We start from the raw sequence: 115,343 nt of genomic DNA on the forward strand, positions 1-115,343 counted from the left end.
GGCCCACCCTCATCGCTCACTCCACGGAAGGAAGCCCGCGTGGCCACCTCCACACCGGCAGCCCCCACGGGCGGGCAGCCGCAGCACGCCCCGCCAGGTCCCGCCCGTAAGGGCGGCGCCGGCCGCGGGTCCGACGCCGGACAGGCGCGCCGTAACATCCTTCACCGGCTCGACCTCGGGGCGGTGCCTTACACCTTCATCGCGCCGTTCTTCCTGATCTTCGGCGCCTTCGGTCTCTACCCGCTGCTCTACACCTTCTGGATCTCGCTCCACCACGTCGAGCTCTCCTCGCTGGACACGATGGACTGGCGCGGATTCGCCAACTTCACCGACCTCTTCCAGGACGACCGGTTCTGGAACGCGCTGAGCAACACGTTCACCATCGGGGTCATCTCCACCGTCCCGCAACTGCTGATGGCGCTCGGACTCGCGCACCTGCTCAACTACACACTGCGCGGCTCGGTGTTCTTCCGGGTCGCGATCCTCACCCCGTACGCCACCTCCATCGCGGCAGCGGCGCTCGTGTTCACCATGCTCTTCGAGCGTGACTTCGGCATGATCAACTGGGCGCTGAATGCCTTCGGGATCGACAACATCGACTGGGAGAGCCGCAAATGGCCCGCCCAGTTCGCCATCTCCACCATCGTGATCTGGCGCTGGACCGGCTACAACGCGCTGCTCTACCTGGCCGCGATGCAGGCGATACCCCGCGATCTGTACGAGGCGGCCGCCATCGACGGCGCCTCCCGCTGGCAGCAGTTCCGCAAGGTCACCGTGCCCGGGATCAGTGCCACGATCGTCTTCACGATCGTGCTCTCCACCATCGGCGCCACCCAGCTCTTCGGCGAACCGCTGATCTTCGGCCAGGGGCCCAACGGAATCAGCGGCGGGGCCGACAACCAGTACCAGACGCTCGGGCTGCTGCTCTACGAAGAGGGCTGGAAGAACTACCAGATGGGACGCGCCTCGGCGATCGCCTGGGCCATGTTCCTCATCCTGATCCTGATCTTCGTCCTGCAACGCGTCGTCGTACGCCTCACATCGGGCAGGCCGGCGAAATCCCGCCCGTCCGTCACGTCCTGACCAGGGAGCAGCAGTCCCATGACCACCGACACCGCACCGCTCCGGGGACATGTGAAGGCCCGGCCCGACCGCACCCCGCCGTCCACCGGAAGCCGGCTCGGCCGCGTGCTGCGGCCCGGCGCCGGCCGCCAGCACCACGCGGGACCGCTCGCCTACATCCTGCTCTCCCTCGCCGCCCTCGTCTCCCTCTTCCCGCTCTACTGGACGATGGTGGCCGCCTCGACCGACAACACCCGGGTCTCCCAGACCCCGCCGCCCTTCATCCCGGGACCGAACCTCTTCAAGAACCTCGCGACGGCGTGGCAGGACGCGGCGCTGGGCAAGGCGATGCTCAACAGCCTGATCGTCGCCGGGGTGATCGCGCTCTCGACGGTCTTCTTCGCCACCCTCGCGGGATTCGCCTTCGCCAAACTCCGCTTCCGGGGGCGTAATTTGCTGCTGACGCTGGTCATCGGCACGATGCTGGTACCGCCGCAGCTCGGCGTCGTACCGCTGTTCATGCTGATGGCCGACCTCGGCTGGGGGCAGTCGCTGCCGTCGGTCATCTTCCCGACGCTGGTCAGCGCGGTCGGCGTGTTCTTCATGCGCCAGTACCTCAAGGAGGCGCTGCCCGACGAACTCATCGAGGCTGGACGGCTGGACGGAGCGCATTCGCTGCGCATCTTCTGGAGCATCGTCCTGCCGATCGCCAGGCCCCCGATGGCCGTACTGTTCATGATCACGTTCGTGCACGCCTGGAACGACTTCTTCTGGCCCTACATCGCGCTGGACATGACCAATCCCACGGTCCCCGTGGCACTCACGCAGCTCAGCGCGGGGTATGTACGGGACCAGTCGGTGATCATGGCAGGCGCGCTCCTCGGCACCCTGCCGCTGCTGGCGATGTTCCTCGTCTTCGGCCGGCAGATCGTGGGGGGCATCATGCAGGGAGCGGTCAAGGGCTGAGCGAGGGCCCGCGACACACCGCCGGCCGGCGCTCCACCCGGCCGGCGCACCGCAGGACGCGCACGGCAGGACGCGCACGGCAGGAACGAACGCAGCAGGACGCACGCAGCAGTACACACACGGCAGTACGCACACAGCCCGTCACGTGGAAGGACCCTTGTGGCCACCTCAGCACTCAGCTTCCCGCCCGGTTTCCTCTGGGGAACGGCGACCGCCGCGTACCAGATCGAGGGCGCCGTCCACCAGGACGACCGCACCCCCTCCATCTGGGACGTGCACTCCCGGACACCGGGCAGGGTCCGCAACGGCGACACCGGTGACATCGCGACCGACCACTACCACCACTGGCGCGAGGACATCGCGCTCATGTCCGATCTCGGCATCGGCGCCTACCGGTTCTCGGTCTCCTGGCCCCGGGTCCAGCCCACCGGGAGCGGTCCCGCCTCGGCCAAGGGGCTCGACTTCTACCGGGGGCTGACCGATGAACTGCTGGACAAGGGCATCCAGCCCGTCGTCACCCTCTACCACTGGGACCTGCCCCAGCACCTGGAGGACGCCGGCGGCTGGCCGGAGCGCGACACCGCCTACCGCTTCGCGGAGTACGCGGGACTGGTCGCCGACGCCCTCGGCGACCGGGTGACCACCTGGACCACCCTCAACGAGCCCTGGTGCAGCGCCTTCCTGGGCTACGGCTCGGGGGTGCACGCCCCCGGCCGTACCGACCCCGCGGACGCGCTGCGGGCCGCACACCACCTCAACCTCGCCCACGGCCTCGCCGTCCGGGCGCTCCGCGAGCGGCTGCCCGCCGAGGCGCAGATCTCCGTCACCCTCAATCTGCACCACGTCAGGCCGCTGACCGAGAGCGCGGGGGACACCGACGCCGCGCGCCGTATCGACGGTGTGGCCAACCGCGTCTTCACCGGCCCCATGCTGGACGGCGCGTACCCGGCCGATGTCATCGAGGACACCGCCTCGGTCACCGACTGGTCGTTCGTCCAGGACGGTGACACCGAACTCATCCACCAGCCGCTCGACTTCCTCGGCGTCAACTACTACTCGCCGACCCTCGTCTCGCAGCGGACGGGCACCGCCACCCACCGCTCCGACGGACACGGCGCGAGCGACCACAGCCCCTGGCCCGCCGCCGACGATGTCGACTTCCACCAGACGCCCGGACCCACCACGGCCATGGGCTGGACCGTCGACCCGAGCGGTCTGTACGAGCTGCTGCTGCGGGTGTCCGGCGACCACCCCGGACTGCCCCTGATGATCACCGAGAACGGCGCGGCCTTCGACGACTACGCCAACCCGGAGGGCGAGGTGCGCGACCCGGAGCGGATCGCCTACCTGGAAGGCCATCTGACGGCGGTGCACCGGGCCATCGAGGCGGGGGTGGACCTGCGCGGTTACTTCCTCTGGTCGCTGCTCGACAACTTCGAGTGGTCCTACGGATACAGCAAGCGCTTCGGCATGGTGTACGTGGACTACGCGTCGCAGCGCCGTATCCCCAAGTCCAGCGCCCACTGGTACGCGAAGGTGACACGCGCCAACAGCCTGCCCGCGCCGGCCCCCGGATCAGGCCATTGAGGGTGACATGGCGCGGGCTTGGTACTCCCTTGGCCAACACATGTCCCCATTATGAACACTTGATCGACAGAGTGGCACATTGCGTGTGACTTTCAACTACCTCGCCCGTCACGCGCGTTCACTCGCAATGCAGGGGGTTCTATGAGATCCAGCCGATCGCGCCTGCGCGCCGGTGTGACCCTGGCGGCGGCGCTGCCTCTGGTCGTCGGTGCCCTGGCACTCGGCATTCCGTCCGCGGGGGCCGCGACAGGCCCCGCCGGGCGCGACACGCTCCACGGCACCAAGCCGCTGTGGGCGACCCAGAAGGCGGACAAGGGCAGCACGGCCGACTCGAGCAAGGTCACCGCCCGCGTCTACCTGGCCGGTCGCGACGCCGCCGGCCTGGCGCAGTACGCCAAGGAGGTGTCCGACCCGGGCTCCGCCTCGTACGGCACGTATCTGAGCGCGAAGCAGGCCGACGCGCGCTTCGGCGCGACGAAGGAACAGATATCCCAGGTCACCGCCTGGCTGAAGTCGACCGGCCTGAAGGTGACCGGCTCGAACAAGCACTACCTGACGGTGACCGGTGACACCACTGCCGTGGAGAAAGCTTTCTCCACGCAGTTGCACAACTACACCAAGGGCAAGAGCACTTACCGGGCGCCCGTCGCGACGCCCTCGGTGCCCGACTCCCTGAACGGTGCCGTGCTCACGGTGACCGGCCTCGACAACGCGCCGCACACGTCGAAGCACGACGACACGCTGCCGCCGCCGGACGCCGTGTTCCGTAACGCGGGCCCCTTCTCGACGTACTACGGCTCGAAGACCGACAAGAAGCTCCCGTCGGCCTACGGTTCCAAGGCGCCGTACGCGATCAAGGGCTACACCGGTACGCAGCTCCGCTCCGCCTACGGGGCCAAGAGCTACACCGGCAAGGGCGTCACCGTCGCCATCACGGACGCGTACGCCTCGCCCAGCATCGCGCAGGACGCCAAGGAGTACGCCAAGCGCAACGGCGACAAGAACTACCGGGCCGGACAGCTCTCCCAGGTGCTGCCCGCCGACTACAACAGCACGGTGGACTGCCAGGCTTCGGGCTGGTACGGCGAGGAGACCCTCGACGTCGAAGCCGTGCACGCGGTGGCACCCGATGCCGACATCACCTATGTCGGTTCGGCCTCGTGCCAGGACGACGATCTGCTCGATTCCCTGGGCAAGATCGTGGACGGGCACCTCGCCGACATCGTCTCCAACTCGTGGGGCGACATCGAGGCCAACGAGACCCCGGCCTCGGCCGCGGCCTACGACCAGGTGTTCCAGATGGGTGCCGTCGAGGGCATCGGCTTCTACTTCTCCACCGGTGACGACGGCGACAACGTCGCCAGCACCGGCACGAAGCAGGTCGACGTCCCGGCCAACTCGGCCTGGGTGACGGCGGTGGGCGGTACCTCGCTCAACGTCGGCAAGAACGACAAGTACCAGTGGGAGACCGGCTGGGGCACGCTCCAGTCGAGTCTGGGCGCCGACAACAACTGGACCGGTTTCCCCGGTGCCTTCACGTCGGGCGCCGGCGGCGGCACGAGCGTGAGCGTGCCGCAGCCGTTCTACCAGAAGGGCACCGTCCCGGACTCGCTCGCCAAGGCGAACGGTACGACGGCGATGCGCACCCTGCCGGACATCTCGGCGGTCGCCGACCCGAACACCGGTTTCCTCGTCGGCCAGACCCAGACGCTCGGAGACGGGACGCTGGGCTACGACGAGTACCGCATCGGGGGCACCTCGCTGGCCTCTCCGGTCATCGCGGGCGTCCAGGCGCTGGCGCAGCAGGCACAGCACAATGTGCCGATCGGCTTCGCCAACCCGGGGATCTACCAGCGGTACGGCACGCCGTCCTACCACGACGTGACCGATCACCCGCTGGGTGCCGGCCACGACGCGGCCGTCGTACGCAGGGACTTCGTCAACGGCGCCGATGACGCCGACGGCATCACCACCTCGCTGCGGACCATCGGCAAGGACAGCTCGCTGTCCGCGACGGTGGGCTACGACGACGTGACCGGGGTCGGAAGTCCGGCGGCCGGTTATGTGAGCTCGTACCACACCCGCTGAGTTCGCGACCGGACGCGACGCGGCGCACCCCCGTGCGTCTCGCCGCGCCCGGTCAGGCTCTGCACGGCATGACGCGACTCCCGTGCGGACTCCGGGCGGTTTCACGGCCGGAGTTCACGCGGGAGCTGTGCCATGCCCCGCGCCGGAGCGCGCCAGGCAACTGCCACCGGCATGGTCGGGACAGTGTGAGAATTCAATGTCATGCCCATGATTAAAAGGTGAGGGAACGGAGCAGAGTGAGCGGTGTTGTCCGCTCGCCGTTCTGGCAGCCGCGCGTACGAAAGGCCCCACCACTCATGGCTCGTACCAGCTCTGTCCGCCGAACCTCCCGCTGGCTCGCCCTGGCGACCGCCGTCGCCTCCGCGTTCGCGATCGCCGCCGGTCCCGGTGCGTCCCCCGGTGCGCCGGGGATCGGGGATCCCTACTTCCCGGACCTCGGCAACGGCGGTTTCGACGCGCTCCACTACGACCTCGGTGTGTCCTACGAGCCGGGGACCGGCGTCCTCGACGGCAACGCCACCATCACCGCCCGCGCCACCGAGGACCTCAGCTCCTTCGACCTCGACCTCCAGAAACTCACCGTCGGCAAGGTGAAGGTCGACGGCGCCCGCGCTCACTTCACCAGAGCGGGCGACGAACTGACCGTCACCCCCGGCCACCGGCTGCGCAAGGGAAAACGCTTCAAGGTCACCGTCGCGTACAAGGGCGTGCCCGAGGCGCTCAGCGGCCCGATCGTCTTCGGGTCCCGGTACGGCGTGATGAAGACCGACGACGGCGTCTTCATCGCCTGCGAGCCCAACGCCGCCTCGACCTGGTTCCCCTCCAGCGACCACCCCAGCGACAAGGCCACGTACGACATCAGCATCGACGCCCCCAAGGGCCTCACCGGGGTCTCCAACGGAGTCCTCGTCAACTCCCGTACGAAGGGGGACCGCTCGTACTTCCACTGGCGGGAGTCCGAGCCGATGGCGACCTACCTGGCCACCGCCACCGTCGGCAAGTTCGACGTCCAGCAGGGCAGGACGCCCGGCGGCATCCCGATCTACGTGGCCACCGACCCGGTCCTGCCCAAGGGAACGGTCAACGTCTACGACGTGACAGCGGCGGCCACGGACTACTGGTCCACGCTCTTCGGCCCGTACCCCTTCGAGGAGACCGGCGCGATCGTCGACGACATGCCGGACGCCGGGTTCTCGCTGGAGGTGCAGTCAAAGCCCGCGTACTCGGCCGTCCGGAGCGAGTCGACCATCGTCCACGAACTGGCCCACCAGTGGTTCGGCGACTCGGTGTCCGTGAAGCAGTGGAAGAACATCTGGATGAACGAGGGCTTCGCCACCTACGCCGAGTGGCTGTGGGCCGAACACAAGGGCACCCGCACCGCGCACGACGCGCTGGCCGCCGCGTACAACGCCCGCCCCGCCACGTCCGCGTTCTGGACGTCGAAGGTGGACGACCCGCAGCGCGACACCATGTTCGGTGACGCCGTCTACACGCGCGGCGCCATGACCCTCGAAGTGCTGCGCGAGCGCATCGGGGACAGGGCGTTCTTCAAGCTGCTCCCGGCCTGGACGGCGGCGCACCGCCACGGGAACGGCACCACGGAGCAGTTCGAGGCGCTCGCCGAGAAGATATCCGGCCAGGACCTCGGAAGCCTGTTCCAGACCTGGCTGGAGAGCCCGACACGGCCCGCCCTGCCGTAGCCCTGCCGGACTCCGGACTCCGGACGCGGCGCCGGCGGCGATACCCGCCGGCGCCGCGTCCGGCGTCAGTGGAACTGCGGGACGATCAGATACAGCCCGTACAGCACGGCGGCCGCGCAGGCGAGGAAGCACAGTCCGGCGACGGCCACGGACAGCGGCGCGCTTCTGCCGTCCTCCTTGCCGCCGCGCGCCTCCTCGCCGGTCGCCAGGGCGCGTACGCCCAGGGCGAAGACCAGCACGACCCCCACGGTCGCGCCGACGCTCACCAGCGCCACCTCGCCCAGGGCGCTCCAGTGCAGATTCATGGGTTTCCCTCCTCGTACCTCGTGCGTGCGGATGCGGTGCGATGCGAGCCGATGCCGATCGCAGGCGTACGTCAGACCTTCGCGTGGCGGTCCTTGGCGCGCACAGCCACGTCGTGGCCGTCATTGACGTTGCCCGAGGTGACCGGGTTGCGGCGGGCGGCGAGCACGATGAAGGCGGCGACGGCGAGGGCGACCACGGCGATGACCACGACCCCGGCGGTCCCGCCGTGCACCACCACACTCGCGGCGACCGCGCCGACAGCGGCGGCGGCGGGAAGCGTGACGCACCAGGCGACCGCCATCCGTCCGGCGGTGCCCCAGCGCACCTCGGCCAGCCGGCGGCCGAGCCCGGCGCCGAGAATGCCGCCGGAGCACACCTGCGTGGTGGACAGGGCGAAGCCGAGGTGGGCCGAGGTCAGGATCACGGTGGTCGCGGCCGACTCGGCCGCGAAGCCCTGGGGCGCCTGGATGTCGGTGAGGCCCTTGCCCATGGTCCGGATGATCCGCCAGCCGCCCAGATACGTACCGAGGCCGATGGCCAGCCCGGCCGAGCCGATGACCCACAGGGGCGGCCCCGCGTCGGGCCCGAGGGCGCCGGCCGAGATCAGGGTCAGGGTGATGACGCCCATGGTCTTCTGCGCGTCATTGGTGCCGTGCGCCAGGGAGACCAGTGAGGCGGAGGCGATCTGGCCGAGCCGGAACCCCCGGTTCACCGAGGACTCCCGGCCCCGCGAGGTCAGCCGGTAGGCGAGATACGTGGCGATCAGCGCGGCGATCCCCGCCACCAGCGGTGAGGCGAGCGCCGGCAGGAGGATTTTCTCGATCACCTGGCCGAAGTGCACACCGTGCTGTCCGGCGCCCACCCACACCGCCCCGATCAGCCCGCCGAACAGGGCGTGCGAGGAACTGGAGGGCAGCCCGAGCAGCCAGGTCGCGAGATTCCACAAGATCGCCCCGACCAGTCCCGCGAAGATCATCCCTGGGGTGACCAGGCTGTCCTCGACGATGCCGCCGGAGATCGTTCTTGCGACCTCGGTGGACAGGAACGCGCCCGCGATGTTGAGAACCCCGCTGATGAGGACGGCGACCTTGGGGCGCAGCGCGCCCGTGGCGATGGAGGTCGCCATCGCGTTCGCTGTGTCATGGAAACCGTTGGTGAAGTCGAACGCCAGGGCGGTGACGATCACCACTGCCACGAGAAACGTGATGTGTTCCATTGATTCAGGTAAACGCACGCGCGCGTAGCACGGGCAAATCCGATGTTAAGCCAACGGATACAGCACGCCAAAGAATCGTCATGCGTGGGTCGTCATCGTGCTGGCCGTCGTCGTGCCGCTCAGCGCCGACCGTACGGTGTCAGGCGCTCGCGCGAAGCTGTTCGATCGCGTTGTCGAGCGCGATCTCAAGTGTCGACACACTGCCGGTGGCGAGCATGACCACCACCCCGCCCTGGAGCCCGGCCAGCAGCGCGGCGGCCGACCGGTCGGCGTCGACGTCCGCCCCGACCTCGCCCTGGGCGCGCATATGACGGATGCCGTCGGCGAGCTTGCCCTGCCAGCTCGACAGGAGGCCGACGACGATGTCGCGGGTCTCCGGTTCGCTGGAGCCGATCTGTGAGATGAGCGTGCTGAGCGGGCAGTTCTGGCCCTGCTCCGTGTAGCGCTGGACGACCGCGTCACGCCAGGACCGCCAGGCGCGCCACGAGGTCAGCTCGTCGAGATGGGGCTGCTGGTCGGAGAGGACGAGGTCCGCCTCCCAGCGTGCGACGGAGAGCAGCAGTTGCGACTTGCCGTTCGGGAAGTAGTGGAAGAGCTGGCTCTTGCTGGTGCCGGTCGCGTTGCGGATGTCGTCGAGCGTGGTGGCGGCGACGCCGCGCGTACGCACCTCGGTGACGGCGCCCTCGATGATCCGTTTACGGGTGGCGAGACCCTTCTCCGTCAGCGTGCGCTCCATACGGGCAGGATACCGGGCCGGAGGGCGGAGGCGTGACATAATTGGACCGAATGGTCCATATTGTCGGCCGATCTCAGGATCGGCGCCGACGTGTCCTCGCGGGCCGGCGGCCGGGTCGGAGGCGCGCCGCTCCCGCACTGCTTGGCCGATGCATGTTTTCGTGTCCACCGGAACTAATTCTTTCGGTCCCGGCCGGCATAGCCGCTGGCCCGTCAGCCGTGGGCGCAACACGCGTGCTCCATACACGAGTTGAGAGGCTGTCCGATGATTTTGACACTCTCTTGACAAATTACGGACACGTTGCCAACATGCAAAACTCTCGCGAGATTCCGCAATTACCGGTATGTGCTCCGAAAGTTCGCCTCAGATCGGTACGGCTGTTGCCCGAGTGACGGGACATCACCCGGGCGCAGGCTCCTCCTCCCCGTGACACGGCAGCGTGTTCCGACGCGCGCCCATGCCTGATCACCCCCGCCAGGTCAGGAAGGAAGCTTCATGTCAGGACTGCCAGGCTTGTCAGCACCGCCGAGATCGCCGGAGCGCCCGGGACAGAGACAGATGTGGCTGAGATGGCTCGCCGTACTGGTGCTGATCGTGTCGGGAGGCGCCGTCGTGGGCCCCGCGGCAGCGGCCCCCGCCGCACCGGCCGCCCCCGCCGCCATCCCGCCCTCCGACTACCAGCAGGTCCAACTCGCCCTCGGCCCGGCCGAATTGGGCGAGGCGATGTCTCTCGCGGTCCTGCCGGACCGCGCCGTGGTACACACCGCCCGTGACGGCACAGTCAGATACACGGACGCCGCCGGAAACACCAAGACGGCCGGCAAGCTGAACGTCTACACGCATGACGAGGAAGGCCTCCAGGGCGTCGCTGCCGACCCCAACTTCGCGGCCAACCGCTATCTGTACCTTTACTACTCGCCCACCCTCAACACCCCCGGCGGCGACGCCCCCGTCACCGGCAGCGCGTCCACCTTCGACGCCTGGAAGGGGCACCTCAACCTCTCCCGGTTCACACTGAAGAGCGACAACACGCTCGACCTGGCCAGCGAGAAGGTCGTCCTCGAAGTGCCCAACGACCGTGGCCAGTGCTGCCACGTCGGCGGTGACATCGACTTCGACGCGCAGGGAAACCTGTACCTGACGACCGGTGACGACACCAACCCGTTCGAGTCGAGCGGCTACGCGCCGATCGACGAACGGACCGACCGCAACCCGCAGTTCGACGCCCAGCGCTCCGCGGGCAACACCAACGACCTGCGCGGCAAGGTCCTGCGGATCCACCCGACCGCGGAGGGCGGCTACACCGTACCGGCCGGAAACCTCTTCGCCCCCGGCACGGCCAGGACCCGCCCCGAGATCTACGCGATGGGTTTCCGCAACCCCTTCCGGATGTCGGTCGACAAGGCCACCGGAGTCGTCTACCTCGGTGACTACGGGCCCGACGCCGGTGTGACCGACGCCAACCGGGGCCCCAGCGGCCAGGTCGAGTTCAACCGCATCGCGTCCGCCGGCAACTACGGCTGGCCGTACTGCACAGGGACCAACGCGTCCACGGAGACGTACAACGAGTACACCTTCCCGAGCGGCCCCTCGGCCGCCAAGTACAACTGCGGCGCCGGCCCGGCCAACAACTCCTTCCGCAACACCGGCCTTCCCACCCTGCCCGCCGTCAGGCCCGCCTGGATCAAGTACGCCGGCGACGCCGGATCCCCGCCCGAGTTCGGCAGCGGCTCCGAGTCCCCGATGGGCGGCCCCGTCTACCGCTACAACGCCGGCCTCAACTCCGCCGTGAAGTTCCCGCAGTCCCTCGACGGACGTTTCTTCGCCGCCGAGTACGGCCGTAAGTGGATCAAGGCGATCGAGGTCAAGGCGGACGGCAGCCCTGGTGTCATCGAGGCCTTCCCGTGGACCGGGACCCAGGTCATGGACGAGGCCTTCGGCCCCGACGGCGCGCTGTACGTACTCGACTACGGCACCGGCGCGAGCAACCAGGCGCTCTACCGCATCGAGTACATCGGCGGCAGCAACCGCAACCCGATCGCTGCGGCGGCCGTGAACAAGACCTCAGGACCCACCCCGCTCGCGGTCACCTTCTCGTCCGCCGGCAGCTCCGATCCCGAGGGCAAGGCCCTGACGTACGCGTGGAACTTCGGCGACGGCGCCACCTCCACCCAGGCCAACCCGTCGCACACGTACACCACCAACGGCACCTACCGGCCGACCCTCACGGTCAAGGACCCGGAAGGGCTGACAGGCACGGCGAGCCTCGTCGTCACGGCGGGCAACACCGCGCCGACCGTGACACTGCGCTCGCCTACCGACGGACAGCTCTTCTCCTTCGGTGACACCGTGCCCTTCACGGTCGACGTCAGCGACCCCGAGGACGGCGCGATCGACTGCGCCAAGGTCAAGGTCACCTACCTCCTCGGCCACGACGTCCACCAGCACCAGATCACCTCGAAGAACGGCTGCACCGGCACCCTGTCCGTACCGGTCGACGGTGAACACGACAGCGCGGCCAACATCTACGGGGTCTTCGACGCCGAGTACACCGACGCGGCGGGCCTGACCACCCACAGCCAGCGCATCCTCCAGCCCCGCCACCGGCAGGCCGAGCACTTCTCGGCCCAGTCCGGCATCGAGGTCGCTGGGCACGGCACTGCTGAGGGCGGCAGCACCGTCGGCTTCACCGACAACGGCGACTGGATCTCCTTCAAGCCGTACACGCTCGGCAACGCCAGCAGGATCACGGCCAGGGTCGCCTCCGGCGGCACCGGCGGCACACTGGAGGTACGGGCGGGATCGGCCACCGGCACCCTGCTCGGCACCGTCACCGTGCCCGTCACGGGCGGCTGGGAGACCTTCACCGACGTCTCGGCCAACCTGACAGGCGCCCCGTCGGGGAGCACCCAGTTGTTCCTCGTCTTCAAGGGACCGACGGGCCAGGGCAACCTCTTCGACCTCGACGCCTTCACCTTCACCACCGGCAGCACGCCGGCCGGCCAGACGGTGGAGGGCGAGTCGTTCAGCTCGGGCTCCGGAGTCCAGGCCGCCGACCACGCCCCGGCCAGCGGCGGCAAGACCCTCGGCTACATCGAGAACGGCGACTGGGCGGGCTACTCCGCCGTCCCGACAGCGGGGACCAAGACGTTCAGCGCGAAGGTCTCCTCCGCCGGACCCGGTGGCACCATCACCGTCCGCTCGGGGTCGGCGACCGGCGCCGTCCTCGGCACCGTCGCCGTACAACCCACGGGCAACTGGGAGACGTTCACCAACGTCTCCACCGCCCTGACCAACACGGGCAGCTCCGGAGCGCTGTTCCTCAGCTTCACCGGCGGCTCCGGCTCCCTGTTCGACGTCGACACCCTCACCCTCACCAAGTGACGGGCCGGAAAGGGACCATGATGAAAGTGATGCCCCAGCGGCTGCGCCGGCTGTCGGCGGCCTCGGCCTCCGCGTCGGTCGCCGCACTCGCCCTGGTCGGGGCGCTCGTCACACCGACGGCGACCGCGCAGGCCGCCGACCCCGCCTACAAGGTCCTGGTCTTCTCCAAGACCGCCGGATTCAGGCACGACGCCATCCCGGCCGGCACCCAGGCCATCAGGGATCTCGGCGCCGCCAACAACTTCACCGTCACCGCCACCGAGGACAGCGCGGCCTTCACCCCGGCGAACCTCGCCGGCTACAAGGCCGTGGTGTTCCTGAGCACCACGGGCGACGTCCTCAACGACACCCAGCAGACCGCCCTCCAGTCGTATGTCGACGGCGGCGGCGGGTACTTCGGCGTCCACGCCGCGGCCGACACCGAATACGGCTGGCCGGGATACGAACAGCTCGTCGGGGCCCGCTTCAAGAGCCACCCCGCGATCCAGCAGGCCACGGTCAAGACCGAGGACCGGGCCAACCCGGCCACCTCGCACCTGGGCCAGAACTGGTCGCGCACCGACGAGTTGTACAACTACCAGACCAACCCGCGCGCATCAGTGCACGTACTCCAGACACTCGACGAATCCACCTACAGCGGCGGGGAGATGGGCTCCGACCACCCCATCACCTGGTGCCACCCGCAGGGCGGGGGCCGGTCGTTCTACACCGGACTCGGCCACACCATCGAGTCGTACGCCGACCCGGCCTTCCGTACGCTGCTGCTCGGCGGGATCCGCTACGCGGCAGGGTTCGCCAAGGCCGACTGCCGCCCCGAGACCGGCTACACGAGCCTGTACAACGGCTCGACGACCGGCTGGTCGCAGGCCGGGCCCGGCAGCTTCAGCAACACCGACGCCACACTCAACTCGACCGGCGGCATGGGCCTGTTCTGGTACCGCTCGAAGGAGTACGCCTCGTACTCCCTCAAGCTTGACTGGAAGCTGGCCGGGGACGACAACTCCGGTGTCTACGTGGGCTTCCCGGCCTCGGACGACCCCAACTCGGCCGTCAACCAGGGGTACGAGGTCCAGATCGACGCCACCGACACGGCCGACCGGACCACCGGTTCCGTATACGGCTTCAAGGCCGCCGACATCGCGGCGAGGGACGCCGCGCTGAACCCGCCGGGACAGTGGAACACCTACGAGCTACGGGTGGAGGGGGAGCGGCTCCAGGTCTTCCTCAACGGCGTCCGGATCAACGACTTCACCAACACCGACCCGGCCCGCTCACTGAAGCAGGGGTACGTGGGGATCCAGAACCACGGCACCGGTGACGACGCCGCCTTCCGCAACATCCGGATCAAGGAACTCGGCTCCACGGTCACCCCGTCGACCTTCGAAGGGGAGTCGTTCACCTCGGGCTCCGGAGTCCAGCCCGCCGACCACGGCCCGGCCAGCGGCGGCAGGACCCTCGGCTACATCGAGAACGGCGACTGGGCGGGCTACTCCCAGGCATCGCTGACCGGCGCCAAGACCTTCACCGCGAAGGTCTCGTCGGCGGGCGCCGGCGGCACCGTCCAAATCCGCTCGGGCTCGGCGACCGGACCCGTACTCGGCTCGGTGGCGGTCCCCAACACGGGTGGCTGGGAGACGTTCCAGAACGTCTCCACCTCTCTGACCGGCGCGGCGACCGGTCCGCTCTACCTCACCTTCACGGGTGGAGCGGGCTCCCTGTTCGACATCGACACCTTCACACTGGGGAAGTAGCCGGCCGAAGGGGGCGGGTCCCGGGGAAGCCCGGGGGCCGCCCCTCGGCCGCCGCACCGCACATCATCAGCTACGGGCCTGGTAGAGGCCGCGGCCCGCCCTGTCCGCCCTGGACGTCGCGACCAGACGGTCCAGCGTGGAACGTACGGCGTTGATGCTGCCGGGGCTGTCGTCGCGGCCCAGCACCTGCGCCACGTCACGTGCGCGGACCGAGCCGCCGGCCGCACCGGCCAGCACGTCGAGGACCTGCTCGGTGAGACCGCCGGCCGAGTCGTCGGCGGGCGCCGGCTGAGCCTTCTTCGCGCCGGCGGCCTTCACCGCTCCGCCCTGTGCGCCGTCCAGCTTGGCGCGCTTCGGATTCGCGGTCTTCTTCGCGGGGGTCCGCTTCTTCGCCGCCGCCTTCTTCGGCGCCTCCTCGGCCGCGGCGGGCGCCGGAGTCTCCTTCGCCGGTGCGTCCTTCTTCGGCGTCGCGGCGGGCGGCGCGGGCTCGACCGCGGCAACTGGTGAGGCGTCAGGGGCCGGTGCTTGTGTCACACCGGGCGCGAGGGAGAGCGCCTGGAGGGCGTTCAGCGCGTTCCTGACGGACTCCAGGCGCTCGGTCACCGCCGCCAGTTCCTTTTCGAGCGACTGCTGATGCTCTTCGAGCCGGGGAAGTTCCGCCTGCAGAAGCGCCGTTGTCGAGCCGAGGCTGTCGGGTGTGCCGGTTGCGGATGTCATTGGGGGTCACCTTTCCGTTCCTGGCCACCGCCGTTGTCCTACCGGTGGCCGCGTTGTGCCACAGCCTAGGCGCTGTCACGGAGAAGTGGTTCTGCGCCGGTGCCGGACAGGACACCGTACGGAGGGCTCAGCAGGCGTCCGGCCTGGCATAACCCCTGATTCCGGCCGGAGTTGCCCGCCTGCTTTCACACTCCTCGAACTGCCGTCGCAGTGTTGACCGTCACCGGGAACAGCCCGGTTCGGGCGGCCGTCGCCGCTCCCAACTGTCGTGGGCTGGCGAGCCGTTCGGACACGACGACCGTCACGCACACCACGACTGCCCCGAGCATCACCACGAAGGGCCGGTGCCGAGCGGTGAACTCACCGCGCCGGCGCGTACCTTCCGCACCTCGTCTCTCGCGGCCCACGTAGCGAGAACAACGCGCCGCGACTCGCATGAGCGTCGCCGCGTGCGGCAGGCACTGTTCGCAGCCGCCGCCGCGCAGCGCGAACCCCACACCTGGCGGGACACCCCGGCCAGGCCCCGGCGGAGATCCCCCGGTACCCGGACCCAGCGCCTCTGAGCTGGGGATATGCCGGCCGGGGTACCTGAGTGGTACCTTCGATGGCATGGCAGCACTCAATGTGGACTTCCCCGACACGGAACTCCAGGAAATCCGTGAGATCGCCTCGGAGCGCGGGATGACGATGAAGGCGTTCGTACGCGCTTCGACCGCCGACGCCGTCGCTCAGCACCGGGCCCTCAAGGAAGGCACCGACGTCTTCCGCCGGGTCTTCGACGACTCCGCGCTCGCCGACGCCATCGCCGCGGCCGGGATCGACGACGGTCCTGGCGCCGGTACCGCGGGCCGGGCGGCCTGAACCATGCCGCCCGTGCTCTACGTCGACGTGCGATGGCTCCTGCAACAGCAGGAGGGCGCCCTGCCCGACCAGCCGGTGGTCTCCGACTTCTCGGCCCTGGTCGCGGCCGTCGCGCGGCATCGCGTCGACCCGCCGAGGCTCGGGATCGACTCCGATCCGGCCTGGCGCGCTGCGGCGCTCCTGCACACCCTGGTCGTCCTCAGACCGCTGCCCGCGTACAACGTGCGGTTCGCCTGCGCCGTGGCGATCGCCTACATGACCATGAGCGGCGAGGGCGTCGACATCCCGTACGGCGAACTGGTCGAGCTGACCAAGCAGCTCACCACGGAGAAGACGGATGTCTTCGCCGCCGCCGACCGTTTGCGTTCTTGGCGGATCTGAACCGATTCCGCAGGTGATCGTGGCGCGATGCGGGGCAGAACTACCAGGGACCGCACCGAGGCCTACAAGCGCAGCCCGCAGTGGGGGCCGCCACCAAGGAGTCCGCAATGACCACCTACGTCATCACCATTCCCGGCACGTTCCTCACGGACGTCACCGACGAGTCCCGGAACGTCGTGGTCGAGCGGCTGCGTTCGGCGGACCCGCAGCAGACCACGCTGGGCGAGGCGGAGGACCTGGACATCCTCTCCGTCAACGAGAACAACACCTTCAACGTACGGCTGGAGATCGAGGCCGACGACAACCCCTCCGCCGAGGCCTCCGCCAAGGAGAAGGCGGAGGCGGCCCTGCGCGCCGCCGGTTTCTCCGAGGACGACGCCAGGCTCGGCCGGCCCACGGTCACCGGCATCGACATCTGATCGGGCGGTCGTCCTCCGGCCGCGCACGCCCTTGGACGCGCGCGGCCCGGCCCTACGCCCGCTGTGCGACGACCACGGCGCAGCGCGGCGAGCCGTCGGGCAGTCGGCCGAGTTCCGGCAGCGGGAGCAGTTCGGTGGTGAAGCAGGCGCTGTCCAGCTCGGCGAGCACGTCGGCCAGTCGGAAGGTGCGGTAGTACATGACGAACGGCGGGCGCCACACCAGGTTGCGCAGCCGCATCACCGCGTCGAAACCCCACAGCCCCCAGTAGAGCCGCGAACCGACCCGGGGCGGCGCGGGAATCGGAAAGACGAACCGGCCGCCGGGCCGCAGCGCCGCGTGCACCCCGGCGAAGAGCGCGGGACGCTCACGGGGCAGGAAGTGCCCGAACGCCCCGAAGCTCATGGCCAGATCGAACTCGCCGGCGAAGGGGAGGGCCCGGGCATCGGCCCGTACCCACTCCACGGCGGGCCCGCCCGGCACCCCGGGCACGGCGGCCGCGGCCGCTTCCAGCATGCCCGCACTCACATCGACACCGGTGACCCGCTCCTCGCACACCTGCCGCAACACACCGACACCGGCTCCGGTGCCGCAGCACACGTCGAGCCCGGCGCGGAACGGACCGAGCGGGCGTACGGCGTTCACCACCGCGTCAAGGATCGGCTCCGGCGTACGGAACGGCGTCAGGTCGAACTTCGGGGCGAGCAGGTCGTAACCGTGCTCGACGGACGACAGCGCCTGTACGGCGAGCTCGCTGAGGGTCGGACCTGTGGGTGAGAACATCACGGACCAGCCTAACGGCAGACGGGGGCGAGCGGCCCTGTGGAATCCGCGCGGCCCGCGATGATCTCTTCGGCGGCCGACCACAGGCGCGGCAGGAACGCGGTCACCCGCCCGGCGCGTCCGGCGAGATCGGCGCCGGAGGAAATGCCCAGATCGGCGACGGCGGCACGGAACGCCGGTGCCAACTCCTCATGCAGAGTGGGGGAGTCGGCGGCCAGGATCGTATGACAGCGCGCGAAGGTGGCGACGATCCAGAACATGGCCTCGCGGTGCAGCCCGTTCTCCACGAGATCCAGGCTCCCGCCGATCGCGACCGGGCGCGCCTCCTGAGTGATGTCACCGCTGAAGAAGAACGGTGTCCTCGCCACCTCCGCCGTGGCGTCGAACGTCCGCGCCAGTTCCCCGAGATGGCGCAGCACGCGGTCGGCCGTCAGATCGCGGCAGCCGAGCAGATCCAGCAGCTCCGGATGGAGACCGGGCATGCCGTGCCGGCTGAGGACCTCGCGTACGGCGGCGTAGCGCAGCCGTACGGTGGGATTGCGCAGCGCCGCCACCAGCAGGACGTGTGTGGTGACACCGGTCGGGAAGAGCCAGCCGGTCACCTGCTCGTGGAACGGCGCCGCGGGATCGAGCGCCGCGAGCCGCCTCTCGATCCGGCGCACGGCGTCCCGGCACCGCCGCCGTACCCACACCTCGTCGGCGAAGTCCGCCGACACACGCGCGTACAACTCGCCCAGTCGGCCCGTCGGATCGTCGATGACGGCGTCGGTGCGGAAGCTGCCCGCCAGGTGGTACGAGGAGAGGACCCCGTCCGTCGAGGACAGCTCCCGCCACGGCATGAGGGAGACCTCCAGCAGGGCGCCGCGGTAGCGGAGTTTGCCGGGCCCGAGCGGTGGGTCGCTCAGTGCGGTCACCACGACCACGTCGACGTCCGAGTGGGGCGACAGCTCCACCCCGTCCGGCAGGCCCACCGTAGAGCCGCTGAAGAACGCCCCCCGGTAACCGGCCTCCTCCCGTGCGTACTCGGCCACCCATCGCGCCGCTTCCGAACGGGCCTGACCCACCCTCATACGCCGTCCCCCATCCTCGCTGCCGGCGGTCGCTCACCCTATCCGGGTGAGGCGCGGTGGTTGTGTGTCGGCCACCCCGTGGTGGCGGCGCCGTTGCCTGACGTCCACCACGCTCTGCGAGGGTCCACTGATGCTCGCCTTGAACGTGGACGTGGACCCGAACCGCTGCCGGATGCTGGGGCTCGCGGGGTCCCTCGCGCTCACGGCCGGCGGCCTCACTGCGGGCGCGCTTCCGCTGGCCGAGGAGCCGGCCGCCACCTCCGGGCGCGCGGCGCTCGGGCTGATGTGCGCGTACTTCGGGCTGGTCCTGCTGATAGCCGCCTGGTGGTGGCTGGGCCGCGCCGTGCGCGGCCGGCACCCTCTGCCCGTACGGGATCTGCTGCTGACGCTGGCGGTGTGGGCCACGCCCCTGATCGTCGGGCCGCCGCTGTTCAGCCGGGACGTCTACAGCTATCTGGCGCAGGGCGCCATGGTCGACGCGGGCATCGACGTCTACACACACGGCCCTCATGCCCTCGGCGGCCCGCTCGCCGCCGAGGTGGCGCCGGTGTGGCAGCACACCCCGGCGCCCTACGGTCCGGTGTTCCTCGCCGTGGCGGCGAAGACCGCCGGGCTCGCCAGGACCGGCATACCGGCCGGAGTGCTCGGCATGCGGCTCGTGGCCCTGCTCGGTGTCGCGCTGATGGTCGTCTTCCTGCCCCGGCTGGCCCGCCGCTGCGGGGTCGACCCGTCGGCCGCCCTGTGGCTGGGGGTGCTCAATCCGCTGGTGCTGCTGCATCTGGTCGCCGGCGCGCACAACGACGCGCTGATGCTCGGCCTGCTCGGCGCGGGACTCGCGACGGCGCTGGCGGGCCGGCCCGCCGTCGCAGCCGTACTCATCACCCTGGCCGCGCTGGTGAAGGCGCCCTCCGGGCTCGGCCTGCTCGTGGTCGCGGGGGTGTGGTCGGCGCGGTTCACCGGCCGCGCCCGTACGGTCAGAGCCTGCGCGCTCACCGCGGCGGTCGCCGGGGCGACCACGGTCGCGGTGACGACCCTGAGCGGCACCGGATACGGCTGGATCGGCGCCCTCGGGACCCCCGTCTCCTCCGACAACTGGTCCCTGACCAGCGGCCTGGGCCGGCTCAGCGGGATCCTGCTGGACGAAGTGGGAAGCGGAGCCGGGCCGTTGGCGCTTCCCGCGTGGCGCTGGCTCGGCATGGCGGTCACCGCCGTCCTCGTGGTGGCGCTGTGGCGGCGCCGCGAACGCCTCGGACCGGTGTACGCGCTGGCGTTGAGCATGCTGGCCGTATTCGTGCTCGGTCCGGCGTCCCGCCCCTGGTACGCGCTGTGGGGCCTGTTCCTGATCGCCGCTTCCGCGCCGCGGGGGCGGGTACGGAACTGGGTGGCGGGCGGCAGCGCCGTACTCGCGCTGGCGCTGCCACCGGACGGATCGGCGCCGGGCGGGCTCCAGTTGTCACTGGCGGTGTGCGGCGGTGTGTTCGCCCTGCTGGCCCTCTGGTGGATGTTCTCCCTGACCCCCGACCCGGGCCTCGCCGTCTCCCGCCACTGGAGCGCCTCGTGAGACGGTGGCGCGCGGCCCTGACGGGCCCGGTCGGCCGGCCGGTGACCGCGGGGTGCCTGGTGGTCGCCTCCGCCGTGTTCCTGGTGACCGTTCCGCTGTTCCGGGGCTTCTTCGACGTCGGTGTCTACTACGGCACCGTCGGCGACTGGGTCCACCACGGCGGCCGGATCTACGACTACCTCAGCCCCGGCACGACGTACGGCTTCACCTACCCGCCGTTCGCCGCCGTGGTCATGCTGCCGATGGCCCTCGTGTCCTGGCCCGCGGCGGTCGCCGTCAGCATCGCGCTGAGCGTCGTCGCCTCGGCGCTGCTGCTGCACTGGCTGGTGGGTCCGGTGATCCGGCGCGAGGGGTGGTGCAGGTGGTTCGCCTTCGTCGTGGCGGGCTGCCTGTTCGCCTTGTTCGAACCGGTCCGCGACACCTTCAGCTTCGGGCAGGTGAATCTGCTGCTCGTCGCGCTCGTCTTCGCCGACGCGCGGCTGCTGGCCACCGGGCGCGGCCGCTACGCGGGGATCGGTATCGGCCTGGCCTCGGCGATCAAGCTCACCCCCGCGCTGTTCATCGGCTATCTGCTGATCACAGGACGCAGACGGCAGGCCGCCACCGCCACGGCGACAGCCGCCGCCGTTTCGCTCCTGGCCGCGCTGCTCGACCCCGGGGCCTCCCGTACGTTCTGGACCGAGGCGCTGTGGGACACCGACCGCGTCGGCTCGCTCAGTTATGTCTCCAACCAGTCGCTCCAGGGAGTCGTGGCCCGGCTCGGACCGGACAGCGGCGGGCACGCCCTGTGGCCGGTGTGCGTGCTCGTGGTCCTGGCCGTCTGGGCGTACCGCGCCCGTGCGGCCGTACGCGGCGGTGACGACGCCGCAGGATTCGCGCTCACGGCGCTGGCCGCGTGCCTCGTCAGCCCGGTGACCTGGGTGCACCACCTGGTCTGGGTGATCCCTGCGTTCGTGATGCTGGGCGACACCGCGCTGCGCCGCCGCCACCGTGGCCTGCTGGCGCTGTGCGCCGCGGTCTACGTGATCCTGTGCAGCAGCGTGGTCTGGCTGTGGCGGTGGGACTCGACGGGCCTGGGCGCGTTCCTCGGCGCCAACACCTACGTATGGATCACCCTCGGACTGCTGCTGGCCCTGCCGCCCCGCACCCGGGACGGCCTCGACGGCCCAGGACCCGCCCCGGGGCCGGGGAGGTCCGTACCTGCCGTGCGCCCGGATCTGGGAAAGTGGAGCCATGCCGGTCATCGCACTCACCGAACTCGTCGACCAACTCCTTGACGGTCCCAGCCCGCTGTCCATCATCGCCGCCGGTGACCCGGTGCTGCGCCGCCCGGCGGCCGCGTACGAGGGCCAGTTGGGCGACGACCGTCTGAACCGCCTCATCGAGGCCATGCGGGAGTCCCTGCACGCCGCACCCGGAGTGGGCCTCGCGGCGCCGCAGGTCGGGATCCCCCTCCGCCTCGCCGTCATCGAGGACCCCGCCGACGTGCCGGAAGAGGTACGGGAGGCACGCGGGCGGGTTCCGCAGCCCTTCCGCGTCCTGGTCAACCCGGTCTACGAACCGGCGGGCGACGCGCGGGCCGTCTTCTTCGAGGGCTGCCTCAGCGTTCCCGGCTGGGCGGCCGTCGTCGCCCGGCACGAACGCGTCAGGCTGCGCGGCCAGGACGAGACGGGCAAGGAGTTCGACGACGAGTTCGCGGGGTGGCCGGCCCGTATCGTCCAGCACGAGACCGACCACCTGGGCGGCGTTCTGTACCTCGACATCGCCGAGACCCGGTCGCTGTCCACCACCCAGGACGTGCTGGAACGCTGGTCGGAGCCCACACCGGCGCTGGCCGCCCGCGAACTCGGCTTCTCGCTCGAATAGCTCGAACAGCTCGAACGGCGCGGACAGTTGAAAATGGTCCCGTCCTCACGCGGCGGGCTGCGGATCGGTGCGGGAACCCTCCCGCCCGGCCGGCCCGTCGAGCCCGCCGGCGAGTGGCGCGGCTCCGTCGCCGCCCTTCTCCCGTACGAGTATCAGCGTCGCCATCGCGCCCGCCAGCGTGATCGCGGCGGCCAGCACGAAAGCGGCGGTGAAGCTGCCGGAGACATCGACGATCCAGCCGGTCACGATCGGCGCGAGGATCCCCGCGATCGTCGAGCACATCTGGATCACACCGGCCATCCGGCCGGTGTAGCGGGCGGGTACGAGGGCGACGATCAGCGCCTGGTACTGGTAGCTGGCGAGCAGGAAGAACGTCGCCACACAGACGAGGACGAGCGCGACCGTCGGCGACTTCACGAACGGTGAGGGCCCGAAGCACACCGCCACGGCCACCAGACAGCCGATGATCATCCATTTGCGCGGGGTGACAAAGCTCTTGTAGCGCTTGATCAGCCGGTCGGCGACCAGACCGCCGACGATCAGCCCGGCGGTGGCGGCGACCCAGGGATAGGTGGCTATCGCGCCCAGATCACCCTTCTTCACCCCGCGCCCGTCCACCAGATAGGTGGGATACCAGGTGAGGAACATGAACAGCACCCACGAGTAGGCGAAGAACGCGATCGCGAGCGCCGCGATCCGCCGGTCCCGTACCAGCGTCCAGAACCGGCCCAGCCGGCCCGCCCCGGCCCCGGTCCCGTCCTCCTCGGTGAACTCGGCCTCCTGGCTCGGGTGGTCGGCGACGACGTAGTCGTTCTCGGCGGTGTTCACAGCCGGGTGGTCGGCCGGCTTGTCCCGCCCGACGAACCACCACACCGCGCACCACACGATGCCCAGCGCCCCGAGCGCGATGAAGGCCGGCCGCCAGCCCAGCGTCGTACAGATCCAGACGACGACGGGGGTCGCGATGATCGGCCCGACCGTCGTCCCCGCCTGCGCGAAGTTGAGCATCGTGGACGTCTGCCGGGACGGGAACCAGTTCGCCGTCAGCTTGGTGCTGATGGGAGCCTGCGGGCCTTCGCCCATGCCGAACAGCAGCCGGGCGACGATGAACGATCCGACGTTCCACGCCCCGGCGGTGAGCGGGATCGTCAGCGACCACACGAGCATGCAGATCGTGTAGGCCCTGCGCACCCCGACCCGGTCCACCATGAACCCGCCGACCAGCGCGAACGGCGAGTACGTCCAGAAGAACGAGCTGAGGATGACGCCCCAGATCGCCGGTGAGAAGTGGAACTCGTCCAGGATGAAGGGCGCGGCCACCGACAGCGCCACCCGGTCCCCGTAGTTGATCAGGCACGCGAAGAAGTTCAGGGCCCAGACCCGGTAGCGGACCCTCGTCATGGGGGAGCCGGGCGGTGCTGCCCTGGTCGCCGTCGCTGCTTCGGTCATCATTGACTCCATCAGGTGGATACGCGGAGCTCGGCGCCGCGCCGGGTTCCATTAGGCAATCGATTGACCACACGATAGGCACCTGTTTTGCTGCTGGCAACCCTCTATGGGCGCTGCGTGTGGAGCTCGCGGCAGGGGTAGCGCCGCCAGGGAGACAATCGATTGATCGATGAAGTGACTGTCAACGGCGGCCTGCCGCTCAGCGCGGTTCGGTCCCGTTCCGCTCGTCGCGGCCGGCGATGAGAACGGCGAGCCCGTCGAGGACGCGGCTCAGGCCGAACGCGTAGGCGTGTCCGGGGCTGTAGGCGGCGCCATGGGCCGTGCCCGCCGATGTGCCCACCCGGGCGGCCGTGGGGTAGCGCTCCGGATCAAGCACCCGTTCGAGCAGCGGGGCGTTGGCGGCCCACCACTGCTCCTCATCCATCGCGCTCGCCTGCCGGGCGGCCCGAGCCTCCGCCGCGGAGCGGGCGTTGGCCTGAACGAAGGTGAGCAGGTAGGTGAGGGCGGCGTCCATCTCGACGTCGTCGAGGCCGAGCCCCTCCAGCGCAGACAGCTCGTGCTCGTACTTCGCCATCATCCCCGGCCCCAGGGGCGGACGGCTGGTGGAGATCGTCGCCACCCACGAGTGCCGCTCGAACAGTGACCTGTTCTCCTCGGCCACGGCGGTCAGCCGGGCGCGCCACGGCTGACCGGAGGTGTCCGCCCGCCGCATCCCCGCATAGGCGGCGTCCAGCATCAGGTCCAGCAGCTCGGCCTTGCCCGGCACATAGGTGTACGGCGTCATGGGCGCCACGCCCAGTCGTTCCGCCACCCGCCGCATGGTCACCGCGTCCAGCCCCTCGGCGTCCGCCAGGCCGGTCGCGACGGCGACGATCGCGTCGACACTCAGCCGCTGCCGGGGGCCGCGCCGTGGGGCGTCGGCGGGCACGCGCCAGAGCAGTTCGAGGGTCCGGGCCGGATCTCCGGCACTACTTCGTTCGATGGGCACGGGAACCATCCTCACCCATGAAACATCTCCGTACGCGGTACAATGTACAGCGTACGGAAATAAAATCGAGCCCGGTCAAGGAGTATGTGTGTCGATCACCGGTTCTGCCGTGTCGCTGAACGTCGACGATGTCGCGGCGTCCGCCGCCTTCCTCACCGGCCATTTCGGGTTCAGCGAGGAGATGGCCGCCGCCGGCTTCGTCTCGCTGAGCCGCGCGGACGCCGGTATGAACGTCATCTACCTGCGGCGCGGCCTGGCCTCGCTCCCCGACGATCAGCGCGACGACCACGCCGACGGCGTGATCCTCGCCTTCGTCGTCGACAACCTCGACTCCGAACTGGCCCGCCTGGAGGCCGAAGGGGTCACCATCACGATGCCGCTGCGCGAGGAGCCCTGGGGTGAGCGCGCGTTCCAGGTCACCGACCCCAACGGCGTCATAGTCCAGCTCGTCGACTGGAACGGTGCCACGGGCGACTGAGCCCCTGGCGGGCCTGGTGCCGGTCGACGGCACGGCCGTACGGGCCGGGGCGCGCGCCCCGGCCCGTACGGCACGGCTCAGAGCAGGTCGGGGTACTGGTTCCAGCCCCCGCTGCCGATCTGCACACGCTCCTTGAAGGGCGTCGCCGCCTTGCCGGTTCCCGCGTAGTAGTACAGCTCGCCGGCCGAGTTCGAAGCGAGCAGGTCGGCCACGCCGTCGCCGTTCATGTCACCGGGAGCGGCGAGGGTCGCGTACTGGCTCCAGCCCGCACCACCGACCTGCGCCTTCGCGCCGAACGGGGTCGCCGCCTTGCCCGTGCCCGCGTACAGGAACAGGCCGTCGGGGGTGCGCGCGACGATGTCGGCGCGGCCGTCACCGGTCAGGTCACCGGCGCCGACGATCTTGTTGAACTGCGACCAGCCGCTGCCACCGACCGAGACGCGGCCCTTCACCGAAAGACCGTCGCCGTTCCCCGCGTAGAAGAACAGATCCGTGGAGCTGCGGGCCAGCAGGTCGCTCTTGCCGTCGCCGTCGAGGTCCCCGGGGCCGACAACGAGGTTGTACAGCTTCGAGCCGCCCGCGAGGTCCTGGTCAGCCGCGGCGTAGCCGGCGGTGTTGTAGAGGTGACCGTCGTAGGTGCTGTGCTGGATCAGGTCGGACACGCCGCTCCCACGCAGCGAGACCGCGTGCGTCAGCGACGAGTCGGCACGGTCCCAGCCCGTGCCGATCAGGTACTTCTCCTGGAGACGGCCGGTGCCGGTGGTCTCGTAGTAGTAGAGCGTGCCGTCGGCGGTACGGGCGAAGACGCCCGACTTGCCGAAGTTCGGCTGGTTGCCCGCGCCCGCGAACTGCGTCACGGTGCCCCAGTTGGTACCCACCGCCTCCGCCGGGAGGAAGGTGCCGTCCCCGACGCCCCGGTAAAGGGTCAGGGCGCCCTCCGCCGTGCGGCCCATCAGGTCCGCCGCGCCGTCACCGTCGTAGTCCGACCCGCCGATGATCTGGTTGTACTTCTGCCAGTCGCTGCCGCCCGGGACCTCGAAGCGCTCCTGGAACGGGTAGCCGGTGCTGCTCCCGTTGCCCGGATACACGTACAGGCCCGTGGAGTTGCGCGCGACGATGTCGGCCAGGCCGTCACCGTTGACGTCGTCCACACCGACGAGCTGGTCGAACTGGCTCCAGCCCGCGCCGCCCACACTGATCCCGGTGGCGGCGAATCCGGTGCCGGTCCCCGGGAAGAGGAACAGCCCGGCGGTGCTGCGGGCCAGCAGGTCGGGCGCGCCGTCGCCGGTCAGATCGCCGGGGACGAACAGCTTGTTGTACGCCTGCCACCCGGTGCTGAGCCTGGTGTACGGGCCCAGCGCGCCGGTGACGGTGGCCTGCGCCCCGTCGTGCAGCCGCAGTTCACCGGTGGCCGTCAGGGTGAGCAGGTCGGCCTTGCCGTCCCCGGTGAGGTCGCCGGGCAGCAGCAGATCCTTGACCTGGGCGTCGTCCGGGGAGATCGCCTCGGACGCGCCGTAGCCCCAGTCGGCCCACACGGCGCCGTAGTTGGCGCGGTACGCGAGGTCCCCGAAGCCGTCACCGTCGAAGTCGGTGCGCTGCGCGGCGCTCAGCGCGAGAGACTTGAGGCCCTTCGCGCCCTTGGCGGCCGACGGACGCCGGACCTTGGGCGCTGCAGTGGCGGAGCGGCCGGGAACGCTGAAGGTGGGCCGGGCGGCGGCCGGCGGGACCGGGCGTGTGACGGTGCCCTGCGGCCCGCCGTCCCGCGTGTCGGCTGAGGCCGAGGCGGCAGGTGAAACGCTCACCAGCAGCGCGGCGCAGCCGAGCACGGAGGAGAGGGCTATCCGCCGGGGCCGCCTGGCCCCGGGTCTCGCGTCGAACAGATGGAACGGCATGCTGCCTCCGGTCATGTCGGGGAACGACCCGGGGGGTCAGGAACCGCTCATGCGGAGTACGGCGACGCGCGACGGCGCGCGTCGGCGCGCCGCTGACGTACCGCCGGCCGATGGCACGGCGGGAGTCGGCCCCCACAGCGATGGTGTCCCTCCCCAGGTCCAGGGGCAGGTCTATCCGGCGGCGGGTTCTGAAGGCAAATCAATTGTGAAGCAGGGGTGGATGATATGTGAACGCAAGAGGGGAAAATGCTGGCAGATACGGTCGCGACACCAGCGGACAGGGCCGCCCCGAGCCCGCCTCGCACACACGGCGGCGGCGCGCTCTCGCCGTCTACCTTCCGAGGTCGCGCAGCACTTCCCGCGCCGCCCGCGCGCCGGAGGCCAGCGCCCCCTGCACCGACCCCGTCGCCCGGTGGTCGCCGCACACATAGCGCCTGACGCCGAGCCGCGCGGGGCTGCTCAGCCGCTGCGGAGGCGGCATCGCGGGCAGCGCGTCGTACACGGTCCGGACGGTGATGAGGTCCCACCGCGAGGTGTCCGCCCCGTACACCTCGGCCAGCGCCGTACGCAGTTCCCGCTCGCGGCCGGGGGCGTCGGCGCCGAGCACGGAGGTGCCGATCAGCGAGATCCCCCTCGGGGCATGCCCCGGTACGACCTCAGTCAGCACACACGTGTTGAGGAAGCGTCTGAGGTGGTCCGTGAGCAGTGTGGGTTCGGCCAGCGGCGAGGTCGTCGCCGCGTGGTAGTAGGTGGTGGTCAAGCGGTACGGCGGGATGTCCAGCCCGGGCAGCAGCACCCGGGCAGGCCCCGGTCCTGTCGCCACCACCACGGTGGGGGCGGCCAGTTCACGCCCGTCCGACAGCAGCACACCGTCGTCGGTGACCTGCTCGACCGGACTGCCGAGCCGCAGTGTGCCGGGCGGCAGCCCGTCGGCGAGCTGCTCGGGCACCGCGCCGATTCCCCGCGTCGGCAGGCACAGTGTGCCGCGCAGCATGGAGCGCCAGACGAGGTGGAAGAAACGGCTCGACGTCTCCAGCTCGTCCTCCAGGAAGACCCCGGAGAGGAACGGCCGGAAGAACAGCTCGACAAACTCCTCGGACAGCCCGGCCGAAGCGAGCGCCGACCGTGTGGTCAGTTCCTGACCGCTCTTCAGCCACCCGACGGGCGCCAGCATGTCGCGGGCGGACAGCACCCCGAGCGCGAGCAGGTCCCGGGCACCCGCCAGTCGGCCGGGCCGTAGATCGCCCGCCTCGCGGGGCCTCCGGGTGGGATCGGTGAAGCGCAGTGTCCCGCGCCCGGTGTGCACCAGCACACCCGGTGTGAAGGGCCGCAGCCGCAGTGCTCCGAGGTCCGAGCGCGCCCGTACCTGCGGATACGCCGTGTTGAACACCTGGAACCCGCGGTCGATCACAAAACCCTCGTACAGGTCGGAGCGCATCCGGCCTCCGACGGCGTCGGACGCCTCGACGATCCGGACACGGCGGCCGGCCTTCGCGAGGTCGCGGGCGCACGCGAGCCCCGCCAGGCCCGCACCCACCACCAGTACATCGAGTGCTTCACGCATCGCGGGCACGACGGCCACCCTTCTCCTGCTCGTCCCCGTGTCCGTGTGTACGGGCGGTACCCGCCGGTGCTGGTCAGCGCTCCCGCAGCCGCGCCACCTCGTCCCTCAGCCCCGGCAGGGCGTCGTACATCGCGTCGCCCGGACACTCGGTCTCGTACCCGTCCCGGTGACCCGCGATCACATCGAGCGTCGCCGCTGTCCCTTTCCGGAACCGGCTCTTGTCGCTGGCCGACACCATGCGCACCCGCCCCTTCGGATTCACTCCGGGCGGCAGCTTCCACGCTATGACGGCGGCCATCGCATCCAGCATGGGACGCGGCGGTTTCCCCCCTGCCCCGAAGTTGCCGAGCGCCGCGATCCCCACGCTCGTGGCGTTGAAGCCCTTGGTGTGCGCACCTCGCACCGACCGGTTCAGGTCGCCCGCGCGCCCCTCGTAGATGTTGCCGCAGCGGTCGATGACGAAGTTGTAGCCGATGTCGTTCCACCCCATGTCGTTGATGTGGTGCTCCTCCATCGACTGCAGCATCCGGGGCACGTCGCGCTGGCAGTCGTAGGTGTTGGAGTGGCTCGTGTGGTGCACGAACACGACCTGTACGGCTTTCGCGTACACCGGCCTCTCCCGCACGGCCTTCTCGTCGGCGTGCCATGTCCTGCGCAGCACGATGTCGGGCTGCGGCGCGGCGAGGCGGGGCAGGGCCTCATGGTGCCGAGGTTCCGGCGTCCGGCGTTTCGGAGCGGCGCACGTCACCAGGAAGACCAGCGGCACAAGCGCCACCCCCTGCTTGAGTCTTCGGGGCCACATGAGCTCACCCTGCCGTTCTCCGGGGCAGGGCCCAAATCGAACGCGTCCGGTCGGGTGACCCCCGGGCAGGCCCGGCGTCCGTTGCCTGTCGACACGTAACGCCTGGCCCCACCGCTCCCGCTACAGGAACCGCTTGAGGAAAGCCTGTGTCCGGGGATTCGCCGGATTGTCCAGGACCTCCCGGGCCGGACCGCTCTCCAGCACACGACCGTTGTCCATGAAGATCACCCGGTCGGCCACCTCCTTCGCGAAACTGATCTCGTGCGTGACGACCACCATGGTCAGACCGTCGTCCGCCAGGTCCCGCATGGTGCCGAGCACTTCGCCCACCAGCTCCGGGTCGAGGGCGCTGGTCGGTTCGTCGAACAGCATGAGCTTCGGCTCCATCGCCAGGGCGCGGGCGATGGCCACCCGCTGCTGCTGGCCGCCCGAGAGCTGCCGGGGGTACGTGTCGGCCTTGTCCGACAGCCCTACGCGGCGCAGCAGCCGTTCCGCGCTCTCCCGCGCCTCGCTCCGGGACCGTCCCAGTACGCCGACGGGGGCCTCGACGATGTTCTGCAGGACGGTCTGGTGGGGAAAGAGGTTGAAGTGCTGGAACACCATGCCGATGTCACGGCGCTGCCGGGTCACCTCGCGCGGACGCAAGTGACGTACGCGCCCGCCGTCGTCACGGAAGCCGATCAGTGTGCCGCCGACATGGATGGAGCCGGCGTCGATGGTCTCCAGATGGTTCACGCAGCGCAGGAACGTGGACTTCCCTGAGCCCGAAGGGCCGAGCAGTACGACGACCTCGCCAGGGGCCACCTCCAGATCGATGCCGCGCAGCACCTCCAGCGGTCCGAAGCTCTTGTGGACGCCACGCGCGGAGATCATCGGCGGCCCGGCCTGCGCCGCGCCCGAGGACCGCGACGCGGTGGCTGTCCGGATGTCGTGGGTCATGCCGTCTCCTCGTCGGCCGGCTTCCGGGGCGTACGGCGCCGGAAGAGTGCGAAGGCCCAGAAGTCCTGAGGCGCGTTCCGGGACGCTCCCCGGGCGTAGTGCCGTTCGATGAAGGACTGCCCGACGTACAGCACCGAGGTCATGACCAGGTACCAGAGGCAGGCCACGATGAGCAGCGGGATGGTCTCGAAGGTGCGGTTGTAGATGGACTGCACGGTGTAGAGCAGATCCGCCAGGGCGATCACACTCACCAGTGAGGTGGCCTTGAGCATGTTGATGACCTGGCTCCCGGTGGGCGGCACGATGACACGCATCGCCTGCGGCAGGATCACCCGCCGCAGGATGCGGGCGCGGCCCATCCCCAGCGCCTCGGCGGCCTCGCTCTGGCCGGGGTCGACCCCCAGCAGTCCGCCGCGGACGATCTCCGCCATGTACGCGGCCTCGTTGAGGCCGAGCCCGAGAATCGCCGCGAGCAACGGGCTGATCAGGTCGTTCGTACGGCCGCTCGCGACCTCGGGGCCGAAGGGGATGCCGAACGAGATCTGCGGGAGCAGGGCGGAGAGGTTGTACCAGAAGACGAGCTGGACCAGGACGGGCACGCCCCGGAACAGCCACACGTAACCACCGCACACCGCGCTGATCACCGGGTTGTCCGACATGCGGCCGACCGCGATCAGCACACCGCCGACGATGCCGATGAGCATGGCGACAACGGTCAGTTCGATCGTCGTGGCGATGCCGCTGCCGATGATCCGGGCGTTGAGATAGCTGGCGACCGTGCCCCACTCGAAGTTGCTGTTGGTCACCAGGAAGTGAATGAGCTGTGCCGCGAGAACGGCGATGACCAGGACGGACAGCCAGCGCAGCGGATGGCGGACGGGTGCGGCTCCTGCCACGTCCACCTCGGGGACGGCCGGAGCCGGGGCCCCGGTCTCCGCGGGGTGTTCGCGGGCGGCCGGTGTGTGCGCGGTGGCCATGGCGGCTCACCTCCTGTCGGTACGTCGATACGTCGGTGTGCGTTGTGTCGGTGTGCCTCATGCGGCGGAGGAGTTGTCAGATGTCAGGCGGCGCCCCCCAGGTTGACCCCGGGCTTGTCGAGGCTGTTGTCCGACAGCCCCCACTTCTTCATCACCGACGTGTAGACGCCGTCGGCGATGAGCTTGTCGAACGCCTTGAGCAGCACGTCCCGCAGCGGGGAGCCCTTGGCCACCACCGCGCCCTGGTACAGGTCGGAGAAGCCGTTCGGCTTCCCGGTGCCCGCGAGTTCGAGCTGTCCCTTGGCCTGGGTGACGAAGTAGGTCAGCGGGGACTGGGAGGAGAAGAAGGCGTCGGCGCGCCCGGAGCGTACGGCCAGCACGGACGACGGCTGGTCCTTGTACGACTGCACCTGTACGGCGGGCTTGCCGGCACCGACGCAGGTGGCGGACTGCTTCTTGATGACACCCTCCGCCGAGCCGCCGCCCATGACGGCGATCCGCAGACCGCAGGTGTCGGCGACGGACCCGATCTTCTTCGGGTTGCCCTTCGGCACGGCGAAGACCACGAACTCGCGTACCCAGTCGACGAAGTCGTTCGCGCCCTGCCGGTCCTTGAAGTCGCCGACCGGTCCGAGGGCGAAGTCGTAGCGCTGGGCCTTGATCCCGGTGAGCTGGCTCGGCAGGCCGTCGACGGTGACGTTCTCGACTTTGACGCCGAGCACTTGGCCCAGCGCCGTCCCCAGGTCGGCGGAGGCTCCGGTCAGGCTGCGCCCGTCGGAACCGGCGATCTCGTACGGCGGGAAGGAGCCGCTGTTGACCGACACGAGCGTGCCCGAGGAGCGGTTCTTCGCCGGGAGCAGCGCGTGCAGCGCGGCGTCCTCGGTGACCGTGGGCTGCTTGGCCGCGTTGGCGGCGCCGCCACCGGTGATCCCTTCCGCCTGCGGAGGGTTGGCGCCGCAGGAGGCCAGGGCGGGGCAGGCGAGTGCGACGGCGGTGACGGCGGCGAGCAGCGCCCTGCGCGTACGGCGCGAGGGGGCCGCGTTCACCGGAGCGCCCCGAGGCCGAGGAGCCGCGAGTCGACGGCGAAGCGGCGGTTGGCGAGCACCGGGAGGGTACGCCGGGCGGCGGCCGTGGCCTCGGGGTCCGCCTCCGCCCACGCGAGACCGGGGGAGGAGTCGAGGCGCGCGCGGACCGTACCGAGAGGGTCGACGATCATGCTGTTGCCGATGTTGCGCGGCCCGCATTCGCCACTGGCGAGAACCCAGCAGGTGTTCTCCAGCGCCCTGGCGGTGATCATCACCTCCCAGTGCCGCTCCTTCGCCGGACCCCGGACCCAGGCGGCGGGCAGCACGAGCACCTCGGCGCCCGCGTCGGCCAGCAGCCGCGCCAGCTCGGGGAAGCGCACGTCGTAACACGTCATCAGGCCGACTTTGGTACCGGCGACATCGAGGACGACGGGGCGCTCGTCGGCCGGGCGTACGTTGGCCGACTCCTGGTCGCCGAACGCGTCGTAGAGATGGATCTTGCGGTAGTGCCCGACCAGCTCACCGTCGCGCAGCGCGACCAGGGTGTTGAACACCCGACCGTCGTCGGACGGTTCATGGATCCCGACGATCACGGTGGTGGCTGATCCGGCGGTCGCCTCGCGCAGGGCGGAGACGAACGGGCCGTCCAGCGGCTGGGCCAGCTCCCGGATGCGATGCCGGTCCTCGGTGAAGCGGGCGAGCACGCCCTCGGGCAGGACGAGCAGGTCGGCGCCGCCCCGCGTGGCCTGATCGGTGAGTTCCCGGCAGCGCGCCAGGTTCTCCTTCCAATCGGGTCCTGCGGCGAATTGTCCAACTGCGGTGCGCATGGCGTGGTCTCCGTACATGAGGGGAAGGCGGATCAGCGGCTCAGGAGGTCCGGCCGCGGGGCGCCCGAAGCACCGGGTGCCGCGGGGGCGCCGAGGGCCGGATCCGGGAAGAGGACGCCGGGGTCGACGGGCTCGCCGAGGATGCCCTGCGCGTACAGCTCCGCGCAGAACGCGCGGATCATCGCGGTGTTGCCGTCCGTGCCGTACGGCATCCAGTCGTCCCCGAACAGCTCGGCGCTGCGGGTGAGTTCGTGCAGCAGCCAGGGGGCGGTGTCGGCGAGGAACCTGCGCCGGCGCAGCCAGTGGCGCTTGGACGCCTCCAGCGCGGCGAGCAGTGTGGCGGGAAGCTCCGGATGCGCCTCGACGACCTCGCGGCGCAGTGTGACGAGGTGGATGCCGGGGACAAAGCCGTGCGCGTGGGCGTACGCGCGTTCCGCTGCCGGGTAGTCGGCGATCAGATGCCGGAAGCGGCTGCCGGGGGCGAACATCTCCACCGGCATGAACGGGGTGAACGCCGCGTCCAGCCGTCCGGCGGCCAGCTCCTCCACCAGCGACTCGCCCTCCGCCATGGCGGAGACGTTCGGCGGCAGCGGGCGGTCTCCCAGCCGGTCCTTCCCCGTCTCGCCGGCCGTCAGGGGACCGACGCGCCAGGCGATCCCGGTCAGGTCGACACCCGCCTCACGCAGCAGCGCCCGTGTCCAGGTGTTGCCGGAGTCGGGCCAGCCGGTGAGCCCGACACGGGCACCGGCGAGCGAGGCGAGAGTGGTGCGCGCGCTGTCGGACCGCACCAGGACACAACGGTGCCTGAAACCCCGCATGATGAAGGCGGGCAGCCCGACCAGTCTGTCGTCCCCGGCGGCCCGGGCCAGTACGTAGCGGCTGAACGACGTCTCCCCGCCGTCGAGTCCCGGCTCGCTCAGCACATCGGGCGTCACCTCCCGGGAGTCGACCAGCAGGGAGAACCCCGGTGCCTTCACCGCGCCGGCCGCCAGGGGAACCAGGTGATCCCAGTCGCGCAGTCCGAGGCGTATGACGGGGGAGGACACGAGGCACGCTCCTTGCGGTAGGGGTTCCGCCCACTCCGGGCGGTTGATCCGCATAGGCGCTTATTCGTCCGAGCGGTACATGGAGGTTATTGTTCAGAAAGTCGAGCAGACAAGACTCTTTTTGTTACCGAACATAGTTTCTTCTGACTGTTACTCCGGCGACTACGCTGCGGGGACCACACATCTACCCAGGGGTTGCGCGATGAGCGAGACGGCCACGCCGGCGAAGCGGACCGGCCTCTCGGCCGCCCAACTCGCCGACCGCATAACCGACCGCAGCGCGCGCGGAATCTCCACCGCCATGACCGACCTCATCCGCGCGGGCCTCCTCGTCCCCGGCGCCACACTCCCCACCGTCCGCGCGCTGGCCGGCCAACTCGGCGTCAGCGCGGGCACGGTCGCCGACGCCTGGGCCGTACTGCGACAGCACCGGATGATCAGCACACTGGGCCGGCGCGGCAGTGTGGTCAGCGGTCCGCCGACCGTCGCCCACCCCGTGCGCTTCGAGCGTGTCGGGGACTTCGGCGACCACCTGGCCCAGGACCTGGCGGTCGCCGCCCCCGACCCGGCGCTCCTGCCACCGCTGGAGGAGGCGCTGCTCGCCGGAGCCAGGACCCCCCGGCTGCACGACTACTCACGTACCGCCGTCACCGGCGCGCTGCTGGACGCCGTCAAGGACACCTGGCCGTTCCCTCCCGAGGCGTGGCTCGCGGTCGGCGGCGGCTTCGAGGGCGTCCATCTGCTGTGCCAGGCGCTGTTGGTGCCCGGCGACCGCGTGGCCGTGGAGGAACCCACGGCGGCGCGGCTGCTCGACATCCTGGACGCGCTGGGCGTACGCACACTGCCGGTGGCCTGCGACGAACAGGGCCCCCTGCCCGCGTCGCTGGACGAGGCCCTGGCCGCGCGGCCCGCGCTGTTCCTGCACCAGCCGCGCGCCCAGACGCCGTGCGGATGGACGCTGACCGGGCAGCGGGCGCTGGAGCTGGCCGCGGTCCTCGAAACCGCCCCCAACGTCGTGGTCCTGGAGGACGACGGCATCGGCCCGCTCGCCGTCACCCCCGCCGGCAGTATCGGCACCCACCTGCCCGGCCGTACGGTCGTGGTCCGCTCGTACTCCAAGGCGTACGGTCCCGATCTGCGCCTCGCCGTCATCGGCGGCCCGCGTGACGTGGTCGAGGGGGTCAGGGTGCTGCGCACGTACGGTACGGGCTGGACCAGCCGCATCCTCCAGGACACCCTGGCCCACCTGCTGACGTCCCCCGCCACCACGGCCCGGGTGCGCGAGGCCTCCCACCACTACGCGCTGCGCCGCGAGGGCCTCGCCCGCCGGCTCGCGGCGCGCGGGGTGGCGACCGGAAACCAGGACGGGCTGATGCTGTGGGTGCCGGTCGCGGACGAGAGCTCGGCGCTGGTCACCCTCGCGGCCCGGGGGGTGGCGGTCTCACCGGGGAGCCGTTTCTGCGTCACCTCGCTGCCTCCGCACGTGCGGGTGGCGACGGCCCGGCTGTCGGAGGACAAGACCGCTCTCGACGAGGTCGCCTCCCTCATCGCGCTGGCGGCCGGCACGGTCCGCGACTCCTGACAGGAGCGGGAAAACCGATGGGGCAACGGGTTTGGGCCTCGGTACGATCACGCGACCGTACCCCGACCGCCGTGGTGAGGAACCCATCACTATGCCCGTGCCCGCCGACCCGACCGTGCTCCACCCGATGCCGGAGCAGCCACGGGTGGTGCTGCTCAAACCCCTGGTGAAGTCCCCGCTGATCGAGGTGGGGGAGTACTCCTACTACGACGATCCCGACGACCCGACCGCGTTCGAGACGCGCAATGTGCTGCACCACTACGGGCCGGAGAAACTCGTCATCGGGAAGTTCTGCGCCCTGGGGACGGGGGTGCGGTTCATCATGAACGGCGCCAACCACCGTATGGACGGCCCCTCGACGTTCCCCTTCCCCATCATGGGCGGCTCCTGGTCCGACCACGGGGACCTGCTCGCGGGTCTGCCGACGCGGGGCGACACCGTCGTCGGCAACGACGTCTGGTTCGGCCACGACACGATGGTGATGCCCGGCGCACGGATCGGACACGGCGCGATCATCGGCTCCGGCGCTGTGGTCACCGGCGAGGTCCCCGACTACGGCATCGTCGGCGGCAACCCGGCCGGCCTCATCCGTATCCGCCACTGCGAGCGGGACGTGGCCCGGCTGCTCGCACTGGCGTGGTGGGACTGGCCGCCGGAGCACATCACCGCGCACGTACGGACGATCATGTCGGGCAGCATCACCGACCTCGAAGCGGCGGCTCCGAACGCCTGACCGTCCCCGGACGTACGGGCCACCCGAGACGACCCCTGCGCATCCCGACCGCGCGGCGGGGATCAGGCGGCGGCCGACCGGGTCCTGTCGCCGAGACCGGCACGGAAGAAATCGGTCAGCTTCACCAGGGCAGGAGACACGTACTCGTCCTTGTCGTAGAGGTCGACATGGCTCGCGCCCTCGATCCAGTGCGATTCCTTCGGCTGCCGCGCGCTCTCGATCGCCTCCTCCGTCATCCACGACGTCACGGCCTCCCGTCCGGCGATCATGAGCAGCGGGCGGGGCGCGATGAGACCGATGAAGCGGAACGCGTCGAAGGAGACGAGCCGGTCCACACTGTTCCAGGTGAGGGACGTCGCCGAGCGCGGGTGCTGTGCCCGGTCGGTGCGGTAGTACTCCCACCCCTCGAAGAGGTGCCGGCCGCCCGCACGGGCCTCCTCCTCCGTGGCGGGGAAGATCGGGAACGCCCCGACGCCCTCACCACCAGCCTCGGCGGTACGGGCGGCGGCGGCCGCGTCGAGCATGCCCCGGACGACCGCCGGGTCCTGCGTACCGTCGGCCCCCTTGCCGAACTGGCGGCCCATGTCGACGGCACTGACGGTCGCGACGGACCGGACGCGAGGATCGGTGGCCGCGGCGGAGACCACATAGCCGCCGGAGGCACAGATGCCCAGCAGGCCGATACGGCCGGGGTCGACCTCGGGCCGGTTGCTGAGGAAGGACACGGCGGCCCTGAAATCCTCGACGCGCTGTGCGGGGTCCTCGAGGTCGCGCGGCTCTCCCTCGCTCTCGCCCTGGTGGGCGGCGTCGAAGGCGAGGGCGACAAAGCCCGCGCGGGACAGCCGCTGCGCGTAGAGGCCGGCGGCCTGCTCCTTCACACCGCTGCCCGGATGCCCGACGACGACGGTCGCGCGCGGACCGGTCACGCCGTCGTCGGGGGTGTAGAGGTGGCCGGCGAGCATCAGGCCGGCGCTGCGGAACGTGACGTTCGATTTCATGGAGTGATCTCCGGTTCTACGGTGGATACGGAGCCCGGCGCGATGGCCGGCCCCTGTCTCGGCCCTGCCGAGTGCGGGGCCCACCCGCAGACTCACACCCGCCACTCGCCCGGAAAAGAGACGGGTAATTGCCCGGGAACACGGCTTCGGGGGAAGAAACCTGCCCCCTCACACCGACCGGTCCTGTGCCTACCATGAGACACATGAGCTCTTCACCGGGCCACCCGAACGAACTGGGCGACTTCCTCAAAGCACGCCGGGCCGACCTCACCCCCCGGGAGGTCGGGCTGCCCGACAACGGGACATCGCGCCGGGTACGCGGCCTGCGCCGGGAGGAGGTCGCCCAGACGGCCGCCATCAGCGTCGACTACCTGACACGGCTCGAACAGGGCAGGGTGCGGGCCTCCGCCTCCGTACTCGTGACGCTCGCCCGGGCACTGCGCCTCGACGACGACCAGCGGACCTACCTGTACGAACTGGCCGGCAAGGTCCCGGCGGGCCCGACGCGCAAGAGGGCCCAGCGAGTCCGTCCCGCGATGCGTAGGCTGCTGGACCAGCTCACGGAGACACCGGCGCTGGTGCTCGGCCGCCGTATGGACATCCTGGCGTGGAACGCCGGTGCGGCCGCGCTGTACACCGACTTCGCGAAGATCCCGGCGGACCGCCGGAACTACCTACGCCTCCTGTTCACGGATCCGGTGATGCGCGCCCTGCACCCCGAGTGGGCCGACGCGGCACGCACGGCGGTCGCCTCCCTCCGTATGGAGGCCGCCCGCGACCCGGAGGATCCCGAACTCGCCCTCCTCGTGGGTGAACTGTCCGTGCAGGACCCCGACTTCCGCACCTGGTGGGCCTCCCATCGGGTCACCAGCAGCAGCTACGGCACGAAGCACTACCACCACCCGCTCGTCGGCCCCCTCGTCCTCGACTGCGACACATGGGCGAGCCCCGACGGAAGCGAACAGCGCCTCATGGTACTGACGGCGGAACCGGGCACCCCGTCGTACGAAGCGCTGCGCATCCTCGCGTCCTGGACGGCCGAGGCGTCGCCGGACGACTCCAGGTACGAACGGAAGCATGGCCTCTGAGCTGCGAGATGCCGACCGTGCAGCTCCAGGGGTGGGAGTGCTGGGTTAATTGAGACGCAATTCTTCTAAAGGGGCGGCGAGTTGGCGCTTCGGCCATGTGTTCCCGGAAGTTGGCTGCGGGCCGTGTGCAGTGTCGTTTCGGCGATGAATTCGCTGGACCATGCGGGTGAGTTCGCGGCTGTAGGTCTGTCCCGGACGTACGGGGGTTGCCTAACTTCGCGTTGTGACCAAGAAATTCGTGTGGCGCGGTCTTCCCGCGTTCGCCCTCGCAGTCCTGCCCATCCTGGCCGCCGCTCCTGCCGCTGATGCCGTGGCGAGCCCCCCTACCGTCCAGAGCACTCAGTCCCAGAAGGCGCTGCGGAGCGACTCCCGCTTCTTCGCGCCCGCGACTCTCGGCAAGAACCAGGCGTGGACCTCCGGCAACGGCCGGGCGATCCTGCGTGTTCAGAGCGACGGCAACGTCGTCCTCTACAAGAACAACCGTGCCGCCTGGCAGGCTCCGAACGTCTACCCCAACGCCGACCGCCTGGTCATGCAGGAGGACGGCAACCTCGTGGTCTACAACAAGGCGGGCAAGGCGCTCTGGGCCGCCGGAACCTGGCAGAAGGGCCGCTACCTCGCCGTCCAGGACGACGGCAACGTCGTCGTCTACAACAAGTCCAACCAGCCGGTCTGGGCCACCAACACCGGCGACTGACGGACATTCGCGGCGTACGAACAGGGCCCGGACGGGTTGTCCGGGCCCTGTTCTGCCTTCCGCGCCGAAAACGCGGCCACGGGAGATGCCTCTCCTGCCAGGACGGGCCATCAGGACGGGCAGATGCCCGCTGTACGGATGGACGCCGTCCGGGCGCTCGTTGAGCAGGGCCTCGCCGAAATCGACGAACGGCAACTCGGGCAGACCGAGCACGGGACCGATCCACCTGTTGGCCTCACTCATCCAGGTCGTGGCCCAACGCATATCGGTGGGGCCGCCGAAGGGGCCGGGGCCCGCCGCGGAGGGCGGGTCCCGGCGCGGCCTTCCCGCCTGATCTCGGGTCCCGGGCGGGCGTGAACCGCTACGGCGTGGGCGCGGACTTGCGGATCGCGCTCCCCAGGGGCGGTGAGTGGTAACCGGTCGAGGTGCCGGCGAGCCAGCCTGCGAGGTCCGGCGGCTCCGGGCGGGCGCCGCCCAGCAGGAAGACACCGGGCAGGACGATCGCGGAGGCCCCGGTGAAGGCCAGCATGATCTCCACGGCGAGCTGGAAGCCGCCCGTGAAGCTGCCCTGGATAACGGCGAGATGCACCAGGACCGGACCGATCAGGAACGCGGCCTCGGAGCGCACCAGCTCGACGAGGGCGAATGTCGGGCCGAGCTGGGTCGAGTAGACGGAGAAACCGGCCAGGAACAGGCCCGGCACCACACCGGCGCCGGCTCCGTACCCCAGGAGGATCGCCACGATGGGGACGATGGTGGTCACGTTCGACGGGGTCAGGGCCAGCAGCACCCCGGCGGCCGCCACGATGCTGAGGAGTCCGGACAGCGCCAGATAGGGGGTCAAGCGCGTGGACATGACCTTGCTGAACAGGATGGCGGACACCACGATGCCGCCGATCTCCGGTGCGATGAGCAGGCCGGTCTTCACCGGGGAGTAGCCGGAAACCTGGAGCATGTAGACCTCGACCAGCTCCAGCAGGGTGGTGAAGGCCGCGCCGACGACCATGGCGTTGAGTGTGCCGGTGACCGGCAGGGTGTTGCTGATGATCCGTACCGGCATCAGGGGTGTGGTCTTGACGTACTGACTCACCAGAAGGAGCATGCCGGCCAGGATGCCGACCACCACCGGTGCGATGAACTCCCAGTCGCTGAAGTTTCCGCGCGTCAGCCAGGAGACACCGAAGAACGGCAGAGCGGTGGCCGCGACGGCGAGTGGGATGGCGGTCCAGTCGAAGCGCGCGCCCTTGGCCGGTGGTTCGTTGGGTGCGAAGGCCATGGTTCCGACGGCCAGTCCGATCGCGGCCAGTACGGCGATGGAGGTGTACAGCAGGCGCCATCCGCTGTAGGTCCCGATCAGTCCGCCGATCACGGGCCCGGCGGTGACCATGCCGAAGAGTCCGATGCTGATGACGGCGGAGGTGGTCGGCAGTTGGTGGATGCCCTGGGTCAGGATCAGCGGCGGCAGCGCGAGGACGAGCAGCATGCCCGTGAACAGCCCCTGGAGGATCACGCCGGCCATGAACAGGCCGATCTCCCGGGCGCTCAGCGCCAGTACGGAACTCACCACGAAACCGGATTCGCAGAAGATGTAGAGATGCCGCGCCGGGATTCGTTGGAAGAGGTCGGCCGCCGCCACCGCGCCGAACGCGTATCCGGCATTGGAGAGTCCGCTCGTGAGCTGGAGCTGGAAACGGCTGGCGCTCAGTTCTTCCATCAGTACGGGCTGGAACAGGGACAGCGCCGTCGTGAGGACCAGGAACGGGCTCAGCGCCAGCAGCGCGAGGGTGATCGCCGCCGCGTAGTTGCCGGCCAGCGGAAGACTGGTGAAGACGCGAGGCGTGAGAAAACGGGAATTGATGTTCGCCTCCGGGATGGTGGTGAGGGGAGGCGCACAGGCAGGTCACGCGCTCAGCGCAGAGATCTGCGGCGTCCTCGTGGTGCGACGCCCGAGGGCTGCCCAGGCCGCCGGCTCAGCGTACGATCCGCACCGCACGCGATCCCGAACTGACACGCCGTCAGGAGAAACCATCCGGCAGGTGCCGTCGCCGCCGTCCTTGGAGCCGGCCCCGCCGCAGGTGGTTGACAGAGCCGCGCGTGCGTAGCAACCTCGGTGCGCGTGGTGTCGGCGGCCCGAGGGACGCGATCCGACGGGTTCGCGAACTCACGTATCCGCTGCTCCACGAGCGAGTCGCTGTTCCACAAGTCCGGTTTCCACAAGGTTCGGTCGCTTGAGGCAGCAGTCTGTCAGTAGCTTTTGACAACGTTGTCTTCTGTGAGGCTCGGCTGCTGGTACCGGGCGCGCCACGAAGGATGATGACTGCACATGACCACAGAGGAAACCGGACAGGCCGGCGCTGTGCCGCCCAGCCGTCGCAGCGTTCTGGCGGCCGGAGGAGCCGGACTCGGCGCGCTCGCCCTGGGACTGGCGTTGCCGCAGGGTGTGGCCTCCGCCGCGCCGCGCCGGGGCCGGGGGCCATCGCCTTCCGGCTTCGTCGATCCGACCATCGGCACCCAGGTGGATCACGGCAAGACGTCCCCCTTCGCCGGTGTGCCGTTCGGCATGACGCAGTGGTCACCCTCCACGTCGGCTCCGGCCACGAAGGGGGTCGCACCGTATCTGTACGGAGACAGCACCCTCGTGGGATTCCGCGGATCGCACTGGCCGAGCGGCAGCGCGATGCAGGACTACGGCAGCGTCACACTGATGCCCCTGCTGGACACGCTGCGCCCCACACCGGAAGAACGGGCCGTGGCCTTCCGGCACCAGGACGAGTCGGCGTCGCCCTCGTACTACCGGGTACGGACGGCGGACGGGATCACCAGCGAACTGACCGGCACGGCCCGCGCCGGATTCCTGCGTTTCACCTTTCCCTCCGCCGATCAGCGGTATCTGGTGGTCGACTCCGACGCCGCCTACGAGCCCAGCGGGCAGCCGCCCCAGGGCGAGGGATGGATTCAGGTCCTTCCCGAGCGGCGGGAGATCGTCGGGTGCAATCCGGTCCACCGGCTCTACCAGGGGGCGGGTGAGACAGCCAGGCTGAGCGGGTACTTCGTCGTACGGTTCGAGGAGACTCCCACCGAGTACGGCACATGGAATCTCGGGGAACAGCCGCAGCCCGGTGCGAAAACCGCGTCCGACCGGCCCGGTGCCTATGCCCGCTTCGCCGGGGGCGGCACCAGCAGCCTGCTCGTCACCGTCGGCACCTCGTTCGTCAGCGTCGAGGGCGCCCGCGCGAACCTCGACGCCGAGATCCACGGCTGGGACTTCGACGGCGTGCGTACGACCGCCAGGCGCGCCTGGGACGAGGCGCTGGGCCGCATCGAGGTCACCGGGGGCAGCAGCGATCAGCGGACGGTCTTCACGACCGCGCTCTATCACAGCATGTTGCTGCCACGCCTGTTCAGCGATGTCGACGGTTCCTGCCCCGCGTTCGACACAGGTGAGATCGTGCGCGCCACCCGTCCCCGGTACATGGACTTCTCCATGTGGGACACCTTCCGCGCCGTGCATCCGCTGCTCGCCCTCGTACAGCCCGAACGGGTCGACGACATGGCGCAGTCGCTGACCGACATGGGCACCGAGGGAGGTTTCCTGCCCATCTTCCCGATGTGGAACAACTACACGGCGGAGATGATCGGCGATCATGTGACCGCGACCCTGGTGGACACGTACCTCAAGGGCTTCAGGGGCTTCGACATCAAAACCGCGTACCGCCTCATGCGGCAGAACGCCTACGTCGTGCCCGAACAGGACCAGTACCTGCTCGGCAAGGGGCGCAGGGGGCTCGCCAGCTACCTCGAATACGGTTACATCCCGCTGGAGGACCCGGTCGCCGACTCCTTCCACAAGGGCGAGCAGGTCTCCCGCACACTGGAGTACGCGTACGACGACTTCACCCTCAGCCGGCTCGCGCGGAAGCTCGGACACCAGGACGACGCCAAGGATCTGACGCGGCGTGCGGGCTGGTACCGCAACGCCATCGATCCCACTACCAAGGCGGCGCGCGGCCGCCACGAGGACGGCTCCTGGGTGACACCGGCCGACCCGCTCGCCACCCAGACGTGGATCACGGAATCGACCCCGTGGATCTACACCTCCTTCGTTCCGCACGACCCGGCCGGCCTGGCGAAACTGCTCGGGGGCCGCGACGCCGTGCGGGACCGGCTCAGCACGACGTTCGAGAACAGCGCGAAGACCGGGTTCACCGGCGCCTATTACGATCACGGGAACGAACCAAGTCACCACGTGAGCTACCTCTTCGACCATGTCGGCGCGCCCCACCTCACCCAGAAGTGGGTTCGCCGCCTCATGGATACCGCGTACAGCCCGACACCTGACGGCCTGCTCGGTGACGACGACGCGGGTCAGACATCGGCCTGGTTCGTGTTCAGCGCCGTCGGCCTGTATCCGGTGTGTCCGGGAGTGCCGTACTACGCGATCGGCAGCCCGCTGTTCGACACGGCCACCATGCGGGTCAGTTCCGGCGGCCGTGAGCGTTCGTTCACGGTCGTGGCCGCCGACAACTCGCCCGAGAACGTCTACATCCAGGACGCGCGGCTCAACGGCAGGCCGCTCGGCCGCCCCTGGCTCAGCCACGCGGAAGTCGTCGCCGGCGGCGTTCTCACCCTTCGTATGGGCGCCCGGCCCAACACCCGCTGGGGCAGCGACGCACGTGACGCGCCTCCGTCGATGAGTCTCTGACACCAGGCCACGGTGTTCGGCGGCCGGCGGCCCGGCTACATACCGCGGGCCGCTGCCGCCGAGCCGCGCCAGTTCTCTGTGCGGCGGAAGTCGACGGGACGGGACCCGCCGCCCGTCTCCGGCCTGAGCAGATGATCGAAAACAGTTTGCGGACAGAGCCGCCGTTGGGTAGACGTTGTGCCTGGACCTCTCACCGCGAGGGTGGAGGGGCCACGACAGCGAGAGGAGGGATAAGCCCATGATCGCCATGATCACCGCGCTTGTCTCCTCCCGGGGCGCGGACCGCGTCTGACCCCGGAGCGGACACAGGCGCCTTCACCGGAAGTGCCTTGACCGTGGAACAGAACGACCTGACCATGCGTCCGATCACCGGACGCGAAGAACTCGACCTCTTCTGCCAACTGCCGTACGTCCTCAACGAGGAACTGGCGGACGACCTTGCCGCCGGCCGTCGACGCCCCGAATGGATGTGGGTCGCCCTGCGCGGTGACCGACTGCTGGCCAGGGCCGCCTGGTGGGGCCGGCAAGGCGGCGACGTACCGCTCATCCTGGATGTCCTCGACGTCGAGGACAGCGCCCCGGGTCCCGATCGCGTGGACATCGGGGTGCGACTTCTGCGCGCCGCGACGGCAACCGCACTCCCGAACGGTTCGCCTCCTCCTGACTACAGCCGTTTCGTCCCGCCGGACTGGCGCGAGAACGCGGGAACCAGACAGCCGGTCGAGGACCGCATGACAGCGTTGGAACGGGTCGGTGCCCGGCTCTTCGTCGAACGGCTGCGTCTGGAATGGCGTCCGGAATCGCCGGTTCCCGAGCCCGGCGGACGCCTCGCGTTCCGGGGAGTCCACGACGCCGAGGAGCTCGTGGCGCTGATGGCGTTGGTGCTGGACGGGACACTGGACGCCCATGGCCGTGACGACCTGACCCGGATGTCCGTCCACGAAGCGGCGGTCAAGCAGTACGACGAGGAACTCGCGCGTTACACGAGCCCCCGGGACTGGTGGCGGATCGCGACACTGCCCGATGGGGAGCCGGTGGGGTTCGTCATACCGGCCCGCAACGACTACAACCCGATCATCGCCTACATCGCGGTCCTGCCCGCGCACCGTGGCAACGGCTACATCGACGACATCCTCGGCGAGGGCACCCGCGTCCTCGCCGAACAGGGCGTTCCCCGCATCCGAGCGGCCACGGACCTCGGCAACGTCCCCATGGCGAACGCCTTCCGGCGCGCCGGATACAGCAATTTCGAGCGGGAGATCAATATGACCTGGAGATGAGGGACGACAGGGCGGGGGCTCCGCGGCCGGCGCCCCCGCTCTGTCGTCCGGCGCGCGCCGGTCGTACGGAGGGTCAGGTCTCCGTACGACCGGCGCGCACCGCTGTGAGCATTGCCAGCGGTGTCGAGGCAGCCCACGCCTGGGGGGAGTTGGCGTGGGGATACGGAATCGGGCCCTGGCCCCTCTCGCGCGGGTAGCCCGCGATGACCTCCGGAAGCCGATGACCGTAATGCGACGCGGCGGCGAGCAGCCCGGCAGCCAGAGTCTCGGTCTGTTCACGCATCCCGTAGCGGGCCAGGCCCAGTGCGATGATCGCGTTGTCGTGCGGCCAGATGCTGCCCCGGTGGTAGGACAGCGGGTGATACGGGGGTTGCCCCGACGCGAGCGTGCGGATACCCCAGCCGGAGAAGAAGTCCGGTTCCAGCAGTCGCCGGCCGACAGCCCGGGCGCGGTCCTCGTCGAGTATGCCCGACCAGAGCAGATGCCCCGCGTCGGAAGCGAGGGTGCCGGCGGGCCGGCCGGCCCCGTCCAGGGCGAGCGCGGGGAATCCCTGGTCGTCGGGGCCCCCGGCAGGCAGCCAGAAGTCCCGCTGGAATCGCTTCCGCAGGCGCGCTGCCGCGTCCTCCAGTCGCTCCGCCCAGCCGGGGTCCCGCCACACGGTACGGGCGAGGTTCGCGGTGCGCCGGAGTGCGTCGTAGGCGTAGCCCTGAGCTTCGGCCACGGCGATGGCGCCGGTGAGCTGGGTACCGTCGCGGAAGCAGACGGCGCCTGCGGAGTCCTTCCAGTTCTGGTTGGCCAGACCCTGTTCGTGAGCCTCATAGACGAGATAGCCGCGGCTTCCAAGTCCGCCGTCGTGGAACATCCAGTCGACCGCGGCACGAGCGTGGCCCTCCAGCCGCCGGGCGACCGCGGGGTCTCCGGTCTGTGCGGCGTGGGCGTGGAGCAGAACCAGGAACAACGGGGTGCTGTCCACCGAGCCGTAGTAACGCCCGTACGGCACCTGCCCGAAGTGGGCCAGTTCGCCGTGCCGGACCTCGTGGACGATCTTGCCGGGCTGGGCGACCCGGTCCGGGAGGTACCCGGTGGCCTGGGTCGCGGCGAGGGCGAGCAGCGTGGCCCTGGCTGTTTCGGGACGGTAGGGCAGTGCGAAGAAAGAGGTCAGAGCCGAGTCCCGGCCGAACAGGGTGAGGAACCAGGGCACGCCCGCCCCAGGGACCTGGAGTGCCTCACCGTCGGGGCCGGTGGCGGGGACCCGTAGCCGGGCCAGGTCGGCGATGCCCTGGGCGCAGGCCGAGGCGAGTTCGACGGCGAGGTCGGTCTGGACCGTACGGTCGGCCGGGTCCGGCAGCGGAAGCGGCGCACCCCGGGTGTACGGCTCGTTTGCCAGACGTGTCCGGCGACGCACCTGGCCGGGGGTGCTCGGCAGATCAGCCAGGGGCGGGGCTCCGTGCGCCTCCGCCGTGACGTTCAGGGTGAGTTCGGCGCGGGCGTGGGCGGGCAGTTCGAGCTGCCAGACGAGGCTGCGAGCGGTGTTTCCGGGTGACGCGCTGCCGGTCGTGCCGACCAGGGTAGGCGGCGGATGTGCGGTGACAGTGGTACCCGAGTGCCAGTCGTCGCGGCGGTAGCCGAACTCCAGGCCGTCGGGGCGCTCCAGAACAGCGCGCGTGGCACCGGGTTTGGAGTAGGTACGTCGGTCGGAGCGCAGCTCGAACTGGTCGGTGAAATCGGCATCAGCCTCGACGGCGATGGTGACACAGGTGGCTCGGGAGACGTTACTGACCACGGTGATCGTCTCGGTGAGTCGGCCCTCGTAGAGGGCCTGCCGACGGAACAACGTACAGGAGGGCGGTTCGTCGCGGGTGCCCGGCGGGGTGAGGACCGTGGCGGCGTCGCTCTCGCCGTCACCGGCCGGTACCAGTACGGCCGGTGCGACGCCGTCCACGGTGAGCTGCCAGCGGCTGAGGTGCCGGGCGTCGCGTACGAACATGCCGTCGGGTGCGGTGCCCCGGCTCCCTTCGATGTCACCCTGGGCGTCGAGTACCGCGAACGTCCCGGCATGCACCAGGAGTTGACGCTTCTCCCTCATGACGGGCACCGTCCGGTGCCGGCCGCGGCGAGCAGGTCGAGGGCGACAGCGGCGGTCCAGCTGAAGCTGGTGGTGCCGCGCGCGGCCCCGGTGTACGGGTCGACGTACTCCGCGAATCCGGAGGCGCCGGCCGAGGCGAGGACCGAGGTGGCGAGGTCGTCGGCTCGGTCGGTGGCGCCGTACTGCCGCAGCCCGCGTTCCAGCGCCCAGTTGATGTTGAACCAGGCCGGGCCACGCCAGTAGCGCGACGAGTCGTACGCGGTGCCCAGCAAGTCGTAACTGGGGACGAGGGCGGTGGTGGAGCCGAGTCCGAAGTGTTCCCCGGAGACGGTACGCAGCAGCGCCCCGACGATGTCCGAGGGCAGCCCCGGGACCAGCAGCGGCAGCAGCCCGGCGACGCTCCTGTCATGGATCAGGCGGTCCGTGCGCACGTCGCGGCTGAGGAACAGCCCAGCTTTCGGGGCCCAGAGCCGTTCCACCAGTTGCCCGGTCAGTTCCTTCGCACGGGTGAGGTGCGGTTCCGGATCCCGTCCGAGGGCTTCGGCGATGGCCCCGAGGGCGTGCTCGGAGGCGATGTACAGCGAGTTGAAAGCGGGATCCTCGACGACGAACGCGTGGTCCGCGGCCCGATCCAGATAGCCGGCTTCGCGGTAGTCGGCGGCGAGCCGGACGTAGCGCCGGTAGTCCATGTCGGTGGGCCGGTCGGCGGCCTCTCCGTGGGTGAGGTCGGCGCGGCGGAACGACGATGCAGGGGCGGGTGTGATCCGGGAGAGCGGACCGTCCCAGCAAGGGCTGTTGTCCATACCCGGTTCCCAGGGGTGGACCACCGAGGCGAGTCCGTGCCCACCGAGATCCCGGTGCTCGGCCAGATACCCGTGCCAGGCGGTCAGCCTGAGGTAGATCCTGGTCAGAAAACCCCGGGCATGCGAAGCCCCTGGGTCTGCCTGGTGCACCAGCCAAGCGGCCAGTGCGTGAACCGGCGGCTGGACGATGCCGGAGGTCTCCAGTGAGCGGGGCGCTCCCGCCGCGGCGCCGGCCGTGGTCGAGCGCCAGAAGTCCGGGCTGGGGAAGTAGGCGTCGAGCGGGACGGCCGGGTTGAAGACGATGTGAGGGACCCGTCCATCGGCCCACTGTGCGCCGAAGAGCGACTCGAGCTCGCGCTGGGCGCGGCGGGGCGACAGATGGCGGAGCCCGATCGCGATGAATGCGGAGTCCCAACTCCACTGGTGTGGATAGAGGGTGTGCGAGGGGACGGTGGAGGCGCCGGTCCAGTTGCTGAACAAAACACGCGCGGCGGCGTCGCGCAGGGTCCCGTTGGGGTCGGATGCGGCCGGGTTTGCTGAGAGGGGAGTCATCGGCATTCTGAGAACGGAGGTCACGCGCCGGACCTGTGAAGAAAGGCGGGGATGGAACGGACAGCCTGGACCGGCTCGCCGGTGAGCCTGCATTCGGCGGCGAGATAGCCGCTGAAGCCGATGGTGTGCAAGGCGCCGAGCCAGGCCGGCCAGTCGAGGTGGCCGGCGCCGGGCTGGAAGCGGTTGGAGTCGCTGACCTGGGCGTGCCCGATGTAGGGAGCGGCGGCCAGGATGGCTGCCGCCGGGTCGGCCTCCTCGATGTTCATGTGGTAGCTGTCGATGCCGATCTTCACCGATTCGAGCCCGACCGCGCAGATCAGGTCGGCGGCCTGTTCGAGGCGGTTGACCATGTGGTCCTCGTACCTGTTGAGCGGTTCGAGGAACAGGCGCACGCCTTCGCTGCGGGCGTGCTGGCCGAGCTCGGTGAGCCCTTCGAGCAGAACCGTGCGCTCCTCCTCCTCGCCGCGGGGCGGTTCGAAGGGCGGGAGCCTCCGCGAGAACATTCCGTACGAGGCGGGGGTCTGGGCGCCGAGTCCGCCGAGCTCGGCGATCACCGAGAGCTGCGACTTCATCTGGACGATGGCGTCGCGCCGCAGGTCCTCGTCGAAGGCGCCGAAGAAGTGGAGCATGTCGACGCAGACGGTGGGCATCACCACACCTCCGGCGTGCGCCCGGCGCAGTTCGGGCAGCCGGCTTTGGAAATGCAGATCCCCCTTGGCGCGCAACTCGATACCGTCAAATCCGGCATTCTGGGCGAATTCCCATTTGTCCCGCAGGGTTTCCCCGGGCAGCAACTGCTCCTGGCAAGCGGTCTTGAGCATCAGGAGGACCTTTCAGAATTCCAGGACGACCTGGAGGGCGTCGGCGGGACGCTCGTCCAGCAGTGTGTAGGCGTCGGCGGCGTCGGTGATCGGAACGAGGTGGCTGACCAGTGAGGTCACGTCCACGCGGTCCTGGGCGACGAGTGAGAGGAACGTCTGCTGAAGGCGTTCCACGGTCCAGCGGTTCGACAACTGCGCCGGCACACCGCCGATCTGCGAGCAGACAATCTGGACCCGGTTGTGGTGGAACTCGTCGCCGAGCCGCAGTCCGATGCCGTCCCCCTGGTAGAAGCCGGAGGCCACCACCCGTCCACCCACGCTGACGGAGCGGATCGCCTCGTGGAGCGCCGGGTAGACGCCGCTGATCTCGATGGCGCCGTCGGCACCCCGGCCGCCGGTGGCCGCACGGATGTCCTCGGCGACTGTGCTCGAGCGGGCGTCGAGGGTGGCGGTCGCCCCGTACGTCCGTGCGGTTTCGAGTCGTCCTTCGAGTGCGTCCACGGCGGTGACCCGGGCGCCGTTGAGCTGCGCGAGACGGGTGGCGAGCAGGCCGATGACGCCCTGCCCGAACACCGCGAGGTCCTCGCCGACATGGATGTCGGCGGCGAGCACGGCGTTGTACGCGATGGCGCCGACCCTTGCGAAGGTACCGGCGAGCGGTTCGAGTCCCTCGGGCAGTGTGTGTCCGATCAGGCGCTCGGCGGGGACGATGCCCTCGCTGCGGTGGCCCCAGATGCCCCAGACCAGATCGCCCACGGACGGCAGTCCGGCGGTGCCGAGGAGTTCGGGAGAGACTTCGGTCACCTCGCCGGTCTCGGAGTAACCCCAGCCGACGACCGGGTATTCGATGCCGGCCGCACCGTCGCGGAAGATCCTCGCCTCGGCGTCCCAGGTGCGCGTCAGATATGGGTTGGTGCCCCGGTACGCGGTGAGTTCCGTACCCGCCGAGACGCCTGAGAAGCGGGTTCGCACCCGAAGATGACCGGCAGGCAGGGGGGCACTCGCGTGCTCGGCGACTTCGACCTGTCGTGGGCCGGTGAACTGGACGACGCGTTCCACGTGGAGCTCCGAGAAGTTGGCACAGAGGGCTCGACCGAGCAGGTCTTCCCCTTACTTAGGATGAAGATATCTCAGAGTTATGTCTTGTCAATACGCAAAAGTAGTGTTGTGATGCCGTGACACCCAGCGTAAGTAGTGTGAGGAACAAGCCATGCTCAAGTGGAACCGCCGGTCGAGGACGACCGCGGCGGGCGGCCTGGCGGCGGTGATGGCGGCGGGCCTGCTGGCCGGCTGTGCCGCCGGCAACAACGCTTCCCATCCGGACCGGCTGACCATCTGGTCGGAGCTGAACTCCGATCCGCAGATCGCCGACACGAACAAGATTGTTGACGGGTTCGAGAAGGCGACCGGTGTCAAGGTGAAGCTGGTCGGCATCAATGAGAACCAGCTGCCGCAGCTGATCATGTCGGCGGCCGCGGCGGGCACCCTGCCCGATGTCATCGGCGGCGTACCGATCGGCCAGGTCTGGCAGATGTACACCAACGGATTGCTGAACACGAAGGTCGCCGCACAGGTGGTGGACTCCCTCGGCCGAGGCACCTTCGACGCCAACGCCCTGGCGCTGACGAGCGACAAGTCGAAGCCGCTGGCCGTGCCCTCCGACGCCTGGCTCCAGCTTCTGGTCTACCGCAAGGACCTGTTCGCCAAGGCGGGCCTGTCAGCACCCGATACGTACACAAAACTCGTAGACGCGGCAAAAGCCATAAAAAAGACCGGCTTGCAAGAAGGGGCGTCGGTCTCCACCGACCCCTCCGACGTCTTCACACAGCAGAGCTTCGAATCGATCGCCCTGGCCAACAACTGCCAGTTGGTGAACAGTGCCGCGAAGATCACCCTGAACTCCCCGGCCTGCCGGGCCGCCTACAACCTGTATGACAAGCTGGGAAAGACCTACGGCGTCACCGGCACCCAGACCGTCGACTCGACCCGCGCCACTTACTTCGCCGGCCAGTCCGGCATGGTCCTCTGGTCGACCTCCCTGCTCGACGAACTCGCCGGGCTGCGCGACGACGCCTTGCCGAGTTGCCCCCAGTGCGTGCACGACAAGAAGTTTCTGTCGGCCAACAGCGGTGTGGTCACCGCGCTGTCCGGTCCTGACAACGCAAAACCCGCCCCTTTCGGCGAAGTCGCCTCGTGGGCCGTCACCAAGACCGCCAACACCAGTGGTGCCAAAGAGTGGATCCAGTATGTGATGGCAGGCGGATACGAGAAGTGGTTCGGCATGTCCGCCGAAGGGCAACTCCCGGTCCGGCACGGCACAGCGACCGATCCGCAGAAATATGTGAACGCCTGGCGCAGGAGCGACATCGGCGTCGACACCCGCGAGCCGCTGGACAAGGCGTATCCCGCAGGACTCCTCGACCAACTTGTCGCCGGCGTCAACACCATGCAGCGCTGGGGGTTCAAGGAGGGCCAGGGAGCTCTCGTCGGCGCCACCCAGGGCCAACTGCCCATCCCCAAGGCGATCAGCGCGATGACCAACGGCCAGACCAACCCGGACCAGGCCGCAGAGCAGTCGGACCAAGACGTAACCGCCCTGCAGAAATCCCTCCAGTAGCAGGCCATCGGCCGCCCCCGTCGAGGAACCCACATGAGCACAGCACCGAGCGTCGCGAAGAAGCGGCGTGAACTCACCACCAGTCAGCGGGAGAACCGCGCAGGGCTGGGCTTTGTGACCCCCACCTTTGTGGTGGTACTGGTCGTCGTCATCGTCCCGATCCTGTGGACCGTGCTACTGGCCTTTCAGAACGCGAAGCTGGTGGACATCCACGGGATGGGGATATTCGGGAACTGGTCGCTGCACAACTTCAGCCAGGTCTTCGGCTCTCCCGGTTTCTGGTCCAGTCTGGTCACCACCCTCGCCTACACCGTCGGCGGCACCGCCGGCTCGGTGATACTCGGCCTGATCGCCGCACTCGCCCTGCGCAAGCCGTTCCGCGGCAGAGGTCTGCTGCGCAGCACGATGCTGCTGCCGTACGTCGCGCCGGTCGTCGCGATGTCCTTCGTCTGGCAGACCGCGCTCAGCCCGCAGTACGGCATCGTCAACCACTGGGGCGAGAAGCTCTTCGGCTGGAAGAACCCGATCGCGTTCCTGTCCACCCGCTCCTACGAAGTCGACCTGTTCGGCTGGCACTTCGGTATCCCGCTGGCGCTGCTGACCGTCATCGCCTTCGAGACCTGGCGGTACTTCCCGTTCGCCTTCCTCTTCCTGCTGGCCCGGCTCCAGGCCGTCCCGGACGGGCTGGAGGAAGCGGCACGGGTCGACGGCGCCGCGCCCACCCAGCAGTTCCGATACATCCTGCTGCCCCAGCTGATGCCGGTCATCGCCCTGCTGTCGGTACTGCGTTTCATCATGACGTTCAACAAGTTCGACGACGTCTTTCTGCTCACCGGCGGCGGCTCGGGGACCAACGTGGTAGCGGTGCGGGTGTACGACTTCCTCACCGCCAACTTCGACGTCGGAGCCGCGGCGGCGCAGGCGGTCGTCCTCGCCGTCATCCTGATGGCACTGCTCGGCATCTACTTCAAGTTCTTCGCCAAGAAGGTTCAGGAGGAGGCGTGATGTCGATGTCCCGCACCCAGTTCGAGGAACGCCTCTTCGGCGGCCTGCGCAGACTGACCATCGTCGGTCTCGTCCTCATCACGGTCGTGCCGTTCTACTACATGGTGCTGTTGTCGGTGAAACCGATCGACGCGCTTCTGCTGAACCCCGGGTCGCTCTGGGTCTCGGCCAAGGATTTCACGCTCAGCACGTACCAGAACGTCCTGCGGCCGACGTCCGGGGGCGGTCAGGGATTCCTGCGGTTCCTGGGCAACTCGGCGCTGGTGTCACTGGGTACGGTGGCCCTCACTCTGCTGGCCGCGGTGCCGGGCGCGTACGCCATCAGCAGGCTGAAATTCTTCGGCAGCCGCCAGGTCGGCGCCATGTTCCTGGCCGTCTACCTTTTCCCCTCGACACTGCTCGCGGTACCGCTGTTCGTGATGTTCGCGAAACTCGGCCTCTCCGGGAGCCTGGTGGGCCTGGCGATCGTCTACATCGCGCAGACCGTACCGGTGTCCATCTATATGATGCGGAACTACTTCACCACGATCCCGATCAGCGTGGAGGAGGCGGCCGCGCTCGACGGAGCCACCCGGATGCAGACGGTACGCAAGATCGTACTGCCGCTCGCACTGCCGTCACTGATAGCAACTGGCCTCTACGTCTTCATGATCGCCTGGAATGAGTTCCTGTTCGCTCTGCTCTTCCTGGCGGCGAGCCCCAGCAAGTGGACCGTCTCCCTGGGGCTCCAGCAGTTGGACAATGGCGTGGAGATCCCGACCACCGTTCTGATGGCCGGATCAGTGGTGCTGACCATCCCCGTGGTCGTGCTGTTCTACGCTGCGGAGAGGTTGCTGACGGAGGGTCTCACCAGCGGGGCCGACAAGGGATAGATCCTCGGCCGCCGAGCGATACAGCGGGTGCGGGACCTCAGCGATGCGGTCCCGCCCCGACGGAACATGAATCAGGAGCACATACGACCATGCCGGCCAGTCAGGCGACCGCGGGACATCTGCTGCGGTTGATCCGCAGTGGGCAGGCCACCACCCGCGGCGAACTTCAGTCCGCCACCGGCCTGTCCCGATCGACCATCGGCAGCCGTCTCGACCAGCTCTTCGGAGCCGGCTGGCTGCGCGAGGCGACCACCGGGGCCTCCACCGGCGGACGCCCCTCGGTGCGCCTGGAATTCGACCCTTCACACGCCGTGGTGATCGCAGTCGACCTGGAGACCCGGCACAGTCGGGCCGCGGTACTCGGCCTGGACGGCCGGATCCTCGCCGAGCGCACCGAACCGCTGCTCATCGCGGACGGCCCCGACCTGGTGCTCGACGCCCTGGCGAGCTGGTTCCCGGGACTGCTGGAGAAGGCCGGGGTCGAACCGTCCCGGGTGTGCGGGATCGGGCTCTCCGTCCCGGGACCGGTCGACTGGCCGCACGGCCTGGTGGTGCAGCCGCCGATCATGCCTGGCTGGGACGAGTACCCCGTTCCGGCCCGGATGCAGGAGGCTTACGCCCGTCATGTGCCCGCCGCGAGCACTCAGGTGCCGGTGCTCGTCGACAACGACGCCAATCTGATGGCATACGCCGAACAGCGCCGCTTCTACCCGAGTTGCTCGGCGTTCGTCCTGGTCAAGGTGTCGACCGGGATCGGTGCCGGTGTGGTCGTCGAGGGCGTGCCTTACCGCGGCATCGACGGTGGCGCGGGCGACATCGGCCATATCCGGCTGCACGACAGGACCGACGCACTGTGCATGTGCGGCTCCTACGGCTGCCTGGCGGCGGTGGCGAGCGGCGGCGCGATCGCCGGCCAACTCGCGGCCGCCGGCATAGAGACCACATCCGGATCGGATGTACGACGGCATCTGGCGGCCGGTCAGCCGGACGCCGTACGGCTGGCCCGCGAGGCGGGACGCCGGGTCGGCGAGGTCCTGGTGACTGTGGTGACCCTGCTCAACCCGGGCGTGCTCGTCCTCGCGGGCGACCTGGCCGGCAATCCGTTCCTCACCGGGGTACGTGAGTTGCTCTACCAGCGCGCGATGCCCCGGACCACGGCCCACCTCAATGTGGTCACCTCCCGGCTCGGCGACGCGGCCGCGCTCAACGGCGCCGCGGCCATGGTGGTCGAGCATCTGTACTCGCCCGACACCGCCGACGACCGGCTGCTCGCCCTGAGCGGCGGCGTCTGACACCCGGCCCGCCCCGCACCGCTGCCCGAACCACGACGTCGGCCCCAGCCAGGGCCCCAACCGGAGACTGACGTGTCGTACACCCACCGTTCCGACTCACCTTCCGACTCACCGCTCCGTTCCGCCGACGCGGCTCCCGCCGCCCTGCGCGTCGGACTGGTCGGCGCCGGGCCATGGGCCCGGACGATGCATGCGCGCATGCTCGCCGCCGGTCCGGAAACAGCGCTGGCCGCCGTGTGGGCCCGCCGTCCGGAGGCGGCTCGGCAGGTCGCCGCGGAGTACGGGGGAGTGGTGGCCGGCTCGTTCGAGGAACTACTCGACCTCAGTGAGGCGGTGGCCTTCGCGGTGCCGCCCGCAGTCCAGGCCGAACTCGCGGTGCGCGCGGTGCGGGCCGGAAAACCGGTCCTGCTGGAGAAACCCCTGGGCCCGGACCTCGCCTCGGCCCGCCGGGTCGCCGACGCCGTCGCCGAACACGGTGTCGTCTCACAACTCGTACTGACCAAGCGCTACCACCCGGTCACCCGCGAGTTCCTGGTCCGAGCCAGGGGTGCGGAAGTCACCGGGGCACGCTCCTGCTACCTGCACGGCGCCTTCCTGGGCGGGGACTTCGCCACGCCCTGGCGTCTCGAACAGGGAGCGCTGCTGGATCTCGGCCCGCATCTGCTGGATCTGCTGGACACCGCCGTGGGACCGATCGCAACCGTCCGGAGCACCGGTGACCCTCGCCGCTGGATCGAACTGACCTGTGAACACACCAACGGCGCCGTCAGCCAGGCATCGCTGTCCGGCACGGTACGGCTCGCGGCTGCCAGAACCAGGATCGAGCTGTACGGACCGGATGAGGAACTCGTCTACGACACGGCGGAGCTGGACCACGAGGAGTGCTGGCCCGTCCTGCGCCACGAGTTCGCCGCCGCGGTCCGCTCCGGCATCCCCGGCCCACTCGACGCGGCACGCGGACTACGCCTGCAAGAACTGATGACGATGGCGGCGGCCTGAGCGTCCTCGGCCGATTCCACCGGGGAGACACCGCTCTCCGCCCTGTTCTGTGGGCGCCGGTGGCGTGCCACCAGGTCGAACATGTCGAACAGCGCCGCGTCCATGGCGGATTCACACCTTCCGTACGGTCACACCGGCCGCGGTCAGCGCTTCGGTCTCGGCGTCGGAGGCCGATTCCTCCGTCACCACGGTGTCCAGCGCGGACAGCGGGGCGACATGGGCCAAGGCGGTACGGGAGAGCTTGGCCGCTTCGGTGACCGCGATGACGCGCCGGGAGGAGGCGATCGCGGCCTGTTTGATGGCGGCGTCCCCCAAGTCGTAGGCGGTCAGGCCGTCCTGGCCGCTCAGGCCGCAGCAACTGATCACCGCGGTGTCGAAGCGCAGGGCGGAGAGGGACGCCAGTGCCAACGGGCCGGTCAGCGCCAACTCTCCTGGGCGCGGCTGTCCGCCGGGCAGCAGCAGGGTGAGCCGCGCACCGCCGGTCAGGGCGTTGGCGGCGTGCAGGGACAGTGGCATGACGGTGAGCCGGCGACCGGTGAGGGCGCGTGCCACCTCCAGGCAGGTCGTACCGCTGTCGATGACGACCGACTCGCCGTCGGCGAGCAGACCGGCGACCTCGGCGGCCAGCCGGCGCTTGGCCTCCAGGCCCTCCTGGGCCCGCAGTGCGAACGGGGGCTCCTCGCCGCGCAGCAGCAGGCTCCGGGCGCCACCGCGGAACCGCTCCAGGACGCCCTGTTCGGCCAGGGTCTCCAGATCGCGTCGGATGGTCATTTCCGAGCAGCCGGTCAGGGCCGCGAGTTCCGCCACGCTCAGCTCATCGGCCGCTCGTACGGCGTCGGTGATCTGCCTCAGTCTGTCGATGCTCGCCATAGCCTTTATCGAACATGAAGGATGTTCGAAACGCAACTTACGCACATAAATATTGTTTGTTATGGTCACTTTCATGCCTCGACCCCCGTCGGCCGCACGCCTGGCCACCTTCGCCTTTTTCGCCCTGAACGGCTTTGTCCTGGGCATGTGGATCGTCCACATCCCCGCCGTCGAACATCGCGCCGGTATCACCCACGCGACCCTGGGCTGGCTGCTCCTGCTCCTGGGTGCGGGCGCCTTCGTGGGCATGCAGGTGTGCGGGCCGCTGACCGACCGGCTCGGCGCGCGCCGCGTAGTCCCGGCCGGTGCCGCCCTGTGCAGCGCGGCCGTCGTCCTGCCCGCCCTCGCCATGAACGCCTGGTCGCTCGGAGGCGCCCTGTTCGTGCTCGGTCTGGGCAACGGCTGCCTGGACGTCGCCATGAACACGCACGCCGTGCAGGTCGAGCGGGCCTACGGGCGGCCGGTGATGTCGGCCTTCCACGCCGTCTTCTCCGTGGGCGGGGTGCTCGCCGCACTGGTCGGCGCCACCACGATCGGCTGGGGGTGGAACGTCACACCGGCGCTGGCGGGAGTGGCAGTGGTCGGGCTCCTGGTGACCGCACTCGCCACGGGTGCGCTCCTGCCGCGCGAGAGCGTCCCGGGTGCGGAACAGCCCTCCACGTCCGGCGCCGCGAAGCGCCGTACTCCCCGGCGCGTGTGGGCGCTTGCCGCACTCGCCCTGATGCTGATGCTCTGCGAGGGAGTGGCCAACGACTGGAGTGTGCTGCACCTCAAGGACGTACTCGACGCGCCCGCGGCGACCGCCGCGCTGGCGTACGGCGCCTTCGCCGCCGCGATGACCGTCGGACGCCTGGTCACCGACCGCGTCTCCGCACGCCGCGGCCCGGTTTTCGTCGTTCGCTACGGTGCCGGCCTTGCCGCACTCGGGCTGAGCGCCGCGGCCCTCGCCCCCTGGATCCCGCTGGCACTGGCCGGCTGGACCATGTTCGGCATCGGCCTGTCCGGCTGTGTACCGCAGTTCTTCAGCGCCGCGGGCCACATCGACCCGGAAGCCTCCGGCGTGAACGTCTCCCGCGTCGCGGGCCTGGGATACCTCGGCATGCTGGCAGGGCCCGCCATCATCGGACCGCTCACCCACCTGATGCCGCTGAACCTCACCTTCTTCTTGCCGGTCGCCCTGTGCGTGGTCGCGGTTGCCGCCACCGGAATACTCCGGCCCGCACCGGACGACACACGTCAACAACCGGCACAGCAGCCCGCGTCCGCGTGATTCCCCGCCGGGCTCAAGCCCTCAGGGCCCTCAGTCCGTACGACGCGCCGGGCCCTGTCCGGGGCCGGCGAGCGACCTCCACAGCAGCGCCGCCGCGTACGTCCGGTACGGCGACCACGGCAGCGCCCTCGTACGCGCCTCCTCCACCGTCGGCAGCGACTCCAGACCCCACGCACGCTCCACCGCCCGGCGGATGCCGACATCACCCGCCGGCAGGACGTCAGTGCGCTTCAGTTGGTGGACCAGGAACATCTGTGCCGACCAAAGCCCCACCCCCTTCACGGCGGTGAGCGCCGCCAGCGCCTCAGCGTCGTCCACGGACGACAAGCCGTCGAGATCGAGCAGTCCGTCGAGCTCGCGTGCGGCCAGGGCGTGGAGGTAGCTCGCCTTCGCGCGCGAGAGCCCCGCGGCCCGCAGGGCGTCCACGCTGACGGACTGCGCACTCGCCGCCGTCAGCTCGCCGCCGACTGCCGCTACGACCCGGCCGTAGATGGTGAAGGCCGCCGCCGTGGAGATCTGCTGGCCGACGATGTGCAGCGCCATCGCCTGAAAATTGCCCTTGGTCAGTTGGTGGGACTCCGACCAGGTGAAGGGATCGGGCCGCCCCACAGCCTCGATGAGCCGAGCCAGGACGGGATCTGCCTTCGCGAGGCTCCGGTAGGCGGTGTCGAGGTCGCTCATGTTCCCGTGCTTTCACTCGTTGTTCTCGTCGGCGGCCGCATGGTCCGCGTCGCGAGGCCGTCCAACGTCTCACGCCCGCCAGGACCCGGGGGAGGACCTGCCTGGCATCCGCCCAGCGGCCCCGCACGTCCCGCAGTTTACGCTTCTGCCCCTCATCACTCTTGATGCTTCCTCTCATCACGAAGCATCGTTGGACGTGATTGCTCTCTCGCGTGACAGTGGACATGCCGGCTTGATCAACCTGCCACGACGAGGAGGCGGGCATGTCTCTTTCGCTGACCGAAAAGCAGCCGATGCTCGGTCCCTACGATCTCGGCGCAGGCCTGAAACTACGCAACCGCGTGGTCATGGCCCGGATGACACGGGCCCGCGCGGACAACCCGTCCCTGACTTCGGCGACTTCGACGGAATCGCACAGCGCGAACCACCGGCAGCGCGCCGGCGCCGGTCTGATCGTGTCGGAAGGCACCTGGATCAGCACCGAGGCGGTCGGAGCGGTGAACGTGCCGGGCATGTACGGCCTGAAACAGGCTCGGGCCTGGCGCCCGGTGACCTCGGCCGTGCACGCCGAGGGCGGAGCCATCTTCGCCCAACTCGCGCACACGGGGGCTGCCTCGCATCCGGTCACGCGCGAGGCGTTGGGCACTGCGCGGATCGCGGGCGTCGTGGAGCAGTACCGCTCAGCGGCTTCCAACGCGCGGCTGGCGGGATTCGACGGGGTGGAGTTGGACGCGCAACGGGGCTGTCTGATCGCTCAGTTCCTGGACCCGGCCCCCAACCCGCGTACCGATGCCTACGGCGGCACCGCGGAGGGCCGCGCACGGTTGCTGTTCGCGGTGCTTGACGCGGTGGTCGGTGTCTGGGGGCCGCATCGGGTAGGCGTCAAGCTCGCCCCGCACCAGGTGCGGGGCGAGTCGAACGAGGCCTCGCCCGAGGCCTTGGCCGTCCACGAGCAGGTGGCCGTCCGTCTCAACGACTACCCGCTGGCGTATCTGCACGTGATGACGGCCCGGCGGCCCGACGCAAGGGTGACCGAAGCGCGGCGGCGTGAATCCCTCGGGCTGTTCCGCCCCTTGTACCGGGGGACGCTCATCGCGAACGCGAGCCTCGACCAGGAATCCGGCAACGCCGTCGTCAGTGAAGGCCTCGCCGACCTGGTGTCCTTCGCCGCGCTGTCCATCAGCAACCCCGACCTGCCGCAACGCTTCGAACAACTCATTTCCACGTAAGCAAGACACCACGGAGATCCACCATGAACGTATCGCTCGACGGCAAGATCGCCGTTGTCACCGGGGGCTCCTCCGGTATCGGCCGCGCGATCGCGGCCGAGTTCGCCGCGGAAGGCGCCCGCGTGTACATCACCGGTCGCAGGCAGGCGGAACTGGACGCCGCTGTCGCGGAGATCGGTGCGCGCGCGTCAGGTGTGCGCACCGACACGGCCGACCTGTCCGCGATCGACGAGCTCTATCGAACCGTCAGGGAACGCGAGGGCAGAGTGGACATCCTGGTCGCCAACGCGGGAGCCGGCACCGACGCCCCGCTGGGGACGATCACAGAAGCCCACTACGACGCCACGTTCGACACCAACGTCAAGGGCCTCGTCTTCACGGTGCAGCAGGCTCTCCCGCTGATGGACCACAACGCGTCGGTGATCCTTGTCGGATCCACCACCGCGGTGAAGGTCGACGGCCCAGGCATGAGCGTCTACGCCGCGAGCAAGGCCGCCGTACGGAGCCTGGCCCGCAGTTGGGCGGTCGACCTGCGTGGACGTGGCATACGTGTCAACGTCCTCACCCCGGGGCCCACGAAGACCCCGGGCCTCCTCGGCCTGGCCAAGGCGGGTCAGGAACAGGACTTCCTGGACTCCTTCGCTGCGAGGATCCCGCTGGGCCGGGTCGGTGACCCCGCGGAGATCGCCGCGGGCGCGGTGTTCCTGGCGTCGGACGCGTCGAGCTTCGTCAACGGAGCCGAGTTGTTCGTCGACGGCGGCCACGCACAGATCTGACCCCCACCGGACACACCCCTGGCCGGGAAGCCCGGCCGATTGGTGGCCTGCGTGCGGACCGTCCCCGGTGGGGGCCTCGTCGCGAGACGGCGGGCCCCCACTGTGATCGCCGAGCGGGACCTCGGGCAGCCTCTCCGGCTCCACGCGCCGCGCCGCCTGCCCCACACGAGAGGAACGCGGACCATGGAAGGATCGCGATGAACACCGTTGCGACTCCACTGCGCAAGAACCTGCTGCTGGCCCTGTGCTGTGTCAGCGTCCTGCTCGTCGGGATCGACATGACCGGTGTGAACGTGGCGCTGCCCGCGATAGGTGCCCGCTTCGACGCCGACACCACTGGTCTGTCCTGGGTCGTCGACGCCTATACCGTCACTCTGGCCGCCTTCCTGCTCTTCACCTCATCGTCGGCGGACCGGCTCGGGCGCCGGCGGACCTTCATCCTCGGACTCACGGTGTTCGTGGTCGGCTCCGGCCTGTGCGCCATGGCACCGACCCTGGGCTGGCTGATCGTTTTCCGCCTCCTACAGGCACTTGGCGCCTCGGCGCTGAACCCCGTCGCCATGGCGATCATCGGCACCGTCTACACCAAACCCGCCGAGCGGGCTCGCGCGCTGGGCGTCTGGGGCGGCGTGATCGGCCTCTCGCTGGCCCTGGGGCCGATAGTCGGCGGCGCGCTCGTGGACTCCCCGCTCGGCTGGCGCTGGATCTTCCTCATCAACGTGCCCATCGGAATCGCCGCCATCCTCCTGACGCTGCGCGTCATCCCCGAGTCCCGGTCCCCGTTCCCCCGACGCTTCGACCCGCTCGGCCAGATCTTCGTCACCGTGGGCCTCGCCGCACTCACCATCGGCATCATCGACGGCCCCACACTCGGCTGGCTCTCCGCACCGATCACTGCCGCGTTCGCCGTCACGGCCTGCTGCCTGATCGGAATCCTCCTCTACGAACCGCGCCGCACCGAGCCCCTCATCGAACTCGGCTTCTTCCGCAGCATTCCGTTCGCCGCCTCGAACCTGATGGCCGTGCTCTCCTTCGCGGCGCTCGGCTCCTTCCTGTTCCTCAACAGCCTGTACCTCCAGCAGGAGCGCGGATACTCCGCTTTCACCGCCGGACTCCTCGTCCTCCCGCTGGCGGCGGTCAGCGTCGTCTTCGGCCCGGTCAGCGGACGCATCCTCGCCGTACGCGGGCCCCGCACACCACTCGTCATCGCCGGAACCGGCATCGCCGCCACCGGCGTCATGCTCTCCGTCGTCGACACCACCACCCCCGACTGGTGGCTGCTGCTCGCCTACACCGTGATGGGAATCGGCAACGCGGCCGTCGGCGCCCCCATCTCGCAAACCGCCGTGGCCGGCATGCCACGAGCACGGATCGGCGTCGCCACCGGCATCAGCTCCACCAGTCGCCAAGTCGGAGCCACCCTCGGCGTCGCCATCGCCGGAGCCGTCCTCGCCGGCAGCGGCGGAGCCAGCACCCACGGCACCCGTACCGGATGGTGGCTCAACGCCGGCTACGGGGCCGGGGTCCTCTTCCTCGGCGTCCTCTCGACCACGGCATGGGCACGCCTGTCGGCGCACGCCGTGGCCGATACGGCGCCCACTCCACCGCCCACCCCACCGCCGGTGGACACCGCCGTCCCGGCACCTCCGCTCGACACGAGGCGCTAGACATGCCGGCGCCCGGCCCGCACCGGCCTCCACCGGCAGCCGACCGGCCCACCCGGCAGGACCGGGCTCCCGAGGACAGGTCGATCGAGCCGGCCAGGGGCGCGGATACCGACCTGGTGATGCGTTTCGAGCTACTCGGTCCCGTCCGGGCCTGGCGGGAGGACCAGGAGATCGGCCTGGGCACCCCCCAGCAGCGAGCACTGCTGGCGCTGCTCCTCCTGCATGAGGGGCGCCTGGTCGAGACAGACACGGCGCTCGAGGTGCTGTGGGGAGAGCGGGCGCCGCGCGGAGGCCGAGGGACCGTCCGCACCTACGTCTCCCGGCTGCGCCCGCTCCTGGGCGGCGCCGCGGTGATCGAGTCGACGAGCAACGGCTATGTCCTGACACTGCGTGAAGCAACTCTCGACGTGGCCGGATTCCTGCGGTTGACGGAGCAGGCCTACGAGGCGGGCCGCCAGGGCGATCCGGGTGGCGCGGCCCGCGGTCTGCGGCAGGCGCTCGGAGCGTGGCGTGGGCAGGCGCTGGCCGGGGTACGGGGGATTTTCTTCGAGCTGGAACGCGACCGGCTGGAGGAACTGCGACTGGCCGCGCTGGAAGAGCTGTTCGCCGCCGAACTCGAAGGCGGCGCGCGGCCCGGCCTGACGGCCGAGCTCCGGGCCGCGGTCGCCGCACATCCGCTGCGCGAGCGCCTGCACGAGCATCTGATGCTGTCGCTGTACCGTTCCGGCCGCCGCGCCGAGGCGCTGGCCGCGTACGGCGGGGCCCGGCGGATCCTGCGTGAGGAGCTGGGCGTCGATCCCGGCTCCGAGCTGGACCGTCTGCACGCCCGTATTCTGCGGACCGATCCGGTGCTGGACGTACGGCGGGCCGCCCTCCGCTCCCCACCCCCTCCGGTCCCGGCTCAACTGCCCGCGGACCTCGCCGCGTTCACCGGCCGCGCCGCGGAGATCGCGGAGCTGACGGCGGTGCTCGACGACGCCTCCCGGACGCCGGTCGCCGGCATCACCGGCCTGGGCGGGACGGGCAAGACGACGCTCGCGCTCCGTGTCGCTCACCTCGTGCGCGACCGGTTCCCCGACGGTCAGCTCTTCGCCGACCTCGGGGGAGAGGACACGCCTGCCGAACCTGCCGAGGTACTTGGCCGGTTCCTGCGCGCCGTCGGCGTCGAGCGGCCCCCGGCAACCCTCGACGAACGAGCCGCGCTGTGGCGCACGGTCGTGTCGGGCCGCAGGCTGCTGATCGTCCTGGACAGCGCGTACGCGGCCGGGCAGGTCCGTCCGCTCCTGCCGGCCGCGCCCGGCTGCGCTGTCGTGGTGACCAGCCGGCGCCGGATCATCGACCTGCCGGGCGTCCACTGGCACCGGCTCGGGGTACTGCGGGCTCAGGACGCGTTGGAGTTGCTGGCCGCGGTCGCCGGCCCACGGCGGGTGTTCGCCGAGCGGGAGGCTTCCGAGCGGCTGGTCGCCGCCTGCTCCCACCAGCCGCTGGCCGTCCACGTGGCGGCGGCCCGGCTGGCCGCCCGGCCGTCGTGGACGATCGACGAGATACTCGCGCAGTTGGAGGACGACCTGCGGCAGCCGGTGGTCATGCACGAGGACTGCGAGATCGTCGACCAGCCCTTCCGGGACGCCCAGGCGCGCATGGACGCCCGCCACCGGGCCGCCTTCCACCTCGCGGCCGTCCCCGACTGCCACCGCCTCTCCGCAGGCGCAGCCGCTGCCGTACTCGACCTGCCGGTCGACCGGGCGAAGGCGGTCATGGAGACTCTGGTCGACCTGCATCTGGTGGAGACGGGTCCTGGCGGCTACCACTACCTCGGCCTCGTCAAGGCGTTCGCCCGGCGGCAGGCCCTGGACGGCCTGGGCCGCGAGCAGTGCCGTCGGGCGCTGCGGCGCCTGCTGCGCCACTATCTGGAGGACGGGGCCGCCGACCCCGCGGACGTACGGGCGGTACGGGATCAGGCCGCCGGCGTCCCGGACCCGGCGCCGGCGCTCGTACCGGAGCGGATGGACCGTCACCAGCCCGCGCTCCGGCGCGGTGGGCCGCAACAGCGGGGCCTCGGCGCACGGGGCGAAACCCGGGGCCGGTGACGGCCGGCGCGCCGACGGGGGCCATCGGTGGCTGGATCTCCGGGAATCTCCCGTTGCTTTGACACTCCATCGGCGGTTCGTCGACACCACGTCGACAGCTCTCCTGTCGGATGGCCCCATGTTGAGTTCACCGATGCGCGCCACTCTGACCGCCCAGGTCACCGGCCCCGTCCTGGGGCCGGACGACGACGGGTTCGCCGAGGAGTGCGCGCCGTACAACCTTGCCGTGGCACACCGTCCCGCCGTAGTGGTGGGTGCGGTGGACAGCGCCGACGTCCAGGCCGCTGTCCGCTTCGCGGCGGCACACGGCCTGCCCGCCGCCGTCATGGCCACCGGGCACCAAGCGATCGTTCCGGCCGACGAGTCCGTCCTCATCACCACCCGCCGGATGGCGGGGGTCAGTGTCGACCCGGAGGCCCGTACCGCCCGGGTGGCGGCGGGGGCCACCTGGCAGCAGGTGGTCGACGCGGCCACTCCCCACGGGCTCGCCCCGCTCAACGGCTCCTCCCCGCTGGTGGGCGTCGTCGGCTACACGCTCGGCGGCGGCCTGAGCCCGACCATGGGCCGCGCCCACGGGTGGGCCAGCGACCACGTCACATCGATCGACGTCGTGACGGCGGACGGCCTGCCGCGCCGCGTGGACGCCACCGCGGAACCCGAACTGTTCTGGGCACTGCGGGGCGGCAAGAGCAACTTCGGCATCGTCACGGCCATGGAGTTCGCGCTGTTCCCCGTCACCCACCTGTGGGCCGGCGGCCTGTTCTTCTCCGGGGACGACGCGGCGGCCGTCCTGCACGCCTACGCCGCTTTCACCGCCGCGGCCCCCAACGCCCTGAGCTCCTCCATCGCCCTGCTGCGACTGCCGCCACTGCCGGGGGTGCCCGAGCTGCTCGCCGGCCGCTTCACCGTGCACATCCGGATCTCCTACCTGGGAGCGGAAAAGGAGGGGGAGCATCTGGTCGCCCCGCTGCGCGCGGCCGCCCCGGTCCTCCTGGACACCCTCGGCCCGATGCCGTACGAGGACTTCGCCGGAATCCACTCCGACCCGGTCGACCCCGCGCCGTTCTCCGAGTACACCGCGATGCTGTCGGCGCTGACACCCGACACCGTCGAGGCGATCCTGACGGCAGCGGGGCCGGCAGCGGACTGCCCGGTGCAGTTCGTCGAACTTCGCCACCTCGGCGGCGCGCTCGCCCGGCCGGCGGACAACGCCGTCGGCAACCGGGACGCCCGGTTCGCCCTGTGGGTCGTGGCCATCGGGATGCCCGACGACCTCGGCGCGCAGGACGCCTACGCCGACGCGTTGCTGGCCCGGATGCGCCCCTGGTCCACCGGCGGGCGCTACCTCAACTTCCTCGCCGCCCACAACACCGCGATACCGGATGTGCGCGCCGCCTACGACGAGGCTGCCTACCGCCGCCTGCGGGACATCAAGCGGCGCTTCGACCCCCACAACCTGTTCCGCCTCAACCACAACATCCCCCCTGCGGAGGACCCCATGACCGACGAAACGCTCCAGCTCATCGTCGACCGCGCCGCCATCGCGGACACAGTGCACCGTTACGCGGCCGGCCTGGACCACGGCGACGCCGAACTGCTCACCTCGTCGCTGACCGAGGACGCCACGGTCGACCTGACGCCCGCCACGACCAAGATCGGCCTGGACTTTCCCGTACTGGCCCCGCGGGAGACCGTCGTGGGAGTGCTGATCCCCGCGGTGGGTCCCCTGGACACCAGCCATGTGATCAGCAACATCCGTACGACGGTGGACGGTGACACCGCGAACGTGCGGTGTTACGCGATGGCCCAGCACTTCCCGCCCGGGGAGGGCCCCAGGCCGGAACGCACCAGGCAGGCGCTGATGATGAACCGCTACGACGCCGACCTGGTACGCGACGACAAAATCTGGCGCATCAGGCGCCTCACCATCGACAGCGCGTGGTTCTCCGGCGACCCGACCGTCCTGATGCCGAGCGACTGATTCCGCCGGGGCGGGGCGTACGCCGACGCGAGCTGTCCGGCGCCGGCCCGGCAGCCGGCGACGGGAGGGCCCGTTCCCGCAGGGGAGAGGGGCCCTCCCGTCAAGTTCAGTGGGGTTACTTGCCTCGGGATGCCAGCGCCCTGCGCGCGATGCTCGCGGCGTAGTTCGGCGTCTCCCGGTGGTTGTGACCGTCCGAGGCCTCCTGGCGCGCCGTCGCCGCCTGCTCGAACGTGATGCCGTTCGTTTCGTAGAAGGCCATCCCGTCCGTGGTCGGATGGGCAAGGATGCTGTTGCTCAACCGGCAGGTGCCGTCACCGTTGTCCGTGACACGTTGTTCCCAGATTCCTTGCGACGTGGTCCAGCCGTTCGGTGTCAGCGCGTCCGACAGTGACACCAGACGGAGATGGTGCTTCTCGAAGATCTCGTGCACGGCGTGCTGGATGGTAAGGGTGGTGCCGATCATCTCGACATTCAGTGTTTCCCGGCGGCCGTCGTCGGTGATTCCGTGCGCACACGCCTTGTGCTCGCCCGGGGCGCAGCGTTGGTATTCCTCGTCGGACAGGTTTCCCAACCAGTCCGCGAGGTCAACCTGGTCGAAAGGCGCACTGATCGTGGCATTGACCGTCGAGTCCGAAAGGACGAGATCAGTCAGAACATTGTTCTCGCTCATGTGGCTTTTTCTTCCTCATTGCCGGGCGCCCCGCCATTACCTCTGGCGATGGTGTCAGGCACTTTCCGGATGAGGAAGCTCCCACGCCCACCCGAGCCGCTCCAAGGCCCACTCCACGAAGGGGCAGGGCCCGGGATACCCGCGCGTATCCGTACGGGCCTGCTGGGCCGTACGGACATCCGCTGCGGGGTCAGGGGGCCGGGAGGGGCGGTTACCAGTCGAGCGTGAGCGGCACGAAGGGAGCGTCCTCAGGTGCCGCCTTCCGGTTCTCCAGGGCGGTCCTGGCTGGCGCGCCCACCGGAAGGCGCAGCGGAGGATCGGACTGTTCGAGCGTGTCGGCGAGCGCGGTGGCCACTTCTTCGGGGGTGATGGGCTCGAAGATCGAGGTGCCGCGCAGCGGGGCGAATTGTTTGAACAGGGGGGTGTAGGGGTCGTTGTCCGTGAAATAGGACTTGGCGCGCTCGGCTCCGCCGGACGAGACGGTGCTCGGCTGGAGGATGGTCACCTTGATGCCGAAGTGGCCTGCCTCGACGGCCAGCGTCTCGGCGAACGCCTCCATGGCCCACTTGCTGGCGGCGTAGGGGCCGATGATCGGCACGACGAGCCGGCCTTGGATGCTGGAGACGAAAATCAGCCGCCCCGCGCCTCGTTCGCGCATGGCGGGCAGCACTCCCTGCGCCACCCGCAGCGGGCCGAAGGTGTTGAGCTGGAAGAGGCCTTCGACCTCGGAGATGGGCACGTTCTCCAGGGACGCGCGGATCGTCGCGCCGGCGTTGCTGACGAGGACGTCGATCTCTCCGGCGGCGAGCAGGGCCTCGTCGACACTCTTCTGATCGGTGACGTCGAGGCGCAGACGCTGGTCGACGGGGAGGTCTTCGAGGTCCTCGGGCCGACGGGCGGTGGCGACGACCCTGTGGCCGCGGGCGGCGAGTTCGATCGCGATGGCGCGGCCGATGCCCCGGGAGGCGCCAGTGATGAGTACGGAGGTCATGTCGTTCTCCTGCTCCTGTTTCGGGTGGCGCGGCGGAAGCGGCGGCGCATCAATGGCTGACCGCCCGGCTTCCGTGGAGTGCGGGGTGATGAGGTGTCGCTGTTGGGCACGAATCGCTCAGCCGAGGGTTTTTATCCCGGCGGCGGTGTCGGCGTAGATCTGTGCCGACACGAAGTTACCGCCAGTGATGTCGAATACCCATGCATTCTCGGCCTCCATCGACTGCCCTGTTGTCCTGCCTTTGGCGGTAATGGTGATTTCGGCGATCAGGTGGTCGTCCGCCTCGATGACATGCCTGAGGTCGGTGGCGAAGGATTCGTAATATTCGCTCCCTTGTTCGGTCACCCGCTTGAAGTAGTCGTCGAATTCCCGGGCTCCCCTGAATTCCCCGCCGTACGGCATCGAGGTCGGCATCTTCAGTACGAAGTCGTCGCGCAGCATCGACACGATCCGGCCGCGGTCGTTGCCCCGGAAAAGCCGGGTGATCGCCTCCACCATTTCCGCCCTGGTGTAGGCATCCCGGGTGCCCGGCACGACGGCCGAGCGGTCAAGCGCTTCCCGCGCAGTCGTCTCCGTGGCCGGTACTCCGTCGGCGAAGGAGAAGTTGACCGGCGGAGTCACGTGCATCTTGACGAACACGTCCGCGGGCCTTACCCCGGGGTTCTCCGACAGATTGCGGGTCAGAACGCTGTAGAAGGCTCGCTTTGCCTCCTCGCCTCGGTCCAGGCCGTCGGTGATGGTGAACACGATGAAGTCGTCGGACCGGGGCCCGCCACGGAAATGACGGTTGAAGACCAGCTCTCCGGGCGCGTGCTGGTTGATGATCTGGAAGCGGTCCTCGGCGAACATTCCCAGCCCCTCGACCAGTGCCTCGTGCACGGCGTCGGAGACGGTTTCCAGGTACTCGGGGGCCTTTCCGCGAAGCAGGTCGATGTTGACGAATGGCATGACGGTCCTTTCCAGCGCCGGATCGGCGTGACGCCGTCGCGTGCTGCTCGCGCCCACGCGGCGGAGACAGGGGCCGGTCTCGCCCATGGAGTGGGCTCGTTCCGGTCGTGCTGACCCGGGGCTGTGTCGGCGCTCGGTGTCTTGTGACATCAATACTATGCCGACCGTCATACATAGAAAGTCAAGGACCGGATAGACTGGAGGCATGGGAAGAAGTTCAGACAGCAGGCAGCGCATGGTCGCGGCCGCGCGGCAGCTCATCCGGGAGCGGGGCTACCACGGCACGGCGCTGTCCGACGTGATCGAACGGAGTGCGGCGCCCCGCGGGTCGGTCTACTACCACTTCCCCGAGGGCAAGGTGCAGATGGCGGCCGAGGCGGCCGACAGCCACGCCCGGGAACAGGTAGAGGTGATCAATCGGGCGGCAGGCTCCTCGTCATCGGCCGAGGACCTGGTCCGCACGTATTTCGACCTGGCCCGCGAGGGCATGGTGAACAGCGGCTATCAGCGCGGCTGCGCCATCGCTCCCTTGGTGATCGACGCCGGCGAGGAGTCCGGCGAACTCGAAGCGGCAGGCCACCGCTCGTTCTCGACCATGGTCGACGGCATGGCCTTCCAGCTCATCGTGCTCGGGGTGAAGAACGCCGCGGCGCGAGAGCTCGCTCACGCCGTGGTGGCGGCGGTCGAGGGCGCGCTCATAACTTCGCGCGCCCTGCGCAGTCCTGAACCCTTCGACGCGGTGCGGGCGGTGCTGGCCGACCGCGCGCGAAACGTGTCCGCGATCAACTGACGTCGGACGGGCCCAGACCGGCCCGCAACCCTTCCACGCGTATGCGGACTGTATATGCCCAACGACATAGAAAGATTGTGTCCTGGGTCATCGCTTGCGCTACCTGGGGGATGCCTGGCCGTGGCTGTCCCGCTGGGAGAGCCTGGCGAGGCGGACAAAAGCAAAGGCAAGGAGATCTCTCTCCTTGCCACTACTAACGTATAGCGCACTGGGGGGCTTGCGGCAAGGCCCGGGTGGTGGCGCAGAATCGGCGGCCGAGGCCACAACCTGCGGAAATGAGGGCGCGACGTGCGTGTGTTGTCGACGTGTGGGGGACGCGGTGACGTCGAACCAGGGGTGGGGCGGGCGGTGAGGCCGGCAGTGCGGTCGGCCGGTGCGGTACAGCGGGACACGACTGCCCCGGAGGCATCACGATGATCGAGCAGTACGTGTGGGATCTTCACGAGGTTGACGAGACACAGGTCGCGGTCGTCGGCGGCAAGGGCGCGCACCTGGGCGGGCTTTCGAGGATCGACGGCATCCGCGTGCCGCCCGGCTTCTGCGTGACGACGGACGCCTTCCGGCGGATCATCGCGGAAGCGCCGTCGATCGGCGATCGGCTCGATCAACTGTCGTGCCTGGACCCGGACGACCGGGAGGCGATCCGCACACTCAGTGCGGAGATCCGCCGGACCGTTGAAGAGATCCCCATCCCGGCCGATCTCGCGGCGGCGATCACCCGCGCACTCGCCCAGCTCGGCGAGCGGGCCGCCTACGCCGTCCGATCCAGCGCGACGGCGGAGGACCTGCCGACGGCCTCCTTCGCCGGCCAGCAGGACACGTACCTGAACGTCCTGGGCCCGGCGGCGATCCTTGAGCACGTCAGCCGGTGCTGGGCCTCGCTCTTCACGGAGCGGGCCGTGACCTACCGTCAGCGGAACGGCATCGACCACCGTACGGTCCACATGGCCGTCGTCGTGCAGCAGATGGTCTTCCCGCACGCGGCCGGCATCCTGTTCACGGCCGACCCCGTCACGGGCGACCGCAAGGTCGCCACCGTGGACGCCGGCTTCGGCCTCGGCGAGGCCCTGGTCTCCGGCCTGGTGAACCCGGACGTCTTCAAGGTGCGACACGGCGAAGTCGTCGCCAGGGCGGTCGCCGTCAAAGAGCGTGCCATTCACGCCCTGCCGGCCGGCGGTACGCGGGAAGTGGCGATCGACTCGCAGTCGCGGGAGCAGCCGGCGCTGACGGATGCGCAGGTGGTGCGGCTCGTAGAGCTCGGGCGCCGGATCGAAGCGCACTTCGGCAGCCCGCAGGACATCGAATGGTGCCTGGTCGATGACGGCTTCCAGATCGTCCAGAGCCGGCCGATCACGACGCTGTTCCCCATCCCCGAGGCCGGCGATCAGGAGAATCACGTCTACGTCTCCGTGGGGCATGGGCAGATGATGACCGACCCCATGAAGCCCCTGGGGCTCTCCATGTGGCGACTGACGGCCATGGTGCCGATGCACGAGGCCGGCGGGAGGCTGTTCGTCGACGTCACCCGGCGCCTGGCCTCGCCCGCGAGCCGCGCCGCCCTCCTGGAGGTCATGGGGCGCGGTGATCCGCTGGTCAGGGATGCGTTGGAGACCGTCCTCGACCACGACGACTTCGTTCCGTCGCTCCCGGACGCGGGTCCCGGGGGGCCGCCGGCCAGAGGTGCGTCCGCCCCGATCGAGACCGATCCGGCCATCGTCACCGGGCTGATCGAGCGCAGCCAGAGGTCAATCGCCGCTCTGGAGCGCGACATCCGGACGAAGACCGGACCGGCGCTGTTCGACTTCCTGCTGGAGGCCTTCGAGGAGCACAAGCGAGTCCTCGGCGATCCGCTGAACCTCCAGGTGATCATGGCGGGGATGGAGGCCACCTGGTGGCTCAACGACACGCTGCGGGAGTGGCTGGGCGAGAAGAACGCGGCTGACACGCTCACACTGTCCGCCCCCGACAACGTCACCTCGGAGATGGGACTTGCGCTGCTCGACGTCGCTGACGTGATCCGCCCGCGACCGGAGGTGGTGGCGTTCCTGCGGGGCGTCGAGCACGTCGAGGACGATGCCTTCCTGGACGAGCTGGCGAAGGTCGAGGGCGGGAGCGAAGCGCGCGACGCGATAGAGGCGTACCTCGACCGGTACGGCATGCGCTGCGTCGGCGAGATCGACATCACGCGGCCCCGCTGGCGCGAGCGGCCCACCACGCTGGTGCCCGTGATCCTCGACAACGTCAGGAACTTCGAGCCGGGCGCCGCCGAGCGGCGCTTCGAGCAGGGGCGGCAGAAGGCGCTGAAGAAGGAACAGGACCTGCTGTCACGCTTGCGGGCCCTGCCGGACGGGGACCGGAAGGCCGACGAGGCCAAGCGGATGATCGACCGGGTCAGAACCTTCATCGGGTACCGGGAGTACCCGAAGTACGGCATCGTCAGCCGCTACTTCGTCTACAAGCAGGCCCTGTTGGAGGAGGCCGAACGCCTCGTGCAGGCCGGCGTGCTTCCGAGGAAGGAGGACATCTTCTACCTCACGTTCCAGGAACTCCAGAACGTCGTGCGGTCGAACCAGGCGGATGGCCGGCTCATCGAGCGGCGCGAGGACGCGTTCCGGTCGTACCACGCGCTCACACCGCCCAGGGTGCTCACATCGGACGGTGAGGCCGTCACCGGGGCGTACCGGCGCGACGACGTGCCGGCCGGCGCCCTGATCGGCGTACCGGTCTCCGCCGGGACCGTGGAGGGACGGGCCCGCGTCATCCTTGACATGGCGGACGCCGATCTCGAGAAGGGCGACATCCTGGTCACGACCTTCACGGACCCCAGTTGGTCGCCGTTGTTCGTCGGAATCGCGGGCCTGGTGACGGAGGTGGGCGGCCTGATGACCCATGGCGCGGTGATCGCCAGGGAGTACGGCCTGCCGGCCGTCGTGGGCGTGGAGCGGGCCACCCGGCTGATCCGCGACGGGCAGTGGATCCGCGTGCACGGGACCGACGGGTACGTCGAGATCCTGCCCTGAGCGACCTCACCCGGTGTGCGCACCCTTGTGCGGTGTCATGAGGGTTGCTGGGCGAAGTCCTTGGTGCGGATCGTCGCGAACGAGACCACGCCGGCGGCGAGGGCGATGATCGCGCCGATGAGGAGGATTTCGTTGAGGCCCGAGGTGAAGGCCGCGGCGGTGAGGTGCCTGAGAGGGGCGCGGACCTCGGCCGGGAGGGAGTTGAGGGTCTGGGTGACCGTACCGGACTGAACAGCGGTGGAGATCTGCGTGCCGTGCCCGCTCAGGCCGGGGATGGCGCCGATGTGGTCGGTGACGTAGGACTTGACCTTGCTGGAGAACAGGGTGCCGAGGAGCGCGATGCCGGTGGCGATGCCGATCTGACGGAATGTCGAGTTGATGCCTGAGGCCATGCCGGCGTGCGCGGGCTGAACGACACCGACGGCGGTCGATGCCAGGGGTGGATTGACCAGGCCGAGACCGGCGCCGGACATGATCAGGCCCGGGATCAGATGGGTCCACTCACTTGAGGCGTTCAGGCCGCGCATCCACAGCAGCCCGCCGCCGATCAGGAGCAGACCGGGTCCGATCAGAAACCGCACCGGCATCCTTGACGAGAGCCGTCCCGACACCGCGGACATCACCAGGATGCCGCCGGAGATCAGCAGCAGCCGCACGCCCGCGCCCAGGGCGCTGAACCCCAGTACGTCCTGGAGATAGAGCACCAGGTAGAGGAGCATCGACAGGAGTGAGGCGCTGAGAGCGAAGGCCGCCACCAGCCCGCCGGTGAAGGTCGGCTTGCGGAAGAGCGAGAGGTCGAACATCGGCTGCGCGGTTCGCAGCTCGAACAGGACGAAAGCGGGCATCAGCGCGACCGCCCCGGCCAGGCACCCGATGACGACGGGGTCGGAGAAGGAGTCGTGGCTGGACTGGATGAGCGCGTACACCAGGCTCGACAGGGCGGCGGTGAAGAGGACGAAGCCCGTCCAGTCGGGGTGGCGGGCCCCCGGGGCCCGGGAGTCGGCGACCTTGAGCAGGGTGATCGCGACGGCGATCACCCCGATGGGCAGGTTGACGTAGAAGATCCACTCCCAGGACAGGCCTGTGGTGAGCACACCGCCGAGCAGCGGTCCGACGGCCACCGCCAATCCGGTGATCGTGCCCCAGACGCCGAAGGCGATACCGCGGTCCTTGCCGCGGAACGCGTCCGCGAGCAGCGCGAGCGAGACCGAGAACATGATGGAGCCGCCGATTCCCTGGAGGCCCCGGGACAGTTGCAGCATCAGCGAACTGTGGGAGAGGCCGCAGAGCAGCGAGGCGAGACTGAAGATCGTCAGCCCGATCACATAGAGCTTCTTGCGGCCGTACATGTCGGCGAGACTGCCCGCGGTGAGCAGCAGGGCGGCCAGTGTGAGGGAGTAGGCGTCGACGACCCACTGCAGGTCGGAGAAGCTGGCGTGCAGTGACCGCTGGATGTCGGGCAGTGCCACGTTCACGATGGTGATGTCCAGCAGCAGCATGAACGTACCCAGGCATACGGCTGTCAGCGTCCACCACTTGTTCGGCGTGGGCGGAGTGCGCTCGGCGCGGGGGCGGCCGTGTCGGCCGGCCCCGGAATCGCCGGCCGTGTGACCTGTGTGGGAGCCGCCAGGTTCGGGTGCGTCGGGTTCGGTATCAGGCATGGTCACTCCTCTTCCTCGGCCTGACGGGCCTCCCCGTCCTGGTGACTATCTCCTCCTCGCGATGCCGACCGTCCCATCACCGCGCGGGCCAGCCGGGCGAAATCTGCCCCGCCGGCCCGGCAGGTCGGGAAGCTGTGGCGTCACATCCCATGATTTTTGATGATGGAAGTCATCGGGATGAGTGATGGGGGTGGTGTGTTGTGGTGTCCATCTGGGCCTGAGCGCCGCGTTGTTGGGGCGAGGGCAGGTCGGAGCGGGGCGGTGTGACGCGCGGTGACCTGTCGCTTCGACCGGTTCACGGAGCCTGGGGGAGTGGATTCAGCCACGCACAATGCTTGACTCCGGCCGTAGGCATGGTTGAAGCTGCAGACCAGAACGCAAACCGGTTTGCAACCAAGGAGTGCACGTTGGCCGGGTCGAAGAAGCCTCAGAAAGACGCCAATGAGCAAACCGGGTTGCCTCCGGTGAGACCACACAGCGCTGCCACGATCTCCGACGTCGCGGAGCGTGCCGGCGTCAGCAAGACCACCGTCTCGCACGTGTTGTCCGGACGTCGCCCGGTGTCCGAGGCCACTCGCCAGAAGGTGAATCGCGTCATCGAGGAGCTGGGCTTCCAGCAGAACTTCTTCGCCACGGGCCTGACCGGACGGCGGACGCACACCGTCGCACTGGTCGTCCAGGACCTGACCAACCCCTTCTACCCGGCTCTCGCCCGTGGCCTGCAACAGGCTGTCGCCAAGCGCGGCTACGTCGTCCTGCTCGCGGACGTCGGCGCGGACACCTCACTGGTCGACGCGTTTCTCGGGGAGACGGTGCAACGCCGTGTGGACGGCGTCGTGGTGGCAGCCGTCGATGTGTCGGAGCGCCAACTCGAGCCACTGCGCCTGGCCGGCATCAGTGTGGTCATGGTGGGAACGCCCCGCCACGGCACGTCCACCGATGTCGTGTCGTCGGACGACGAGCAGATCGCCGCGGACGCCGTCGCCTTCCTCTACGGCAAGGGGCATCGGCGCTTCGGGATCATTTCCGGGCCGCCCTTGGCGGCCCCGGGCGCGCCCCGGCTGGGCGGCTATCGCGACGCGCTGAGGGCCCATGGCCTGAGACCGCTTCGGGCCGCCGAGGGGACGGGCGACTGGACTCGTGAAGCCGGCGCCAAGGCCATGGCCGAACTCATGGATCTGCCGCGCCGGCCGACCGCTGTGATGTGCGCGAACGACCTCATGGCCATCGGTGCCCTCGACAGCGCCCGGGCTCTGGGACTCGCCGTTCCCGGGGACGTGGCCGTCATGGGTATCGACGACATCGACGCGGCGAGTCTGGTCAGCCCCGCTCTCACCACCGTCCGGGTGCCGGCCCAGGAGATCGGACGGGTGGCGGGGGAACAACTGCTGGCCCGGGTCGACAACCCGTCCCACCCCGTCCGCAAGATCCTGGTCCAGCACAGCCTCGTGGCGCGCCAGTCGGCCTGAAGCCCGAGGCCGGACAGGGCCCGGCCACCGCACAACCCAAGGAGCTCCTCCCCGTGCACGATGTACTCGACCTCCGCGATCTCGTCCCGGACGAGGCTGAGCAGCTCACTCACTCCGGCTATGACGCCGGGGGACTGCTCGCCGAGGCCCGTGAAGCGGCCGCCCGGTCGGACACGACCGCTCTGATCGCCATCCGCGGACGGTTCGCCCGCCTCTCACGATCGGCCGACTGGCCGTACGACGAGCCCTCCGAACCGGAAGCGGTGTGGGCCACACTGCCGGCCGCCTCCGAGCCCGACGGCGAGGCGCCGGCCGACGTGGCCGAGCGCATCGAGGGCGCTTGGCTGGGACGTTGCATAGGCAACACCATGGGCAAACCGGTCGAAGGGCTGACCGCGGACGAGGTCGCGCTCTATCTGGAGGCCGTCGGCCAGCAGCCCCAAGTGGGGTATCTGCCTCTGCTGGACCCGCTTCCGGCGGGCGTGAGCCACCTGCACGAGTCGGCCCCGTACGCGTCGGCCGGGCGCTTCGACGCCGTACCGCGCGACGACGACCTGGACTGGACCATCCTCGGGCTGCATCTCCTGGAAACCTACGGTGACCGGATGACGACGCAGGACATCGCCCGCGAATGGCTGGACCGCATCCCCTTCACACAGACCTTCACCGCGGAGCGGGCCGCCTACCGCAACCTCGTGTCCGGCCACACGCCGCCTGCCACGGCGACCGTCGACAATCCCTATCGCGAATGGATCGGCGCACTCATCCGCACCGACGCCTACGGCTACGTCCACCCCGGCCGCCCCAGGGCGGCCGCGCGCCTGGCCCTCAGGGACGCCCGGCTCTCGCACACGGGCAACGGCATGTACGGCGCCATGTGGTCGGCCGCGCTCATCTCCGGCGCCCTGGTCGCTTCCCGCCCTTCCGACGCGCTGCGTGCCGCACTCGACGTACTGCCGCCCGGCTCCCGCATGTACGAGGCACAACGTGCGCTGCTGGCCCTCGCCGACACCGGCGCCGAGGCGGCCGAGGCCCTGGCCTGGATCCAGCACCATCTGGGTCACTACAACTGGGTTCACACGGTGAACAACGCCGCCACCATCGCCGTCGCACTGCTCTGGGGGGAAGGCGACTTCGTACGCAGTATCGCCCTCGCGGTCAGCGCGGGAAATGACACCGACTCGACCGCCGCCACAGTCGGCAGCGCCGTCGGAGCGCTCTGCGGCCCCTCGGCCGTGCCGGAGCGTCTCGTCGCTCCGACCGGAGGGGTGGTTCGCAGCGCGGTACGCGGCTTCGACCGGATCACCGTGGCGGAGCTCGCCCGGCGTACCGACGAGGTCCGCCGCTCACTCACCGCCGGTGCGGCCGCACCGGCCGGACACACTGTTTCGAAGGAAGAGGTGGCGCCATGACCACTCCCCGCAGGATCGTCATCGACACCGACCCCGGTCTGGGTGAGCCCGGCTCCGACATCGACGACGGACTGGCCATCGCGCTCGCCCTGCGTTCACCGGAATTGCGGGTGGAGGGTCTCACCGTCGTCAACGGCAACGTCGAGGTCGACGCCGGTGTGGATGTGGCGCGCCGGCTCACCCGGCGGATGGGCCATCCCGAGCTGCCGGTCCTCCGTGGTGCCGACCGCCCGCTGCTCAGGGACATGGCCCCGGTGCGCGCCCTGTTCGACGACGTCATCGGCGACCGGCCGACAGCGCCCGGCGCGACCGCCGACCGGCTCGGGCCGACCAGTCCGCAGCACGCGGCGCAGTACCTCGTGGACATCACCGCCGCACATCCCGGTGAGATCACCGTGGTCGCGATCGGCCCGATGACGAACCTCGCGCTCGCCCTCCGCCTGGACCCCGCCTTCGCGCGGAACGTGGCCGAGATCGTCATGATGGCGGGCTCGGCCACCGGCTACGCGCAGAACATCACCGTCGTCGGTGACTTCAACGCCTACGTCGATCCCGAGGCGCTCGCCATGGTCCTCGCCAGTGGAGCGCGGATCAGGATGGTCGGCATCGACCAGACCTCCCAGGTCCGGCTCACCCGGGCCGACGCCGCGGTGCTCAGGGGCGGCGACGCCTTCGGACAGTGGGCGGGAGAGTGCGCCCTGGCCTGGATCGACTTCCTCGGCAAGGCGTTCCCCCAGCGGGAGGAGCACCGGGACGCGTGCTTCCTGCACGATCCGCTCGTCGTCGCCGCGGTGATCGACCCCGGGCTGCTGACCTGGGAAGCAGCCCACGTCGCCATTGATCCCGGCAGCGAGCTGGCCCGCGGCCTCGTGATCGCCGACCGCGGACTGGCACTCGCCCCTGCCGCGCCGCCCAACGCCTCGGTCGCCACCCACACCGACACCGCGGGCTTCGGCCGGCTCTTCCTGGAGCGTGTCACCGGCGAAGCGGCCACCGACTGACTCGTACCACCGATGACCGTCAGAGAGGACTGTCATGAAGATCTCCCGCACACTCCGTCAGGCCGGGGCCTTCCGTGCCCGCCGTGGCGCCGCTGTGACAGCGGCGATAGCGGCTGTCGCCATGCTCGCGGCCGGCTGCGGCTCAAGCTCCGGCACGAGCGCGCACTCCCCGTCCGGCCTGGTCCCGGACAGCCGGCTCAAGGACCCCACGTCCCCGGTGACCATCACCTACGCCGGGGCCGCGTACTCCGCGGCGGACATCAAGCCGGTTCTGGACGCTTTCCACAAGGCACATCCGAACATCACCGTCGATTACCAGTCGGTGCCGTTCGACCAGTTCAACAGTGTGCTCAGCACCCGCCTCAGTCGGCGCGACAGCAGCCTGGACCTCTTCGACGTCGACATGCCGCGCACCGACGCCTACGAGGCCCGCGGCTGGCTGACCGACCTCAGCGCCGCCTTCCCCCAGCTCTCCGGCAAGGTGGACAAGGCCTCACTGAACGCGGCCACCAGTGACGGCAAGCTCGTCGCGATGCCGTACCAGACGTCCAGTCAGCTCCTCTTCTACAACAAGAAGCTGCTGAAGAAGGCGGGAATCCCCTTCCCCTCCGACAAGGCCTCCGCCCGGCTCACCTGGGAGAAGGTCGCCGACGAGGGGAAGAAGGCCCAGAAGGCCGGAGCGAAATGGGGCCTCCTGTTCGACCAGGTCAACCGCTACTACCAACTGCAGCCCCTGGCCGAGAGCCTGGGAGGTGGCTCCGGGGCCACCGGAAAGGGCAACCTGACGCCGGCTTTGCAGAATGCCGGCTGGACGAAGGCGATGACCTGGTACAGCTCGCTCTTCAAGGACGGCATCTCACCGCGTGGAATCCCCGTCGCGCAGACGCCCGACATGTTCGCGGGCGGGCAGGTGACCTTCTTCGCCGGCGGGCCCTGGTGGGCCGGCCAGTTCGCCGGTGAGAAGAACCTCGACTTCGGCGTCGCCGCGTATCCGGACTTCGCCGGGGGCAAGGCGGTCACCCCCACCGGGGGATGGTCGCTCGGCCTGAACCCCGCGAGCAAGCACGCACAGGCAGCCGAGATCTTCATGAAGTACATGGGACTCGACGACGGTGGCTACGCCCAGCACATGTCCGGGCTCACGGTTCCGCCCTCCAACACCGTCGGAATCCAGCGCTTCTACCAGCAGCCGGTCTTCAGCGACCCGCGTATGGCCGGAGCCGTCGACCTGACCAAGTACGAACTGGCGCACACGTCGGTGCTGCGTGCGCGCACCGCTGGGTACGTCGAGTTCGAGGACACACTCAGCCGCACCTTCGAGGACATCTCCAACGGTGCCGCGCCGAGCACCGCTCTCGCCTCCGCGACGAGCACGATCAACCAGGCGTGGGCCAAGTACCGGCAGCAGTAGTGCTGGCCGGCGGCCCCTGCCTCCACCCTGACAGACCGACCGGCCCGGGAGGACGAACCCGGACCGGCGGGAGGGACGCCTTTACCATGAGCACGATTCCCACCACGCCGTCCTCCGGCCACCAGGTCAGGAGCTCTCCGCCCACCGGCCGCGAACACACCGCGCCAGGGGAAAGCACGCCCAGGTCCGGCGTCCGCCGAGGAGCCCCGCGCACGCGGCGGCGTACGATGCGCGACGCCGCCACGGCGGCGCTGTTCCTCGCACCGGCCCTGATCCTCATCGTGGTCCTGCGACTGGTACCCGTTGTCCAGGCGGTCGGCGACGCCACGCACTCCAGCCTCCCCGGAAGCACCCTTCCACCGACGTGGGTGGGGTTCGACAACTTCACGGCCCTCTGGCACTCACACGCCTTCTGGACCTCGGTACAGCAGACCCTCCTGTTCAATGTGATCGTCAATCCGCTGCAGATCCTGGCCGCCCTCGTGCTCGCGGTCCTGCTGACCCGTAACCTCCCCGCTTCCGGCCTGTGGCGCACCATCATCTTCCTGCCCGCCGCGGTGCCGATGACGGGATCCGCCGTCGTGTGGGGGATCGCCCTGCGGCCCGACGGGCCGGTCAACGCCGTACTCGGGGGAGTGGGAATCGGTCACCAGCCGTTCCTCACCAGCCCCCACCAGGTCGTCGCGAGCCTGATCCTGATCGCCAGTTGGATCGGCGTCGGCTACTGGATGATCTTCCTCATCGCAGGCATCAACGACATCCCCAAGGTGTACTACGAGGCCGCCGAGATCGACGGCGCGGGCCCCCTGCGGCGCTTCTGGTCGATCACACTGCCTCAACTGCGGCGGCCACTGCTCTTCGTGCTCGTCGCTGACACCGTCTCCAACTTCGTTCTGTTCGCCCCCATGCAGATCCTCACCAACGGCGGACCCGAGCAGAAGTCCGACTTCCTCATGTACGACATCTTCCACAACAGCTTCGACCTCGCGGACCCGCACACCGCGGCAGCAGAACTGCTCGTCCTGCTCCTGCTGATGATCGTCATCGTCGCGGTGCAGTTCCGGCTGCTGGGGAAAGCAGAGGACTGAACATGAACCACTCCATGGGTCACCCTTCACGCACCGGCCGCATCGCGCTCACCACGCTCGCCGTGCTCGTCTCCCTCGCGTTCCTGCTCCCCGTGCTCTGGCTGCTGGCCAGTACGTTCCGGAGCTCGACGGAGACCTTCGCGGACAGCGGCTCGCTCAACTGGCACGTTCTCTGGCCCCGAAACTTCACCCTCCACAACCTGGCGACCACGTGGGACAGCGGGTTCGCGCGCAATCTGACGAACTCCGTGGTCGTCTCGGCCGTGACGGTCGTGTTCGGCATCGGCATCTCGGCGCTCGCCGCCTTCGCTCTCGCGGTGATCGAGTTCCCCGGCCGCAAGATCGTCTTCGGACTGGTCGTGCTGAGCTTCCTCGTACCGTTCGAGGCGATCGCCATTCCGCTGGCCCGGACGTTCACCGACTGGCATCTGACCGCCAGCATCCCGGCACTGGTCCTGCCGGGGCTCGGCAACGGACTGGCCGTCTTCACACTGCGCCAGTTCTTCCTGGGTGTGCCCGGGGAGCTCGCCGAGGCGGCGCGCGTGGACGGGGCCGGATGGCCGCGGATCTTCAGCCGCATCTACTTGCCGCTGGCCCGGCCGGCCCTGATCGGAACAGGCCTGATCCTGTTCCTCTTCCAGTGGCAGGCCTACCTCTGGCCCATCCTGGTGACCAGCGACGATCAGGACGACGTCGCGCCTGTGTCCATCGCCAAGACCTTCAACGCCTTCAGCACCGACTACGGAAGGGTCTTCGCCGAGACAGCGGTGCTGGCCGTCATCCCGGCGATCATCCTGCTCGCCCTCCAGCGCTACTTCGTCGCCTCCGTCGCCAGCACAGGGAGCAAGAATTGACCCCCCGTACGCCCTCCAGCAACGGGCAGGCCGTCGTCGCGGTGGTGGGCTCGGCCAACCTGGACCTCGTCGCACACGTCCCGCACCGGCCGGCACCCGGTGAGACCGTGCTCGGCAGCGGCTTCGAGCAGCACCCCGGGGGAAAGGGCCTCAACCAGGCCCTGGCCGCGGCCCGGGTGGCACCCACCGCCTTCGTCGGTCTCCGGGGCGACGACGACGCCGGAGATCTCCTTCTCGCCGCCCTGGTCAGGCACGGTGTGGACACGACCCGTTTCGCGAAGTCCGCCGGTGCCAGCGGGCGCGCGCTGATCACGGTGACACCCGACGCCGAGAACAGCATCACCGTACTGCCCGAGGCCAACAGCCGCCTCACGGGTACGGATGTCACGGCGGCGCTCGACGCCCTGCGGCCCTCCCTGGTGCTCAGCCAGCAGGAGATCTCGTCGGCCGCGCTGACCGCCGGGGCCCGATGGGCGTCGCTGAACGGTGCGCGCTTCGCGCTCAACGCCAGTCCCAACGGCCCGCTCGACGAATCGGTCCTCCGCGCGGCCGATCCGCTCGTCGTCAACGAGAGCGAGGCCCGGCAACTGACCCGCGACGGCGCCGATCCGCGGACCACGGCACAAGAGCTGGCGCGCAGGTCGCGCAGCGTCGTTGTGACGCTCGGCGGCGCGGGATGCCTCGTCGCGTGGCAGGGCCGGCTGGAGCACGTGCCGGCGCCGAAGGTGACGCCCGTCGACACCACAGGAGCGGGTGACACCTTCGCCGGCGTACTCGCCGCCCACCTGGTCTCGGACATGGCACTCGTCGAGGCCGCGGCACTGGCCACCGAAGCCGCCGCATCAGTGATCGTCACGGCGCGAAGCGAACGCTGAGCAGGACGGGCCGCGTCGAGCGCACGGCCGCCCCGGTCCGACCACAACAGACGGCCCGCGACCTCACACGTGAAGTGACAGGGCCCGGCCCGGAGTTACTCCGTACCTCCCCACGGCTCGCGTGTGCCGGATCTACGGGACGAACGGCCGTATCAGCGATATGGCCCAGCAGCGATACCCACAGAGAGGTGTTGTGTCTTGTTCCCTCACTCCCACGCTCCGACCAGGCCCTGGTCCCGACGCGCGGCGGAAGCAGCCGCTCTGATCTCCGGAGTCGTCCTCCTCGGCTTCTCTTCCGGCGCCGGCCCGGCACTCGCCACTCCCTTGCACGCGCAGGCCGGCCGCATCTTCTACGTGGACGCGGGGAGCGGCAACGACCAGGCCGCAGGGACCGCGCCGACCGCTGCCTGGAAGAGCCTCGCCAAGCTCAGCACGGTCACCTTCCAGCCGGGCGACACCGTCGAGCTGCACCGTGGCCAGACCTTCACCGGCAGCTCCGTCATCAACGGATCGGGCAGCGCGGCCGCTCCCGTCACCATCACCGCTTACGGCACGGGTGACGCGCCCACACTGGCCAATCCCGACGGCTGGAACATGCTTCAGGTCCAGGCGCCGCACGTCACGGTCGAGAACCTGAGGTTCGCCGACGGGGTCGTCTTCGACAACAGCGACGGCCAGGGCATCACCGGACCGAAGTACGAGCTCAGCGGCGCCATAGCGATCACGGAGGACGGAACCGACGCCGTCGTCCAGAACAACGAGTTCACCCAGGTCGGTGTCGGTGTCAAAACGTACGCGACCAACACACTGGTCCAGGGCAACAACTTCCATGACCTCAAGATCGCGTTCCGTGGCACGGACTCCGGCAGCGAGACCTCGTACGGCGCCATCGGTGTGTCGATCGACAACAGCGGTGCGACGGTCACCCGCAACCGCTTCGTCAACTGCCGCTCGACGGACAGCCCGTACGGGGCCGACGGCGGCGCCGTCGAGATCGAGGGCTTCGCGCATCCGAAGAACGACATCAGCATCGACCACAACACCTCGATCGGCTCACAGGGCTTCACCGAGGTGACCGAGACCACCACCGCCGATGTGCGTCTGACCTACAACATCAGCGACGACTACCAGCAGTTCCTCGCCTTCGACACCACCACGCACCCCGACGGTTACCTGGCGGCGCACAACACGATTCTGCGCGACCGGGGCGATGACCAGAACCTGTTCGCCATCTACTTCTACCGCGAGTCCGGACCGGCGGCGCAGGATTCCTGGCTCACCATCAGCAGCAACGTGATCGACATGAGTTCGGGAGCCGTCCTCCACGACCACCCCTGGCCGCACGACCACAACGTCATCCACGGGACGCTGGGCGACGCACCGGGCACCGGCGACATTCTCGGGGCCCCGCAGTTGGCCGACCCTGCGGACGGCGACTACACGCCGGACGCCACGAGCCCTGCCGTCGACAACGCCGGCCCGGCCCTCGACCCGCGTGACGTCCTCGGAAACCCCTCGACCGTCGGCCTCGGCCCTGATTGCGGAGCCGTCGAGAGGCAGGACACGCCCCACGCCGGAGCCGACATCCTCAAGGACGGGGGATTCGAGCAGGCGAGCTCGATCACCTCCACCTCGACGCCCTGGTACTCCGAGGGAGCCTCGGCGTACGGCGTGGACAGCGGAACCGGAACAGCGCATTCGGGGAGTCACGACGCCTGGATCTCCTCGACGCAGGCCAACGCCTGGGGGGCCGTCAAGCAATCGGTCCCGGTCACTGCCCACACCCGCTACCGGCTCACCGTGTGGGTGCAGAACTCCGGCAACATCGAGCAGGGCTGGCTCGGGGCCAAGGCCCCGGACGGAACCGTACTGAGCGAGATCGAGCACGGGGCCGCGTCAGCCTACGAACGACTCGTCCTCACTGTCGACAGCGGCGAGAACACCACCCTGATCGTCCACGCGGGGTATTACGCCCCGTCCGGATCGGCATGGGAACGCGTCGACGACGTATCGCTCCAAGCGCTGAGCTGACGGCTCTCGGAACGGGTGTGTGTCCGCTGTCGGCGGGCACACACCCGCACAGCTATCACTGGGCCTGCTATCACTGGGCGTGCTGCGGGTTATGAAAATGAATCGTTGGACGTGATGCCTCGCGGATGTGACGGTGATTGACGTCAAGACATGACGTGTCACCCGAGGAGTCCCAGATGTCGCTTCCCCCGCAGGCGGACGAACAGCCGTTGATGCGTCCCTACGATCTTGGTTCTGTGCGTCTGCGGAACCGGATCGTGATGGCGCCGATGACCCGAGCGCGCGCCGCCAACGCGGAACTGGCCCCGATGGCGCTGCACGGCGAGTACTACCGCCAGCGGGCCGGCGCGGGACTGATCGTGACGGAGGGTACGTGGATCAGCACCGACGCGATCGGCGCCGTCAACGTGCCCGGCCTGTACAGCGAGGCGCAGGTCCAGGGCTGGGCGGCCGTGACCGAGGCGGTGCACGCCGAGGGCGGGGCCGTATTCGCGCAACTGGCGCACACCGGTTCGTCCTCACACCCGGACTTCCGGGGCGGGGAGCTGCCGGTCGCACCGTCCGCGGTCAATCCGGGCGGCAAGGTCTTCACGCCCGGCAGCGGTTTCACCGACACGGTGACGCCGAGGGCGCTGACGGCCGACGACATCGCCGGCATCGTCGAGCAGTACCGGACGGCCGCCGCCAACGCGCTGCGGGCCGGCTTCGACGGTGTGGAGGTGCATGCCCAACGCGGGTATCTGATCGCTCAGTTCCTCAACCCGGCTCTCAACCTGCGTACCGACGGCTACGGCGGGAGCGCCGGCAATCGGGCCCGGTTCCTGTTCGAGGTGCTGGACGCGGTGACCGGCGTGTGCGGACCGCACCGGGTGGGCATCAAGTTCGCGCCGCACCAGGCGATCAGCACCGACCATGTCTCACCCGAGATCCTGGCCGGGCACGCGTACGTCGCCGAACGCCTCAACGACCACCCCCTTGCCTACCTGCATCTGATGATGACGCGCCGGCCGAACGAGACGGTCACGCCTGAGCAGCGCGTCGAGTCCCTGGCCCAGTTCAGGCCGCTCTACCGCGGCACACTGATCGCCAACGCGAGCCTGGACCAGAACACCGGGAACGCCCTGATCGACGAGGGCCTGGCCGATCTGATCTCGTACGGGCAGCCGTTCATCGCCAACCCCGACCTGCCCGCGCGCTTCGCCGGTGGCCTCCCGCTGTCCGAACCCGACCGCGACACCTTCTACCAGGGCGGCGCGAACGGCTACACCGACTACCCGGCGGCCGACCGCCTCGCCGACGGCATCGTGGGCGGTGTCAAGTGACGGCCATCGTTCGGCATCCGCACACCACCGTGACCCGCTGGTCCTCGACGGCCGAGACGGACCGGTTCGTGGTCGACAATCCCGCGACCGGACGCCCCGCGACCATCATCCAGGGCGCCGGCCCGGCGGAGGTCGACCAGGCCGTCCGTACGGCGCACGCGGCCCACCTGTCCTGGCGGCAGCGTCCAGCGCGGGAACGCGGCGCGTATCTGCGGAAGATCGCCGAGACCGTACGGGAGCACGCCGACGAGCTCGCCGAGCTGGAGACCCTCGAAATGGGGAAGCAGCTCGCCACGTCCCGCGAGTTCGACCTCGAAGCGGCCATCGCCGAGTTCGAGTACTTCGCCGGCCTGGTCGAGGTACTGCCCAGCCAGGCGCGGGACTACGGCGCCTACCTGGACGTGACCACCCTGGAGCCGTACGGGGTGATCGGCGCCGTCGTACCGTTCAACTGGCCCCCCATCCACACCGCAGGAAAGATCGCGCCCGCCCTGGCGGTCGGCAACGCGGTGGTGGTGAAGCCGCCGGAGCAGACACCGTCGGTGGTGCTCCGCATGGTGGAACTCATCGCCGAGGTGCTGCCCGACGACGTGGTGCACGCGGTGGCGGGCGGCGGGGCGGTCGGTGCCGCGCTCGTCGGCCACGAGCTGGTGGCCAAGGTGTCGTTCACCGGATCACCGGCCACCGGTTCGGCCGTCCTCAGGACGGCGGCGGACAACCTCACACCGTCACTGATGGAGCTGGGCGGGAAGAACCCGCTGCTGGTCTTCGAGGACGCGGACCTCGACCAAGCGCTGCTCGCGGCGATCGACGGCGGCTACTTCAACCAGGGTGAGGCGTGCACGGCTTCGTCGCGACTGCTCGTGAGCGAGGCCGTCCACGACGAGTTCACGGCCCGCCTGGCCGTGGCGGTCGGCCGGCTGGTCGTCGGCGACGGGTCCGCGCCGGCCACCGAGGTCGGACCCATGGTCACCAGGGCCCAGCAGCAACGCGTCCTGGAGTACGTACGCATCGGGCAGTCCGAAGGGGCCAGGATCGTGGCGCGGGCCCCACTGCCGGACGACCCCTGGCTCGCCGACGGGTTCTACGTCGCCCCCACGTTGTTCACCGACGTCACTCCCGACATGCGAGTGGCGACCGAGGAGATCTTCGGTCCGGTGGTCACGGTGACGCGCTTCCGCGACGAGGAAGAGGCCGTACGTATCGCGAACGGCACCCCCTTCGGACTCGTCGCCGGCGTGTACACGCAGGACACGGACCGGGCCCTGAGGGTGAGCAAGCAGATCCGGGCGGGCGTCGTGACGGTCAACAACTACGTACGCGCCGCGATCGGGAGCCCCTTCGGCGGCGTCGGCGCCAGCGGCTTCGGACGCGAGCACGCACCCGAGACCCTCGGCGAGTACGGCTACAGCAAGACCGTCCGCCTCGCCACTCGGCGCACCGAACTCCCCGTCTGGGACGCGGCGGCCCGCACCGCTGCCGACGGAGCGACCCGATAGTCGAGCAGTCGACTGACGCCGTGGTCGGAGCGCCCAGGAAAGATCCGTCATCGTGCGTCGCGTATCCCGAGAATGTATGTGGCAGTGAGCGCGACGGCACGGTCTTCGTCATGTGACAGATCGGCGAGGGCACGTGACGTCGTGGCTCCCGGGATGTCCGCGAGCGCCTGTGTCAGCCGTCGACGTGCGGACGACTCAACTGCGTTGTGGGCGAGGCAGTCAACGAGCCCCGTAGCGATCTGATCCGCCAACGCGGGATCACTCGCCAGCGCGCTCAGCGCGTCGGCGGCATCGACGTCATTCGTCTCCTCGACGACCATATCGATGAGCGTCGGGACCGCGGCCGCCACTCCACGTACCCCGAGCGCCAGAGCCGCGTACCTGCGGACCACGACGTCGGGATCGGTGAGAGCATCCCGCAGCAGTGCGGTCGCCTCGCCGTTCGGAATCTCAACGATGGACTGGACGGCACGTTTCCGGACCTCGGCCACCGGTGAGCCGAGGCCCTCAGCGAGCAGGGCCAATCCGCCATCGCCCGTGTGCGCCAGAGCCCATCGAAGGGCCCCCGCGACGTTGGGGTCCGTCTCGCGCAACACCGCCTCGACCAGAGCCTCCACCGATCCCGGGATGTCTTCGACGGCGGACAAGGCGGCGCGTTGGCGCGTCGCGGCGTTCTGTGATCCCAGCGCCTGGAGAAGTGCGACGATCTGGAGGACGTACTCCCAGTCGGCGGGTTCCGCGGCACCGATCCGGCGGAGCCGGGTGAGCAACTCCGTCTCAGCCGCGATGCGTTCTCGCGTCTGGCGGATGAGGTCCTCCACAAGCTCCGAGGGCCTGAAGCCGGGATCATCCAGCGCGCGCCCGACTTCACGCAGCGACAAGCCCAACGACCGCAGGCTCTCGATATGGAAGATCCGCCGGATGTCCTCGCTGGAGTACTCGCGATAGCCGGAGTCGGTACGACCCGTTGGCCGCACCAGGCCGAGCGACTCGTAGTGCCTGAGCATGCGGGCGCTGACCCCGGACTCTCGTGCCACATCACCGATCAACACTGCCCATCACCCCTCCTGGCCGGCCATGTCGAGGGCTACGACGCGCTTCGCCTCCTCGATCGCGAACTCGAATCCGGCATCCGGGTCACGCGACAGCCGTTCGGTGGCGATCGCGTGCTGATGCGAGCGAGGGTCGAGATCCGTCATCGCGGCGCGCAGCGTCGGCATGATCACCTCACCGAGCGCGATCAACGCCCGGCTGAGGCTCAACTGTGTCTCCCGTTCGCCGCGCCCGAGCTGTGTTCCCAACACGCCGGCCAACTCGGGTTCTTCACCCTCAGGTACGAGCACGACCGCTGCCCGCCAGGCGCTCCGCGCCACCTCGTCGTCGGCATCGGTCAGAAGCGCCCGAGTGATCGCCGGCCACGCTTGCCGATCCCCGATCTTGGACAGTGTGTGCAACGCCTGGCTTCGTGCCTGCGCGCGCTCAGAGCCAAGTTCATCGATGAGCTTGGGGACCGTCACCGATGACGCGTGGCGGGTGAGTGCCCACGTAAGCATCTCGCGTACATAGAACTCCGGCTCGATCGCGCATCGTTCGATGAGCTTGTCGATGAACCGCGGATCCGGGGTCGTGCCGACCGCCAGCGCTGCCTGCAGCCGGATCGACGAACCGCGGTTCTCCAGCGCCTGGAGAGCTCGGGTCGTGTACGTGTCCTCTTGCGGCATGGTCATCGGGACCACCTCCTTGGCCACAGTGAAGCCCTTGTCACTGTGTCAAGGTCAAGCGGAGCCACACCTGGAGATGGCCAGGCATCAGCCCCCTCCGCGCCCTCAGAACAGGCAGACAGGGTTCACCGGCGACCCCGTACCTCCTGGAACGCGCAACGGTCCCACCATGAGAAGAAATTCATTCGTCTCCAACTCGGCGCACACCGAGACGAGTTCATCGATGCGCGGGCAGTCGAGCAGGACAAGGCCCATCGCCACGAGGCCGACTTGATGCAGCGGAAGCGACAGCCGCGAACTCGGCCCGGGAATCTGGTCGACGCAGTCACCGCTGTACACCGCGATCTGCTTGTCGTGCAGCCACGGGAGGCAGCTCGCGTCCACCCCGGCACGTACGTCCGGGTCCTCGACGCCTTGCTCGGCCTCGCGGCGCGCCAGACCGACATGGACGAACACGGCGTCGCCCGGTTCGACAGCCGTACCCGAAAGCGCCTCCGCGTCGGAAAGATCCTGGGCCGTCACCGCCTCACCGGGTTCGAGATATGGCACACCGCGCACCGCCGCCACATCGAGCAGGACGCCACGCGTCACGATGCCGTCGCGCTGGGCATGGACCGACCCGGATCGCAGACCGGTCGGGTGCAGCACGTCCGATGCCCGCCGGCCGTTGTACGCCTTCGCTTCGAAGAAGACGTGGGTGATGGCGTCCATGTGCGTGACGGCGAAGCCGTGGGTGGCCAGTTCGATACTGTCGAGAGCCGACTGGGGCGGGTCGGCGTCGAAGAGCATCCGGTGGACCAGGGGATTTGAGTTGAGCCGGTCGCTCCTGGTCGAGAGGTCCCGGCCGATCGATACGTTCCGCCCGTGCCGCACCAGCCGCGCGGCACGGAGGCGCTTGTCGTCGGTGATGTGGTTGAGGGTCCCCAACTCGTCATCGGGGCCCCACATCCCCGTATTGGAGCAGCGCTCGAAGAGGGCATCGATCTCGTCGTCCGTCATGGACTGTTTCCCTTCGACTGATGCGCGGCATATGGAACAGCGGCTGCTCGGCCAGAACTCCGAAAATAACAAATCTCGACGTGGTGCGAATTGTGTGCGCCGGTTCGGTGATGTGAAACAAACCAGATCGCCTTGCGCCCGGAGAGCGGGTCAACCTCTTGTCGGGACATTCTAGTCAATCGTTTGACTGGATGAAGTCTAGGATCGCCGGACGACCCGGTCAAGGGCCGCGGCTCACTCGCCACCGGGGTCGGCCGCATCGCTGGTGACTCCTGCGCCACGGCGTCGACTGCCTCCGCCTCCCGGCCGGCCTCTTCGTGCGCGCCGGGAGGGGGTCGCCTCCGCGCTCCTCGTGCGAGGCCGCGCGGCGCCCTGCGAGAGTCCGGCAGGCGCTCGCCCCGCGCCGACGTCGTGCGAGCGCCCGGGCGCGGTCGCTCCGCAGTCAGTTTCGGCAAGGGTATTGCACCCGCCCCAAGCGGCTCTTATGGTGCAGTCAAACGATTGACTCAAGCGTTTGAACGACCAGCAGCCCCCAGTGTCGAGGACCGCGCGGCCTTCCACTGACGCCGTTCGTCAGCGGTGTTCCCTGACGATTTCCACTCTCTTCGTGCGTGCAGACAGGAAGAACACAGTGAACGGATCAATCCGAGGCCGGCGCGTCCGGACGGCGGGCGTGGCGGTCGCACTGCTCGTCGCGGCCACCGCCGGGTGCACGGTGACGACGGCGTCCGGTTCGGGCGCCGCCGCCCCGTCCGCCGAGGCGAAGGGCGCCTCCCTCACCATCGGCCTGGCGAACCAGCAGGAGTCGGTGACCTTCCCCGCCGCGATCGCCAAGGGCGCCAAGGACAGGGCCGCGAAGCTGGGGGTCAAGCTGATCGACCTGGACTCGCAGGGCGACCAGGCCAAGCAGGCGAGCCAGGTGCAGGACCTGGTGGCGCAGAAGGTCAGCGGAATCCTCCTGGTACCGCTGTCGCCGGGGCCCGCACAGGCGCTGGTCGACCAGGCCGACACCGCCGGTATCCCGGTCGGTACGGTGCACGGATACGTCGGCGCCGACCGTCAGGCGGACGACCCGTACCAGAAGCTGAGGTTCGTCCTCGACGAGAACGAGCTCGGAGCCGGCGCCACCGCCGGACAGATGGCCCTCAAGGCGTTGCCCTCCGGCGGCCAGGTCGCCGTCATCGCTGGCGCGCCCGGCTTTGTCGAGAACACCACCCGGGTCACTCGGTTCAAGGCCGCGCTCGCCAAGGCCGGCGCGGGCAAGTACAAGATCGTCGCCACCCAGCCGGGCAACTGGACGAAGCAGGACGGCCAGTCCGCCTGCCAGAACATCCTCGCGGCCAGCCCGAAGGTCGGGCTCTTCTACGCCATCTCCGACGACATGGCCGTCGGCTGCGCCTCCGCGGTGAAGTCCGCGGGCTCGCACGCCAGGATCATCGGGGTCGGCGGCTCGAAGAGCGGCATCGCGGCGATCAAGTCCGGTGCGGTGTACGGGACCGTCTGCGACAAGCCGTACGACGAGGGCGCGATGGCCGTGCAGATGATGCACGACACGCTCACCGGCAAGCTCACGGGCCCGGCGAAGACCACGTTCTACGACACCCCCGGCATCACCTCCGCCAACGTCTCCACCTGCACGCCGCAATGGTGACCCGGCAGACGGAGACGCCAGGTCGGCCGGTGCTGTCGGTCACCGACGTGCACAAGGTCTACCCGAGCGGGACCCGCGCCCTGCGAGGCGTGTCCCTGGATGTCCTGCCCGGCACGGTGCACGGGCTCATCGGCGCCAACGGCGCCGGCAAGTCGACACTCATCAAGATCCTCTCCGGGGTGCAGACCGCCACCAGCGGTACGGTCGCCTGGCGCGGCGAGCCCGTCGTCTGGACCAGTCCCGCGCAGGCACTGTCGGCAGGCATGGGAGCGGTCCACCAGCACACCCCGCTGGTCGACTCCCTGACCGTCCTCGACAACATCTTCCTCGGGCGCCACGAATCCGTCCGGTGGCAGGCCGGGCGCCGTACGGAAGAGCTGGGCGTGCTCTGCGACCGCATCGGCTACCACCTCGACCCGCTCGCCCCCGTCGGCCGACTGTCCATCGGCGCCCGGCAGATGGTCTCCATCCTCCAGGCGCTGGCCCGCGATCCGGCGCTCGTCCTGCTGGACGAACCGACCGCGGCCCTCTCGCCCGCCGAGCGGGACATCCTCTTCCGCTCCGTCCGCCGGCTGCGCGACCAGGGCACCACCTTCGTGTACGTCTCGCACTTCCTCGACGAGATCCTGGAGCTGACCGACCACCTCACGGTGCTGCGGGACGGCGCGGTGGTCGTGGACGCCCCGACCGCCGACACCGGCAAGGACGAGCTGATCACGGCGATCGTCGGGAAACGGCTCGCCCGGCTGGAGGAACGGCCGCACACCAGGGACGTCCCCGAAGCCCAGCCGCTGCTCGCGGTCGAGGAACTGAGTTCAGAGGGCCGGTTCGGCCCGTTGAGCCTGGAGATCCGTGCGGGCGAAGTGGTGGGGGTGGCCGGTCTGCTGGGCAGCGGCCGCACCGAACTCCTCGAAGCGATCTTCGGCGCGGACCGGTCCGCGAGCGGCCAGGTGAAGGTCGCGGGCCGGCGGGTACGGGGCCGCTCCCCGCATGCCTCCGTCCGGCGCGGTCTGGCGCTGGTCCCCGAGGACCGTTCGCGCCAGGGCCTGCTGCCGGAGTGGGAGATCTGGCGCAACACCTCCCTGCCGTACCTCTCGGGTCTCTCCCGCCGGCGGCTGGTGCCCGACCGGGCCCGCGAGCGTGCGCTCGCGGGCCGGGCGCTCGCCGATCTCGGCATCGCGGCGCCCTCGATCGACGCGCCGGTCGGTGAACTCAGCGGCGGCAACGCCCAGAAGGTCGTCTTCGCCAAGTGGCTGTACGGCCCGGCGCGGGTCTTCCTGCTGGACGAGCCGTCCGCGGGGGTCGACGTCGGCGCCAAGGCCGACATCATCCAGCTCATCCACGGCCTGGCCGACGCGGGCCACGCGGTCCTGATCGTCTCCTCGGAGTTCGAGGAACTGCTCGGGGCGTGCGACCGGGTGCTGGTGATGCGCAGGGGACAACTGATCGCCGAACGCCACGTGGCTGCGACCGACCTGCACGAGCTCACCGCTCTGGCGAGTGGCCTGTGAGAGCGGCGAGAGCACACGCGATGAACAGAGCAGTGGGATCAGCGGTCAGCGGGATCAGCGGGATCAGTGGGATCAGCGGACAGTTCAGAAAGGCGAACGGATCATGACCTCCGGTACTGACAACGAGGCGGGCCGGCCGCCGGGCAAGGGCGCGGCAGGCGTGCGCCGTGCGCTGTCGCCACGTTCCGCCGGGGTGGTCTACGCCCTCGTGGCGCTGGTGGCGGTACTCACCATCACCTCGTCCGCACAGGGCCGCCCGGCCTACCTCAGCGACGTCAACATCAGCAACATCCTTGACCAGTCGGCGCTGATCGGCATACTCGCGATCTTCATGACCGTCGTGCTGATCACGGGCAACTTCGACCTGTCCGTCGCGTCCACCGCCGCCCTGTCGGGCACGGTCGCGCTCAAACTGGTGGACGCCCACGGGGTGGTGGTGGCGCTGGTCGCCGCCCTGCTGACCGGGATCCTGGTGGGGCTGATCAACGCGGTCCTGGTGCAGAAGGTCGGTGTCAACGCGTTCATCGTGACGCTCGGCACGCTCACCGCCGTACGGGGTGTCGTGCAGGCGATCCTCGACGGGCAGAGCATCACGGCCACCCGCACCTCCCTCCACACCTTCTCCACCGCACAACTGGCCTGGCACCGGACTCCGGCACTGGTCGTCGGGGTGCTGCTGGTGGCGGTGGCCGTCCTGCTAGTGGTCCGCGCGGGGCGCACGAGCAGTGCGGGCCGTACGAGCGGAGCCGACGGTACGGGTGGCGGCGGCCCGGCCGTCAAGATCTCGGGCACCGCCGTCGGGCTCGCGGTCGCCGGACTCGCCGTGGTGGCGGTCAGCGCCTTCCGGCCTGCGCTGCTCAACCAGACCGTACCGGTGTGGATCATGCTGGCGCTCGCGCTGCTCACCGGCGCCGTGCTGCGCTACACGGTGGTCGGGCGGAATCTGTACGCCGTGGGCGGCAACGCGGAGGCGGCCCGGCTCTCCGGGATCAACGTCGACCGCTACAAGATGTCGGCGTTCGTGCTGAACGGCGCGGTGGCCGCGGTGGTCGGTGTGCTGTACGCGGGCAAGTTCAACTCCGTCGACCCGACCGTGCTGACCGGCGGGGAACTGACCGTCATCGCCGCTGCCGTCCTGGGCGGCACCTCGCTGTTCGGAGGCTCGGGCTTCGTCTCCAAGTCGGTTGCGGGCACGCTCATCCTGTTCACCCTGAGCAACGGCTTCAACGTCCTCAACATCGGCTCGAACTACCAGAACGTGGTGCAGGGGAGCGTCCTGGTCGCGGCCGCCGCCCTCTACACGGCGTCGAGTTCACGCGGCCGTTCCTTCCTGCGGTCCCGCTGGTCGGCACGGCGCGGCGGCGGGGGCCGCCCCGAGGGCGGAGCGGGAACGGAGCACGAGCCCTCCCTCGCGGGGACGGAGGACGGACCGGCGCTGAAGCTCCCCGTGGCGCGGGCCCGGGCTCACGACTGAGGGGGAGTTACGACGACGGGGCGGCGGCCGTACCACCCCGGACGATCACGAGGAAACTGCCGGGCGGCCCCATGCGGGGCCGCCCGGCAGTCCACGGTTTCCTGTACGGCGTCAGCCGGTCACGGGTTCCCCGTTCAGGGCGTTGCCCTGCGCGTCGTTGAACTCGATCTGTCCGATGTCCGCGTTGGTACGCGGATCACCGTTGAGTGTCTCGGCCTCGACCGTGACGCGCACGGTGTCGGCGGTGAGCGGTGTGGTGAAGGTGAAGGGCACGTCCGGGGCGGTGTTGTCGGTGACCTGGCCGGCCGGTGTCGGTGCGTCAGAGCCGTTCGCCGTGGTGAGCGAGACGTGTCCGAGGGCCAGACCGTCGAGACGCCGTGCCCGTACGACGACCTTGCCCAGTGTCACCGGGTGGTCGAAGCGCACCTCGATCCAGTGCGGCATCGCGGTCTCGGCCGACGACCAGAAGGTGTTCAGCTTCCCGTCCACCGCGTTGTACGGGTAGAAGCTGGTGTTCCAGAACGCCTCGTCGTCCATGGAGTCCGCCGTCACGGACTTCAGCGGCAGTCCCGAGGGGCCGCTCACCCGCCCGGCTCCGGTCTCCACCGTGGTCTCGGCGAGACTCGCGCCGGCGGGTGCGACCGCCGTGAGGAACGTGGAGGAGAGGACCGTGGTCGTGGCGGCCGGTGTCGAGCCGAAGAAGGCCTTGCTGCCGGTGGAGAATCCGGTGCCGACGATCAGGGTCTCGGTGGGCTGGTCGACCGTACCCGTACGGGGACTCATGGACGAGATCGTCGGTGCGCCGGCAACGGCGAGGTGCTGGTACGCGGGCTGGAGCCCGGCGTTGCTCAGGATGTCGGACGGCATGTCGGCGGGGGCCGGGCGCAGCGGGAGTTGGGTGTTGTCGGAGTACTGGAGGTCCACCGGGGCCAGGCACGGGTACTGGGAGATGGGGTCCGCGTGGTAGTTGCCGGTGAAGCGGATGTGCCCGACAGGGGAGCAGCCGCCGTTGCCGTACGTGTTGTTGAACTCGATGTTGCGGGTCCAGGTGATCCACTGGCTGCCGATGTCGTTGTACAGCGTCAGCCCGCTGCTCCGGTCGTCGTAGACCACATTGCCGGTGGCCTTCGTCCCGTGCGCGAAGCTCGCCTCCTCGTCGACGCTGCCGTCGGCCTTGCGCAGGGTCTCGCCCTGGTGGCCTTCGAGATAGATGGCGCCGCCGTCCGCGAGCACGGTGTGGTAGTCGTGGACGAGGTTGTCCGCGATGGTGTTGTCGGCATTGATGTTGGACGTGAGGTCGGGGTGGTCGGCGGTGTCCAGGTGGCCGGCGTTGACCCCGCTGTCGATACCGTCCCAGGAGACGTTCGCGATCTCGTTGTGGGCGACGGTCGTTCCCCGGCTGTAGAAGAGCTGGATGCCGTCGGCGCCCGGGTACTCCACCCCGATGTCGTGGATGTAGTTGTTCTCGATCCGGTTGTCGGTGTTGATCTCACGGTCGGTCTCGCCGACGTCGGAGGGGTGCGCGTCGTCGGTGGACCCCAGCATCAGGCCGATGCCGGAGATGTCGGTGAACTCGTTGCCCTGGACGAGCGTCCGCCGGCTTCCGAAGGCGACGCCGAGTCCGGCCGCGCCCAGACGCGTGAAGGTGTTGTCCTCGATCACCACGTCGCGGGCGGCCCGCCAGGTCACGGCGGCCGGTCCTGGGCGTTGGCGCCGAAGGGGCAGGTACCTGCGGGCACGGTGAAGCCGCAGGTGCCCTGCGGCTTCACCTTCTGGTCCCCGGTGATGCGGACGTTGGCCTGGATCTCGGCGAAGCCGTTGTCGCCGCTCGGGTCGAGCCAGGTGGCGTCGGCGAAGGTGAGGCCGCGCAGGACGATGTCGTGCACCGGCTTGTCCAGGGTGCCGTGGCCCGAGACCAGGGTCTGGAGGACGGGCGCCTCGACGTCCGCGTGGTTGGGATCGGTCCCGGCCGGCGGGATGTACGAGACGGTGTGGCGCGTGGTGTCCGGATACCACTGGCCGGGGTGCAGCAGCTCGTACGCGTTCTCGATCCGGGTCGGCTTCGCGTCGGCTGCCAGGTCGGGGAAGTAACTCGGGGCCTGGGCCGGGGGCTTGGGGCGGTCGGTGACGTTGTCCCAGCAGGGCCGGCGCATCGTCAAACGCGTACCCCGGATGTCCTTGACCCGGCAACGGCTCTCGGACCAGGAGCCGTTGCCGCCGGTGAACACGAACTCGACGTCGGAGGGGTTGCGCCACTTCGCGTACGTCGAGTCGGCGGCGGTGTAGCCGCCCGCCGAACGGGTGAGATCGACCGGTGCGGGGCCCTGGGCGACCGGTATCCGCTTGCCGTCGACGTAGAGCTGGCGCGTGCGCAGGGAGGCGGGGACCTCCGCGGTCCAGATGCCGCGCGCCGGGTCGGTCTTCTGCCAGCCGGTGATCGCCCGGCCACCGCTGAGTACGGGGTGCGCGCCGGGCGCGGGCTGCCACACAACTCTGTGGCCGTTGCTGCCCGAGTCTGCGGACGTGAGGTCCAGCGGCTCGTCCAGCCGGTAGGTGCCGTTGGCCAACTCCACGACCAGGTCGCCCTTGAGGTCGTCGTTGAGCGCGCGGACCCGCTTCTGCGCGCCCTCCACCGAGCAGGGGCGGGAGGCCGAGCACCTGCTTCCCCCGCCGCGCGGGGCGGCGTGCAGGACCTGGGAGGGCCGCGCCTGGCTTCCGGACGTTGCCTGGGCGAGGGCCGGGGCAGCGGGCGAAGCTACGGCCGCCTCGGGTGCGACGAGGCCCGCGAGGAGCAGTACACCGGCCGACAGTCCGACGAGCGGACCCGTCCACGGACGTCTCCCGCGCGGATGGGCCGTATGAGTGCGATCTGTGTGGGGGCGAGGCATGAAAGTCCCTTCCTCGGGGGCGACATGGGGGCGCGGGGTCCCGGGACCTGGCGCGCGACGCGGCACACCTTGATGGAGTCAATCGATTGCCTGACGGTATCTCCGCACCCCATCGAGGGCAATGCTCATGCGTCAGCCTTCTACAGGCCGCTTTGGGTGGTTGACCCTGATCGGCGGAAAGCCCCGGCGTCGTACCTCTCGGGGCAATCGTTTGATTCGTAAAACGGCCGCCCTCGACCGTCAGTAGTCGGCGAGCGGGAACGCGAAGCCGTGCCCGGGGCCGCGGCCAGGTGAGTTGACCTCAAGGCCGCTTCAGGTTCTACGGTTCCTGTCATGAGTATGGAGTCCACAGCCTGGACGCAGTTGCACAACGTCATGTACGCCCGGTCCGAGCGCCCGCCGTTCGCCCGCGCCACCCTCCGAGGCATCGCCGGTTTCGCCCGGCCGCACCGCCGCCGCATCATCCAGTTCGCCCTGCTCGGTGTCGCCACCGCGCTGCTCGCGGTCGTGACACCCGTCCTGGCAGGGCGTGTTGTCGACGCGATCGTGTCCGGCGGCGATGAGCGGCTCGTGGTCCGGCTCGCCCTGCTTATCGCGCTCATCGCCCTCGCCGAAGCCGGCCTGGGCCTGCTGGGCCGCCGCCTCTCCGCCACCCTCGGCGAGGGGCTGATCCTGGACCTGCGGACAGCGGTCTTCGATCACGTCCAGCGCATGCCGGTCGCCTTCTTCACCCGTACCCGTACCGGCGCCCTGGTCAGCCGGCTCAACAACGACGTGATCGGCGCGCAGCGCGCCTTCAGCAACACGCTCTCCGGTGTCGTCAGCAATGTGGTGACACTGGTGCTGACCCTCGCCGTGATGCTCACGCTCTCCTGGCAGATCACGATTCTCGCTCTCGTCCTGCTGCCCGTGTTCGTGGTGCCCGCGCGCCGGATGGGCCGTCGTATGGCGAGGCTTCAGCGGGAGGCGGCGGACCTCAACGCCGCGATGGGCAACCGGATGACCGAGCGGTTCTCGGCGCCGGGCGCCACCCTGATCAAGCTGTTCGGGCGGCCCGACGACGAGTCGGCGGAGTTCGCGGCGCGGGCCCGCAGAGTACGGGACATCGGGGTCCGTACGGCCATGGCGCAGTCCACGTTCATCACCGCCCTGACCCTCGTCTCCGCCCTCGCCCTGGCGCTCGTCTACGGGCTCGGCGGCTCGTACGCCCTGCGCGGCAGCCTCGACCCCGGCGCCGTGGTCGCGCTCTCCCTGCTTCTCGTCCGGCTGTACGCGCCGCTGACCGCGCTCGCCGGCGCGCGCGTCGAGGTGATGACCGCGCTCGTCAGCTTCGAGAGGGTTTTCGAAGTCCTCGGTCTCCAGCCCCTCGTCGCCGACAAGCCCGACGCGGTGCGGGTTCCCGAAGGGCCGGTCTCCGTCGAGTTCGACGACGTGCGTTTCGGTTACCCCTCCGCCGACAAGGTCTCTCTCGCCTCGCTGGAGGAGGTCGCCGCGCTCGACACCCGGGGCGGCAGTGAGGTGCTGCACGGAATCTCGTTCCGCGCCGAACCCGGCCGGACCGTCGCCCTCGTGGGCTCGTCGGGCGCGGGCAAGTCGACCATCGCGCAACTCCTCCCGCGCCTCTACGACACCGACGAGGGCGCCGTCCGTATCGGCGGTGTCGACGTACGCGACCTGTCCTCCGAGTCCCTCCGCGCCACACTGGGCATGGTCACCCAGGACGGTCATCTCTTCCACGAGTCCGTCCGCGAGAACCTGCTGCTGGCCCGGCCCGGAGCCACTGACGACGAGCTGTGGAACGTCCTGCGCCGGGCCCGCCTCGAGACCCTCGTCCGGTCACTTCCGGACGGACTCGCCACCGTCGTCGGCGAGCGCGGCTACCGGCTCTCCGGCGGCGAACGCCAGCGTATGACCATCGCCCGGCTGCTCCTCGCCCGCCAGCGTGTCGTGATCCTCGACGAGGCGACGGCGCACCTCGACAACACCTCAGAGGCGGCGATCCAGGCGGCGCTGGCCGAAGCTCTGGAAGGCCGTACCGCCGTCGTGATCGCGCACCGGCTGTCCACCGTACGGGCCGCCGATCTGATCCTGGTGATCGAGGACGGCCGGATCGTGGAGCGGGGCACACACGACGAACTGCTCCGCGCGAACGGGCGGTACACGGAGCTGTACCGCACCCAGTTCGAGGAGGGGACGCCGGACGGGGACGTCGCGCACGACCGGGATCCCGGGAAGCCGGAGCCCGTTGACCTCCCGCCTCGTGTGGACCTCGGCGCGGGGGACACCGCGGAGGTCGCGCCCGCCGCCGGATAGGTCCGGGGGGCGCGGTGGGGTCGATGCCGGAAGGTACGTTCCCGCCCCTCAGGGCGGCGGCCGCGATCGGCATCTGGTGGTCGATGGCGGCCCCGCCCGGAGCCCGCTGCGGGCTCCGCTGCCGAACAAGCTCAGCGGGGTGCGGTCAGGGGCCAGGGGGCCAGCCTTTCGAGTTGTGCCGCCACGGCCAGCAGCCGCGCCTCTCCGCCGGGAGGCGCTACCAGTTGAACGGCCAGAGGCAGTCCCGAAGGGTGCTGTCCGGCCGGGACGGACATGGCCGGGCAGCCCGCCAGGTCCCACGGTCCCAGGAAGGGCGTGAGCCGAGCAGCCGGCACGGCATTGGCGAGCCAGCCCTTCGTGCTCCACTCCTCCGCCCTGGGAGGCAGGGTGGCGAGCATCGGGGTCACCAGGACATCGTGGTCGGCGAAGAAGGCCTCGGCGCGGGCGATCCACGCCCGCTTCGGGCCTTCTCCGCCCAGCCCGGCCCGGCGCAGCAGCGCTCCCGCCCGCAGATGGCGGTGGGTCCGCGGCTGGAGTCGCTTCCAGGCCAGCGCCTCCGTCGGCCTGCCCGGTCCGGCGAGCCAGCGGGTCAGAAGGGCCGGTGAGATCCGGCCGTACTCCGGCGTCGCCTCGGTAACGCTGTGGCCGGCTCCGCGGAGGAGTTCCGCGGTGCGGCCGACGGCCGCGACGAACTCCCGGGGGACCTTCCCCTGGCCGCCTGGCGGTTTGACCGACGTAGCGACGCGCAGAGCACCGGCCTCGGAGATCCGTGCCAGTTCCGGCCTGCCGGCGAGCACGGACAGGAGCAGGGCGGCGTCGGTGACGGTCGTGGCCAGAGGACCGTACGAATGCATCCCCGACCAGTCCGAAGAGTCGGCGGAGGGCACGGTTCCGGTACCTGGCGTCACGCCGACCAGTCCGCAGATCGCCGCGGGGGAGCGGACCGAGCCGATCGCGTCCGTACCCAGTGCGAGCGGAACGAATCCAGCAGCCACGGCGGCCGCACTGCCCCCGGAGGAGCCTCCGGCGGTGTAGTCCGTGTTCCAGGGGTTGCGGACGACCGTCCCGGGAATGTCGCTCATCGGCCACAGGCAGAGTTCCGGCACATGAGTCAGCCCCACGATCACGGCACCGGCTGTCCGCAGACGTCCCACGATGTCGCTGTCGGAGGTAAAGGTCTCCCGGCTCCCGGCCTGAGAACCCCATCCCGCGTACTCGCCCGCGACCGCCACGACATCCTTCACCGCGACCGGTACCCCGGCCAGCGGGAGTACCCCGAGATCGGCGCGCTCTTCGAGCTCACGAGCCTCGGCGACGGCTTCCGTGTCCCGCACCCGCCGGAACGCGACGATCTGCTCACTGCCGAGGGCGATCCGGTGCAGAGCGTCCTGGACAGCGGCCACGGGAGCAAGGTCCCCGGCCCGGACCGCCTGGGCCAGATTCGCGGCAGTAATCATGCCAGAACATAGCAAAAGCCTCGCGATGGTTCACTTCGAATAACGCACAGTGTGTGCGTTGCGTAGCGGCCGGAAGGTCTGTATGTTTTTCATAGCGCACAAGTTGTGCGTTATGAATCATCCGGACTGCCGGATGGATGGGAGAACCACTCATGTCGTCCAAGACGTGGTTCATCACCGGAACCTCGACGGGCTTCGGCCGCGCCCTGACCGAGGAGCTCCTCGCTCGCGGGGACCGTGTCGCCGCCACGCTGCGCCGCCCCGAGGTGCTGGACGGGCTCGCGCGCCAGTACGGCGACCGGCTCTGGCGGGCCGTATTGGACGTGAGCAGGCCCGCCGAGGTACGACGCGTCGTCGACGACGCGTTCGCCGCGCTCGGCACTGTCGATGTCGTGGTGTCGAACGCCGGGTACTCACTGGTCGGCGCGGCCGAGGAGCCGAGTGACGAGCAGGTGCGGCGCCAGTTGGACACCAATGTGCTCGGCTCGATGACGCTGGCGCGGGCGGCCCTTCCGTATCTGCGTGGCCAGGGCCACGGCCACCTGATCCAGTTCTCCAGTGTGGGCGGTCAGGCCGCGTTCCCCTTCGTGGGGATCTACAACGCCACCAAGTGGGCCATGGAGGGCTTCTACGAGGCACTGGCCCAGGAAGTCGCGGGGTTCGGTATCAGAACGACGCTGGTTGAGCCGGGAGGATTCCGTACCGACGCGAATACCCGCAGTGCGGAGCAGGCGTCCGCGCTGGCGGCGTACGCGGAGCTGCGCGAGCAGGTGATGAAGGACTTCTTCCCGCCTCAGGGTGAGCCGGCCGCTCTTGCCCGGGCGGTGATCGCCGCCGCCGACAGCCCGCAGCCACCACGCCGTCTGCTGCTCGGCGGCGACGCCTACACGGCCATCCAGGCATCCCTCGCCACCCGCCTCGCGGAGGTCGAGGCGCAACGCGGGAGCGCGACGGTGACCGACCCGTCCTGACCTGCCCGCCGGACGGAACGGTGAGCGGCCGCCCATGTTCAGGGACAGGGGACGCGCTGTTCACGGCGGCCCCGAGCCGGCTCGGCCGCCGCTACGAGCCGTCGCGTCCGCTCCGGTGGCGGAGGTTCGCGGGGGAGTTGTGCATGAGTTCGCGGGCACGCCCGGCGAGGCCGCTGTCCGCCGGCAGTCACCCCGCCACCGGGCCAATTCTGGACTCTTTGTCCGAGCTGGACTTACTATCCGGTTCATGGCAACGGCAGCGGACAGTTCCGACCCGCGCGTACGGCTGTGGTCACCGGTGTGCCAGGCGGTGGCCCTCCTGCTCGGTCCCTACGCCGAGGTGGTCCTGCATGACACGGCGACGGACCGGATCCTCGGCATCTGGAATCCGATGACCCGGCGGACGGCGGGCGACCCGTCCCTGCTGGGTGAACTGGACGACCTCGCCCCGTCGGGTCGCGACGTCTACGGGCCGTACGAGAAGCTGCTGGCCGACGGAAGACGGCTGTCCTCGGTCAGCGCGGTGCTCCGGGACTCCGGCGGGGAGCCGTCGGCCGTACTGTGCGTGAACCTCGACCGTACGCCGCTGGAGCAGGCGGCCGCACTGCTGGCCGGTTTCGCCGCGCCCACGACGGCGCGCCCCGAGGCGCTGTTCGAACAGGACTGGACCGAGCGCGTGCACCAGATCGTCGGCACGTTCGTACGCACCCACGGCCGTCCCGTCGAACGTCTCGGCCGCGAGGAGCGCCTCGCCCTCCTCAACGAACTGGACCAGGCCGGGGTGTTCGCCGTGCGCCGCGCCGTCCCCGTCGTCGCCGGTGCCCTCCGGGCGTCGCGGTCCACCGTCTACGCACTGCTCGCCGACCTCAAAGCCGAAAGGAGTACGTCGTGAGCCGGCTCCCGGACTTCCGCCTCGAAGCCTATTTCTCCCGCTGGGAGTTCACCGCCCGTCACCACCTCACCGCGTCCGACGCACAGACCATGACGATGTCCGACCTGCTCGCCCTGGCCGACGACGAGGACCGACGGGCCTGGGAGACGCTGTCCCTGGGCTACACCGAGACTTTCGGTGATCCCGCCCTGCGGCAGGCGATCGCCGACATGTACACCCACGCGAAAGCCGACGACGTCATCTGCTTCGCCGGGGCGGAGGAAGCCCTCTACCTCGCCATGCAGGTCCTGTTGGGACCCGATGACCACGCGGTGGTCATCACCCCGAACTACCAGGCCGCCGAGACCGTCCCCCTCGCGCTGTGCCAGGTCACCGGCGTCGCCCTGGACCCGGACGACGACTGGGCGCTGGACCTCGACCGTCTGGTCGCCGCGCTGCGCCCCAACACCCGGGTGGTCTCCGTCAACTTCCCCAACAACCCCACGGGCAAGGTGATCGGCGCGGCGGACTTCACCCGCCTGGTCCAACTGTGCGACGAACGGGGCATCCACCTGTTCAACGACGAGGTGTACCGGGGCCTGGAACGCGACCCCTCCCGCACACTGCCCCACGCGGCCGACCTGTCCGAGCGTGCCCTGTCGCTGAACGTCACCTCCAAGTCGCTGGGGCTGCCCGGCCTGCGGATCGGCTGGATCGCCTGCCGCGACAGGGAGTTGCGCTCGCGCCTGGAGCGGGCGAAGCACTACACCACCATCTGCAACGCGGCACCCAGCGAAATCCTCGCCCGCATCGCGCTGAAGTCACGCGACCGGATCCTGGACCGCAACCGCGCCGTCATCGCCGCCAACGTGCCGGTCTTTGAAAGCTTCTTCGCGGAGTTCCCGGATCTGTTCGACTGGCGAGCGCCGGACGGCGGCTGCGTGGCGTATCCCCGCTACCGGGGGCCCGGCACGGCGGAGGACTTCTGTACGGACCTGGTCGACGAGGCCGGGGTGCTCCTCCTGCCGCCGAGCGTCTACCGCTCCGAGCTGACCGCCACACCCACCGACCGCTTCCGCATCGGCATCGGGCGCCTCACCCCCGAGCCGGCCCTCGACGCGTTCGCCACGTGGCTGCGCACCCGCCGGTGACCGCGCACTCGATCTTTGGCTCGGACAGGGCCCGGACCGGGTTGTTGACATCCCCCTCCGCACGGGCTGATCAGGTGCGCCAGTACCAGCGCGGTCCGCGACAGAGCGCGGGACAGGCGTTCAGTTACGGGAGTTGGCGGCATCGTTCGCCGCGTAGCCGAGCGCGTCGAGGAGAGCCTCGGTGGCCGCCGCGGGGCGGCGGCGGGAGCTGACTGCGGCGGAGAGCTGCCACATCAGATCCGGCGCGTCGAGAGGGATCACGCACAGGCCGTCGCCGGTGCCCGCAGCCGAGGCGGGCATCAGGGTCGTACCGAAGCCGGCGCCGACGAGTTTGGCCATCAGCGCGTAGTCGGCGACCTCGGTCGCCGCCTGGGCCGGGCCGAGCACCCGGTCCACGGCGTGCCGCATTCCCCAGCCCGGCGGGAAACGCAGGATCGACTCGGCCGACAGGTCGGACGGTGTGATCGTGGCGCGCCCGGCCAGTGGGTGGTCCGCACGGCAGGCGAACACCAACGGCTCCTCGATCAGAGGCCTGAGCACGATCCCGTCGGGCGGCCGCTCGCCACTGGCCGTCAGCGCGATGTCCAGCGAACCGTCCAGGATCGCCCGCAGGTTGCCCGTGGAGCCTTCCGACGACTGGCGCAATTGCACAACGACCTCTGGATGGCGCGTCCGTAGGCCGGTGAGCACCGTGGCGAGGTCGAGTGGCCCTGTGCTGAACGTACTGCCGAGCACGACCGTCCCCCGCACCCGGCCCGAGACGGCGTGGACCTCGTCCCGCGCGCTCCGTACGGCGTTCAGCACACGCTGGGCTGCGGTACGGAGGGCGTCCCCGTGCTCGGTCACAGCGACGGGCGTGACCGAGCGGTCGAACAGCGCGACGCCCAAGTCCCGCTCCAGCCGGGCGATCGCGCTGGACATCGCGGACTGCACGATGTGCGCCTTCCGGGCCGCCGCGGTGAAGCTCCCGGTCTCGCAGCAGGCGAGGAAGTACTCCAGTTCGCGGATTTCCATGACATGAGTCTATGAAGGCCCATCGATTAAATCGATGGGGCCCAACACTTGTGATCGTTGGACATGATGACGGGCCGTGGCGGACGCTTGGTACGCCGCCCGACGGGTGCAGGCGGAGCGAGAGTGGCCCGCCGTGCGTGGTCGGACCCCTGGACCTTGGCCGCCCCGCCAAGTCCTGGGGCCCGCCGTCCCCCTGGGCCCGTGGTCCATCGAAACGGAAGCCGCCATGGCGATCACCTCCCCTCTCGACACCCGTCCGACGGTCGCGGCGATGCTGGCGCTGACCGCGGTGACCGGACTCGTCGACACCTTCAGCTATCTCCACTTCGGACACGTATTCGTCGCCTATATGACCGGCAATGTCATCTTTCTCGGTGTCGGTCTGCTACCGGATGCCCATCTACTGATAGCCGCCTCGGCCACCGCCGTCAGCGGGTTTGTCCTGGGGTCGCTCACCGGCGGCCGTATCGCCGCACGTCTGTCCCACCGGCCGCGCCGCTGGCTGGTCGTGGCCCTGGCCGCCGAGACGGTCGTGCTCGCCCTCGTCGCTCTGCTCACCGCCGGCGGCCAGGCCGCGCCGGGCGGGCGTGGCGCGTACGTTTCCATCGCGCTGCTCGCCCTGACGGCCGGGCTCCAGAACAGCACGGTCCGCCACTTCGGTGTGCCCGACCTCAACACCTCCGTGCTGACGGTGACCCTTGTCGCGCTGGCCGCCGACAGCGCCCTCGGCGGTGGCCCCGGGGGGAAAGCCCCTCGCCGGCTCGGTTCGGTCGCCGCGATGCTCGGTGGCGCCGTGATCGGCGCGGCCCTGCTCCAGGTGTCGGCCACGTCGGTCGTCGCGCTCGCCGCTGTCCTGGTGGCTTCGGTCGCCGCCGCCTTCGCCACCGGGGGACACCTGCTCCCGGGAGCGTCGGGATACGGCGCCGCCGCGCGGGCGGGTGCCACTCGTACACATGGCGGCGTTTTGTCTGAATAGCCTGAGTAACTAACTGTTGACATACTTACCCTGCGGAACTATTTTGTATCTATCCAGATAGTTACAAGGCTCACGTGGACCTCCCGTGACGTCCGACAGGAGAGGCGCAGTCATGACAACGACACTGATCACCGGAGCGAACAAGGGCCTCGGCTTGGAGACCGCCCGACGGCTCGTGGCCGCCGGCCACACCGTCTACGTCGGTGCCAGGGATGCCGAACGCGGCCGGAAGGCCGCCGAGGGGATCGGCGCGCGGTTCGTGCGGATCGACGTCACCGACGAGGCCTCGGTCGTCGCGGCGACCAAGGCGATTGAGGCCGACGGCGGCCTGGACGTACTGGTCAACAACGCCGGCATCGAGCCGCGCACCGCCGACGGCGGCTTCGTCCCCCTCGCTGAGGTGACCGCCGAATCGGTGCGGACGGTGTTCGAGACGAACGTCTTCGGCCAGGTCCGGATGCTTCACGCGTTCCTGCCGCTGCTGGAGCGGTCCGCGGCCCCAGTGGTGGTCAACGTCAGCAGTGGCGTGTCGCTGATGCGTGAACTGGTGGACCCGGAGTCGCCGTCGCATTTCTACCCCGACATCGCCTACCCGTCCTCGAAGGCCGCGGTCAACATGCTCACGGTCCAGTACTCGAAGGCGTTTCCCAAGGTCAGGATCAACGCCGTCGACCCCGGGTTCACCTCGACCGACCTGAACTTCCACGCCGGCGTCCAGACCGTCGAGCAGGGTGCCGAGATCATCGTCCGGATGGCCCAAATCGGTACCGACGGTCCCACCGGCGGATTCTTCGAGGCCGCGGGCACCATCCCCTGGTAGCCCGCTCCTCCGTGTCGCCGGGCGCCGCCGCGGCGCCCGGGCGCAGGGCCAGGACCAAGCCGGGCGAGGAGCGAGCGCACCGGCAACGTCCAGGCCGGCGAGGTGCGGTTAAACGATCAGTTACCTCTATCTCCTAGGGTGCATCCATGTCCGAGACTCCGGTCGAGAACCCGGTCCAGCGCGAGACACGCCCGCGCAACTCCCGAGCCACCAAGGCGCTCCTGCTGCGTGCGGCCACCTCGGAGTTCGCCGAGCACGGCCTCGCCGGTGCGCGCATCGACCGCATCGCGGAACGAGCCGGCGCCAACAAGCGATTGCTTTATGTGTACTTCGGCGACAAGGACAAACTGTTCGACATCGTCGTCCAGGAGCAGATAACGGCGATCCTCGCGGCGGTCCCGCTGCCCGACGGCGACCTGTGCGCCTTCGCGGCCGCCCGGTACGACTACGTCCTGGCCCACCCGGAGGCCATGAGGATCGCTGCCTGGCGATCCTTTGAGCAGCCCGGAGCCACCGAGGCCGAGACCGACAGTTTCCGCGACCGGATCGCCGCGACCGCAGCGGCGCAGCAGGCAGGAAAGCTGCGGGCGGACATCCCCGCGGTCGACCTCTTCGCCATCGTCCTTCGCCTGACGGAGAGCTGGTTGAGCGCGCCGCCTGCCCTCAAGACCGCCGGCGGTGAGGACCCCATGGCGGACGATCGCCTGCGCGAGCACCGGGCCGCCATGCTCGCCGCGGTCCGCAGCGTCACCGAGCCTCGGTAGTCGTCACCGAGCCTCGGTAGTCGTCCCCGGGCCGGCCGGGGCGACCCCCGGCTCCGCTTCATCGGGGATGGGCGGCCCCAGTGGCGTGGGCTCCGATGGATGCCTTAACTGGATGGTGTCGATGGGAAAAGAGGTCGACCATGCCACGCCAACAGCACCGGCGGTCAGACCGATGAACGGCGCTCCTGCCGCGGACGGAGCGGGCAGCCTCGAGAAAGCCCTGTTCGACCAGGCCAGGGCGGGCCTTGAGGTCTACGACACGGACTTGCGGATCCTCCGCGCCAACCCCGCCGTCCTGCGTATGCGCGACCGGCCGGCGGATGCCGTCCTCGGGGCCGACGTCAGAGGACTGGACTCAGGATTCCCGGTCTCCCCGGTGATCGATGAAGTGCTGCGGACCGGGACCAGGGTCCAGGACCGCCCGGTGACCGCGTACCCGGAGGCCGAAGCGGGACAGCGGCGCGAGTACGTCGTCACCGGATACCCCTTGCGGGACGGCGACCGGCCGATCGGTGTCGCCTCGATGATCCACGATGTCACCGATCAGGTCCGCGAGCGCGACGACCTGGATCTCCTGAGCAGCGCACGCGCCGGCATCGGCAGCACTCTGGACGCGCTGCGCACCTCCCAGGAGCTCGCCGATACGGCGGTCCCCGCCTTCGCCGACGCCGTCGCGGTCGACGTGGTCGAATCCGTCCTGTCCGGTGACGCCCCCATAGGCCCGGTGAGCACCCGGCTACCGATGCGGCGCGCCGCGTTCCAGTCCCACGAGGGAGCCTACGGCGCCTTTCCGGTGGGCAGCGCGAGCTATTACGCGTTCCCCACGCCGTACACCCAGGCACTGGGCGATCTGCGGCCGCGGCTGGTCGCGACGGTGTCTCCGTACGGTCAGTGGCTGGTGCAGGACCGTGCGCGTGCCGAGTTCATCGCGAGGACCGGTGTGCACTCGCTCATCGTGACACCCCTGACCGTCCACGGGCTGCTGCTGGGGATGGCAACCTTCTACCGGGACGGCACCCGTCCCGACCCCTTCGACGAGGCGGACGTGTCGCTCGCGACGCAGATCGCCGGCGTCACGGCACTGTGTATCGACAACGCGCGCCGCTTCACCCGTGAGCACACCGTCGCATCGGCGCTGCGACGCAGCCTGCTGCCCCGTACACCGCCGCAGGTGGCGGCGGTGCGCTCCGCCCAGTGCTACCTGCCCGGTGAGTACGGAGCTCACTGGTTCGATGTCCTGCCGCTGTCCAGTTGCCGGGTGGGGCTGGTCCTCGGTTACGTGCCCGGGGAGGACCTGTGGGCATCGGCGACGATGGGCAGGCTGCGGACCGCGGCCTCGACGCTCGCTTCGATGGACCTGCCACCCGACGAGCTCATGGCACACCTCGACGACGCCGCCCAGAACCTGGGGCGCGACCAGGAGGCGGATCCCGGCACCCGGCAGCACGGCCGGCCGCGGTTCACCGCCTCGTGCCTGTACCTGACGTACGACCCCGTCAGCCGGCGGTGCGCGATGGCGTCTGCGGGGCACGCCGGCCCGCTGCTCGCCGGCCCGGAGGGCACCGTCAGCCGGCTGGAGGTCCCGCGCGGGGCGCCGCTCGGCCAGGGCGCCCCGTACGAGATGCGGACCGTCGAACTGGGGGAGGGGAGCCTGCTGTGCCTCTACTCCGACAGCGTCACCGGCCGGTATCCGGCGGAGGCGGACGCGCGGCTCAGCCGACTGCGCGACGTGCTGGCGGACCCCTCGGCGACCCCGGAAGAGATCTGCGACTCGGCGACGTACAAGTTGTATCGCGGCGCGTCGCGGGACGGGATGGCCCTTCTGGTGGCCAGGATCAGCCGGCTCGATCCGCACCACGTCGCCTCCTGGACCTTCCCGGCAGAGGCCGTTTCGGTACGTGAGGCACGGCGGGCGGCCCGCCGCCGGCTGACGGATTGGGGCCTGGAGGACGAGGTTCTCACCACCGACCTGGTGGTCAGCGAACTCGCCACGAATGTAATCCGCCACGCGACGGGACCGATCCGGCTGCGCCTGATCCTCGACCGGACACTGACCGTCGAGGTCTCCGATGACGCGGACACCGCCCCGCACCTCCGCCACGCCCGGCTCCAGGACGAGGGCGGCCGCGGTCTGTTCCTGATCGCGTCGTTCACCCGGCACTGGGGCACGCGCTACGAGGAGACCGGCAAGACCATCTGGGCCGAGCAGAACTTGATCGGCGCCTGAACCAGACGCTGTTCGCTGCGTGGACGCAGCTTCAGCCGCCCGACGGCGGGGGTTTCCTTCTACCGCGTGGGGTCCAGTGTGCAGTGGATTCCTGTTGTCGGTTCCGGCAGGTCATCGCACACCGGGAGGCTCAGCACGATATCGCGCTGGCGCGGCAGAATTCGCGGTATGGACGTAGCTGATCGTTTGACAGCCGCTGCTGCTGCCGGGGACACCGAGGTGTTGACCGATCTGCTGAGTACGGGAATCGCGGTTGACGCGGTCGACGGACGGAGGCGGACGGCTCTGGACCGGGCGGTCTGGGCCGGGATGACTGAGGCCGTTCGGCTACTGGTGGCCGCGGGCGCGGACGTGGAGCAGCCGATCGGTGAATACCGTGAGGACACCCCGCTGCGCTTCGCGGCTGGGCGTGGCGACCTGCCTCTGGCGCAGTTGCTGCTGGAGGCGAGTGCTGAGCCGGACCGGTAGCCGAACGCGCGGAAGATCACTCCGCTGATGGTGGCCGGAGCCGCCGGGCACGCGGCCGTGGCGGAGGCGCTGCTGGCCAGAGGGGCGGACCTCGAACTCACGGGGGAGCGTCAAGGAGCCCTGGAGCAGGCGGCGTTCGCGGGGCGGAAAGAAACAGTCCATCTTCTGCTGGCCCAGGGGGCCCGGCGCGGGGCGGCATTGAGCGAGGCCCGGCGGGGCCGGGCATTCGCGCTGGCCCATCTGCGCGCCGGTCGCTGTCCCGACGAGTTCTCAGCCGCACGCGTTGACGCGTACACAGAGGCGATCCACGCGCTTGCGCGGGCCTTTCCCATGGGGCCGGGGCAGGACAGGCCGAGTTCGGGGTGGCCGCCGACGTAGTGGACGAAGCTCCCTCCCACGTGGCATCGGAGAGTCGCTCCTGCTCGGCTGCCGGTTCGGCTGATAGGCGCCGTCGATCAAGCGATCAAGAAGGAGTCTTGGACTCCCCGTGGTCCAGGACACCAGAATTTCCGAGCGTTGCCTGACTTCACGGACGAGGAGCCGCCGAGGCCCGGAAGCCAGGGCGCCCCCAAGGAGACCGGTGCTCATTCCGCGCGCCCCGAAGCCGTACGTCCCGTTCGGCAGTCCGCAGGAAGTCGGGCGGAAGCGCCTTAGCCATGGCGCGTAGCCCGTCCGACATGCGAGAAGGCCGGGGCGATGCCCGCCCGGCGAGGCAGCCGAGAGTCCGACGGTGGAGGGTCGCCGAACCCCGGCCACCCCGGCATACGGTCGCCTCGGCGGCTGTCACCACCTCCGTCGCGCTGACCGTCCTGGTGCTTGTCGGGACACTGCTGCACCAGGCGGTGCTGATACCGCCCCTGGCGGCCACGACGGCGATCGTGACCGCCACTCCCGGCTCACCACTCGCCCAGCCCCGCCATGTCGTCGGCGGACACATGCTTTCCTGTCTCGTCTGTTACGCGCTACTCGCCCTCGGCTGGCACGGTCCCTTCGCTGCCGCGGCGGCCTGCGGCGTTGCCTGCGGGGTCGTCCTCCTGTGCAAGGCGGCCCATCCACCGGCCATGGCGACCGCCGTCATGATCATGGTTACCGAACCGCATGCCGCCGGCTTCGTCCCCCTGTTGGCCACCGGCGCGGTGCTCCTCGTCCTGGTGCAACTGATCTCCTCCCGCCTACAGCGAGAGAAGTACCCCACCACCTGGTGGTGAGCGGAGTTCACCGCGACGTACCTCACACCGGCTTCCCGCACCGACGACACCGACGCGTTACGGCGTGGCATGTGGGCCTTTCGGGCCGGTGGGACGTGGTAGTCCACACCGAACCCGGAAGGCCCCCACTCGTTCAAGATCCCTCAACTGCGATCATGACCACTGTCCAGGATCTCCCCGGACAGCACAGCTAGCCGTACACCTGCATCTCGTAGAGCGAGTAGCCCCACTGCCCCGACAGTTGGCTGCCCTGCATGCGGACGTATCTCGCCTGCCCGCTGACGGGGATCTTCTCGGTACCTCCTGAAGAGTTGGTTCGGGTGTAGAGGTCGTGCCAGGTGGAGCCGTCCGTGGAGCCCTGCACCTTGTAGGACTTCGCGTACGAGGCCTCCCACAGCAGGTCCACCTCGGAGAGGTTGTACGTGCTGCCGAGGTCCACCTGGATCCAACTGTTCGGGTCCTGGCCCGCGCTCCACCGGGAGTTCAGGTCCCCGTCGAAGGCCTTGGCGGCGGACTGGTCGGCCGTGGACTGGGAGGAGGCCGTCGCCGGCTTGCCCTGTGCCAGGTTGGCCTTCGGGGCGTTCATGGTCAGGTTGACGGTTACGGTCTTCCCGGCCTGGAGCGGCAGGACACGTGCGATGCCGCCCAGGGGGGAGCTCTGGACGGTCACGCCGTCACCGGTGATCGAGGAGATGCCCGAGCGCTGGATCAGCGTCAGGTTCTGGTTGATCTTCGAGGTGAGTGTCACCTTCGCGGTGTGCGCTTTGGTGTCCCACGTCAGGTTTTTGATGGTGAACTGGCTCTTGCCGAGCATCCCGGAGATGGACCCCTTGTCCAGGCCCTTCGGCAGCCCCGGCAACAGCTCCAGCGTGCCCGGTTTGGTGGCGGCCAGCATCTCCATCATCACCGTGGGCACGGAGTTGACGACGTCCGTGGCGAAGGTGTTGTGGTTGTTGTAGTGGGAGGTCGCCATGCTGCTGTAGTAGTAGTCGTCCTTGGCGAAGCGCAGCAGTTTCGCGCCCACCGAGTCCGGCATGTCGAGGTCGGCCGCGATCAGAGCCCCGTGCAGCAGGCCGTGTCCGGCGTTCTCGTACGCGCCCTGGTCCTTCTTCTGCAGGAAGACCTGCGCGGCCTTGAACTGTGCGGAGTTGGTCTCCGGAGTGATCTCGCGGTAGGGCCACACCGGCAGCAGGCCGCTGGAGTGGCGGTGCTGGTAGTTGTTCTTGTTCGCCAGGTCGGGCCACGCCCACTCGGCCAGCGCACCGTCGTTGTTGATCAGATAGGGCGGCAGGTGGTCCAGCTTCTCCTGCCAGACGGGGATCTTGTCGGCGTCGCGGCCGAGGGTCTTCGCGGTCTGGATCAGCGTCGTCAGCGCGAACTTGGCCCCGGAGATGTCGTAGACGGAGTTGACAGCGAGCGGCACTCCGCCCGGCGGGGTGTTCTCCGGTGAGATGGAGCCGGCGAAGATGTAGTTGCCGTTGCCGTCCTTCTTGGTGAGGAAGTCCTCGTAGAAGTCGCCCATGTCGCGGATCAGCGGGTAGTACTTGTCGGCCAGGAACGTGGTGTCCCCGCTGACCTGGTAGTACTCCCAGAACGGTTCGAGCAGCCAGGACTCCCCGCCCGTCACGTACTGGTAGGGGTAGTCGAAGTTGATGTTGGAGATCAGGCCCTCGCCGTTGGGGGTGTTGCCGCCGGTGAGCATGCCGCGGGTGCCGAGGAGCTTCTTGGCGTTGGTCTCGAAGTCCTTCTGCCACTGCTGGTTGAGCCAGAAGTAACCCGCCATGGCCTCCGGCATGTTGCCGATGTTGCCGCTGGAGATCTGTAGGTTGAGGTTGGCGTCCAGATGGTAGTAGCCGTCCCAGCCGACGTTGCTGTCGCCCGTCCAGTTGCCGAGCAGGTCCGGGGCCGCAGTGGGCCCGCTGGAGCCGAGCAGATGGTAGCGGCCGGCGTAGAACATCCGCTCGTACAGGGCCGGGACCGGTGTCGATGAGGACTTCTGCTCGGCGAGCAACTGTTCGGTGGACTTCGCGCGGTCGGCCGGGGATGCGCCGAAGTCGACCGAGACCCGGCCGAAGATCGAACTGTGCGCGCCGGTATGCCGGTTGAGCAGGTTCTGGTAGTCGGAGCTGAGCCCGGCGAGCTTCTGCTGGAGCACGTTCTTGCCCCACTCCTGCTCGGCCGGGACGCCGCCGTTGTACGTGCCGTTGTAGCGCTGGGTCAGCGACAGCAACAGGACGTGGCTGGCGTTCGCGACGGTCACCCGGCCGTTGCTGATGGTCTTGGTGCCGTCGGTGACGATGCGGGTGACGCCCTCGTAGCCGGCGTTGTAGCTGCCGGTGGGGTACTTGACCCGCAGGTTCAGATAGTCGGTGGTCGAGTTGTCGGTGTAGGTGAAGCCCTTGTTGAGGAGGTTCATGGCCGGGTCGATGGACAGGCCCAGGGTCATGGTCTCCTTCTGGCCCGCGGGCGCCGCCTGGTACTGGACGGTGGCGCCGTCGGTGCGGGAGACGAATGAGTCCCGCTCCCACGCGCCCTTGTTGTCCGCCCAGTTGACCTTCACCACGCCCTGCGAGTAGTCGGTGGAGCGGACGTAGTCGCTGATCGGCCCGGCGTCCGGCATCGCGATGTTCATCTTGTAACCGGGGTGCTTGCTGCCCTCGCCGCCGCCCTGGTAGCCCTGCACGTCG

The 115,343-nt window shown here is 69.5% G+C and carries 92 protein-coding genes (1 of these 92 cut by a window edge); 56 read left to right on the forward strand and 36 right to left on the reverse strand.

The annotated features are described in order from the left end of the window. Positions 1 to 39 precede the first annotated feature (39 nt). The 5 genes from QR77_RS40410 to QR77_RS40430 all read left to right on the forward strand — a co-directional run bounded on the left by QR77_RS40410 (position 40) and on the right by QR77_RS40430 (position 7,403). Positions 40 to 1,083 (forward strand): sugar ABC transporter permease, encoded by a 1,044-nt coding sequence (locus tag QR77_RS40410; RefSeq protein WP_040026876.1) that lies wholly within the window; start codon positions 40 to 42, stop codon positions 1,081 to 1,083. An 18-nt stretch (positions 1,084 to 1,101) separates the two neighbouring features. Then, a complete protein-coding gene (locus QR77_RS40415; RefSeq protein ID WP_040026877.1) occupies positions 1,102 to 2,028 on the forward strand; it encodes a carbohydrate ABC transporter permease in 927 nt (308 codons plus the stop codon). 159 nt (positions 2,029 to 2,187) lie between these two features. Next, entirely contained in the window at positions 2,188 to 3,615 is a 1,428-nt protein-coding gene (locus QR77_RS40420; protein WP_040026878.1) for a GH1 family beta-glucosidase, read from the forward strand. A gap of 141 nt (positions 3,616 to 3,756) precedes the next feature. Further along, positions 3,757 to 5,703, forward strand: a complete 1,947-nt coding sequence (locus QR77_RS40425; protein ID WP_040026880.1) for a S53 family peptidase — start codon at positions 3,757 to 3,759, stop codon at positions 5,701 to 5,703. Between the two features lie 296 nt (positions 5,704 to 5,999). Continuing rightward, on the forward strand, positions 6,000 to 7,403 hold the full coding sequence (locus QR77_RS40430; RefSeq protein WP_040026881.1) for a M1 family metallopeptidase: 1,404 nt from the start codon (positions 6,000 to 6,002) through the stop codon (positions 7,401 to 7,403). A 65-nt stretch (positions 7,404 to 7,468) separates the two neighbouring features. Here QR77_RS40430 and QR77_RS40435 read toward each other — a convergent pair whose 3' ends face one another. The 3 genes from QR77_RS40435 to QR77_RS40445 form a co-directional block, all read right to left on the reverse strand. Next, positions 7,469 to 7,708, reverse strand: coding sequence for a hypothetical protein (locus QR77_RS40435; RefSeq protein ID WP_040026882.1), 240 nt, complete (start codon positions 7,706 to 7,708; stop codon positions 7,469 to 7,471). Between the two features lie 71 nt (positions 7,709 to 7,779). Next, positions 7,780 to 8,925: an inorganic phosphate transporter gene (locus QR77_RS40440; protein WP_040026883.1), complete on the reverse strand. Its 1,146-nt coding sequence runs from the start codon at positions 8,923 to 8,925 to the stop codon at positions 7,780 to 7,782. Between the two features lie 139 nt (positions 8,926 to 9,064). Then, positions 9,065 to 9,661, reverse strand: a complete 597-nt coding sequence (locus QR77_RS40445; RefSeq protein ID WP_040026884.1) for a TetR family transcriptional regulator — start codon at positions 9,659 to 9,661, stop codon at positions 9,065 to 9,067. Positions 9,662 to 10,219: 558 nt separating this feature from the next. Here QR77_RS40445 and QR77_RS40450 point away from each other — a divergent pair. Next, positions 10,220 to 13,045, forward strand: a complete 2,826-nt coding sequence (locus QR77_RS40450; RefSeq protein ID WP_040026885.1) for a carbohydrate-binding protein — start codon at positions 10,220 to 10,222, stop codon at positions 13,043 to 13,045. Between the two features lie 29 nt (positions 13,046 to 13,074). Further along, positions 13,075 to 14,796, forward strand: a complete 1,722-nt coding sequence (locus tag QR77_RS40455; RefSeq protein WP_052489838.1) for a ThuA domain-containing protein — start codon at positions 13,075 to 13,077, stop codon at positions 14,794 to 14,796. A gap of 66 nt (positions 14,797 to 14,862) precedes the next feature. Here the strand turns inward: QR77_RS40455 and QR77_RS40460 are convergent, their stop codons facing one another. Beyond that, positions 14,863 to 15,513, reverse strand: a complete 651-nt coding sequence (locus tag QR77_RS40460; RefSeq protein WP_040026886.1) for a hypothetical protein — start codon at positions 15,511 to 15,513, stop codon at positions 14,863 to 14,865. Between the two features lie 609 nt (positions 15,514 to 16,122). Here QR77_RS40460 and QR77_RS40465 point away from each other — a divergent pair. The 3 genes from QR77_RS40465 to QR77_RS40475 all read left to right on the forward strand — a co-directional run bounded on the left by QR77_RS40465 (position 16,123) and on the right by QR77_RS40475 (position 17,174). Continuing rightward, the gene (locus QR77_RS40465; RefSeq protein ID WP_040026887.1) at positions 16,123 to 16,374 is read left to right on the forward strand and encodes a hypothetical protein; all 252 of its coding nucleotides are present in this window, start codon (positions 16,123 to 16,125) and stop codon (positions 16,372 to 16,374) included. Positions 16,375 to 16,377: 3 nt separating this feature from the next. Further along, complete coding sequence (locus QR77_RS40470; RefSeq protein ID WP_040026889.1) at positions 16,378 to 16,755, forward strand: hypothetical protein; 378 nt, start codon at positions 16,378 to 16,380, stop codon at positions 16,753 to 16,755. 107 nt (positions 16,756 to 16,862) lie between these two features. Beyond that, on the forward strand, positions 16,863 to 17,174 hold the full coding sequence (locus tag QR77_RS40475) for a hypothetical protein (RefSeq protein WP_040026891.1): 312 nt from the start codon (positions 16,863 to 16,865) through the stop codon (positions 17,172 to 17,174). A 52-nt stretch (positions 17,175 to 17,226) separates the two neighbouring features. Here QR77_RS40475 and QR77_RS40480 read toward each other — a convergent pair whose 3' ends face one another. Together QR77_RS40480 and QR77_RS40485 are read right to left on the reverse strand one after the other, a co-directional pair. After that, positions 17,227 to 17,955 (reverse strand): class I SAM-dependent methyltransferase, encoded by a 729-nt coding sequence (locus QR77_RS40480; protein WP_040026892.1) that lies wholly within the window; start codon positions 17,953 to 17,955, stop codon positions 17,227 to 17,229. Positions 17,956 to 17,966: 11 nt separating this feature from the next. After that, on the reverse strand, positions 17,967 to 19,025 hold the full coding sequence (locus QR77_RS40485; protein WP_052489470.1) for a hypothetical protein: 1,059 nt from the start codon (positions 19,023 to 19,025) through the stop codon (positions 17,967 to 17,969). Between the two features lie 130 nt (positions 19,026 to 19,155). Here QR77_RS40485 and mptB point away from each other — a divergent pair, with 130 nt between their 5' ends. Genes mptB through QR77_RS40500 form a run of 3 tightly spaced genes read left to right on the forward strand, consistent with a single transcriptional unit; the run spans position 19,156 to position 22,452 of the window. Next, positions 19,156 to 20,586, forward strand: coding sequence for a polyprenol phosphomannose-dependent alpha 1,6 mannosyltransferase MptB (gene mptB, locus QR77_RS40490; protein WP_063798138.1), 1,431 nt, complete (start codon positions 19,156 to 19,158; stop codon positions 20,584 to 20,586). Positions 20,587 to 20,603: 17 nt separating this feature from the next. Continuing rightward, a complete protein-coding gene (locus QR77_RS40495) occupies positions 20,604 to 21,863 on the forward strand; it encodes a glycosyltransferase 87 family protein (protein ID WP_078877952.1) in 1,260 nt (419 codons plus the stop codon). After that, positions 21,820 to 22,452 (forward strand): peptide deformylase, encoded by a 633-nt coding sequence (locus tag QR77_RS40500; RefSeq protein ID WP_040026893.1) that lies wholly within the window; start codon positions 21,820 to 21,822, stop codon positions 22,450 to 22,452. Before QR77_RS40495 ends, QR77_RS40500 begins: the two co-directional genes overlap by 44 nt. Positions 22,453 to 22,497: 45 nt before the next feature. Here the strand turns inward: QR77_RS40500 and QR77_RS42675 are convergent, their stop codons facing one another. After that, the gene (locus tag QR77_RS42675; RefSeq protein ID WP_052489471.1) at positions 22,498 to 23,901 is read right to left on the reverse strand and encodes an MFS transporter; all 1,404 of its coding nucleotides are present in this window, start codon (positions 23,899 to 23,901) and stop codon (positions 22,498 to 22,500) included. Between the two features lie 199 nt (positions 23,902 to 24,100). Continuing rightward, on the reverse strand, positions 24,101 to 24,889 hold the full coding sequence (locus tag QR77_RS40510; protein WP_107069174.1) for a TetR/AcrR family transcriptional regulator: 789 nt from the start codon (positions 24,887 to 24,889) through the stop codon (positions 24,101 to 24,103). Between the two features lie 88 nt (positions 24,890 to 24,977). On the opposite strand from QR77_RS40510, the gene QR77_RS40515 reads away from it, so the two are divergent. Then, on the forward strand, positions 24,978 to 25,367 hold the full coding sequence (locus QR77_RS40515; protein WP_040026895.1) for a VOC family protein: 390 nt from the start codon (positions 24,978 to 24,980) through the stop codon (positions 25,365 to 25,367). A 77-nt stretch (positions 25,368 to 25,444) separates the two neighbouring features. On the opposite strand, the gene QR77_RS40520 is transcribed toward QR77_RS40515, so the two are convergent. The 8 genes from QR77_RS40520 to QR77_RS40555 form a co-directional block, all read right to left on the reverse strand. Continuing rightward, entirely contained in the window at positions 25,445 to 27,259 is a 1,815-nt protein-coding gene (locus QR77_RS40520) for a VCBS repeat-containing protein (RefSeq protein ID WP_040029533.1), read from the reverse strand. 331 nt (positions 27,260 to 27,590) lie between these two features. Then, positions 27,591 to 28,823, reverse strand: a complete 1,233-nt coding sequence (locus tag QR77_RS40525) for an NAD(P)/FAD-dependent oxidoreductase (RefSeq protein ID WP_040029534.1) — start codon at positions 28,821 to 28,823, stop codon at positions 27,591 to 27,593. A 73-nt stretch (positions 28,824 to 28,896) separates the two neighbouring features. Then, positions 28,897 to 29,625 carry an N-acetylmuramoyl-L-alanine amidase gene (locus tag QR77_RS40530; RefSeq protein WP_040026896.1) on the reverse strand — a complete coding sequence of 243 codons (729 nt, stop codon included), beginning with the start codon at positions 29,623 to 29,625 and terminating at the stop codon, positions 28,897 to 28,899. 120 nt (positions 29,626 to 29,745) lie between these two features. Next, entirely contained in the window at positions 29,746 to 30,498 is a 753-nt protein-coding gene (locus QR77_RS40535) for an amino acid ABC transporter ATP-binding protein (protein ID WP_040029535.1), read from the reverse strand. 62 nt (positions 30,499 to 30,560) lie between these two features. Then, positions 30,561 to 31,541 (reverse strand): amino acid ABC transporter permease, encoded by a 981-nt coding sequence (locus tag QR77_RS40540; RefSeq protein ID WP_040026897.1) that lies wholly within the window; start codon positions 31,539 to 31,541, stop codon positions 30,561 to 30,563. Between the two features lie 83 nt (positions 31,542 to 31,624). Further along, a complete protein-coding gene (locus QR77_RS40545; protein ID WP_236711021.1) occupies positions 31,625 to 32,587 on the reverse strand; it encodes an ABC transporter substrate-binding protein in 963 nt (320 codons plus the stop codon). Then, on the reverse strand, positions 32,584 to 33,393 hold the full coding sequence (locus QR77_RS40550; protein WP_040029537.1) for a deaminated glutathione amidase: 810 nt from the start codon (positions 33,391 to 33,393) through the stop codon (positions 32,584 to 32,586). Before QR77_RS40550 ends, QR77_RS40545 begins: the two co-directional genes overlap by 4 nt. Positions 33,394 to 33,425: 32 nt before the next feature. Then, entirely contained in the window at positions 33,426 to 34,439 is a 1,014-nt protein-coding gene (locus QR77_RS40555) for a hypothetical protein (RefSeq protein ID WP_040026899.1), read from the reverse strand. Positions 34,440 to 34,641: 202 nt separating this feature from the next. Between QR77_RS40555 and QR77_RS40560 the strand changes: the two genes are divergently transcribed. Next, positions 34,642 to 36,021 carry an aminotransferase class I/II-fold pyridoxal phosphate-dependent enzyme gene (locus tag QR77_RS40560; RefSeq protein WP_040026901.1) on the forward strand — a complete coding sequence of 460 codons (1,380 nt, stop codon included), beginning with the start codon at positions 34,642 to 34,644 and terminating at the stop codon, positions 36,019 to 36,021. Between the two features lie 91 nt (positions 36,022 to 36,112). After that, positions 36,113 to 36,754 carry a CatB-related O-acetyltransferase gene (locus QR77_RS40565; protein WP_040026902.1) on the forward strand — a complete coding sequence of 214 codons (642 nt, stop codon included), beginning with the start codon at positions 36,113 to 36,115 and terminating at the stop codon, positions 36,752 to 36,754. A gap of 62 nt (positions 36,755 to 36,816) precedes the next feature. Here QR77_RS40565 and QR77_RS40570 read toward each other — a convergent pair whose 3' ends face one another. Next, positions 36,817 to 37,752, reverse strand: a complete 936-nt coding sequence (locus QR77_RS40570; RefSeq protein ID WP_040026903.1) for an alpha/beta hydrolase — start codon at positions 37,750 to 37,752, stop codon at positions 36,817 to 36,819. Between the two features lie 203 nt (positions 37,753 to 37,955). Here QR77_RS40570 and QR77_RS40575 point away from each other — a divergent pair, with 203 nt between their 5' ends. Together QR77_RS40575 and QR77_RS40580 are read left to right on the forward strand one after the other, a co-directional pair. Beyond that, on the forward strand, positions 37,956 to 38,840 hold the full coding sequence (locus tag QR77_RS40575; protein ID WP_040026905.1) for a helix-turn-helix domain-containing protein: 885 nt from the start codon (positions 37,956 to 37,958) through the stop codon (positions 38,838 to 38,840). A gap of 223 nt (positions 38,841 to 39,063) precedes the next feature. After that, positions 39,064 to 39,537, forward strand: a complete 474-nt coding sequence (locus QR77_RS40580; protein WP_040026906.1) for a hypothetical protein — start codon at positions 39,064 to 39,066, stop codon at positions 39,535 to 39,537. A gap of 361 nt (positions 39,538 to 39,898) precedes the next feature. On the opposite strand, the gene QR77_RS40585 is transcribed toward QR77_RS40580, so the two are convergent. Continuing rightward, positions 39,899 to 41,410, reverse strand: a complete 1,512-nt coding sequence (locus QR77_RS40585; RefSeq protein WP_347359832.1) for an MFS transporter — start codon at positions 41,408 to 41,410, stop codon at positions 39,899 to 39,901. 450 nt (positions 41,411 to 41,860) lie between these two features. On the opposite strand from QR77_RS40585, the gene QR77_RS40590 reads away from it, so the two are divergent. Next, the gene (locus tag QR77_RS40590; RefSeq protein WP_052489474.1) at positions 41,861 to 44,239 is read left to right on the forward strand and encodes a GH92 family glycosyl hydrolase; all 2,379 of its coding nucleotides are present in this window, start codon (positions 41,861 to 41,863) and stop codon (positions 44,237 to 44,239) included. 356 nt (positions 44,240 to 44,595) lie between these two features. Beyond that, positions 44,596 to 45,519 carry a GNAT family N-acetyltransferase gene (locus tag QR77_RS40595; RefSeq protein WP_040029540.1) on the forward strand — a complete coding sequence of 308 codons (924 nt, stop codon included), beginning with the start codon at positions 44,596 to 44,598 and terminating at the stop codon, positions 45,517 to 45,519. Between the two features lie 73 nt (positions 45,520 to 45,592). Here QR77_RS40595 and QR77_RS40600 read toward each other — a convergent pair whose 3' ends face one another. Genes QR77_RS40600 through QR77_RS40615 form a run of 4 tightly spaced genes read right to left on the reverse strand, consistent with a single transcriptional unit; the run spans position 45,593 to position 50,840 of the window. After that, positions 45,593 to 47,605 (reverse strand): glycogen debranching N-terminal domain-containing protein, encoded by a 2,013-nt coding sequence (locus QR77_RS40600; RefSeq protein WP_040026907.1) that lies wholly within the window; start codon positions 47,603 to 47,605, stop codon positions 45,593 to 45,595. Then, entirely contained in the window at positions 47,602 to 48,960 is a 1,359-nt protein-coding gene (locus QR77_RS40605) for a hypothetical protein (protein WP_236711024.1), read from the reverse strand. Before QR77_RS40605 ends, QR77_RS40600 begins: the two co-directional genes overlap by 4 nt. Before the next feature lie 20 nt (positions 48,961 to 48,980). Beyond that, on the reverse strand, positions 48,981 to 49,781 hold the full coding sequence (locus QR77_RS40610) for a sugar phosphate isomerase/epimerase family protein (protein WP_040026908.1): 801 nt from the start codon (positions 49,779 to 49,781) through the stop codon (positions 48,981 to 48,983). A gap of 12 nt (positions 49,782 to 49,793) precedes the next feature. Continuing rightward, the gene (locus QR77_RS40615; protein ID WP_040026909.1) at positions 49,794 to 50,840 is read right to left on the reverse strand and encodes a zinc-binding alcohol dehydrogenase; all 1,047 of its coding nucleotides are present in this window, start codon (positions 50,838 to 50,840) and stop codon (positions 49,794 to 49,796) included. A gap of 151 nt (positions 50,841 to 50,991) precedes the next feature. Here QR77_RS40615 and QR77_RS40620 point away from each other — a divergent pair, with 151 nt between their 5' ends. From QR77_RS40620 to QR77_RS40640, 5 genes are all read left to right on the forward strand, one after another. Further along, positions 50,992 to 52,398, forward strand: coding sequence for an extracellular solute-binding protein (locus QR77_RS40620; protein ID WP_040026910.1), 1,407 nt, complete (start codon positions 50,992 to 50,994; stop codon positions 52,396 to 52,398). 33 nt (positions 52,399 to 52,431) lie between these two features. Beyond that, on the forward strand, positions 52,432 to 53,403 hold the full coding sequence (locus QR77_RS40625; protein WP_040026911.1) for a sugar ABC transporter permease: 972 nt from the start codon (positions 52,432 to 52,434) through the stop codon (positions 53,401 to 53,403). A gap of 5 nt (positions 53,404 to 53,408) precedes the next feature. Then, positions 53,409 to 54,275: a carbohydrate ABC transporter permease gene (locus tag QR77_RS40630; protein WP_040029542.1), complete on the forward strand. Its 867-nt coding sequence runs from the start codon at positions 53,409 to 53,411 to the stop codon at positions 54,273 to 54,275. 89 nt (positions 54,276 to 54,364) lie between these two features. Then, positions 54,365 to 55,567, forward strand: a complete 1,203-nt coding sequence (locus QR77_RS40635) for an ROK family protein (RefSeq protein WP_040026912.1) — start codon at positions 54,365 to 54,367, stop codon at positions 55,565 to 55,567. 144 nt (positions 55,568 to 55,711) lie between these two features. After that, positions 55,712 to 56,566, forward strand: a complete 855-nt coding sequence (locus QR77_RS40640; RefSeq protein WP_040029543.1) for a Gfo/Idh/MocA family oxidoreductase — start codon at positions 55,712 to 55,714, stop codon at positions 56,564 to 56,566. Between the two features lie 111 nt (positions 56,567 to 56,677). Here the strand turns inward: QR77_RS40640 and QR77_RS40645 are convergent, their stop codons facing one another. After that, positions 56,678 to 57,436 (reverse strand): DeoR/GlpR family DNA-binding transcription regulator, encoded by a 759-nt coding sequence (locus QR77_RS40645; protein WP_040026913.1) that lies wholly within the window; start codon positions 57,434 to 57,436, stop codon positions 56,678 to 56,680. 73 nt (positions 57,437 to 57,509) lie between these two features. Between QR77_RS40645 and QR77_RS40650 the strand changes: the two genes are divergently transcribed. After that, on the forward strand, positions 57,510 to 58,706 hold the full coding sequence (locus tag QR77_RS40650) for an MFS transporter (RefSeq protein WP_052489841.1): 1,197 nt from the start codon (positions 57,510 to 57,512) through the stop codon (positions 58,704 to 58,706). A 30-nt stretch (positions 58,707 to 58,736) separates the two neighbouring features. Here QR77_RS40650 and QR77_RS40655 read toward each other — a convergent pair whose 3' ends face one another. After that, positions 58,737 to 59,387: a DNA-3-methyladenine glycosylase gene (locus QR77_RS40655; RefSeq protein ID WP_040026914.1), complete on the reverse strand. Its 651-nt coding sequence runs from the start codon at positions 59,385 to 59,387 to the stop codon at positions 58,737 to 58,739. 263 nt (positions 59,388 to 59,650) lie between these two features. Here QR77_RS40655 and QR77_RS40660 point away from each other — a divergent pair, with 263 nt between their 5' ends. The 5 genes from QR77_RS40660 (at position 59,651) to QR77_RS40680 (ending at position 67,130) form a co-directional block, all read left to right on the forward strand. Beyond that, on the forward strand, positions 59,651 to 60,616 hold the full coding sequence (locus tag QR77_RS40660; RefSeq protein WP_052489476.1) for a hypothetical protein: 966 nt from the start codon (positions 59,651 to 59,653) through the stop codon (positions 60,614 to 60,616). 23 nt (positions 60,617 to 60,639) lie between these two features. Further along, on the forward strand, positions 60,640 to 61,392 hold the full coding sequence (locus QR77_RS40665; protein ID WP_040026916.1) for an SDR family oxidoreductase: 753 nt from the start codon (positions 60,640 to 60,642) through the stop codon (positions 61,390 to 61,392). A 197-nt stretch (positions 61,393 to 61,589) separates the two neighbouring features. Continuing rightward, a complete protein-coding gene (locus tag QR77_RS40670; protein ID WP_063798140.1) occupies positions 61,590 to 63,059 on the forward strand; it encodes a DHA2 family efflux MFS transporter permease subunit in 1,470 nt (489 codons plus the stop codon). A 119-nt stretch (positions 63,060 to 63,178) separates the two neighbouring features. Continuing rightward, complete coding sequence (locus QR77_RS40675; protein WP_160311012.1) at positions 63,179 to 65,149, forward strand: AfsR/SARP family transcriptional regulator; 1,971 nt, start codon at positions 63,179 to 63,181, stop codon at positions 65,147 to 65,149. A gap of 133 nt (positions 65,150 to 65,282) precedes the next feature. Further along, complete coding sequence (locus QR77_RS40680) at positions 65,283 to 67,130, forward strand: nuclear transport factor 2 family protein (RefSeq protein WP_063798141.1); 1,848 nt, start codon at positions 65,283 to 65,285, stop codon at positions 67,128 to 67,130. Between the two features lie 115 nt (positions 67,131 to 67,245). Here the strand turns inward: QR77_RS40680 and QR77_RS40685 are convergent, their stop codons facing one another. The 3 genes from QR77_RS40685 to QR77_RS42980 all read right to left on the reverse strand — a co-directional run bounded on the left by QR77_RS40685 (position 67,246) and on the right by QR77_RS42980 (position 69,826). Further along, entirely contained in the window at positions 67,246 to 67,800 is a 555-nt protein-coding gene (locus tag QR77_RS40685; RefSeq protein WP_040026919.1) for a hypothetical protein, read from the reverse strand. A 211-nt stretch (positions 67,801 to 68,011) separates the two neighbouring features. After that, positions 68,012 to 68,791 (reverse strand): SDR family oxidoreductase, encoded by a 780-nt coding sequence (locus tag QR77_RS40690; RefSeq protein WP_040026920.1) that lies wholly within the window; start codon positions 68,789 to 68,791, stop codon positions 68,012 to 68,014. Positions 68,792 to 68,908: 117 nt separating this feature from the next. Further along, the gene (locus QR77_RS42980) at positions 68,909 to 69,826 is read right to left on the reverse strand and encodes a tautomerase family protein (protein WP_063798142.1); all 918 of its coding nucleotides are present in this window, start codon (positions 69,824 to 69,826) and stop codon (positions 68,909 to 68,911) included. A 148-nt stretch (positions 69,827 to 69,974) separates the two neighbouring features. On the opposite strand from QR77_RS42980, the gene QR77_RS40700 reads away from it, so the two are divergent. Next, the gene (locus QR77_RS40700; RefSeq protein WP_201778870.1) at positions 69,975 to 70,529 is read left to right on the forward strand and encodes a TetR/AcrR family transcriptional regulator; all 555 of its coding nucleotides are present in this window, start codon (positions 69,975 to 69,977) and stop codon (positions 70,527 to 70,529) included. Positions 70,530 to 70,942: 413 nt separating this feature from the next. Next, complete coding sequence (gene rph / locus QR77_RS40705) at positions 70,943 to 73,549, forward strand: rifamycin-inactivating phosphotransferase (RefSeq protein WP_040026923.1); 2,607 nt, start codon at positions 70,943 to 70,945, stop codon at positions 73,547 to 73,549. A 35-nt stretch (positions 73,550 to 73,584) separates the two neighbouring features. Here the strand turns inward: rph and QR77_RS40710 are convergent, their stop codons facing one another. Next, complete coding sequence (locus tag QR77_RS40710; protein WP_078877711.1) at positions 73,585 to 75,210, reverse strand: MFS transporter; 1,626 nt, start codon at positions 75,208 to 75,210, stop codon at positions 73,585 to 73,587. A 335-nt stretch (positions 75,211 to 75,545) separates the two neighbouring features. On the opposite strand from QR77_RS40710, the gene QR77_RS40715 reads away from it, so the two are divergent. From QR77_RS40715 to QR77_RS40760, 10 genes are all read left to right on the forward strand, one after another. Next, positions 75,546 to 76,679: a LacI family DNA-binding transcriptional regulator gene (locus tag QR77_RS40715; protein WP_150130522.1), complete on the forward strand. Its 1,134-nt coding sequence runs from the start codon at positions 75,546 to 75,548 to the stop codon at positions 76,677 to 76,679. A 53-nt stretch (positions 76,680 to 76,732) separates the two neighbouring features. Continuing rightward, a complete protein-coding gene (locus QR77_RS40720) occupies positions 76,733 to 78,091 on the forward strand; it encodes an ADP-ribosylglycohydrolase family protein (RefSeq protein WP_078877713.1) in 1,359 nt (452 codons plus the stop codon). Beyond that, the gene (locus tag QR77_RS42680; protein ID WP_052489479.1) at positions 78,088 to 79,092 is read left to right on the forward strand and encodes a nucleoside hydrolase; all 1,005 of its coding nucleotides are present in this window, start codon (positions 78,088 to 78,090) and stop codon (positions 79,090 to 79,092) included. Before QR77_RS40720 ends, QR77_RS42680 begins: the two co-directional genes overlap by 4 nt. 34 nt (positions 79,093 to 79,126) lie before the next feature. After that, positions 79,127 to 80,503 (forward strand): extracellular solute-binding protein, encoded by a 1,377-nt coding sequence (locus QR77_RS40730; protein ID WP_052489480.1) that lies wholly within the window; start codon positions 79,127 to 79,129, stop codon positions 80,501 to 80,503. A gap of 227 nt (positions 80,504 to 80,730) precedes the next feature. Then, positions 80,731 to 81,591 (forward strand): sugar ABC transporter permease, encoded by an 861-nt coding sequence (locus QR77_RS40735; protein WP_040026924.1) that lies wholly within the window; start codon positions 80,731 to 80,733, stop codon positions 81,589 to 81,591. 2 nt (positions 81,592 to 81,593) lie between these two features. Next, positions 81,594 to 82,445: a carbohydrate ABC transporter permease gene (locus tag QR77_RS40740; RefSeq protein ID WP_040026925.1), complete on the forward strand. Its 852-nt coding sequence runs from the start codon at positions 81,594 to 81,596 to the stop codon at positions 82,443 to 82,445. Next, complete coding sequence (locus QR77_RS40745; RefSeq protein WP_052489482.1) at positions 82,442 to 83,320, forward strand: ribokinase; 879 nt, start codon at positions 82,442 to 82,444, stop codon at positions 83,318 to 83,320. Before QR77_RS40740 ends, QR77_RS40745 begins: the two co-directional genes overlap by 4 nt. Before the next feature lie 198 nt (positions 83,321 to 83,518). Further along, positions 83,519 to 85,351 carry a hypothetical protein gene (locus tag QR77_RS40750; RefSeq protein ID WP_040026928.1) on the forward strand — a complete coding sequence of 611 codons (1,833 nt, stop codon included), beginning with the start codon at positions 83,519 to 83,521 and terminating at the stop codon, positions 85,349 to 85,351. Positions 85,352 to 85,527: 176 nt separating this feature from the next. Further along, entirely contained in the window at positions 85,528 to 86,673 is a 1,146-nt protein-coding gene (locus QR77_RS40755) for an alkene reductase (RefSeq protein WP_040026929.1), read from the forward strand. Continuing rightward, positions 86,670 to 88,172, forward strand: coding sequence for an aldehyde dehydrogenase family protein (locus QR77_RS40760; RefSeq protein WP_236711026.1), 1,503 nt, complete (start codon positions 86,670 to 86,672; stop codon positions 88,170 to 88,172). Before QR77_RS40755 ends, QR77_RS40760 begins: the two co-directional genes overlap by 4 nt. 47 nt (positions 88,173 to 88,219) lie before the next feature. Here QR77_RS40760 and QR77_RS40765 read toward each other — a convergent pair whose 3' ends face one another. The 3 genes from QR77_RS40765 to QR77_RS40775 all read right to left on the reverse strand — a co-directional run bounded on the left by QR77_RS40765 (position 88,220) and on the right by QR77_RS40775 (position 90,892). Next, complete coding sequence (locus QR77_RS40765; RefSeq protein ID WP_040026930.1) at positions 88,220 to 89,224, reverse strand: HEAT repeat domain-containing protein; 1,005 nt, start codon at positions 89,222 to 89,224, stop codon at positions 88,220 to 88,222. Positions 89,225 to 89,230: 6 nt separating this feature from the next. Beyond that, positions 89,231 to 89,899, reverse strand: coding sequence for a HEAT repeat domain-containing protein (locus tag QR77_RS40770; protein WP_040026932.1), 669 nt, complete (start codon positions 89,897 to 89,899; stop codon positions 89,231 to 89,233). 99 nt (positions 89,900 to 89,998) lie between these two features. Then, positions 89,999 to 90,892 (reverse strand): cyclase family protein, encoded by an 894-nt coding sequence (locus QR77_RS40775; protein WP_040026933.1) that lies wholly within the window; start codon positions 90,890 to 90,892, stop codon positions 89,999 to 90,001. A 631-nt stretch (positions 90,893 to 91,523) separates the two neighbouring features. On the opposite strand from QR77_RS40775, the gene QR77_RS40780 reads away from it, so the two are divergent. The 3 genes from QR77_RS40780 (at position 91,524) to QR77_RS40790 (ending at position 95,528) form a co-directional block, all read left to right on the forward strand. Next, positions 91,524 to 92,543, forward strand: coding sequence for a sugar ABC transporter substrate-binding protein (locus tag QR77_RS40780; protein ID WP_160311015.1), 1,020 nt, complete (start codon positions 91,524 to 91,526; stop codon positions 92,541 to 92,543). 29 nt (positions 92,544 to 92,572) lie between these two features. Further along, positions 92,573 to 94,054 carry a sugar ABC transporter ATP-binding protein gene (locus tag QR77_RS40785; protein WP_201778871.1) on the forward strand — a complete coding sequence of 494 codons (1,482 nt, stop codon included), beginning with the start codon at positions 92,573 to 92,575 and terminating at the stop codon, positions 94,052 to 94,054. 103 nt (positions 94,055 to 94,157) lie between these two features. Next, entirely contained in the window at positions 94,158 to 95,528 is a 1,371-nt protein-coding gene (locus tag QR77_RS40790; protein ID WP_052489484.1) for an ABC transporter permease, read from the forward strand. 111 nt (positions 95,529 to 95,639) lie between these two features. On the opposite strand, the gene QR77_RS46305 is transcribed toward QR77_RS40790, so the two are convergent. Beyond that, positions 95,640 to 97,217 (reverse strand): right-handed parallel beta-helix repeat-containing protein, encoded by a 1,578-nt coding sequence (locus tag QR77_RS46305; protein WP_052489485.1) that lies wholly within the window; start codon positions 97,215 to 97,217, stop codon positions 95,640 to 95,642. Beyond that, a complete protein-coding gene (locus tag QR77_RS44595) occupies positions 97,214 to 98,416 on the reverse strand; it encodes a hypothetical protein (RefSeq protein WP_150130523.1) in 1,203 nt (400 codons plus the stop codon). The genes QR77_RS46305 and QR77_RS44595 overlap by 4 nt, the downstream gene beginning before the upstream one ends. Before the next feature lie 339 nt (positions 98,417 to 98,755). Between QR77_RS44595 and QR77_RS40800 the strand changes: the two genes are divergently transcribed. Continuing rightward, on the forward strand, positions 98,756 to 100,729 hold the full coding sequence (locus QR77_RS40800; RefSeq protein ID WP_201778909.1) for an ABC transporter ATP-binding protein: 1,974 nt from the start codon (positions 98,756 to 98,758) through the stop codon (positions 100,727 to 100,729). A 131-nt stretch (positions 100,730 to 100,860) separates the two neighbouring features. Here the strand turns inward: QR77_RS40800 and QR77_RS40805 are convergent, their stop codons facing one another. Next, the gene (locus tag QR77_RS40805; protein ID WP_040026935.1) at positions 100,861 to 102,186 is read right to left on the reverse strand and encodes an amidase family protein; all 1,326 of its coding nucleotides are present in this window, start codon (positions 102,184 to 102,186) and stop codon (positions 100,861 to 100,863) included. A gap of 152 nt (positions 102,187 to 102,338) precedes the next feature. Between QR77_RS40805 and QR77_RS40810 the strand changes: the two genes are divergently transcribed. From QR77_RS40810 to QR77_RS40820, 3 genes are all read left to right on the forward strand, one after another. After that, on the forward strand, positions 102,339 to 103,157 hold the full coding sequence (locus QR77_RS40810) for an SDR family oxidoreductase (protein ID WP_040026936.1): 819 nt from the start codon (positions 102,339 to 102,341) through the stop codon (positions 103,155 to 103,157). Between the two features lie 247 nt (positions 103,158 to 103,404). Next, positions 103,405 to 104,049, forward strand: coding sequence for a PAS domain-containing protein (locus tag QR77_RS40815; RefSeq protein WP_040026937.1), 645 nt, complete (start codon positions 103,405 to 103,407; stop codon positions 104,047 to 104,049). Further along, positions 104,046 to 105,179: a pyridoxal phosphate-dependent aminotransferase gene (locus QR77_RS40820; protein ID WP_040026938.1), complete on the forward strand. Its 1,134-nt coding sequence runs from the start codon at positions 104,046 to 104,048 to the stop codon at positions 105,177 to 105,179. The genes QR77_RS40815 and QR77_RS40820 overlap by 4 nt, the downstream gene beginning before the upstream one ends. A gap of 120 nt (positions 105,180 to 105,299) precedes the next feature. Here QR77_RS40820 and QR77_RS40825 read toward each other — a convergent pair whose 3' ends face one another. After that, on the reverse strand, positions 105,300 to 106,193 hold the full coding sequence (locus tag QR77_RS40825) for a LysR family transcriptional regulator (RefSeq protein WP_040026939.1): 894 nt from the start codon (positions 106,191 to 106,193) through the stop codon (positions 105,300 to 105,302). Positions 106,194 to 106,419: 226 nt separating this feature from the next. Here QR77_RS40825 and QR77_RS40830 point away from each other — a divergent pair, with 226 nt between their 5' ends. From QR77_RS40830 to QR77_RS40855, 6 genes are all read left to right on the forward strand, one after another. Next, entirely contained in the window at positions 106,420 to 107,169 is a 750-nt protein-coding gene (locus QR77_RS40830) for a YoaK family protein (protein ID WP_040026940.1), read from the forward strand. Positions 107,170 to 107,281: 112 nt separating this feature from the next. Beyond that, positions 107,282 to 107,989 (forward strand): SDR family NAD(P)-dependent oxidoreductase, encoded by a 708-nt coding sequence (locus QR77_RS40835; RefSeq protein ID WP_040026941.1) that lies wholly within the window; start codon positions 107,282 to 107,284, stop codon positions 107,987 to 107,989. A gap of 146 nt (positions 107,990 to 108,135) precedes the next feature. After that, positions 108,136 to 108,753, forward strand: a complete 618-nt coding sequence (locus tag QR77_RS40840) for a TetR family transcriptional regulator (RefSeq protein WP_052489487.1) — start codon at positions 108,136 to 108,138, stop codon at positions 108,751 to 108,753. A gap of 172 nt (positions 108,754 to 108,925) precedes the next feature. Continuing rightward, complete coding sequence (locus tag QR77_RS40845; RefSeq protein WP_040026943.1) at positions 108,926 to 110,980, forward strand: SpoIIE family protein phosphatase; 2,055 nt, start codon at positions 108,926 to 108,928, stop codon at positions 110,978 to 110,980. 168 nt (positions 110,981 to 111,148) lie between these two features. Continuing rightward, the gene (locus QR77_RS40850) at positions 111,149 to 111,448 is read left to right on the forward strand and encodes an ankyrin repeat domain-containing protein (protein ID WP_052489488.1); all 300 of its coding nucleotides are present in this window, start codon (positions 111,149 to 111,151) and stop codon (positions 111,446 to 111,448) included. Positions 111,449 to 112,260: 812 nt separating this feature from the next. Then, entirely contained in the window at positions 112,261 to 112,656 is a 396-nt protein-coding gene (locus QR77_RS40855) for an HPP family protein (RefSeq protein ID WP_236711027.1), read from the forward strand. Between the two features lie 190 nt (positions 112,657 to 112,846). Here QR77_RS40855 and QR77_RS40860 read toward each other — a convergent pair whose 3' ends face one another. After that, on the reverse strand, positions 112,847 to 115,343 hold the 3' portion of the coding sequence (locus QR77_RS40860; RefSeq protein WP_052489491.1) for a discoidin domain-containing protein. It continues 809 nt past the right edge of the window; the window shows 2,497 of its 3,306 coding nt (coding positions 810-3,306); its start codon lies off the right edge, out of view; the stop codon is at positions 112,847 to 112,849.

Origin of the sequence: Streptomyces sp. 150FB, assembly GCF_000818195.1 — a bacterium.
Classification (GTDB): Bacteria; Actinomycetota; Actinomycetes; order Streptomycetales; family Streptomycetaceae; genus Streptomyces.

Excerpts from the sequence above, each read along its gene's own strand:
- QR77_RS40685 (WP_040026919.1), bottom strand. The coding sequence starts at position 67,800 with ATGAGCGAGAACAATGTTCTGACTGATCTCGTCCTTTCGGACTCGACG.
- QR77_RS40430 (WP_040026881.1), top strand. The coding sequence starts at position 6,000 with ATGGCTCGTACCAGCTCTGTCCGCCGAACCTCCCGCTGGCTCGCCCTG.
- QR77_RS40850 (WP_052489488.1), top strand. The coding sequence starts at position 111,149 with ATGGACGTAGCTGATCGTTTGACAGCCGCTGCTGCTGCCGGGGACACC.
- QR77_RS40655 (WP_040026914.1), bottom strand. The coding sequence starts at position 59,387 with ATGAGCGACCTCGACACCGCCTACCGGAGCCTCGCGAAGGCAGATCCC.
- QR77_RS40600 (WP_040026907.1), bottom strand. The coding sequence starts at position 47,605 with ATGAGGGAGAAGCGTCAACTCCTGGTGCATGCCGGGACGTTCGCGGTA.
- QR77_RS40425 (WP_040026880.1), top strand. The coding sequence starts at position 3,757 with ATGAGATCCAGCCGATCGCGCCTGCGCGCCGGTGTGACCCTGGCGGCG.
- QR77_RS40595 (WP_040029540.1), top strand. The coding sequence starts at position 44,596 with ATGCGTCCGATCACCGGACGCGAAGAACTCGACCTCTTCTGCCAACTG.
- QR77_RS40450 (WP_040026885.1), top strand. The coding sequence starts at position 10,220 with ATGTGGCTGAGATGGCTCGCCGTACTGGTGCTGATCGTGTCGGGAGGC.
- QR77_RS40440 (WP_040026883.1), bottom strand. The coding sequence starts at position 8,925 with ATGGAACACATCACGTTTCTCGTGGCAGTGGTGATCGTCACCGCCCTG.
- QR77_RS40460 (WP_040026886.1), bottom strand. The coding sequence starts at position 15,513 with ATGACATCCGCAACCGGCACACCCGACAGCCTCGGCTCGACAACGGCG.
- QR77_RS40650 (WP_052489841.1), top strand. The coding sequence starts at position 57,510 with ATGCCTCGACCCCCGTCGGCCGCACGCCTGGCCACCTTCGCCTTTTTC.
- QR77_RS40835 (WP_040026941.1), top strand. The coding sequence starts at position 107,282 with ATGACAACGACACTGATCACCGGAGCGAACAAGGGCCTCGGCTTGGAG.
- QR77_RS40475 (WP_040026891.1), top strand. The coding sequence starts at position 16,863 with ATGACCACCTACGTCATCACCATTCCCGGCACGTTCCTCACGGACGTC.
- QR77_RS44595 (WP_150130523.1), bottom strand. The coding sequence starts at position 98,416 with ATGCCTCGCCCCCACACAGATCGCACTCATACGGCCCATCCGCGCGGG.
- QR77_RS40805 (WP_040026935.1), bottom strand. The coding sequence starts at position 102,186 with ATGATTACTGCCGCGAATCTGGCCCAGGCGGTCCGGGCCGGGGACCTT.
- QR77_RS40465 (WP_040026887.1), top strand. The coding sequence starts at position 16,123 with ATGGCAGCACTCAATGTGGACTTCCCCGACACGGAACTCCAGGAAATC.
- QR77_RS40625 (WP_040026911.1), top strand. The coding sequence starts at position 52,432 with ATGAGCACAGCACCGAGCGTCGCGAAGAAGCGGCGTGAACTCACCACC.
- QR77_RS40570 (WP_040026903.1), bottom strand. The coding sequence starts at position 37,752 with ATGAAATCGAACGTCACGTTCCGCAGCGCCGGCCTGATGCTCGCCGGC.
- QR77_RS40775 (WP_040026933.1), bottom strand. The coding sequence starts at position 90,892 with ATGACGGACGACGAGATCGATGCCCTCTTCGAGCGCTGCTCCAATACG.
- QR77_RS40520 (WP_040029533.1), bottom strand. The coding sequence starts at position 27,259 with ATGCCGTTCCATCTGTTCGACGCGAGACCCGGGGCCAGGCGGCCCCGG.
- QR77_RS40455 (WP_052489838.1), top strand. The coding sequence starts at position 13,075 with ATGCCCCAGCGGCTGCGCCGGCTGTCGGCGGCCTCGGCCTCCGCGTCG.
- QR77_RS40525 (WP_040029534.1), bottom strand. The coding sequence starts at position 28,823 with ATGCGTGAAGCACTCGATGTACTGGTGGTGGGTGCGGGCCTGGCGGGG.
- QR77_RS40485 (WP_052489470.1), bottom strand. The coding sequence starts at position 19,025 with ATGAGGGTGGGTCAGGCCCGTTCGGAAGCGGCGCGATGGGTGGCCGAG.
- QR77_RS40845 (WP_040026943.1), top strand. The coding sequence starts at position 108,926 with ATGAACGGCGCTCCTGCCGCGGACGGAGCGGGCAGCCTCGAGAAAGCC.
- QR77_RS40815 (WP_040026937.1), top strand. The coding sequence starts at position 103,405 with ATGGCAACGGCAGCGGACAGTTCCGACCCGCGCGTACGGCTGTGGTCA.
- QR77_RS40565 (WP_040026902.1), top strand. The coding sequence starts at position 36,113 with ATGCCCGTGCCCGCCGACCCGACCGTGCTCCACCCGATGCCGGAGCAG.
- QR77_RS40470 (WP_040026889.1), top strand. The coding sequence starts at position 16,378 with ATGCCGCCCGTGCTCTACGTCGACGTGCGATGGCTCCTGCAACAGCAG.
- mptB (WP_063798138.1), top strand. The coding sequence starts at position 19,156 with ATGCTCGCCTTGAACGTGGACGTGGACCCGAACCGCTGCCGGATGCTG.
- QR77_RS40535 (WP_040029535.1), bottom strand. The coding sequence starts at position 30,498 with ATGATCTCCGCGCGTGGCGTCCACAAGAGCTTCGGACCGCTGGAGGTG.
- QR77_RS40680 (WP_063798141.1), top strand. The coding sequence starts at position 65,283 with ATGCGCGCCACTCTGACCGCCCAGGTCACCGGCCCCGTCCTGGGGCCG.
- QR77_RS40590 (WP_052489474.1), top strand. The coding sequence starts at position 41,861 with ATGACCACAGAGGAAACCGGACAGGCCGGCGCTGTGCCGCCCAGCCGT.
- QR77_RS40690 (WP_040026920.1), bottom strand. The coding sequence starts at position 68,791 with ATGACCTCCGTACTCATCACTGGCGCCTCCCGGGGCATCGGCCGCGCC.
- QR77_RS40610 (WP_040026908.1), bottom strand. The coding sequence starts at position 49,781 with ATGCTCAAGACCGCTTGCCAGGAGCAGTTGCTGCCCGGGGAAACCCTG.
- QR77_RS40825 (WP_040026939.1), bottom strand. The coding sequence starts at position 106,193 with ATGGAAATCCGCGAACTGGAGTACTTCCTCGCCTGCTGCGAGACCGGG.
- QR77_RS40540 (WP_040026897.1), bottom strand. The coding sequence starts at position 31,541 with ATGGCCACCGCGCACACACCGGCCGCCCGCGAACACCCCGCGGAGACC.
- QR77_RS40550 (WP_040029537.1), bottom strand. The coding sequence starts at position 33,393 with ATGCGCACCGCAGTTGGACAATTCGCCGCAGGACCCGATTGGAAGGAG.
- QR77_RS40790 (WP_052489484.1), top strand. The coding sequence starts at position 94,158 with ATGACCTCCGGTACTGACAACGAGGCGGGCCGGCCGCCGGGCAAGGGC.
- QR77_RS40840 (WP_052489487.1), top strand. The coding sequence starts at position 108,136 with ATGTCCGAGACTCCGGTCGAGAACCCGGTCCAGCGCGAGACACGCCCG.
- QR77_RS40445 (WP_040026884.1), bottom strand. The coding sequence starts at position 9,661 with ATGGAGCGCACGCTGACGGAGAAGGGTCTCGCCACCCGTAAACGGATC.
- QR77_RS40605 (WP_236711024.1), bottom strand. The coding sequence starts at position 48,960 with ATGACTCCCCTCTCAGCAAACCCGGCCGCATCCGACCCCAACGGGACC.
- QR77_RS40675 (WP_160311012.1), top strand. The coding sequence starts at position 63,179 with ATGCGTTTCGAGCTACTCGGTCCCGTCCGGGCCTGGCGGGAGGACCAG.
- QR77_RS40735 (WP_040026924.1), top strand. The coding sequence starts at position 80,731 with ATGCGCGACGCCGCCACGGCGGCGCTGTTCCTCGCACCGGCCCTGATC.
- QR77_RS40575 (WP_040026905.1), top strand. The coding sequence starts at position 37,956 with ATGAGCTCTTCACCGGGCCACCCGAACGAACTGGGCGACTTCCTCAAA.
- QR77_RS40800 (WP_201778909.1), top strand. The coding sequence starts at position 98,756 with ATGGAGTCCACAGCCTGGACGCAGTTGCACAACGTCATGTACGCCCGG.
- rph (WP_040026923.1), top strand. The coding sequence starts at position 70,943 with ATGATCGAGCAGTACGTGTGGGATCTTCACGAGGTTGACGAGACACAG.
- QR77_RS42980 (WP_063798142.1), bottom strand. The coding sequence starts at position 69,826 with ATGGGCGAGACCGGCCCCTGTCTCCGCCGCGTGGGCGCGAGCAGCACG.
- QR77_RS40560 (WP_040026901.1), top strand. The coding sequence starts at position 34,642 with ATGAGCGAGACGGCCACGCCGGCGAAGCGGACCGGCCTCTCGGCCGCC.
- QR77_RS42675 (WP_052489471.1), bottom strand. The coding sequence starts at position 23,901 with ATGACCGAAGCAGCGACGGCGACCAGGGCAGCACCGCCCGGCTCCCCC.
- QR77_RS40700 (WP_201778870.1), top strand. The coding sequence starts at position 69,975 with ATGGTCGCGGCCGCGCGGCAGCTCATCCGGGAGCGGGGCTACCACGGC.
- QR77_RS40635 (WP_040026912.1), top strand. The coding sequence starts at position 54,365 with ATGCCGGCCAGTCAGGCGACCGCGGGACATCTGCTGCGGTTGATCCGC.
- QR77_RS40710 (WP_078877711.1), bottom strand. The coding sequence starts at position 75,210 with ATGCCTGATACCGAACCCGACGCACCCGAACCTGGCGGCTCCCACACA.
- QR77_RS40660 (WP_052489476.1), top strand. The coding sequence starts at position 59,651 with ATGTCTCTTTCGCTGACCGAAAAGCAGCCGATGCTCGGTCCCTACGAT.
- QR77_RS40530 (WP_040026896.1), bottom strand. The coding sequence starts at position 29,625 with ATGTGGCCCCGAAGACTCAAGCAGGGGGTGGCGCTTGTGCCGCTGGTC.
- QR77_RS40810 (WP_040026936.1), top strand. The coding sequence starts at position 102,339 with ATGTCGTCCAAGACGTGGTTCATCACCGGAACCTCGACGGGCTTCGGC.
- QR77_RS40645 (WP_040026913.1), bottom strand. The coding sequence starts at position 57,436 with ATGGCGAGCATCGACAGACTGAGGCAGATCACCGACGCCGTACGAGCG.
- QR77_RS40755 (WP_040026929.1), top strand. The coding sequence starts at position 85,528 with ATGTCGCTTCCCCCGCAGGCGGACGAACAGCCGTTGATGCGTCCCTAC.
- QR77_RS40670 (WP_063798140.1), top strand. The coding sequence starts at position 61,590 with ATGAACACCGTTGCGACTCCACTGCGCAAGAACCTGCTGCTGGCCCTG.
- QR77_RS40480 (WP_040026892.1), bottom strand. The coding sequence starts at position 17,955 with ATGTTCTCACCCACAGGTCCGACCCTCAGCGAGCTCGCCGTACAGGCG.
- QR77_RS40415 (WP_040026877.1), top strand. The coding sequence starts at position 1,102 with ATGACCACCGACACCGCACCGCTCCGGGGACATGTGAAGGCCCGGCCC.
- QR77_RS40730 (WP_052489480.1), top strand. The coding sequence starts at position 79,127 with ATGAAGATCTCCCGCACACTCCGTCAGGCCGGGGCCTTCCGTGCCCGC.
- QR77_RS40740 (WP_040026925.1), top strand. The coding sequence starts at position 81,594 with ATGAACCACTCCATGGGTCACCCTTCACGCACCGGCCGCATCGCGCTC.
- QR77_RS40630 (WP_040029542.1), top strand. The coding sequence starts at position 53,409 with ATGTCCCGCACCCAGTTCGAGGAACGCCTCTTCGGCGGCCTGCGCAGA.
- QR77_RS40770 (WP_040026932.1), bottom strand. The coding sequence starts at position 89,899 with ATGACCATGCCGCAAGAGGACACGTACACGACCCGAGCTCTCCAGGCG.
- QR77_RS40830 (WP_040026940.1), top strand. The coding sequence starts at position 106,420 with ATGGCGATCACCTCCCCTCTCGACACCCGTCCGACGGTCGCGGCGATG.
- QR77_RS40665 (WP_040026916.1), top strand. The coding sequence starts at position 60,640 with ATGAACGTATCGCTCGACGGCAAGATCGCCGTTGTCACCGGGGGCTCC.
- QR77_RS42680 (WP_052489479.1), top strand. The coding sequence starts at position 78,088 with ATGACCACTCCCCGCAGGATCGTCATCGACACCGACCCCGGTCTGGGT.
- QR77_RS40500 (WP_040026893.1), top strand. The coding sequence starts at position 21,820 with ATGCCGGTCATCGCACTCACCGAACTCGTCGACCAACTCCTTGACGGT.
- QR77_RS40435 (WP_040026882.1), bottom strand. The coding sequence starts at position 7,708 with ATGAATCTGCACTGGAGCGCCCTGGGCGAGGTGGCGCTGGTGAGCGTC.
- QR77_RS40620 (WP_040026910.1), top strand. The coding sequence starts at position 50,992 with ATGCTCAAGTGGAACCGCCGGTCGAGGACGACCGCGGCGGGCGGCCTG.